Source organism: Bradyrhizobium sp. SEMIA (assembly GCF_014844175.1).
Taxonomy (GTDB): Bacteria; Pseudomonadota; Alphaproteobacteria; order Rhizobiales; family Xanthobacteraceae; genus Bradyrhizobium; species Bradyrhizobium arachidis.
Genome location: NZ_CP046601.1, coordinates 964,667 through 1,077,866, shown reverse-complemented (window position 1 = coordinate 1,077,866; position 113,200 = coordinate 964,667). Strand labels below are relative to the sequence as shown.

Annotated in this window: 104 protein-coding genes and 13 pseudogenes (2 of these 117 cut by a window edge); 63 read left to right on the top strand and 54 right to left on the bottom strand. The window is 64.5% G+C overall.

Annotated features, from left to right (window positions below):
* Positions 1-1,292, top strand: partial view of a sulfatase-like hydrolase/transferase gene (locus FOM02_RS05145; RefSeq protein WP_027560502.1) — the 3' portion only. 421 nt of this gene lie to the left of the window's left edge; 1,292 of the gene's 1,713 nt are visible here — the last part of the coding sequence; its start codon lies off the left edge, out of view; it ends in the stop codon at positions 1,290-1,292.
* Positions 1,293-1,428: 136 nt separating this feature from the next.
* The gene (locus FOM02_RS05140) at positions 1,429-1,806 is read left to right on the top strand and encodes a rhodanese-like domain-containing protein (protein ID WP_027560501.1); all 378 of its coding nucleotides are present in this window, start codon (positions 1,429-1,431) and stop codon (positions 1,804-1,806) included.
* 26 nt (positions 1,807-1,832) lie between these two features.
* Here the strand turns inward: FOM02_RS05140 and FOM02_RS05135 are convergent, their stop codons facing one another.
* Together FOM02_RS05135 and FOM02_RS05130 are read right to left on the bottom strand one after the other, a co-directional pair.
* A complete protein-coding gene (locus FOM02_RS05135) occupies positions 1,833-3,392 on the bottom strand; it encodes a glycine betaine ABC transporter substrate-binding protein (RefSeq protein WP_027560500.1) in 1,560 nt (519 codons plus the stop codon).
* Entirely contained in the window at positions 3,389-4,171 is a 783-nt protein-coding gene (locus FOM02_RS05130) for an ABC transporter ATP-binding protein (protein WP_027560499.1), read from the bottom strand. Before FOM02_RS05130 ends, FOM02_RS05135 begins: the two co-directional genes overlap by 4 nt.
* A 276-nt stretch (positions 4,172-4,447) precedes the next feature.
* Here FOM02_RS05130 and FOM02_RS05125 point away from each other — a divergent pair, with 276 nt between their 5' ends.
* The 6 genes from FOM02_RS05125 to FOM02_RS05100 all read left to right on the top strand — a co-directional run bounded on the left by FOM02_RS05125 (position 4,448) and on the right by FOM02_RS05100 (position 9,494).
* Positions 4,448-5,266, top strand: a complete 819-nt coding sequence (locus FOM02_RS05125; RefSeq protein WP_027560498.1) for an ABC transporter ATP-binding protein — start codon at positions 4,448-4,450, stop codon at positions 5,264-5,266.
* A complete protein-coding gene (locus FOM02_RS05120) occupies positions 5,266-6,051 on the top strand; it encodes an ABC transporter permease (RefSeq protein ID WP_027560497.1) in 786 nt (261 codons plus the stop codon). The genes FOM02_RS05125 and FOM02_RS05120 overlap by 1 nt, the downstream gene beginning before the upstream one ends.
* Positions 6,052-6,152: 101 nt before the next feature.
* Complete coding sequence (locus tag FOM02_RS05115) at positions 6,153-6,686, top strand: DUF305 domain-containing protein (RefSeq protein WP_035729316.1); 534 nt, start codon at positions 6,153-6,155, stop codon at positions 6,684-6,686.
* Between the two features lie 9 nt (positions 6,687-6,695).
* Positions 6,696-8,165 carry a YncE family protein gene (locus FOM02_RS05110; protein WP_027560495.1) on the top strand — a complete coding sequence of 490 codons (1,470 nt, stop codon included), beginning with the start codon at positions 6,696-6,698 and terminating at the stop codon, positions 8,163-8,165.
* A gap of 40 nt (positions 8,166-8,205) precedes the next feature.
* The gene (locus tag FOM02_RS05105; protein ID WP_027560494.1) at positions 8,206-8,724 is read left to right on the top strand and encodes a sigma-70 family RNA polymerase sigma factor; all 519 of its coding nucleotides are present in this window, start codon (positions 8,206-8,208) and stop codon (positions 8,722-8,724) included.
* On the top strand, positions 8,721-9,494 hold the full coding sequence (locus tag FOM02_RS05100; RefSeq protein ID WP_027560493.1) for an anti-sigma factor family protein: 774 nt from the start codon (positions 8,721-8,723) through the stop codon (positions 9,492-9,494). Before FOM02_RS05105 ends, FOM02_RS05100 begins: the two co-directional genes overlap by 4 nt.
* Before the next feature lie 73 nt (positions 9,495-9,567).
* Here FOM02_RS05100 and FOM02_RS05095 read toward each other — a convergent pair whose 3' ends face one another.
* Positions 9,568-10,017, bottom strand: a complete 450-nt coding sequence (locus tag FOM02_RS05095; protein ID WP_027560492.1) for a cupin domain-containing protein — start codon at positions 10,015-10,017, stop codon at positions 9,568-9,570.
* Positions 10,018-10,154: 137 nt separating this feature from the next.
* Between FOM02_RS05095 and FOM02_RS05090 the strand changes: the two genes are divergently transcribed.
* The 12 genes and pseudogenes from FOM02_RS05090 to FOM02_RS05035 form a co-directional block, all read left to right on the top strand.
* Complete coding sequence (locus tag FOM02_RS05090) at positions 10,155-11,180, top strand: ABC transporter substrate-binding protein (protein WP_027560491.1); 1,026 nt, start codon at positions 10,155-10,157, stop codon at positions 11,178-11,180.
* A 29-nt stretch (positions 11,181-11,209) separates the two neighbouring features.
* The gene (locus FOM02_RS05085) at positions 11,210-11,914 is read left to right on the top strand and encodes an NUDIX hydrolase (RefSeq protein WP_027560490.1); all 705 of its coding nucleotides are present in this window, start codon (positions 11,210-11,212) and stop codon (positions 11,912-11,914) included.
* Positions 11,915-12,009: 95 nt separating this feature from the next.
* Positions 12,010-13,320 carry an ABC transporter substrate-binding protein gene (locus FOM02_RS05080; protein WP_027560489.1) on the top strand — a complete coding sequence of 437 codons (1,311 nt, stop codon included), beginning with the start codon at positions 12,010-12,012 and terminating at the stop codon, positions 13,318-13,320.
* Positions 13,321-13,350: 30 nt separating this feature from the next.
* Complete coding sequence (locus FOM02_RS05075) at positions 13,351-14,121, top strand: ABC transporter ATP-binding protein (protein ID WP_027560488.1); 771 nt, start codon at positions 13,351-13,353, stop codon at positions 14,119-14,121.
* Positions 14,121-14,825, top strand: coding sequence for an ABC transporter ATP-binding protein (locus tag FOM02_RS05070; RefSeq protein ID WP_027560487.1), 705 nt, complete (start codon positions 14,121-14,123; stop codon positions 14,823-14,825). Before FOM02_RS05075 ends, FOM02_RS05070 begins: the two co-directional genes overlap by 1 nt.
* A 5-nt stretch (positions 14,826-14,830) precedes the next feature.
* Positions 14,831-15,712 carry a branched-chain amino acid ABC transporter permease gene (locus tag FOM02_RS05065; protein WP_027560486.1) on the top strand — a complete coding sequence of 294 codons (882 nt, stop codon included), beginning with the start codon at positions 14,831-14,833 and terminating at the stop codon, positions 15,710-15,712.
* Positions 15,709-16,728: a branched-chain amino acid ABC transporter permease gene (locus FOM02_RS05060; protein ID WP_027560485.1), complete on the top strand. Its 1,020-nt coding sequence runs from the start codon at positions 15,709-15,711 to the stop codon at positions 16,726-16,728. Before FOM02_RS05065 ends, FOM02_RS05060 begins: the two co-directional genes overlap by 4 nt.
* A complete protein-coding gene (locus FOM02_RS05055; protein WP_027560484.1) occupies positions 16,688-17,608 on the top strand; it encodes a polyphosphate kinase 2 family protein in 921 nt (306 codons plus the stop codon). The genes FOM02_RS05060 and FOM02_RS05055 overlap by 41 nt, the downstream gene beginning before the upstream one ends.
* Before the next feature lie 985 nt (positions 17,609-18,593).
* Positions 18,594-20,924, top strand: coding sequence for a mechanosensitive ion channel domain-containing protein (locus FOM02_RS05050; protein WP_027560483.1), 2,331 nt, complete (start codon positions 18,594-18,596; stop codon positions 20,922-20,924).
* Positions 20,925-21,015: 91 nt separating this feature from the next.
* The gene (locus FOM02_RS05045) at positions 21,016-22,014 is read left to right on the top strand and encodes a tripartite tricarboxylate transporter substrate-binding protein (protein WP_027560482.1); all 999 of its coding nucleotides are present in this window, start codon (positions 21,016-21,018) and stop codon (positions 22,012-22,014) included.
* A gap of 425 nt (positions 22,015-22,439) precedes the next feature.
* Positions 22,440-24,034: pseudogene (locus FOM02_RS05040) on the top strand (NAD-dependent malic enzyme).
* 187 nt (positions 24,035-24,221) lie between these two features.
* A pseudogene (locus tag FOM02_RS05035) lies at positions 24,222-24,773 on the top strand (TCP-1/cpn60 chaperonin family protein); the annotation flags it as partial.
* A 129-nt stretch (positions 24,774-24,902) separates the two neighbouring features.
* Here the strand turns inward: FOM02_RS05035 and FOM02_RS05030 are convergent.
* From FOM02_RS05030 to FOM02_RS05020, 3 genes are all read right to left on the bottom strand, one after another.
* A complete protein-coding gene (locus FOM02_RS05030; protein ID WP_027560141.1) occupies positions 24,903-25,184 on the bottom strand; it encodes a GIY-YIG nuclease family protein in 282 nt (93 codons plus the stop codon).
* Positions 25,185-25,261: 77 nt separating this feature from the next.
* On the bottom strand, positions 25,262-26,005 hold the full coding sequence (gene lepB / locus FOM02_RS05025) for a signal peptidase I (RefSeq protein ID WP_265441490.1): 744 nt from the start codon (positions 26,003-26,005) through the stop codon (positions 25,262-25,264).
* A 292-nt stretch (positions 26,006-26,297) separates the two neighbouring features.
* Positions 26,298-27,131, bottom strand: a complete 834-nt coding sequence (locus FOM02_RS05020; protein WP_265441489.1) for a LysR family transcriptional regulator — start codon at positions 27,129-27,131, stop codon at positions 26,298-26,300.
* Between the two features lie 129 nt (positions 27,132-27,260).
* On the opposite strand from FOM02_RS05020, the gene FOM02_RS05015 reads away from it, so the two are divergent.
* On the top strand, positions 27,261-27,854 hold the full coding sequence (locus FOM02_RS05015) for a cysteine hydrolase family protein (RefSeq protein ID WP_265441488.1): 594 nt from the start codon (positions 27,261-27,263) through the stop codon (positions 27,852-27,854).
* Positions 27,855-27,866: 12 nt separating this feature from the next.
* A complete protein-coding gene (locus tag FOM02_RS05010; RefSeq protein WP_265441487.1) occupies positions 27,867-28,496 on the top strand; it encodes a glutathione binding-like protein in 630 nt (209 codons plus the stop codon).
* A 6-nt stretch (positions 28,497-28,502) separates the two neighbouring features.
* Here the strand turns inward: FOM02_RS05010 and FOM02_RS05005 are convergent.
* Positions 28,503-29,566: pseudogene (locus FOM02_RS05005) on the bottom strand (DUF2778 domain-containing protein).
* Positions 29,567-30,236: 670 nt separating this feature from the next.
* Between FOM02_RS05005 and FOM02_RS05000 the strand changes: the two are divergent.
* Complete coding sequence (locus FOM02_RS05000) at positions 30,237-30,761, top strand: FecR domain-containing protein (RefSeq protein ID WP_027560147.1); 525 nt, start codon at positions 30,237-30,239, stop codon at positions 30,759-30,761.
* An 86-nt stretch (positions 30,762-30,847) separates the two neighbouring features.
* Positions 30,848-32,737 carry a CHASE2 domain-containing protein gene (locus FOM02_RS04995; protein WP_265441486.1) on the top strand — a complete coding sequence of 630 codons (1,890 nt, stop codon included), beginning with the start codon at positions 30,848-30,850 and terminating at the stop codon, positions 32,735-32,737.
* A 171-nt stretch (positions 32,738-32,908) separates the two neighbouring features.
* Here FOM02_RS04995 and FOM02_RS04990 read toward each other — a convergent pair whose 3' ends face one another.
* Positions 32,909-34,234: a glycosyltransferase gene (locus FOM02_RS04990; RefSeq protein ID WP_265441485.1), complete on the bottom strand. Its 1,326-nt coding sequence runs from the start codon at positions 34,232-34,234 to the stop codon at positions 32,909-32,911.
* A gap of 230 nt (positions 34,235-34,464) precedes the next feature.
* Here FOM02_RS04990 and FOM02_RS04985 point away from each other — a divergent pair, with 230 nt between their 5' ends.
* From FOM02_RS04985 to FOM02_RS04955, 7 genes are all read left to right on the top strand, one after another.
* The gene (locus FOM02_RS04985; RefSeq protein WP_051377719.1) at positions 34,465-35,208 is read left to right on the top strand and encodes a class I SAM-dependent methyltransferase; all 744 of its coding nucleotides are present in this window, start codon (positions 34,465-34,467) and stop codon (positions 35,206-35,208) included.
* Positions 35,205-36,047 (top strand): NAD-dependent epimerase/dehydratase family protein, encoded by an 843-nt coding sequence (locus FOM02_RS04980; protein ID WP_265441484.1) that lies wholly within the window; start codon positions 35,205-35,207, stop codon positions 36,045-36,047. The genes FOM02_RS04985 and FOM02_RS04980 overlap by 4 nt, the downstream gene beginning before the upstream one ends.
* Before the next feature lie 77 nt (positions 36,048-36,124).
* A complete protein-coding gene (locus FOM02_RS04975) occupies positions 36,125-37,021 on the top strand; it encodes an ATP-grasp domain-containing protein (protein ID WP_265441483.1) in 897 nt (298 codons plus the stop codon).
* Positions 36,999-37,679, top strand: coding sequence for a metallophosphoesterase family protein (locus tag FOM02_RS04970; protein ID WP_027560153.1), 681 nt, complete (start codon positions 36,999-37,001; stop codon positions 37,677-37,679). The genes FOM02_RS04975 and FOM02_RS04970 overlap by 23 nt, the downstream gene beginning before the upstream one ends.
* Positions 37,680-37,688: 9 nt before the next feature.
* Positions 37,689-38,663 carry a glycosylase gene (locus tag FOM02_RS04965; RefSeq protein ID WP_265441482.1) on the top strand — a complete coding sequence of 325 codons (975 nt, stop codon included), beginning with the start codon at positions 37,689-37,691 and terminating at the stop codon, positions 38,661-38,663.
* The gene (locus FOM02_RS04960; RefSeq protein WP_265441481.1) at positions 38,660-39,610 is read left to right on the top strand and encodes a hypothetical protein; all 951 of its coding nucleotides are present in this window, start codon (positions 38,660-38,662) and stop codon (positions 39,608-39,610) included. The genes FOM02_RS04965 and FOM02_RS04960 overlap by 4 nt, the downstream gene beginning before the upstream one ends.
* Positions 39,611-39,634: 24 nt before the next feature.
* On the top strand, positions 39,635-40,396 hold the full coding sequence (locus FOM02_RS04955; RefSeq protein ID WP_027560156.1) for a class I SAM-dependent methyltransferase: 762 nt from the start codon (positions 39,635-39,637) through the stop codon (positions 40,394-40,396).
* A 203-nt stretch (positions 40,397-40,599) separates the two neighbouring features.
* Here the strand turns inward: FOM02_RS04955 and FOM02_RS04950 are convergent, their stop codons facing one another.
* Both FOM02_RS04950 and FOM02_RS04945 read right to left on the bottom strand, forming a co-directional pair.
* Positions 40,600-41,340, bottom strand: a complete 741-nt coding sequence (locus FOM02_RS04950) for a WbqC family protein (protein ID WP_265441480.1) — start codon at positions 41,338-41,340, stop codon at positions 40,600-40,602.
* Positions 41,341-41,539: 199 nt separating this feature from the next.
* The gene (locus FOM02_RS04945; RefSeq protein ID WP_027560158.1) at positions 41,540-42,295 is read right to left on the bottom strand and encodes a glycosyltransferase family 25 protein; all 756 of its coding nucleotides are present in this window, start codon (positions 42,293-42,295) and stop codon (positions 41,540-41,542) included.
* 282 nt (positions 42,296-42,577) lie between these two features.
* Here FOM02_RS04945 and FOM02_RS04940 point away from each other — a divergent pair, with 282 nt between their 5' ends.
* Together FOM02_RS04940 and FOM02_RS04935 are read left to right on the top strand one after the other, a co-directional pair.
* Positions 42,578-43,612 (top strand): dTDP-glucose 4,6-dehydratase, encoded by a 1,035-nt coding sequence (locus tag FOM02_RS04940; protein ID WP_027560159.1) that lies wholly within the window; start codon positions 42,578-42,580, stop codon positions 43,610-43,612.
* 158 nt (positions 43,613-43,770) lie between these two features.
* A complete protein-coding gene (locus tag FOM02_RS04935) occupies positions 43,771-44,979 on the top strand; it encodes a DegT/DnrJ/EryC1/StrS family aminotransferase (RefSeq protein WP_265441479.1) in 1,209 nt (402 codons plus the stop codon).
* 38 nt (positions 44,980-45,017) lie between these two features.
* Here FOM02_RS04935 and FOM02_RS04930 read toward each other — a convergent pair.
* The 4 genes and pseudogenes from FOM02_RS04930 to FOM02_RS04915 all read right to left on the bottom strand — a co-directional run bounded on the left by FOM02_RS04930 (position 45,018) and on the right by FOM02_RS04915 (position 48,642).
* Positions 45,018-46,522 (bottom strand): annotated as a pseudogene (locus FOM02_RS04930) (glycosyltransferase family 39 protein).
* A gap of 6 nt (positions 46,523-46,528) precedes the next feature.
* Positions 46,529-47,680: a glycosyltransferase family 2 protein gene (locus tag FOM02_RS04925; protein WP_265441478.1), complete on the bottom strand. Its 1,152-nt coding sequence runs from the start codon at positions 47,678-47,680 to the stop codon at positions 46,529-46,531.
* 240 nt (positions 47,681-47,920) lie between these two features.
* Positions 47,921-48,121: a hypothetical protein gene (locus FOM02_RS04920; RefSeq protein ID WP_027560163.1), complete on the bottom strand. Its 201-nt coding sequence runs from the start codon at positions 48,119-48,121 to the stop codon at positions 47,921-47,923.
* Positions 48,122-48,261: 140 nt separating this feature from the next.
* Entirely contained in the window at positions 48,262-48,642 is a 381-nt protein-coding gene (locus FOM02_RS04915; protein WP_092213559.1) for a hypothetical protein, read from the bottom strand.
* Positions 48,643-48,757: 115 nt separating this feature from the next.
* Between FOM02_RS04915 and FOM02_RS04910 the strand changes: the two genes are divergently transcribed.
* Together FOM02_RS04910 and FOM02_RS04905 are read left to right on the top strand one after the other, a co-directional pair.
* Positions 48,758-49,579: a DUF72 domain-containing protein gene (locus FOM02_RS04910; protein ID WP_092213557.1), complete on the top strand. Its 822-nt coding sequence runs from the start codon at positions 48,758-48,760 to the stop codon at positions 49,577-49,579.
* A gap of 8 nt (positions 49,580-49,587) precedes the next feature.
* Positions 49,588-50,049 carry a DUF488 family protein gene (locus FOM02_RS04905; protein ID WP_092213555.1) on the top strand — a complete coding sequence of 154 codons (462 nt, stop codon included), beginning with the start codon at positions 49,588-49,590 and terminating at the stop codon, positions 50,047-50,049.
* Positions 50,050-50,176: 127 nt separating this feature from the next.
* On the opposite strand, the gene FOM02_RS04900 is transcribed toward FOM02_RS04905, so the two are convergent.
* The 10 genes and pseudogenes from FOM02_RS04900 to FOM02_RS04855 all read right to left on the bottom strand — a co-directional run bounded on the left by FOM02_RS04900 (position 50,177) and on the right by FOM02_RS04855 (position 59,562).
* Positions 50,177-51,091 carry a PhzF family phenazine biosynthesis protein gene (locus tag FOM02_RS04900; RefSeq protein WP_265441477.1) on the bottom strand — a complete coding sequence of 305 codons (915 nt, stop codon included), beginning with the start codon at positions 51,089-51,091 and terminating at the stop codon, positions 50,177-50,179.
* 122 nt (positions 51,092-51,213) lie between these two features.
* Positions 51,214-52,106, bottom strand: a pseudogene (locus FOM02_RS04895) (amidohydrolase family protein).
* Between the two features lie 22 nt (positions 52,107-52,128).
* Positions 52,129-53,370, bottom strand: coding sequence for an MFS transporter (locus FOM02_RS04890; RefSeq protein ID WP_265441476.1), 1,242 nt, complete (start codon positions 53,368-53,370; stop codon positions 52,129-52,131).
* A gap of 48 nt (positions 53,371-53,418) precedes the next feature.
* Positions 53,419-54,150 carry a GntR family transcriptional regulator gene (locus tag FOM02_RS04885; RefSeq protein ID WP_027560170.1) on the bottom strand — a complete coding sequence of 244 codons (732 nt, stop codon included), beginning with the start codon at positions 54,148-54,150 and terminating at the stop codon, positions 53,419-53,421.
* A gap of 122 nt (positions 54,151-54,272) precedes the next feature.
* Positions 54,273-54,470, bottom strand: a complete 198-nt coding sequence (locus FOM02_RS04880; protein WP_265441475.1) for a hypothetical protein — start codon at positions 54,468-54,470, stop codon at positions 54,273-54,275.
* Positions 54,471-54,581: 111 nt separating this feature from the next.
* Positions 54,582-55,888, bottom strand: a pseudogene (locus tag FOM02_RS04875) (adenylate/guanylate cyclase domain-containing protein).
* A 110-nt stretch (positions 55,889-55,998) separates the two neighbouring features.
* On the bottom strand, positions 55,999-57,162 hold the full coding sequence (locus FOM02_RS04870) for an ABC transporter permease (protein ID WP_027560172.1): 1,164 nt from the start codon (positions 57,160-57,162) through the stop codon (positions 55,999-56,001).
* On the bottom strand, positions 57,159-58,091 hold the full coding sequence (locus FOM02_RS04865; protein WP_265441474.1) for an ABC transporter ATP-binding protein: 933 nt from the start codon (positions 58,089-58,091) through the stop codon (positions 57,159-57,161). The genes FOM02_RS04870 and FOM02_RS04865 overlap by 4 nt, the downstream gene beginning before the upstream one ends.
* The gene (locus FOM02_RS04860; protein ID WP_027560174.1) at positions 58,088-58,876 is read right to left on the bottom strand and encodes an HlyD family secretion protein; all 789 of its coding nucleotides are present in this window, start codon (positions 58,874-58,876) and stop codon (positions 58,088-58,090) included. Before FOM02_RS04860 ends, FOM02_RS04865 begins: the two co-directional genes overlap by 4 nt.
* A complete protein-coding gene (locus FOM02_RS04855) occupies positions 58,873-59,562 on the bottom strand; it encodes a TetR/AcrR family transcriptional regulator (RefSeq protein ID WP_265441473.1) in 690 nt (229 codons plus the stop codon). Before FOM02_RS04855 ends, FOM02_RS04860 begins: the two co-directional genes overlap by 4 nt.
* A gap of 108 nt (positions 59,563-59,670) precedes the next feature.
* On the opposite strand from FOM02_RS04855, the gene FOM02_RS04850 reads away from it, so the two are divergent.
* Genes FOM02_RS04850 through FOM02_RS04840 form a run of 3 tightly spaced genes read left to right on the top strand, consistent with a single transcriptional unit; the run spans position 59,671 to position 60,893 of the window.
* Positions 59,671-60,006, top strand: coding sequence for an ArsR/SmtB family transcription factor (locus FOM02_RS04850; RefSeq protein WP_027560176.1), 336 nt, complete (start codon positions 59,671-59,673; stop codon positions 60,004-60,006).
* Entirely contained in the window at positions 60,003-60,464 is a 462-nt protein-coding gene (locus FOM02_RS04845; RefSeq protein WP_265441472.1) for an SRPBCC family protein, read from the top strand. Before FOM02_RS04850 ends, FOM02_RS04845 begins: the two co-directional genes overlap by 4 nt.
* Before the next feature lie 15 nt (positions 60,465-60,479).
* Entirely contained in the window at positions 60,480-60,893 is a 414-nt protein-coding gene (locus FOM02_RS04840; protein ID WP_265441471.1) for a GFA family protein, read from the top strand.
* 67 nt (positions 60,894-60,960) lie between these two features.
* On the opposite strand, the gene adhP is transcribed toward FOM02_RS04840, so the two are convergent.
* The 11 genes from adhP to FOM02_RS04785 form a co-directional block, all read right to left on the bottom strand.
* Entirely contained in the window at positions 60,961-61,986 is a 1,026-nt protein-coding gene (gene adhP, locus FOM02_RS04835; protein ID WP_265441470.1) for an alcohol dehydrogenase AdhP, read from the bottom strand.
* A 141-nt stretch (positions 61,987-62,127) separates the two neighbouring features.
* Positions 62,128-62,538 carry a DUF2000 family protein gene (locus tag FOM02_RS04830; RefSeq protein ID WP_167380662.1) on the bottom strand — a complete coding sequence of 137 codons (411 nt, stop codon included), beginning with the start codon at positions 62,536-62,538 and terminating at the stop codon, positions 62,128-62,130.
* Positions 62,539-62,657: 119 nt separating this feature from the next.
* Entirely contained in the window at positions 62,658-63,047 is a 390-nt protein-coding gene (locus FOM02_RS04825; protein ID WP_027560181.1) for a DUF4189 domain-containing protein, read from the bottom strand.
* A gap of 226 nt (positions 63,048-63,273) precedes the next feature.
* Positions 63,274-64,878 (bottom strand): molybdopterin-binding/glycosyltransferase family 2 protein, encoded by a 1,605-nt coding sequence (locus FOM02_RS04820; protein ID WP_265441469.1) that lies wholly within the window; start codon positions 64,876-64,878, stop codon positions 63,274-63,276.
* Positions 64,875-65,576, bottom strand: coding sequence for an XdhC family protein (locus FOM02_RS04815; protein WP_027560183.1), 702 nt, complete (start codon positions 65,574-65,576; stop codon positions 64,875-64,877). Before FOM02_RS04815 ends, FOM02_RS04820 begins: the two co-directional genes overlap by 4 nt.
* Positions 65,577-65,578: 2 nt before the next feature.
* Entirely contained in the window at positions 65,579-65,902 is a 324-nt protein-coding gene (locus tag FOM02_RS04810; RefSeq protein WP_008564652.1) for an XdhC family protein, read from the bottom strand.
* Positions 65,903-65,912: 10 nt separating this feature from the next.
* Positions 65,913-67,115, bottom strand: coding sequence for a vWA domain-containing protein (locus FOM02_RS04805; RefSeq protein WP_092213535.1), 1,203 nt, complete (start codon positions 67,113-67,115; stop codon positions 65,913-65,915).
* Positions 67,116-67,257: 142 nt separating this feature from the next.
* Complete coding sequence (locus FOM02_RS04800) at positions 67,258-68,181, bottom strand: AAA family ATPase (protein WP_027560185.1); 924 nt, start codon at positions 68,179-68,181, stop codon at positions 67,258-67,260.
* Between the two features lie 60 nt (positions 68,182-68,241).
* Positions 68,242-69,048 carry an FAD binding domain-containing protein gene (locus tag FOM02_RS04795; RefSeq protein ID WP_027560186.1) on the bottom strand — a complete coding sequence of 269 codons (807 nt, stop codon included), beginning with the start codon at positions 69,046-69,048 and terminating at the stop codon, positions 68,242-68,244.
* 29 nt (positions 69,049-69,077) lie between these two features.
* Positions 69,078-69,563 (bottom strand): (2Fe-2S)-binding protein, encoded by a 486-nt coding sequence (locus FOM02_RS04790; RefSeq protein ID WP_027560187.1) that lies wholly within the window; start codon positions 69,561-69,563, stop codon positions 69,078-69,080.
* A 134-nt stretch (positions 69,564-69,697) separates the two neighbouring features.
* Positions 69,698-70,144, bottom strand: coding sequence for an SRPBCC family protein (locus FOM02_RS04785; RefSeq protein WP_027560188.1), 447 nt, complete (start codon positions 70,142-70,144; stop codon positions 69,698-69,700).
* Between the two features lie 184 nt (positions 70,145-70,328).
* Here FOM02_RS04785 and FOM02_RS04780 point away from each other — a divergent pair.
* From FOM02_RS04780 to FOM02_RS04770, 3 genes and pseudogenes are all read left to right on the top strand, one after another.
* Positions 70,329-71,671, top strand: a pseudogene (locus FOM02_RS04780) (3-carboxy-cis,cis-muconate cycloisomerase).
* A 96-nt stretch (positions 71,672-71,767) separates the two neighbouring features.
* Complete coding sequence (gene pcaD, locus FOM02_RS04775; RefSeq protein ID WP_265441468.1) at positions 71,768-72,550, top strand: 3-oxoadipate enol-lactonase; 783 nt, start codon at positions 71,768-71,770, stop codon at positions 72,548-72,550.
* 67 nt (positions 72,551-72,617) lie between these two features.
* Complete coding sequence (locus FOM02_RS04770) at positions 72,618-73,010, top strand: carboxymuconolactone decarboxylase family protein (RefSeq protein ID WP_265441467.1); 393 nt, start codon at positions 72,618-72,620, stop codon at positions 73,008-73,010.
* Here the strand turns inward: FOM02_RS04770 and FOM02_RS04765 are convergent.
* Together FOM02_RS04765 and FOM02_RS04760 are read right to left on the bottom strand one after the other, a co-directional pair.
* The gene (locus tag FOM02_RS04765; RefSeq protein ID WP_027560192.1) at positions 72,972-73,508 is read right to left on the bottom strand and encodes a hypothetical protein; all 537 of its coding nucleotides are present in this window, start codon (positions 73,506-73,508) and stop codon (positions 72,972-72,974) included. The two genes, FOM02_RS04770 and FOM02_RS04765, sit on opposite strands and share 39 nt — an antisense overlap.
* A gap of 217 nt (positions 73,509-73,725) precedes the next feature.
* Entirely contained in the window at positions 73,726-73,893 is a 168-nt protein-coding gene (locus FOM02_RS04760; protein ID WP_167380661.1) for a hypothetical protein, read from the bottom strand.
* A 277-nt stretch (positions 73,894-74,170) separates the two neighbouring features.
* Between FOM02_RS04760 and FOM02_RS04755 the strand changes: the two genes are divergently transcribed.
* From FOM02_RS04755 to FOM02_RS04735, 5 genes are all read left to right on the top strand, one after another.
* Complete coding sequence (locus FOM02_RS04755; protein WP_027560193.1) at positions 74,171-75,088, top strand: ABC transporter permease subunit; 918 nt, start codon at positions 74,171-74,173, stop codon at positions 75,086-75,088.
* 10 nt (positions 75,089-75,098) lie between these two features.
* Positions 75,099-76,424: a high-affinity branched-chain amino acid ABC transporter permease LivM gene (gene livM / locus FOM02_RS04750; protein WP_027560194.1), complete on the top strand. Its 1,326-nt coding sequence runs from the start codon at positions 75,099-75,101 to the stop codon at positions 76,422-76,424.
* Positions 76,421-77,251, top strand: a complete 831-nt coding sequence (locus FOM02_RS04745) for an ABC transporter ATP-binding protein (RefSeq protein ID WP_027560195.1) — start codon at positions 76,421-76,423, stop codon at positions 77,249-77,251. The genes livM and FOM02_RS04745 overlap by 4 nt, the downstream gene beginning before the upstream one ends.
* A complete protein-coding gene (locus FOM02_RS04740) occupies positions 77,248-77,988 on the top strand; it encodes an ABC transporter ATP-binding protein (protein ID WP_027560196.1) in 741 nt (246 codons plus the stop codon). Before FOM02_RS04745 ends, FOM02_RS04740 begins: the two co-directional genes overlap by 4 nt.
* Before the next feature lie 161 nt (positions 77,989-78,149).
* Complete coding sequence (locus FOM02_RS04735; protein WP_027560197.1) at positions 78,150-79,268, top strand: branched-chain amino acid ABC transporter substrate-binding protein; 1,119 nt, start codon at positions 78,150-78,152, stop codon at positions 79,266-79,268.
* Between the two features lie 103 nt (positions 79,269-79,371).
* Here FOM02_RS04735 and FOM02_RS04730 read toward each other — a convergent pair whose 3' ends face one another.
* A complete protein-coding gene (locus tag FOM02_RS04730; protein WP_027560198.1) occupies positions 79,372-79,758 on the bottom strand; it encodes a response regulator in 387 nt (128 codons plus the stop codon).
* A gap of 227 nt (positions 79,759-79,985) precedes the next feature.
* Here FOM02_RS04730 and FOM02_RS04725 point away from each other — a divergent pair, with 227 nt between their 5' ends.
* Positions 79,986-82,811: a PAS domain S-box protein gene (locus FOM02_RS04725; RefSeq protein ID WP_092213525.1), complete on the top strand. Its 2,826-nt coding sequence runs from the start codon at positions 79,986-79,988 to the stop codon at positions 82,809-82,811.
* On the opposite strand, the gene FOM02_RS04720 is transcribed toward FOM02_RS04725, so the two are convergent.
* The gene (locus FOM02_RS04720) at positions 82,789-83,487 is read right to left on the bottom strand and encodes a hypothetical protein (protein ID WP_265441466.1); all 699 of its coding nucleotides are present in this window, start codon (positions 83,485-83,487) and stop codon (positions 82,789-82,791) included. The two genes, FOM02_RS04725 and FOM02_RS04720, sit on opposite strands and share 23 nt — an antisense overlap.
* Before the next feature lie 100 nt (positions 83,488-83,587).
* Between FOM02_RS04720 and FOM02_RS04715 the strand changes: the two are divergent.
* Positions 83,588-84,609: pseudogene (locus FOM02_RS04715) on the top strand (P1 family peptidase).
* A 177-nt stretch (positions 84,610-84,786) separates the two neighbouring features.
* On the opposite strand, the gene FOM02_RS04710 reads toward FOM02_RS04715, so the two are convergent.
* Positions 84,787-85,596 carry an EF-hand domain-containing protein gene (locus FOM02_RS04710; RefSeq protein WP_027560202.1) on the bottom strand — a complete coding sequence of 270 codons (810 nt, stop codon included), beginning with the start codon at positions 85,594-85,596 and terminating at the stop codon, positions 84,787-84,789.
* Positions 85,597-85,849: 253 nt separating this feature from the next.
* Between FOM02_RS04710 and rpe the strand changes: the two genes are divergently transcribed.
* The 4 genes from rpe (at position 85,850) to FOM02_RS04690 (ending at position 87,244) form a co-directional block, all read left to right on the top strand.
* Positions 85,850-86,551 carry a ribulose-phosphate 3-epimerase gene (rpe, locus tag FOM02_RS04705; protein ID WP_027560203.1) on the top strand — a complete coding sequence of 234 codons (702 nt, stop codon included), beginning with the start codon at positions 85,850-85,852 and terminating at the stop codon, positions 86,549-86,551.
* A gap of 163 nt (positions 86,552-86,714) precedes the next feature.
* Positions 86,715-86,858 carry a hypothetical protein gene (locus FOM02_RS04700; protein ID WP_167336488.1) on the top strand — a complete coding sequence of 48 codons (144 nt, stop codon included), beginning with the start codon at positions 86,715-86,717 and terminating at the stop codon, positions 86,856-86,858.
* A 5-nt stretch (positions 86,859-86,863) separates the two neighbouring features.
* Positions 86,864-87,028: a hypothetical protein gene (locus FOM02_RS04695; protein ID WP_167336487.1), complete on the top strand. Its 165-nt coding sequence runs from the start codon at positions 86,864-86,866 to the stop codon at positions 87,026-87,028.
* Between the two features lie 24 nt (positions 87,029-87,052).
* Complete coding sequence (locus tag FOM02_RS04690) at positions 87,053-87,244, top strand: hypothetical protein (protein ID WP_027560204.1); 192 nt, start codon at positions 87,053-87,055, stop codon at positions 87,242-87,244.
* Position 87,245: 1 nt separating this feature from the next.
* On the opposite strand, the pseudogene FOM02_RS04685 reads toward FOM02_RS04690, so the two are convergent.
* The 5 genes and pseudogenes from FOM02_RS04685 to FOM02_RS04665 all read right to left on the bottom strand — a co-directional run bounded on the left by FOM02_RS04685 (position 87,246) and on the right by FOM02_RS04665 (position 91,590).
* Positions 87,246-88,677: pseudogene (locus tag FOM02_RS04685) on the bottom strand (serine/threonine protein kinase).
* Between the two features lie 6 nt (positions 88,678-88,683).
* Complete coding sequence (locus FOM02_RS04680) at positions 88,684-89,424, bottom strand: metallophosphoesterase family protein (RefSeq protein WP_027560206.1); 741 nt, start codon at positions 89,422-89,424, stop codon at positions 88,684-88,686.
* A gap of 116 nt (positions 89,425-89,540) precedes the next feature.
* A complete protein-coding gene (locus FOM02_RS04675) occupies positions 89,541-90,146 on the bottom strand; it encodes a hypothetical protein (protein WP_027560207.1) in 606 nt (201 codons plus the stop codon).
* Complete coding sequence (locus FOM02_RS04670; RefSeq protein ID WP_265441465.1) at positions 90,139-90,810, bottom strand: hypothetical protein; 672 nt, start codon at positions 90,808-90,810, stop codon at positions 90,139-90,141. The genes FOM02_RS04675 and FOM02_RS04670 overlap by 8 nt, the downstream gene beginning before the upstream one ends.
* Positions 90,807-91,590: pseudogene (locus tag FOM02_RS04665) on the bottom strand (MotA/TolQ/ExbB proton channel family protein). The gene FOM02_RS04670 and the pseudogene FOM02_RS04665 overlap by 4 nt, the downstream one beginning before the upstream one ends.
* A gap of 199 nt (positions 91,591-91,789) precedes the next feature.
* Between FOM02_RS04665 and FOM02_RS04660 the strand changes: the two are divergent.
* The 3 genes and pseudogenes from FOM02_RS04660 to FOM02_RS04650 all read left to right on the top strand — a co-directional run bounded on the left by FOM02_RS04660 (position 91,790) and on the right by FOM02_RS04650 (position 94,233).
* A pseudogene (locus FOM02_RS04660) lies at positions 91,790-93,159 on the top strand (sensor histidine kinase).
* Positions 93,160-93,166: 7 nt separating this feature from the next.
* Positions 93,167-93,817, top strand: a complete 651-nt coding sequence (locus tag FOM02_RS04655) for a response regulator transcription factor (protein WP_092213519.1) — start codon at positions 93,167-93,169, stop codon at positions 93,815-93,817.
* A 110-nt stretch (positions 93,818-93,927) separates the two neighbouring features.
* Positions 93,928-94,233, top strand: coding sequence for a hypothetical protein (locus FOM02_RS04650; protein ID WP_027560212.1), 306 nt, complete (start codon positions 93,928-93,930; stop codon positions 94,231-94,233).
* A gap of 15 nt (positions 94,234-94,248) precedes the next feature.
* Here FOM02_RS04650 and FOM02_RS04645 read toward each other — a convergent pair whose 3' ends face one another.
* Positions 94,249-94,836 (bottom strand): TetR family transcriptional regulator, encoded by a 588-nt coding sequence (locus FOM02_RS04645; protein ID WP_092213517.1) that lies wholly within the window; start codon positions 94,834-94,836, stop codon positions 94,249-94,251.
* Between the two features lie 548 nt (positions 94,837-95,384).
* On the opposite strand from FOM02_RS04645, the pseudogene FOM02_RS04640 reads away from it, so the two are divergent.
* Positions 95,385-96,556: pseudogene (locus tag FOM02_RS04640) on the top strand (M20 aminoacylase family protein).
* A 114-nt stretch (positions 96,557-96,670) separates the two neighbouring features.
* Here the strand turns inward: FOM02_RS04640 and FOM02_RS04635 are convergent.
* Together FOM02_RS04635 and FOM02_RS04630 are read right to left on the bottom strand one after the other, a co-directional pair.
* Positions 96,671-98,470, bottom strand: a complete 1,800-nt coding sequence (locus FOM02_RS04635; RefSeq protein WP_092213513.1) for a caspase family protein — start codon at positions 98,468-98,470, stop codon at positions 96,671-96,673.
* Between the two features lie 293 nt (positions 98,471-98,763).
* Positions 98,764-100,617: an ATP-binding protein gene (locus tag FOM02_RS04630; protein ID WP_027560216.1), complete on the bottom strand. Its 1,854-nt coding sequence runs from the start codon at positions 100,615-100,617 to the stop codon at positions 98,764-98,766.
* Between the two features lie 217 nt (positions 100,618-100,834).
* Between FOM02_RS04630 and FOM02_RS04620 the strand changes: the two genes are divergently transcribed.
* Together FOM02_RS04620 and FOM02_RS04615 are read left to right on the top strand one after the other, a co-directional pair.
* Positions 100,835-101,329, top strand: coding sequence for a twin-arginine translocation signal domain-containing protein (locus FOM02_RS04620; RefSeq protein ID WP_265441464.1), 495 nt, complete (start codon positions 100,835-100,837; stop codon positions 101,327-101,329).
* A 43-nt stretch (positions 101,330-101,372) separates the two neighbouring features.
* A complete protein-coding gene (locus tag FOM02_RS04615; protein WP_265441463.1) occupies positions 101,373-102,200 on the top strand; it encodes an extracellular solute-binding protein in 828 nt (275 codons plus the stop codon).
* 69 nt (positions 102,201-102,269) lie between these two features.
* On the opposite strand, the gene FOM02_RS04610 is transcribed toward FOM02_RS04615, so the two are convergent.
* Together FOM02_RS04610 and FOM02_RS04605 are read right to left on the bottom strand one after the other, a co-directional pair.
* Complete coding sequence (locus FOM02_RS04610) at positions 102,270-103,595, bottom strand: LVIVD repeat-containing protein (RefSeq protein WP_027560218.1); 1,326 nt, start codon at positions 103,593-103,595, stop codon at positions 102,270-102,272.
* A 75-nt stretch (positions 103,596-103,670) separates the two neighbouring features.
* Positions 103,671-105,578, bottom strand: a complete 1,908-nt coding sequence (locus FOM02_RS04605; RefSeq protein ID WP_027560219.1) for an acyl-CoA synthetase — start codon at positions 105,576-105,578, stop codon at positions 103,671-103,673.
* A gap of 248 nt (positions 105,579-105,826) precedes the next feature.
* On the opposite strand from FOM02_RS04605, the gene FOM02_RS04600 reads away from it, so the two are divergent.
* Positions 105,827-106,927 (top strand): SecDF P1 head subdomain-containing protein, encoded by a 1,101-nt coding sequence (locus FOM02_RS04600; protein ID WP_265441462.1) that lies wholly within the window; start codon positions 105,827-105,829, stop codon positions 106,925-106,927.
* Between the two features lie 253 nt (positions 106,928-107,180).
* Positions 107,181-107,987, top strand: coding sequence for a Crp/Fnr family transcriptional regulator (locus FOM02_RS04595; RefSeq protein ID WP_092213511.1), 807 nt, complete (start codon positions 107,181-107,183; stop codon positions 107,985-107,987).
* A gap of 8 nt (positions 107,988-107,995) precedes the next feature.
* On the opposite strand, the gene FOM02_RS04590 is transcribed toward FOM02_RS04595, so the two are convergent.
* The gene (locus tag FOM02_RS04590; protein WP_092213509.1) at positions 107,996-108,637 is read right to left on the bottom strand and encodes a glutathione S-transferase family protein; all 642 of its coding nucleotides are present in this window, start codon (positions 108,635-108,637) and stop codon (positions 107,996-107,998) included.
* A 229-nt stretch (positions 108,638-108,866) separates the two neighbouring features.
* A pseudogene (locus FOM02_RS04585) lies at positions 108,867-109,756 on the bottom strand (LysR family transcriptional regulator).
* A 119-nt stretch (positions 109,757-109,875) separates the two neighbouring features.
* Between FOM02_RS04585 and FOM02_RS04580 the strand changes: the two are divergent.
* On the top strand, positions 109,876-110,706 hold the full coding sequence (locus FOM02_RS04580; protein ID WP_027562051.1) for an oxidoreductase: 831 nt from the start codon (positions 109,876-109,878) through the stop codon (positions 110,704-110,706).
* 64 nt (positions 110,707-110,770) lie between these two features.
* Here the strand turns inward: FOM02_RS04580 and FOM02_RS04575 are convergent, their stop codons facing one another.
* Together FOM02_RS04575 and FOM02_RS04570 are read right to left on the bottom strand one after the other, a co-directional pair.
* Positions 110,771-111,394 carry a GNAT family N-acetyltransferase gene (locus FOM02_RS04575; protein ID WP_027562050.1) on the bottom strand — a complete coding sequence of 208 codons (624 nt, stop codon included), beginning with the start codon at positions 111,392-111,394 and terminating at the stop codon, positions 110,771-110,773.
* Between the two features lie 78 nt (positions 111,395-111,472).
* Entirely contained in the window at positions 111,473-111,676 is a 204-nt protein-coding gene (locus tag FOM02_RS04570; RefSeq protein ID WP_027562049.1) for a DUF1127 domain-containing protein, read from the bottom strand.
* 110 nt (positions 111,677-111,786) lie between these two features.
* Between FOM02_RS04570 and FOM02_RS04565 the strand changes: the two genes are divergently transcribed.
* Positions 111,787-112,683 carry a transcriptional regulator GcvA gene (locus tag FOM02_RS04565; RefSeq protein WP_027562048.1) on the top strand — a complete coding sequence of 299 codons (897 nt, stop codon included), beginning with the start codon at positions 111,787-111,789 and terminating at the stop codon, positions 112,681-112,683.
* A 144-nt stretch (positions 112,684-112,827) separates the two neighbouring features.
* Positions 112,828-113,200 carry the 5' portion of an MFS transporter gene (locus FOM02_RS04560; protein WP_027562047.1) on the top strand. Its footprint extends 953 nt past the window's final position, so the window shows 373 of its 1,326 coding nt (coding positions 1-373); its start codon is at positions 112,828-112,830; the stop codon falls past the right edge of the window.

Sequence of the window (113,200 nt, the reverse complement as noted above, 5' to 3'; positions counted from 1 at the left end):
CGCTGTGGTGGCTCGATCCGTTCCGTATCCGGCGCTTGCCGGCGCTTGCTTCCATGCTCGCCTGCGTGGCTGGGCTGGTCGGCTATTCGCTCTATCATCCCGATGAGGCCTGGCGCGGCTATTACGACGATGGCTATCTCTCGAAATTCTTCCGCTCGGGCGTCACCGCGGTCTCCGATTTCGCGCAGTACGGCCTCATGGAGTCGGCGGCCTCGACCAATGAGCGGCTCAACATGCCGCTGGTCGATGCCTGCCATCCCGCGGGCCGCCGGCCGAACATCATCATGATCCATGATGAATCGAGCTTCGACATCCGCGCGGCTGATGGCATCAAGGTGCCGCCGCGTTATGGCGATCACTTCAAGTCCTGGGACGGCAGGCAGCGCACCTTCCTTGCGGAAAGCAATGGCGGGCCGAGCTGGTTCACCGAATACAACGTGCTCGCCGGACTTTCCGCGCGCTCGTTCGGCCGCTTCGCCTATTTCGTGACGCGTATCGCATCCAACCGGGTCGAGCGCGGCCTGCCGCTGGCGCTGCGCCGCTGCGGCTACGATACGATGTCGCTCTATCCCGCCCATGGCGGCTTCATGGGCGCGCGCAGCTTCCAGCTGACGACCGGCGTCGAGCGCTTCCTCGACGCGAAGGACCTCGGCGCCAGGGATGTCGAGCCCGACAGCTTCTTCTATGACAAGGCGCTGCAGCTGATGGGCCAGCAACCGCCGAACAAGCCGCTGTTCACCTTCATCTATCTCGGCGCCAATCATTTCCCCTGGGAGACGCGCTACCGTCCGGACCTGCTGCCGAACTGGCGCGCGCCGGGCAATGTGCCGTCGATCGACGAATATCTGCGCCGCCAGGCGATGAGCGCAGAGCAGTACAAGGCGTTCGTCGCGGGTCTGAAGAAGAACTTTCCGAGCGAGCCGTTCCTGATCGTGCGCTATGGCGATCACCAGCCGGAATTCGCGCCGAACCTGCTCGAGCCCGGGCTCGACGAGGGCGCGATCGGCAAGAAGCTCGATGCCTACGATCCGCGTCTCTACGCGACCTATTACGCGATCGACGCCGTCAATTTCGAGCCGGTCAAAACCGAGGCCGTGATGGACACGGTCGACGGCCCCTATCTGCCGCTGGTGATCCAGGAGGCTGCCGGCATCCCGCTCGATCCGTCCTTCGCCGAGCAGAAGCAGATCATGCTCCGCTGCAAGGGCATCTTCTACGGCTGCAAGGACGGCGCGGAGGCGCGGCGGTTGAATCGGTTGCTGATCAATGCCGGGATGATCCGGGGGCTGTAGTTTCCATCGCGGCCATTCATTCGCCACCGCATCCGTCGATATTTCACCTCGCGCTGTCCTCCAAACGGTGGACGCTACGACAGACGATGCCGGCTAAGGGGGCGCTCGACAAACAGCCAACCCTAAGGAGACGACATTGGCAATATCCGTGAAACAGATGCTCGAAGCCGCCAACGCCGCCGTGCGGAAGATCACGCCGGCAGAGGCGAAGGAGATGATCGGCAAGGGCGCGCTCGTGCTCGACGTGCGCGATGCGCCGGAAATCGAGAAGAGCGGCAAGATTCCCGGCGCACTGAATGTCTCCCGCGGCATGCTGGAGTTTCGGGCCGATCCGGACTCGCCCTATCACGACAAGGCTCTCGCCAGGGACAAGACGGTGATCCTCTATTGCGCCTCGGGCGGCCGTTCGGCGCTGGCCGGCAAGCTGCTTCAGGACATGGGCTATAGCCATGTCTACAACGTCGGCGGCTTCAAGGACTGGGTCGACGCCGGAGGGGCAACCGAGAAGGTCTAGCAAGGGCGGCGGCGCAGAGCCTCGCTCTAGCGCCGGCCCACCTTCTCCCACAGCCACTTCGCCACCGCATCGGGTGATGAATTCGCATCATTGCCGCTGGCGCGCAGGTTTGCCTCGCGCATGGTCGCGATGTCGATCTTGCCGAGCAGCGGCTCGAGCGCCGTCTGCAATTTTTCATCGCCGGCGCGCTTTGGCGCGAGCAGCAGGATCGCGTCATAGGGCGGGATCGCGTGCTTGGGATCGTCGAGCACGACGAGGTCGTATTTCGCAATCAGCCCGTCGCTGGTGTAGCCGGCGATGACGTCGACCTCGCCGCTGGCGACCGCGGCATACATGAAGTCGGGCTGCATCTGGCGCTGGGCGCGGAACGAGAGGCCATAGGCCTTTTGCAGCGCCGCCCATTCCGGCCGCGAGAAGAATTCGTAGTCGCCGGCAATCGACATCGTCGGCGCGTGTGCGGCGAGATCGGCGATGCTGCGGATATGAAGCGCCTCGGCGCGCTGCTTCGGCATCACCAGCGCATAGGCGTTCTCGAAGCCGAGCTCGCCGAGCAGGGTGATGTTATCCTTCGCGAGCGCTGTTTTGAGGTCGGCCAACAGTTCCGCCCGCGGCTTAATGTCGGTGCGGTGCAGCTGGTTGGCCCAGAGCGTGCCGGAATAATCGACATAGAGATCGATGTCGCCGGCCTTCAGCGCCTCGAAGATCACACTGGAGCCGAGGCCCGAACGCGCTGTGGCGGTGAGACCGGCGGCCTGGAGGCGGTCGCGGAGCAGGGACGACAGCACGTATTGCTCGGCAAAGGTCTTGGCCCCGACTACATAATTCTGCGGCGAGCGCCCCATCGTCGGCACCAGCGTTGCGGCGACCAGCGCCGCAATTCCAATACCGCCAAGCGCGGTGCGCAGGCGGCGGCGCTGGCGCAGGCCACCTTCGATCAGGCCGAGCAGCTGATCGACCGCGAGCGCCAGCAGCGCCGAGGCAAAGCAGCCGAACAGCACGAACACCCAGTTCTGGGTCTGCAATCCCGCAAAGATGTAGTTGCCGAGGCTGGTCTGCCCGATCGGGGTCGAGAGCGTCGCGGTGCCGATCACCCACACCGCGGCGGTGCGAATGCCCGCCATCATCACCGGCAGCGCCAGCGGCAGCTCGACCATGACGAGCGACTGCCGTGCGGTCATGCCGACGCCCTTGGCGGCCTCGATCAGCGCGGGATCGATGCCGTTGAGGCCGGTGATGCCGTTGCGCAGCACCGGCAGCATGGAATAGAGCGCCAGCGCCAGCATCGCCGGCAGGAAGCCGAAGGCGGAGAAAGAGACGCCGAACCAGGCGAGCGTGACCGAGGCAGCTAGCAGCAGCAGTGGATAAAACAGCGCCAGCAGCGCCAGCCCCGGCACCGTCTGCACGATGCTGGCGAGCGCGAGCAGAACCGCGCGCGGCGCGGGCCGGTTGCGCGTCAGTATCGCGAGCGGCAGGCTGACGGCAAGGCCAAGCGCGAGCGCGGCAAGACTCACCCGCACATGGTTGCCGAGATAGTCCGGCAAATGCGCCAGCGCCTCGCCCCAGCGCGGATCATTGAGGAGGCTCATGCCGCACCGCTCTGCGGCAGCAGCGTGTTCAGCCGCTCGACCTGGCGCCGCGGCGTCCTCAGCAGCTCCAGCACATAGGCATCGCTGCTGTTCGAGAGCTCCGCCGGCGTGCCCTGCGCCAGCAGCTTGCCGCCGCGCATCACCGCGATGCGGTCGGCAAGCAGGATCGCCTCGGTCATGTCATGCGTGATCATGACGGTGGTCAGGCCGAGCTTCTTGTGCAGCGCGCGATAATCGTCGCCGAGCGCATCGCGGGTGAGGGGATCGAGCGCGCCGAACGGCTCGTCCATCAGCACGATGCGCGGGCGTGCCGCGAGCGCCCGCGCCACGCCGACGCGCTGCTGCTGACCGCCCGAGAGCGCTTCGGGGAGGCGGTCGCGATGGGCGCTACGGTCGAGCTGTACGAGCTCCAGCAGCTCGTCGACCCGCACCGCGATATCCGCCGCCGGCGCGCCCAGCAATTTGGGCGTGATCCCGATATTGTCGGCGACACTCAAATGCGGGAACAGCCCGCCGCTCTGGAAGACGTAGCCGATCCGCCGCCGCAGCGCGACCGGATCGACGTTTCGCACGTCCTCGCCCTCGACCGTGATGGTGCCGCCGTCGGCCTCGATCAGCCGGTTGGCGAGCCGCAGCAACGTGGTCTTGCCCGAGCCCGAGCCGCCGACGATCGCTACGAACTCGCCCTCGGCGATATCAAGCGATACGTCGTCGACGGCCTTGAGCGTGCCGAAGCTCTTGGTGACGTGGGCGTAGCTGATGGCCAGCTTGGAAGGCATTCGACGCGGCTCGCTTCTCTTACCCTCCCCTGGAGGGGGAGGGTCGATCGCGCGAAGCGCGAGCGGGGTGGGGTGATCTCTCAACACGGGCACCGCCTCATTGGAGAGCCTGTCACCCCATCCCGTCTCACATTTCGCTGCGCTCATGTGAACCGACCCTCCCCCTCCAGGGGAGGGTAAGAGCACGGCAAGAGCCCATGCGTAGCACGCTTGGCGGCTTGATTGAACTTGGCGGCGCGAGCGGCTAAGGCATCGGGTCAAGTCTGGAGGGAATACATGACAACGCCCACGGCAGTGGCGCTGGAAGATGCCAAGGTTGCGTTCCGGCTCGGGGACGGGCGGGTCTATACGGCGGTGGAGAAGGCGCATCTTACGGTCGCGCAGGGCGAGTTCGTCGCCATCGTCGGGCCCACGGGGTGCGGGAAATCGACGCTGCTCAACGTCGCGGCCGGCCTGCTGAAGCCCGCTGCCGGCAACGTCAAGATATTCGACCGGCCGCTTGCGGGGCTGAACCGGGACGCCGGCTACCTGTTCCAGGCCGACGCGCTGTTCCCCTGGAAGACCGCGCTCGACAATGTCGCGATCGGGCTCGAGATCAAGGGCACGCCGCGCGCCGAGGCGCTGCCAAGGGCGCAGAAATGGCTGACGTCGGTCGGCCTCGGCGCCTTCGCCGGCCGCTATCCGCACATGCTCTCCGGCGGCCAACGCAAGCGCGTGGCGCTGGCGCAGGTGCTGATCCGCGATCCTAAGATCCTGCTGATGGACGAGCCGTTCGGGCCGCTCGATGCGCAGACCCGGCAGGTGATGGGTAATCTGCTGCTCGACCTCTGGAACGCCGACCGCAAGGCCGTGCTGTTCGTCACCCATGACCTGGAAGAGGCGATCGCGCTCGCCGATCGCGTGGTGATCATGTCGGCAGGGCCGTCCTCGCGAATCATCGGCGCCTGGCGCGTGAGCTTGCCGCGCCCGCGCGACATTTTCGAGGTGCGGCTCGACAAGGAGTTCCACGCGCTTCATCGCGAGATCTGGAGCGTGCTGAAGGACGAGGTGATGAAGGGTTACGCGCAGTCCACCCACGCGGCGGAGGCGGTCTGATGTCGCGCCCGACGCTGTTCGCGCTGCAAGTCCTGGTCGCGGTCGTCTGCATCGTGCTGTGGCAGGTGCTGTCGACCGTTCCCGTGTTCGGCAAAATCCTGCTGCCGCCGTTCTTCTTCTCCAACCCGTTCGACGTCTTCAGCCAGATCGTGAAATGGTTCGCCTCCGGCGTGATTTGGAAGCATCTCGGCATCACGCTCGCGGAATCGATCCTCGCCTTCGTGATCGGATCGCTCGGTGGCGTTCTTGTCGGCTTTTGGTTCGCGCGCCAGCCGATCGTTGCCGCGGTGTTCGATCCCTACGTGAAGATGGTCAACGCGTTGCCGCGCGTCGTGCTCGCGCCGATCTTCGCGCTGTGGCTCGGCCTCGGCATCTGGTCCAAGGTCGCGCTCGGGGTGACGCTGGTGTTCTTCATCGTCTTCTTCAACGTCTATCAGGGCGTCAAGGAAGTCAGCCGCACCGTGCTCGATAACGGCCGCATGCTCGGCATGAGCGAGCGGCAGCTGATGCAGCACGTCTATTGGCCCTCGGCGCTGTCCTGGATGTTCTCCTCGCTGCACACCTCGGTCGGTTTCGCCGTGGTCGGCGCGGTCGTCGGCGAATATCTGGGATCGGCGGCGGGGCTCGGCTATCTCATCCAGCAGGCCGAGGGCGTGTTCGACGTCGCCGGCGTGTTCGCCGGCATGTTCGTGCTGTCGGCGTTCGTCATCCTGATCGACTTCGGGGTGACGCTGGTGGAGCGACGGCTGCTGGTGTGGCGGCCGACGGTGGACGGGCGCGGCTAGGCCGGCTCGTTGCCCGCTGACATTTATGTGATTGAGCGGCCGGAATAGAACGGGCGCCCGCGCGTCAAACCCCCATGCAACCACCCGCATGGGAGTTTTCGATGTCCTCCTTACAATTTCGCCGCGCCGTAGCAGCGCTCGCAAGCAGATGTCGATGGCCCAGGCCCGGCCTCGGCACGGCGTTCCTTGCCGCGCGCATTTTGGTCGCATTCGCGGTGCCTCCGCTCGCGTTCGCGCATGAAGCCCATCCAGCCGCCCCGCCGGCCGCGCAAAATGCAGAAGAACGGGCGTTCCTGGAAGAAAACGAAGCCGCCATGACCAAGATGATGAACGACATGACGGTCAAGCCGACCGGCGACGTCGACCGCGACTTCGTCGCGATGATGAACCCGCATCATCAGGGCGCGATCGACATGGCGGTGATCGAACTGCGCTACGGCAAGAACGAGCAGCTGAGGCGCATCGCCCAGGAAATCATCGTCGACCAGATGCAGGAGATCGCGGCCATGAAGCTCGCCATTGGCGAGCCTGCCACGGACACCACGCCTGCTCCAACCCAGTCGGCACCCGTTCCCGTCGCTGCCGGTCATCATCCGGGCATGCAGATGGACATGTCCAATGGAATGAAGAAGTAGGAGCCGCAGATGACCACGTCACCAATCAATATGATGAAGAGCATCTTTCTGGCAGCCTCCATGCTCGCCACGGGCTCTGCCGCATGGGCAGGGCAGGCGCCGGGTGCGCTATCCGCCCCCGATATTCCGGTCAGCCACCACGACCGCGTCTACGCCGCGGAACAGTTCTCGAACACGGTCTCGGTCACCGACCCCGTCGACAACAAGCTGCTTGGCGTAATCCGGCTGGGCGACCCGCAGCCCGGCAATTTCAGCCCGCTGTACAAGGGGCAGGTGCTTGTGCACGGCATGGGCTATTCGCCCGATCACAAGACGCTTGCCGTGGTGTCGATCGGCTCGAATTCGGTGACGTTCATCGATACCGCGACCAACGCGGTCAAGCACACCACTTATGTCGGACGATCGCCGCATGAGGCGTTCTTCACCCCCGACGGCAAGGAGGTCTGGGTCACCGTTCGCGGCGAGAACTACATCTCCGTCATCGACCCCGTCAGCTTCAAGGAGAAGACCCGCATCACGACTCCGAACGGGCCGGGCATGCAGATTTTCTCACCAGACGGTAAGTACGGCTACATCTGCTCGTCGTTCAATCCCGAGACCGACGTCGTCGCGGTGGCCGAGCACAAGATCATTGCCAAGGTGAAGCAGGAAAGTCCGTTCTGTCCGAACATCGCGGCGACGCCCGATGGAAACCAGGTCTGGTTCACGCTGAAGGACGTCGGCCGTACCCAGGTGTTCAACGCCAAGCCCCCGTTCAACGCGATCAAGACGATCGATACCGGTCCAATCACTAATCACGTCAACTTCGCGCACACCACCAAGGGCACGTTCGCCTATGTCACCATCGGCGGACTGAACGAAGTGAAGGTGTTCCGCACCGACGACTTCTCGCTTGTCGCCACGATCCCGGTTGGGAATCTGCCGCACGGCGTGTGGCCGTCCGGCGACGGCACCCGGATCTATGTGGGACTGGAGAACGCCGACGCGCTGGTGGCCATCGACACGGCGACCAACACGGTGGTCGGGAACGTTCCGATCGGCCAGGCGCCGCAGGCGATCGCCTATGTTCCAAATGCTGCGCCCAACCCCGATGACCGCCAGAATCTTCAGGCACTCGGCGTTGCCGGACAGGTGGCTCATCTGTCGCTCGCGTCGAAAGATGGTGCAAAGGACGGCAAGCCGCCGACCAGCGTGTCGCTGTTCGACCAAGGCCTGATTCAGATCTTGCAGGCCTCGGTGACGGGACTGCAGCCCAAGCAGAAATATGTGCTTGCCCTGGCGGAGCATGGCGACGGTAGCGGCCCGCTGCAGCCGCTGGCCGCGTTCATGACCAATCCGGCCGGATCTGCTATCGTCAACGCGGCCGGCCCGATCCGACAGATCGTCGATCAGTCTGCCGCAGCCGCAAAGCGCTACCTGGTGATTGCCGCCGGCGATGCGGCCGCGCCCGGCGAGGCCGTCCAGGTCGAGGCGCAATGACCTCGGCCAAAGCAGCCACGAAGAGGTGACGGAGCGCGTCATGAAGGACATGCTGGTTCAGGTCGAACCGCTGATCCCTGCGCTCCGTCGCTATGCGCGCGCCCTCGTGCGCGACCGCTCGGCGGCTGACGACCTGGTCCAGGATTGCCTGGAGCGCGCCGTCAGCCGCTGGCATCAACGACGCGACGGAAGCGTGCGTGCCTGGCTGTTCACCATCCTCCACAATCTGGCGGTCAGCCAATTCCGCCAGGCCAGAGCGCGAGGCAGGCACATGCCGATCGACGATGCAGGCGAGCAGGAACTCGTCAGTGCGGCAGCACAGGAGCAGAGGCTGATCTATCAGGATGTCCTGAGCAAACTTGCAAAGCTCCCGGAGGAGCAGCGGGCCGTGCTGTTGCTCGTTGGGGTCGAGGATCTTTCCTATGCGGACGCTGCGGCAGTTCTCAACGTCCCGGTCGGTACGGTAATGTCACGCCTCTCGCGCGCGCGGGAGAGGCTGCAACAGGAGATGGATGGCGTTGCACCGGGGAATGTCGTGGCATTGCGGAGCTTGAAATGAACCAGCGGCCGATCACGGAAGACGATCTGCACGCCTATGTGGACCAGGTGCTCGAGCCCGAGCGTCGCGCGGAGGTCGTGTCCTATCTGGATGATCATCCGAATGTCGCCAGCCGCGTTGCCGCCTTCGCCACCCAGCGCGAGCAGCTGCGTGGCGCGCTGGCCTCGATTGCCGACGAGCCACTGCCGGCGGAGCTGAACCTGTCGCACATCATCGAGGGCCGGAAGCGGCGTCCGCTCCGGCTATGGGGTGCGATCGCTGCGATGCTGCTTCTCGGCATTGGCGGCCTCGGCGGATGGACCATGCGCAGCGTGTTGCAGGATGGCTCGAACGGGCTGTCCGCATTGGCGCAGGAGGCGGCCTACTCCTATAACGTCTTTGCACCCGATCGCGTGCGGCCGGTCGAGATAAGGGCGTCCAACAGCGCCGAGCTCACACAGTGGGTCTCCAACCGGCTGAAGCAGGCGGTCAAGGTGCCGGACCTCTCCGTGTCGGGCTATAGGCTGATGGGTGGCCGCCTGGTTCCGACGTCGCATGGTCCGGCCGCGATGTTCATGTACGACGACGATCGCGGCGACCGCCTCGTGGTGCTGACGCGCCCGATGAGCAACCGCAATCTGGATACGCCGATGATGCCGCAATCGACCGGCGATGTTGCGGGCTTCGTGTGGGCGGAGGGCGGCATGGGTTACACGCTCGTCGGCCAGCTTCCGGGGGACACCCTCAAGCCAATCGCAAACGAGATCCGCAAGCAGACGCGCCCGATCTAGCACCGGAATTGACGAAACGGGCCCGCACGGCCGTGCGAGCCCGGGCACTCAGCCACGCTCCGTTTTCGCGGCTTCAATCCAGCAGCTTGGTATCATCAGGCGCCTGCGGCGGCGTCTTGATCGCGATTGCCTTGACCTGGCCGCTGATCGGCTTGGTGCCGCCATGCGCGGTGCCCTTCGGGATGATGACGAGGTCGCCGGGCTTCACCGTGACCTCCTTGTCGCCGAGCCAGATCGTCCCGGTCCCGTCCAGGATGTATTGGATCTCGTTGGTGTTGGGATGCATGTGCTTGGGCACGTTGCCGACCTGGATCGAGATCGTGGCGCCGTCGGCGCTCGCGAACATCTTTGAGCGGAAGCCGACATTGTTGGCGGACCCGAGCGCATCGCCATCCATCTCGCCGGTATGGATGATCTGTGCGGTGATGTTCTCGGCGGCCAGCGCCGGCCGGAGCAGCTGGTTGGCGCCGCATCCTGCGGCAAAGGCGGCGGCGAGCGCGAGCCCGGCAGCAAGGCGATTCATGGATGATCCTCCCCATCAAGACTTGTTGTTGTGGGCCCATGCTATTGCGCCGAAAGGCCGATGGCTAGAGCCCTGAGTTGCGCTTCTCAAGCCGGGTGCGCTGCATTATGGTGCCGCCAGCCGAACGGAGGAAACCAATGAAGAACACGATTGCCAGGCTCGCCGGCGCGCTGCTCGCGCTGACGCTCACCACCGGATTTGCCGCGGCGCAAAGCAAGGTCACCATCGCGGTCGGCGGCGGCGCCTGCCTGTGCTATCTGCCGACGGTGCTGGCCAAGCAGCTCGGCGAATACGAGAAGGCCGGCCTCAATGTCGAGCTGGTCGACCTCAAGGGCGGCTCGGACGCGCTCAAGGCCGTGCTCGGCGGCAGCGCCGACGTCGTCTCCGGCTATTTCGACCATTGCGTCAACCTCGCCGCCAAGAAGCAGGAGCTTCAGTCTTTCGTGGTCTATGACCGCTATCCTGGCCTCGTGCTGGTGGTCGCGCCGTCGCGCACCAATGACATCAAGTCGGTCAAGGACCTCGCCGGCAAGAAGGTCGGCGTCAGCGCGCCCGGCTCGTCTACGGACTTCTTCCTGAAATACATGCTCAAGAAGAACGGGCTTGATCCCACCAGCGCCGCCGTGATCGGCGTCGGCCTCGGCGCCACCGCGGTCGCCGCGATGGAGCAGGGCCAGATCGACGCGGCCGTGATGCTCGATCCCTCCGTGACCGTGCTCCAGGGCAGCCACAAGGATCTGCGCATCCTCTCCGACACCCGCACCCAGAAGGACACGCTCGAGACGTTCGGCGGCGAATATCCCGGCGGCGCGCTGTACTCGACCGCGGCCTGGGTCAACGGCCACGAGAAGGAGACGCAGGCGCTCACCAATGCGATGCTGGCGACGCTCGCCTGGATCCATTCGCATTCGCCCGAGGAGATCATGGCGAAGATGCCGGACGAGATGGTCGGCAAGAACAAGGATCTCTATCTCGCCGCGCTGAAGAACACGATCCCGATGTTCTCCGAAACCGGCAAGATGGACCCGAAGGGCGCCGACGCCGTGCTCGCGGTGTTCAGCGTCGGCTCGCCGGACGTCGCCAATGCCAAGATCGACGTCAGCAAGACCTTCACCAACAAGTTCGTCGACCAGGCCAAGAAGACCACGGGGAGCGCCAAATAACTGACGCGAACGCGTTGTAATCAGGCGTCATGACGTCACCAGCCATTCATCGCGTCACGACGCTTGATCTTGCCGTGCGGCCGATCTCCTGGCCGTTCGCAGAGGAGCGCCGCGCCGAGATCGCGGCGCATTTCGCCGAAAAGCAGCGCGAGCGGCCGAAGATCTGGAACGGCCGCATCCTGCTCGGCCGCGATCCCGTGTTCTCGGATGGCGGTTTCGCCGCGACCTATTCCGAAGTGGATTTCGCAAGCTTCCTCGCCTGGCGCGACTGGGGATTTCCCGATCCTACCGTGTTCAACGGTTTCGGCATGGGGGCGCTGCGCGCCTCCGACGGTGCTTTCATCATGGGCGAAATGGCGCCCCACACCGCCAATGCAGGGCGGATCTATTTCCCCTCGGGCACACCCGATCCGGGCGACGTCAGGGACGGCAGGCTCGATATTCCCGGCAGCGTCGTCCGCGAGCTCGAGGAGGAGACCGGGCTCACGGCCGACGACTATCGGGCCGAAGCGGATTGGCACTGTGTCGTCTCCCACCGCGCGATTGCAATGATCAAGGTGCTCAACCTGGATATGCCGGGCGACGTCGCCCGTGCCCGGATCGAAGCCAATCTCGCGCGCGAGGCCGAGCCGGAGCTGTCGGCCATTCATCTCGTGCGCGGGATGGATGATCTCACGCCGACCATGCCGCGATTTGTCACGGCCTTTATCGCGCAGCAGTTCGCATCGCGTTGATGCGCGAGGCTTGACATCGCTGCGCGCAGCCCATGTGATGGGCCAAAAAGCAAAAGCAACAAGAATGCAATGCACAATCGTCCAGGGAGGTTTAGATGCGCCTGCGCATGGCTGCCCGCTTGGTACGTGGGCTGTTGGTCGCGATAGCAGCGACGGGCTTGGCGGCGTCCGCTGACGCTCAAGAGAAGAAGATCAAGATCGGCGTGATTTTCGACCTGACCGGGCCGCTCGCGGGCGGCGGGTCCGAGCTCGAATATATCGGCACCAAGATCATCCTCGACCAGTTCGGCAAGACCGGCGTCGAGGGCTACAAGATCGAGGCGGTCTATGCCGATGCGCAGAGCAAGCCCGACATCGCCATCAATGAATCCGTCCGCCTGCTCGAGCAAGAGAAGGTCGACCTGGTGCTCGGCTTCTTCTCCTCGGCGCAATGCGTGCCGGTGGCCGCCCGCGTCGAGCAGCTCAAGAAGTTCATGTGGATGACGACCTGCATCTCGTCCGCCGTGTTCAACGAGAAGAACTACAAATACGTGTTCCGTCCGCAGGCGAGCGGCGATCAGTTCGGCATGATGACGATGGACTTCATCGCGCAGAACGCCAAGGAGAAGTTCGGCAAGGAGCCGAAGGATCTGCGCGTCGCCATCATCCACGAGGACGGCTCCTATGGCGTCGATGTCTCCAAAGGCAACGAGGCCGGTGCGAAGAAAGCCGGTTTCAACGTCGTGCTGAAGGAAGGCTATTCGGCGACCGCACCCGATCTCTCCGCGCTGGTGACCAAGCTCAAGCGCGCCAAGCCGGACGTGATCTTCCACACCGGCTACAACCCCGACATCACGCTGCTGCTGCGCCAGGCCCGCGAGCAGGGCCTGAAATTCGGCGCCCTGGTCGGGCATGGCGCCGGCTACGGCGTCTATGAGAAGCTCAAGGAGGGCATGGGCGCGGACGCCAACTACATCTTCAACACCGACCCGATCTCGATCTGGCTCGCCAACCAGAAGACGATGGACCCGAAACTCGCGCCCGTCATCAAGATGGTTGGTGAGGAGTTCGACAAGATCAAGCCTGGCGTTGCCATCCGCTCCGCCCATGTCGGCATCGGCGCGTCCAACACCTACGTGTTCATGAACGACGTGCTGCCGCGCGCGATCAAGAAGTATGGCGGGGTCGATCCGGACGCGCTGCGCAAGGCCGCGCTCGACACCGACATTCCCGAAGGCGGCACCATGCTCGGTTTCGGCGTCAAGTTCTACGGCGAGGGCACGCCGATGGCCGGCCAGAACGAGCGTTCTTTCCCGGTGGTGATCCAGTACATCGACGACAAATCCTCCGTGGTGTGGCCCAAGAGCCAAGCGCAGCGCGACGCCGTGCTGCCGCTGCCGAAGGGCACCACCTACAGCAACCAGTAGCGCAATACTTTTGACAAGGAGAGCGGGGCGGTGCTCGAGGTCAGCGGGCTGGTGAAACGGTTCGGCGGCTTCACTGCCGTCAACAACGTGTCGTTCAAGGTCGAGCAGGGCGAGATCCTCGGCCTGATCGGCCCCAACGGCTCGGGCAAGAGCACGATCTTCAACATGCTCTCCGGCACGCTGGCGCCGACCTCAGGCTCGATCCTGTTCGGCGGCGCCGAGATCGCGGGCCTCGCGCCGCACCGGATCATCAACAGCGGCATCGGCCGCACCTTCCAGATTCCGCGCCCGTTCCGCCGCCTGACCATTTTCGAGAATGTCGCGCTCGCCGGCTTTTACGGCCAGGGCCGCCACAGCCGCGCCACGGCGGAGGAGGCGGCCGAGCGATCGCTCGCCATGGTCGGCCTGCCGACCGATCGACACGCCAGCGTCGATGGCCTCGGCGCCGCCGGCCTGAAGAAGCTCGAACTCGCAAAGGCGCTCGCCACCGCGCCAAAGCTTCTGCTCGCCGACGAAAGCCTCGGCGGCCTCGACGAGGCCGAGATGGATCAGGCTGCCGACATGCTGCGCAACATCCGCGACGAGCTCGGCATCACCATCATCTGGGTCGAGCACATCATGGGCGTCCTGATGCGCGTCGTCGACCGCGTCATGGTGCTCGACCACGGCGAGAAGATCTCGGAAGGGTTGCCGAGCGCGGTCGCCGGCGATCCGCGCGTCATCGAGGTCTATCTCGGCACCGATGCCGAGACCACGCAGGCCGCGGCCGCCGAAGCGCGCCGCCGCGCGGGAGGCCAGTGATGCTGGAGCTCCGCGGCGTCAATGCCGGCTATGGTACGTTCCAGGCGCTGTTCGACGTCAATCTCGACGTGAAGGCCGGCGAGGCGGTCGGCGTCATCGGTCCCAACGGCGCCGGCAAGACCACCCTGATGCGCGTCATCTCCGGCCTGATCCGACCCACGCGCGGATCGATCAGGATGGAGGGCGTCGATGTCGTGGCAACGCCGCCGCACAAGATCGTCAGCCTCGGGATTGCGCATGTGCCCGAGAACCGGCGGCTGTTTCCGCAGCTCACGGTTGACGACAATCTCAAGATGGGCGCCTTCATGAAGGAGGCGCGCGGCCATTATGCCGAGCGGCTTGAGGTCGTGTTCGATCTGTTTCCGCGCCTCAAGGAGCGCCGCCACCAGATGGCCGGCACCATGTCCGGCGGCGAGCAGCAGATGTGCGCGATCGGCCGCGCGATGATGTCCAATCCGAAGCTGCTGCTGCTCGACGAGCCGTCGGCGGGCCTTGCGCCAGTCGTGGTGCAGCAGGTGTTCGAGCTGGTGAAGCGGATCCGCGCCAGCGGGCTGACGGTGCTGATCGTGGAGCAGAACGTGCAGCAGGTGCTGAAGGTGGTCGATCGCGCCTATCTGATCGAGGCGGGCACGATCCGGGCCTCCGGCACCTCGGCCGAGATGCTGGCGAGCGACACGGTCAAGGAAGCGTATCTCGGGGTGTGATGGGCATGCAGGCGTTCCTCGATATTTTCGACATCTACCTGTTGGAGGCCGTGATCAACGGCATCCTGCTCGGCGGCGTGCTGGCGCTGCTCGCACTCGGGCTCAATTTGATCTTCGGCGTCATCGATGTGACCTGGATCTGCTATGCCGAGCTGGTGATGATCGGCATGTACGCCATGTACTTCATGGTGCAGTACTATGGCGTCAGCTATTTCGTCGCGGCACCGCTGACGATCCTGCTGGTCGCGCTGCTCGGTGCCGCGCTGCATTACCTCGTGATCGCGCCGCTGCTCACGGCGCCGCCGATCAACCAGCTGCTCGCGACCGGCGGCGTGCTGTTCGTGCTCCAGAGCTTTGCCACCGTCGCCTTCGGCATCGACTTCCGCAATCTCGGCATCCGCCTGCCGGTGCTCGCCTTCGGCGACATGAATTTCAGCTACGCACGACTGCTCTCGTTTCTCGCGGCGCTGGTCGGCATGGTCGCGGTCTATCTGTTCATGACGCGGACCTTCACCGGCACCGCGATCCGCGCCATCTCGCAGGACCGGCAGATCATGGCGCTGATGGGCGTCGACACCAGGCGCATCTATCTCATCACCTCCGCGATCGGCGGCGGGCTGGCCGGGCTCGCCGCCTGCCTCCTGGTGCTGCAATATGACGTGCATCCCTTCGTCGGCCTCTCGTTCGGACCGATCACCTTCCTGATCTGCGTGCTCGGGGGCCTCGGCAATTTCATCGGCGGCTTCATCGCCGCCTTCGTGTTCGCGGAGATCATCTCGCTCGGCGGCCTGTTCTCCGATCTCGAATGGGGCTATGTGCTCGCCTTCGCCTTCTTCATCGTCATGATGTTCATCCGGCCCGCGGGCCTGCTGGCGAGGCGCCGATGACGGGGCAGGGGCGTCTCGCCGCGTGGGGGATCGGACTGGCGGCGCTGGTCGCGCTGCCGTTCGTCTATCGCGATCCCTATCATCTGCACATCCTGGTGCTGATCCTGATCTGGTCGTTCGCCTACACCTCCTGGTCGATGATGGGACGGTTCGGCCTGGTCTCGCTCGGCCATGGCGGCTTCATGGGGATCGGCGCCTATGTCACCGCGCTGTTGTGGAATCATCTGGGACTGTCGCCCTGGATCGGCATTCCCATCAGCATGGTCGCGGCCGGCGCGCTGGCGCTGATCGTCGGCTATCCCTGTTTCCGCTTCCGCATCACCGGGCACTATTTCGTGCTGGTGACGCTGGCGCTGTCGGGCATCGTGCTCCAGGTCATCACCGCGACGCGCGACTATACCGGCGGCTCGCTCGGCTACACGCCGAACCGGGCCTCCGGCAACAAGCTCTTGGCGCTGCAATTCGACGACAAGACCACCTGGTACCTGATCGCGCTCGCGGTCTGGCTGTTCGGCATCGTGGCCTGGCACTGGGTCGACCGCAGCATGGCGCGCTATGCGCTGGAGGCGATTTCGGAGGACGAGGACGCCGCCGCCGCCGCCGGTGTCAACGTCACCGCGGAGAAGCTCAAGATCACGCTGCTCAGCGCGCTGATGACGGCGCTCGCCGGCGCGATCTACTGCCAGTACCAGATGTTCATCACGCCCGACACGGTCAGCGGCATCGCGGTGTCGCTCCAGATGGTGTTCGCCGCCATCGTCGGCGGCCTGTTCGTCTCGCTCGGTCCGACCTTCGGCGCCATCATCACGATCCTGCTGGCCGAGACCCTGCGCATCGGCTTCGGCACCAAGGCGGTTGGCTGGGACAACCTCGTCTATGGCGTGCTGCTCGTGCTCTTCATCATATTCCTTCCCAAGGGTATCCTTGGTAGCTTGCTCGACCGATTGAAGCCCCAACGCAAGGTGCCCCGCGCTCATGAGCAAGAAGCCGTCCAAATCGCTCGCCCAGGAACTTGACCGCTACATCACGCCCTTCCGTTACGACGGATCGGGCAAGTTTCACCTCAAGGACTACAAGACCAACGAGAAGGGCGATCTCGACAAGGAGAAGGCGCAGGAGATCCTCGACGCCAACAAGAAGCGGCTGGTCGAATTCCAGGAGAAGCTCTACGCCCAGGACCGCTGGTCGCTGCTGATCGTGTTCCAGGCCATGGACGCGGCCGGCAAGGACAGCGCCATCAAGGCGATCTTCGAGGGCATCAATCCGCAGGGCTGCGAGGTCACCGCCTTCAAGGCGCCGAGCAGCAAGGAGCTCGACCACGACTTCCTCTGGCGTCATGTCGTCGCGCTGCCCGAGCGCGGCCATATCGGCATCTTCAATCGCTCGCATTACGAGGAATGCCTGGTGACGCGCGTGCACCCGGAGATCCTCGCCAAGGAGAAGCTGCCGGAAAAGCTCGTGACCAAGAACATCTGGAAGGAGCGGTTCGAGGACATCTCCGCCTTCGAGCGTTACCTGGCGCGCAACGGCACCGTGGTGCTGAAGTTCTTCCTCAACCTCTCCAAGGACGAACAGCGCGACCGTTTTCTCGACCGGCTGGAGATTCCGTCCAAGCAGTGGAAGTTCTCCATGGACGACATCAAGGAGCGCGCTCTGTGGCCGCGCTACCAGGCGGTGTATCAGGACATCGTCCGCCACACGTCGACGCCGCACGCGCCCTGGTACGTCGTGCCGGCCGACCACAAATGGTTCGCGCGCGTCGTGATCGGCTCGGTGATCAATGCTGCGCTCGAAAAGCTCGACCTGCGCTTCCCGCGCGCCGACAAGGCTTCGCTCGAGGAATTCAAGGCCGTACGCAAGGCGCTGGAGAAGGAGGGCAAGGGCGGCAAGAAGTGACGGTGAGCGGCGGCGCCAGCACATGTCAGAACAAAAAATCGAAAACAACCCCATGCACAGTAGCCGGCGATAGCTGGGTCAACGGTTTGGCGATGTAGGTGAAGGTCATTGCGGATTTTTCGAAATTAAATTGACGCGTCGGGCAAAACAGGGGTATGGTGTCATCATCGCAGCAGGTCGCGTTCGGATCTCGTAGGGTGGGCAAAGCGCAAGCGTGCCCACGCATTTTTGCGACCTGAGAGAGTTGGTGGGCACGGCGCAAGTGCGCCTCTGCCCACCCTACGATTGCGGTGTGAGTCGATCGTTCGTAGCCTCGTTCGATCAGGAGCGCTCGACGCGAGATCGTTGCTACCGTTGCGGCCTAAGGAACTCGCGTTAAATGTGATCCCTGCGCCATTGATCCTGCTTGACAGTTTTGTGGCACGGGAGGAGCATCCTTACGGTCGCAAACAAGCGACGCCCAACGTCCACATCAGAGCAAGGGGAGGTCTATGACTCCACCTCCGCAAATCCAGCCGCGTTAATTGCGATGGAGCTCGTTCGGACTATCGCATAGCGGCGAAAACCGCGAACGGCACGCCGGGACAAGGTTTAGCGGGCTGCATCAGTGAGGCAAGGCCCCTACCGTCCCGGCGCTGTATTCGATAGCGCCTTGATAGTGCGCTGAGCGCAGCGGATGGCCGACGAGGCCGACCGGCGTGTTTGACATCCTGTTTTCTCTCTCCTCCTCCTCGCCGTCATTCCGGGCCGACTCCCGGAATGACGGGAGAGTTTTGGCGCGTGTCTCACGGCGAAGACGGCCCGCGGCCGCACGGAAGCTCGCAGTTCCCATTCCTGCACTGCGGCAAATGCCAAGAGAATGTCGCCACATTGGCCAACTTCCGACACAGCGCCGGGGCGAATGACAGCGGTCCGACATGACGCAGTGCTTCGGCGGTGACGATGCCGACTCCGCCGGCGCATTCATTTTTTCCAGGGAATCATCGTGTCGCATAAGCTTGCCCCGGCGGTCCTCGCCGCTCTCTTCCTCGCGATCTCGTCTTTCTGTGGCGCCCACGCCGAGCCGGCTGCTCCGGCCGCCAACCAGGCGGCCGCGCTGTCGCCTGACGAGGCGAAGCGCGCGCTGGAGACGCTCCAGGACGACAAGAAGCGCGCGCAGATGATCGACACGTTGCGCGCGATCGCGAACGCATCCGGCCCACAGCAGCCCGCGCCCGAGCAGAAGTCGCCGATACCGCTCTCGGCGGACGGTCTCGGCGCGCAACTCCTGCTCACGGTGTCGGAGCAGATCGGCGACATCTCGCGCGAGATCGCCAGCGTGGCGCGGACGCTGACGCATTTCCCCGCGTTCTATTACTGGATCGTGCGCACCGCCAACGATCCCGCCGCCTACAATCTCCTGATCGAGATCGCCTGGAAGCTTGCATTGGTGCTCGGCTGCGCGCTTGCGGCGGAATGGGTGATCTTCCGCCTGATCCGGCGTCCGGTGGCATTCCTCGAGGGGCGCGTGCCGCATACCGCGCGCCTGCCGGTGCAGGCGCTGCCGATCGCCGATCCGCCATCGTCGGTGGCCGACGTGACGCCGGCGCCTGAATTGCAGAAGCGACGCCATAGCCTGGCGCGGGTCTGGCAATTGCTGCTGCGGCTGCCCTTCGTGCTCGGCCGCCTCCTGCTCGAGCTGCTTCCGGTGTTCGTCTTCATCGGCGTCGCGACCGCCTTGCTCGGCACCGAGATCGGCGATCCCGTCACGGTCCGCTTCGTGATCCTTGCGGTCGTCAACGCCTATGCATTCTCGCGCGGGCTCATCTGCGTGGTCCGCGCGCTGGCCGGGCCATTCGGCCTGTTTCCGGTGCGCGCCGAGACCGCGGCCTATATCGAGATCTGGGCACGCCGCATCGTCGGCGTCGGCGTCTCTGGCATCGCCTTTGCCAATGTGGCGCTGCTGCTCGGGCTGCACCGCGCCGGCTACGCCGCGCTGCTGCGCATGGTGATGCTGGTCGTGCATCTCTTCGTCGTCGTCATCATCCTGCAATGCCGCCGCCAGGTCGCCGATTCCATCCGTGCGCCGGCCGACCGGCAGGGCATCGCTGCGCGCCTGCGCAACCGCATCGCTGCCGGCTGGCACTACCTCGCCATCGCGCTCGATCTCGCATTGTGGGCGGTGTGGGCGCTCAACATCCGCAACGGCTATTCGCTGCTGCTGCAATATTTCGTCGGCACCATCGTGGTGGCGCTGATCACCCGCGTCGCCATCATGGTGACCTTGAGCCTGATCGACCGCGGCTTCCGCATCAGGCCGGAGATCCTCCAGCGTTTTCCGGGCCTCGAGGTCCGCGCCAACCGCTATCTGCCGCTGCTGCGCAGGATCGTCTCCGGCGTGATCGCCTTCATCGGCTTCGTCGCCGTGCTCGAAGTCTGGGGCGTCGATGCCATCGTCTGGTTCTATGGCGGTCAGATCGGCAGCCGGCTGATCTCGGCCGTGGTGACGATCGGCCTGGCCGTGTTCATCGCGGCAGCCATCTGGGAAGCCAGCAACGCACTGCTGGACCGCCAGATCAACTCGCTGTCGCGCGACGGGCACTATGCCCGTGCCGCGCGCCTGCGCACCTTCCAGCCGATGCTGCGAACTGCCTTGCTCTGCCTGATCGCCACCGTCGTCGGCCTCACCGCGCTGAGCGAGATCGGCGTCAATGTCGCCCCGCTGCTGGCCGGCGCCGGCATCGTCGGCATCGCGATCGGCTTCGGCTCGCAGAAGCTGGTGCAGGATCTCATCACCGGCCTGTTCCTGCTGCTGGAGAACACGGTCCAGGTCGGCGACACCGTCAGCGTCTCGGGGCTCTCTGGCGTCGTCGAGAACGTCTCGATCCGCACCATCCGCCTGCGCGCCGGCGACGGCGCCGTGCACATCGTGCCGTTCAGCGCGGTCACCACCATCACCAATGCCAGCCGCGGCGCCGGCAACGCCTCGGTCAGCGTCAATGTCGCCTACAAGGAGGACACCGACCGCGCCGGCCAGATCCTCAAGGACATCGTCGACGAGATGCGGCGCGAGCCGGAGTTTCGCGCGGCGATCCGCGGCGATCTCGATCTGTGGGGCATCGACAAGGTCGACGGCGCCATGGTGTCGATTGTCGGCCAGATCCGCTGCACCGAGGCCGGCCGCTGGCCGGTCCAGCGCGAGTTCAACCGCCGCATGAAGCTGCGCTTCCAGGAGCACGGCATCGAGATCGCGTCCCCAGTCCAGACCATCTTGATGCAGATCGCGCCACCTGCGGATAGTGCCGCCAATCTGACGCCGCGGCGGGCGGCTGGATAATTTCTGGGCTTGCCTCGGCCAGCGCGGCAGCGTTCACTCCGGCTCCAACCCGCTGACAACATGCGGGCGGCAAAAAGGGTGGGAGAGAACGATGCGGGGGCTGTGGGCCGGATTACGCGGTCATGTGATCGTCATCTGCGCGCTGATTGGATGCGCGTCGTGGACCGCGCCAGCGAGTGCGCAGCCATTCCCGTCGCGTCCCATCACCCTCGTCGTGCCGTTCGCGGCTGGCGGCCCGACCGATACGCTGGCGCGGATCCTGTCGGAGCGGATCGCCGCCGAACTGCACGCCACGGTCGTGGTCGAGAACGTCGCCGGCGCCTCCGGCAGCATCGCCGGTGCCCGCGTCGCGCGCGCGACGCCTGATGGTACGACCATTACGATCGGCCATTGGGGCACGCATGTGCTCAACGGCGCGATCTTCAAGCTGCCCTATGATCTGCTCGCCGATTTCGAGCCGGTGGCGACCATCGCGATGGGCACGCAGCTCATCGTTGGCCGCAAGTCGCTCGAGGCCAACAATCTGAAAGAGATGATCGCCTGGCTGAAGGCCAATTCCGGCAAGGCCACCGCCGGCACGGCCGGTGCGGGCACCGGCGCGCATGTCGCCGGCGTGTTCTTCAAGGAGAAGACCGGCACCGATTTCCAGTTCGTGCCCTATCGCGGCGCAGGGCCCGCCATGATCGATCTCGTCGCCGGCCAGATCGACATCATGTTCGACCAGGCCTCGAACTCGCTGCCGCAATACAAGAACGGCGCGATCAAGGCCTTTGCGGTGACCTCGCCGACACGGCTTGTCTCCGCGCCTGACATCCCGACCGTCGACGAGGCGGGGCTGCCCGGTCTCTACATCTCCTACTGGCATGGCATCTGGGCACCGAAGAACACGCCGAAAGATATTGTCACAAAGCTCAACGCGGCGATCGTCACGGTTCTTGCGGATCCCGCCGTCAAGCAGCGCTTCACTGAGCTCGGGCAGGAGATTCCGCCGTCCGATCAGCAGACGCCCGCGGCACTCGCGGCGTTCCAGAAGGCCGAGATCGAGAAATGGTGGCCGATCGTCAAGGCCGCGGATATCAAGCCGGAATAGCGTTGTCGCCGTATAGTCCTTCGTCTTCCTGATGGTTTGTGAGGTTTTTCTCGTCATTCCGGGGCGCGCGTCAGCGCGAGCCCGGAATCCATTGCGGCGGCGGTATCTGCGGATCGATGGATTCCGGGTTCGCGACTTCGTCGCGCCCCGGGGAATGACGGGGGGAGAGGGCAGGCCGCCCCTCAATCCCTCATCATCAGGAGCAAAAACGTCGCCGTGTTAACTTGCGCGCGCAACTGCGGATCGTTCTCGAAAACCTCGCTGCGGTGCGAGATCACAATCGATGCCGGGATGCCTGCGTCCTTGATCTCGGGTGAGCACTGGCCGACAATGGCCGCCCTTCAATAAGAAACTCCCTGGGGGAATTCGTGAATAGACCTGCTCGGGTCAGCGCCCATTCGACATCATCCGACGCCGCGCACGGCATGACGCTGCTGCGCGATCCCCTGCTCAACAAGGGCACCGCCTTCACCGAAGCGGAGCGCGCGCGCTCGGCCTGCGCGGCTTGTTGCCGCCCTGCGTGCTGACGATGGAGACGCAAGCCGAGCGCGTGCTCACCAACCTCCGCACCCTGCCGACGGACCTCGAAAAATACGTCGCGCTGAACGCGCTGCATGACCGCAACGAGGCGCTGTTCTTCCGCGTCGTCGTCGACAACATCGACGAGATCCAGCCGATCATCTACACGCCGACGGTCGGGCTCGCCTGCCAGAAATACGGCCTGATCTTCCAGCGGCCGCGCGGCATGTTCATCTCCTCGCGCGATCGCGGCCAGATCGCGGAGATCCTGAAGAACTGGCCCTATCCGGCCCAGCTGATCGTCGTCACCGACGGCGAGCGCATCCTTGGCCTCGGCGATCTCGGCGCCAACGGCATGGGCATTCCGGTCGGAAAACTCTCGCTCTATTCCGCCTGCGCCGGCGTGCACCCCGAGCAATGCCTGCCGATCGTGCTCGACGTCGGCACCAACAATGAAGAGCTCTTGAACGATCCCTATTATCTCGGTCTGCGCGAGCGGCGGCTCACGGGCGAGGCCTATGACAGCTTCGTCGACGAGTTCATGCAGGCTGCGCGGAAGACGTTCCCGGGCGTGCTGATCCAGTTCGAGGATTTCGCCAATCACTCCGCGTTCAAGCTGCTGCACAAATACCGGGATGAGGCCTGCGTCTTCAACGACGACATCCAGGGCACCGCGGCGGTGGCGCTCGCGGGCCTGTTCTCGGCGCTGCGTGTCTCCGGCGGCAAGCTCAGGGATCAGCGCATCCTGTTCCTCGGCGCGGGCGAAGCGGCGACCGGCATCGCCGATCTCGTGGTCTCCGCCATGGTGGCGGAGGGCGCAACGGAAGCCGACGCGCTCCGCCGCAACTGGCTGGTGGATTCCCGCGGCCTGGTCGTTGGCGGCCGTGACGGCCTTCACGGCCACAAGCTGCGCTATGCCCATGCGGGCCAGGCGCCGATCGCCGACTTCCTCACCGCCATCAAGACGCTGAAGCCGACGGCGATCATCGGCGTTGCCGCGGTCGGCGGCGCCTTCACGCCCGACGTGCTCAAGGCGATGGCCGAGCTCAACGAGCAGCCGATCGTGTTCGCGCTCTCCAACCCGACCTCGAAGGCCGAATGCTCGGCGGAGGATGCCTACCGCTACACCGAGGGCCGCGCGCTGTTCGCCTGCGGCAGCCCGTATGATCCGGTGAAGCTGAGCGGCCGCACCTTCGTGCCGCGCCAGGGCAACAACTCCTACATCTTCCCGGGCGTCGGTCTCGGCGTCATCGCCAGCCGTTCGCGCCTGGTGACGGACGAGATGTTCATGGCGGCCGCCCATACGCTCGCCGACTGCGTCGGCAAGGAGGACCTCGCGCAAGGCAGCCTCTACCCGGCGCTGCCCCGCATCCGCGAGGTCTCGGCGCGGATTGCGGCGGCTGTGGCCGACGTTGCCTATCAGCGCGGGCTCGCGGAGGGACCGGCGCCGAACGACGTCAAGGCGCTGGTGCAGTCGCAGATGTACGAGCCGGCGTACTGAGGCTCACAATTCAAGCCGAACTTGTGGAGGCGGCCCCTCACCCCACCCTCTCCCCGTAAGAACGGGGCGAGGGAGGGCGAGAGCGGTGCGTCCCTGACGTGGGATGACCAGCCAGATCGTTTGCCGTGCCGCCTCTTAACCTCTCCCCGCTCTTTGCGGGGAGAGGTCGGATTGCGTAGCAATCCGGGAGCTCCAGGAGCGTCTCGCCAAGCTCGCGGGCGGCGTCGCGGTGATCCGCGTCGGCGGCGCGACCGAGGTCGAGGTGAAGGAGCGCAAGGATCGCGTTGATGACGCGATGCATGCGACCCGCGCTGCGGTCGAGGAAGGCATCGTCCCGGGCGGCGGCGTCGCCCTGCTCCGTGCCTCCGAGCAGCTCAAGGGCCTGCGCACCAAGAACGACGACCAGAAGACCGGCGTCGAGATCGTGCGCAAGGCGCTGTCGGCACCCGCTCGCCAGATCGCGATCAACGCCGGTGAAGACGGCTCGGTGATCGTTGGCAAGATCCTGGAGAACAAGGCCTACAATTACGGCTTCGACTCCCAGACCGGCGAATACGCCGACCTCGTCAAGAAGGGCATCATCGACCCGACCAAGGTGGTCCGTACCGCGATCCAGAACGCAGCCTCGGTTGCCGCGCTCCTGATCACCACGGAAGCCATGGTCGCCGAGCTGCCCAAGAAGGGCGGCGCCGGCCCGGCGATGCCCCCCGGCGGCGGCATGGGCGGCATGGACTTCTAAGGTCCGGTCATCTCAAGCAAAGTCGAGAAATGCGAAACCCCGGCAGCAATGCCGGGGTTTTTGTTTTGGGGCACGTCATTCCGGGGCGCGCCCTCCTGGGCGCGAGCCCGGAATCCATAACCACGAATGCTAGTTGGTTATCCCGGGATAGAGATCATCCCAATTTGGGTTCTGCTCCTCGATCAGGCGCGTCTTCCAGTCGCGACGCCACTTCTTGAGTTCTTTCTCGCGGGCGATGGCGGTAACTGCATCGTCGTAGATCTCGAACAAGACGAGCTTATCGACGCCGTACTTCGTGGTGAAGCCGGGGACGGCCTTCGTCTTATGCTCGTACACACGGCGCACGAGATCGCTGGTCACGCCGATGTAGAGTGTGCCGTGCTTCTTACTTGCGAGGACATAGTAGGCCATTCCATCCGCCTGTGGTTATGGATTCCGGGCTCGCGCCCAAGAGGGCGCGCCTCGGAATGACGGGTGGAGAGGCCTTCTCACCACACCTTGCCGAGCCGCTCCATGTGCGGCTCGCCGTTTTGGTCGAGCGACCAGAAGATCCGCGTCACCTTGCCGACGAGATTGTCCAAGGGGATGAAGCCCATCGCTGCCATGCGGCTGTCGGTGGAGTTGTCGCGGTTATCACCGAGCACGAAGAAATGGCCCGGCGGCACCGTGAAGACGTTGGTGTTGTCGAGATAGCCGTTGTCGATGCAGTCATAGGTGACGTAGGACGCGCCGTTCGGCAGCGTCTCGCGCCAGCGCCTGACTTTTGCGGCATCGTCGGTCCCGCAGGCGGAGCCTGCGACAGTCTCCTTCAGAGCAACGCGCGTCACCGCACGGTCATTGAGAAAGAGCTGCCCTCCCCGCATCTGGATGCGGTCGCCGGGCAGCCCGATCACGCGCTTGACGTAGTCGACCGCAGTGTCCTTCGGCGCACGGAACACAACGACATCGCCGTATTCGGGATCAGCGGCGCGGAAACGGCCTGAGATCCATGACGGCGCAAATGGGAAGGAATAGCGGCCATAGCCATAGGCATATTTGGCGGCGAAGACGTAGTCGCCGACCACCAGTGTCGGCATCATCGAGCCCGAGGGGATGTTGAACGGCTGATAGAGGAAGAAGCGAAACAGGAACGGCGGCGACCACAGCACCGGGATCAGCAGGATCAGCACGACGATCGCCTTCCATTCCCCGGATTTGGCCGAGGGGCGGATGGTTTGCTCGAGAGTGGTCATGCGCCCTTCCTGGTCGAGACTGCAGACGTTGCGAGCTTACGCAACCTTCGCGCGCACGCAATCCCCGCTCGGTATCTTGGTCGCAATGGCGCGCTCGCGCGTTCACCACTGGCGGATAACGACGAAGATGTGAAGGGCCGCCCGTAGGCGGCCCTTCTCGTTTGTCACGCGCTCTCGGGCGCCGTCAGGCGCACGAGCCGGGTCAGGAGGGCGAGAAGGTCGGCCGCATCGACCTCCATGCCGCCAGCGACGAGGGCCTCTATGCCGCCTTCGCGGACAGCGCGGCGCGACGTTACTTGCGTGACGTATCCTGGAAGCACGCCCTCACCCAATCGATGGTGACGCGTGTCGCGGCGTCGCGCTTGAGATGATTTTGCACGAGCAGCCAGACGTCGCGGCGCTTCGGCAGCAGCGTGGCGCGCAGGCGGCGATCGCCGAGCAGATCCGCGCAGACATATTCCGGTAGTACGCCGGCGGCCTGATGCGCGCGGATCAGGTTGCGGATGACACGGACGTTGTCGGTGACGCAGCGCGTGCGGGCTGTCCTGGTGCGCAGGAATTGCATCTCGGGAATGGTGCCGAGCTCGTCCGGATAGACGCACAGCATCGGCTCGCCCTCGATCGTGACAGGCTCGAAATAATAGAGCTTGATGTCGCCGAGCTTCGAGATCGCGAAGTCGCCCTTGTCGGGCTTGCGCAGGCGGATGGCGAGATCGGCCTCCCAGCGCGAGAACCTGACGTTCTCGCTCGACGTGAGGAATTGCAGCGTCAGGCCGGGATTGGCGCGCAGGAAATCGCTCGCGCGCGGCGACAGCACCTCCTCGGCGACCGTATTGGTGGAGGCGATGCGCAGGCGTCCCACCGGACCTTCAAGGCTCTCACTGAGACGACCGATCTCGGCGGCGTGTGCGGACATCGCCTCGACATGCGCCAGCACCGCCTCGCAACTGCGCGTCGGCCTGCGGACGCCGTCGGCGGCTTCGAACAGACGCAAACCGAGTGCACGCTCGATGCGCGACAGCCTGCGCCCGACCGTGGTCTCGTCGATGCGCAGCCGCGCGCTGGCGCCGGCATAAGTGCCCTCGTCCCTGACGGCGGCGATGATGCGAAGATCGTCCCAGTTCATGGCTTAAAGGCTATATCGCTCCGCGGCCGCCTGCAATATCGCAGCCACCCGCTGCAATATCCCTGCATATCGGCAGGCATTCCCGGAGCTATGGTCGGCCAGCATTTCGCTTCGGAGATTTCCAGGATCATGACGACCGCAAAGACCCTGCTGCAGCTCGCCGGCGCCGACCTCAATCCGCCGCGTCTTGGCGACGCCGCACTGGTGCTGATCGACATCCAGAACGAATATCTCGCGGGCCCCCTCGCTTTGCCCGACGCCAAGCCCGCGATCGCGCGGGCCGCCGCCCTGCTGGCACGCGCACGCGAGGCCGGCTCCGCCATCATCCACATCGCCCATCGCGGCAAGGCGGGCAGCCTGTTCGACCGCAGCGCCGACCGCGGCGCCATCGTCGCCGAGCTGAGCCCCCGTGCCGGCGAGCTGGTGATCGAGAAGGAGCTGCCGAACGCGTTTGCCGGCACCGATCTGCAGGCACGCCTTGCCGCGACCGACAGGAAGAACATCGTGCTGGGCGGCTTCATGACGCATATGTGCGTGTCCTCCACCGCCCGTGCCGCGCTCGACCTCGGCTTTCGCACCACGATCGATGCCGACGCCTGTGCCACGCGGGACCTGCCCGACGGACACGGCGGCACGCTCAACGCCCGGACCATCCATGAGGTCGCGCTCGCCGAGCTATCCGATCGCTTCGCGATCATCGCGCGCGGCGATGCGCTGAGATAACGGAGCAACGCGATGCTGCAACTCTATTTCGCGCCGATGGCCTGCTCGCTTGCGAGCCGCATCGCGCTGATGGAAGCGGGCCTCGAGGCGCGCTACCATCTGGTGCAGCTCCGCACCAAGAAGATCGTCGACGACGACGGCGATTTCCACGGGATTTCGCCGAAGGCCGCGGTGCCGGTGCTGGTGCTGGAGAACGGCGAGCGGCTGACCGAGAGCGCTGCGGTGCTGCAATACATCGCCGATCTGAAACCGGAGGCGGGTCTTGCGCCCCGCCCCGGTGAGCCCGACCGCTACCGCCTCCAGGAATGGCTGAGCTTCACCGGCGCCGAGATCCACAAGGCGTTCCTGTTTCCGACCTTCTGGTACCAGGACGACGGCTCGCTGGCGAAGCCGCGAGCAAGGATCGTGCAGACGTTGCAGGTGCCATCAGCGCATTTGGCGGACCGCGAATTCCTCGTCGGCAACCGCTTCACCATCGCCGACGCGCATCTCGCCTGGGCCTTGCTGCTGCTCCGCCCTGCCGGAATCGACATCGCGCAATGGCCGCCGCTCGCGGCCTATCTCGTGCGCATGCAGACGCGGCCTGCCGTGAAAGAGGCGATCGCCATCGAGATGGCGCTGCGCAAGACGATGACGGCTTAAACGTCCCTAGTCGACCCGCGCCAGCACCGCGAGCTTGCGGATGCCCTTGTTGCGGTAGGCGTCGAGGAACGCGTAATAGTCCTTGAACGACACGCAGCCGTTGGAATCGCCGTTCGGCCCGAGCATGAAGGTGTGCGCGAGCAGGCCGTCGCGGCCGTAGATCGCGTTCTCACCGCCGATCGGGGTCAGACGCAGCGCCGGCACGCCGTGGAACAGCGCCTCGCGCGGCTTCAGCGTGTAGATGTGCGGCGGCGTCACGCCGCGCATGCGGACTTTCGAGGAGCGCGGATCGTCGAGATTGGAGCCGAGGCCGGAATGCGCCTCGAGCTTGGTGCCGTCGGGCAGGTAAACCGTCCTGGCGGTGATGTCGTAGACGGCGGTGTCGCGCTCATAGGGCGGCGCGCCGCCGAACATCGGGTTCTGCTCCTTCGGCGCGATGGACGCGGTCACGCTGGCATCGGCCGAGGCATAGGCGAGCAGCCCGCCGGACGGCTCACGCTTGCCCCAGAGCTTTTCCACCATGACTGGCGCGGGCCGGTGATCGACATCACCGCGGCCTTGGCGCGGTCGGCGAAGGATTTCGGCTTGGCCTCGGGCGCCGGCACGATCTCGGCCGGATCAGCCGAAGCCAGTTGCACCTGCGCATCCGGTGCGCGCTTGGCCTTCGCGGCATCCGCGGTTTTGGCCGGGGCCGCCGGCTTCAGCGCCTCAGCGACCTTCGCGATCACGCTCTGCTTCGGGGCGTCGGCGACCTTGGTCGCAGGCGCGGCGCTGGCCGCATTCGACTCCACGCCCTGCGTGGCAGCCGCGGCGAAGCGCTCGTTGAACATCTCGCGCGAGATCGGGGCTGCGACCTGCAGGCGGTCGGGCAGCAGCGCAAAGGCTTCCTTGATGGCATCGCCCGCCTCGCGCAGCGCGACCTTGGGCGCACGCTTGATCACGGGCTCGTCGTAACCGGCGCTGCCGACGGACGGGTAGACACTGGCGGCGAAGATGTTGTTGTAGACGGTCCAGCCGGCAAGCACGACGCAGCCGATCACAGCCGCGCCAAGCACGTTTTGGGTGGTCATTTTCCGGGAAGGCTTCCGATGTGAATGCTTGCCAGGATTGTTGGACTTCCGTGCCGCGTTACTCTGCGCAGCGATACTCGTACTCATTCGCCTTGCGTCCAGGACGGTGTCACTCAGTCCCCCTTCGAAGTGCCGCTGGTCACGATCCGGGAACAGCATCTCGCAGGAGGTCGGAGCGTCATTAAGGCGACTTTTAGTTAAATGCGGATTAAGTTCGGGCAGATGTAGGGCAGCTCGCCAACGCTGTGCCATTTCGAGAAAAAAGACCGCAGAACTACGGACTTAGGCGCAACTGTTAACCATAATTCTCGGCCGGATTGGCGGGGTCAGCGGAGGCGTTCCGGCCGCCTCTCTAAACGCACCAACCAAGTCCTTTTCGTGGTCTTCAATGCCCGGAAGATAGCGGGGAAGCGTTGCGCGAGGCTGGTGCGTGCTGTGCCTCTCCGGGGCATCGGTGTCAGCAGCACGGCGGTAGCTCACGCACCTCACAAAGCGCGCACAGATGCTCACGCAACACGGCGCCCTGACTGAAAGTTGATCGTGCCGCACTGGAAAATACCGCGGCGAGAAAATAGCTGCGAGAGCGGCACTTTTCAGCAGCCTCTGCGTGTGATACGGTACCGTATCAACATCGCCTTGAACTGTGCCACGCACGCAAACGGAGGCTGGCATGAGAAGGTTTTCGCGCGCCGGGTTTTTCGCTCTGGCGTGGTCGTTTCTGTTGATTGGATCTGCGACTGCACAGCCTGCCGCCAATGCGGGCTGCACCGCATCGCCAGCGGCCGCCGGCACGCAACTCTGGCGCTGCGACAACGGCATCACCATCGTTGCGGAAAATGGCGCCAGGTTTGAACTTAAGGACGCCAACCGCGACGGACATATTGACTCCGTGGAGTTGAGCAGCAAGGCGCTGCTGGTCGAGGTGCCCAAGAAGCCCGGCGGCAATCCCTTCAAGGTGCTGACGCCGCAGGCCATCGCCGCCGTGCGCGGCACCAAATGGGCAGTCGATGTCGCCGAGGCCAAGACCTCCGTCTTCGTCGCCGACGGCCGTGTCGGCGTGAGCCGCAGGACACGCGGGCGCGGCGTCGTATTGGGCCCCGGCGAAGGCGTCGACGTCGAGGCAACCGGTCCGCTGACCGTCAAGACATGGGGCCAGCCGCGCGTCGACGCGCTGATGGCGAGGCTCGGACAATAAGGTTCGCACGATAAGCCGAGTCAGTCGGACCCGGCCAATGAGATTTGGACACCGGAAGATTGCAGAACGAGCGCAAAAACGACCGCATGAGTAGCCGACGCGTTCAGATCCTGATGGCACTCGTTCTCACCGCGCTGTGGGGCGCGGGCATCTTTGCCGCACGCGCCAACGGCCATCTGCAGTTTCTCGACCGGATCGAAGCAACGCTGACCGATCTGCGGACCCAGGTCCGCGGCGTGCAGCATCCGCCCGATCTCGTCACCATCGTCGCGATCGACGACACCGTGATCAAACGCGGCGGCAGCTATCCGCTGCCGCGCGCCGATCTCGCCCGCGTCGTCGACACCATCGTGCAGTTCAAGCCGAAGGTCGTTGCGATCGATTTGCTGCTGGTTGACCGCAGCGCCGCGATCGGCGATGCCACGTTGGCGAATACCCTCGCCACCGGGCCCATGGTGCTCGCCGCGGCCGCGATCTTCCCGTCCGCCAGCGAGACCGTGGCGCCCGCCAGCGAAGGCCCGCTCGCCGTTCTGCCGCAGGCCGAGCGCTTCCTGCTGCCGCTGCCGGCGTTCGCCGACCATGCCGAGGTCGGCGTCGTCAACGTCGCGACGGGACAATCTGGCTCGCCGCTCTCGGTGCCGATGCTGTTCCGGACGCGCGACAAGATCGAACTGTCGTTCCCGCTTCGCGTGGCGACACGCGCGCTCGACAAGCCGCTGACGATCGCGCCGGATCATCTCATGCTCGGTGACCGCGCGGTGCCGACCGACACCGACTTCGCGCTGCCGATCACCTATTACGGCCCGCGCCGCACCATCCGCACTGTCAGCGCGCAGAGCATCTTCGACGGCACGCTCGACCGCGCCGCGATCGAGAACCGCATCGTCGTGATCGGCGCCGCGGTCGCCGGCGGCGGCGACTTCTATCCGACACCGTTCGATTCCCTGATGCCTGGCGTCGAGGTGGTCTCGACCGCGATCACCCATCTCGTCGCCGGCGACGGCATTGTGCGCGACCGCAAGGTGCACATCATCGACGCGCTCACCGCGATCCTGCTGCCGATGCTGCTGGTCGGCCTGCTCGCCTGGCGGCGCAGCGCGCTCGGCATCATGGCGGCGGCGATCGTGATGATCGCCTGGGCCGGGCTCAATCTGTTCGCGTTCACGCACGGCATCTGGCTGAATGCCGCAACCACACTCGCGGCCGCGGTGCCGCCAGTTGCCGTCTTTGCCGGCGTGCAGCTATGGGCGGGCGGCCGCCGCACGCAATATCTCGCCGCCAAGAGCCGCTCGCTCGCGCGATTCCAGGCCCCCGCCCTGCAGGAGTGGCTGGCACGGGATCCGGACTTCCTGTCCAAGCCCGTCCGGCAGGACGGTGCCGCCGTCTTCATCGATCTCTCCGGCTTCACGACATTGACCGAACGGATTGATCCGGACGAGCTCCAGGACGTTCTCGAGGCATTTCATGTGTTGATCGACAAGACTGCGGTCGATTGCGGCGGCATGATCACCAGCTTTCTCGGCGACGGCGCAATGATCCTGTTCGGCCTGCCACGCGCGATGCCGGACGACGCCGCGCGCGCGCTGAAATGTTCGATCGAGCTCTATCGCAGCGTCGATCGCTGGATCGCTTCGTTGCCGCCCGCAATCCGCGGTCAGCTTGGTTTCAAGATCGGCGCGCATTACGGCCCGATCGTCGCCTCCCGTCTCGGCGAAAGCCATCAGCACATCACGGCCAACGGCGACACCGTCAACGTCGCGAGCCGCCTGATGGAGGTTGCCGCCCAGAACTGTGCGCGGCTCGCGCTCACCGACACGCTGCTGGATGCAGCCGACTTCCAGGGCTCTCCAGACGGCATCCTGTCGGGCCCCCTGCTCACCCAGGTGCGCGGCCGCTCCGGCGTCGTGACCGTCTGGTTCTGGCGCGACCGGAACGGGCCGAACCAGGCCAGCACCAAGGCCGAGATGATCGATTAAAGCACGATGAGATCGGGATGAACCGTCATCGCGCTTTAGCTTGTTGTTTGCGCAAGATCTTTTCGGAAAACCGCTGCGCATTTTGCGCTAACGCGGCCCTCCGGGTCCGGATCATGCTTTAGCGCCGCTGCGCCTTGCGCCTCAGCACCCAAGCGCCGCGATCTCTACCGACTAATTCGGCTCGAGAACGAGCCTCTTGAGATGGGCCGCCACGCTCTGGTCGGGAACAGCATCGAGGCGCAGCCCCTGCTCGGCCCACATTTTTCCCCAGAGATGGACGCCCGTAACACGGGGGTCGCTCAAGATCTCGAAGCCGTCCCGGCCTTCGGAGACCAGCAAGTCGACTTCGCAGTCGTCGATCGCATTGAAGGCCGTCGGCGGCAGGATCGACGACCGGAGCTTCTCGTCGTCTGACAGAAGCAGATATTCGCTGAGCAGCAACGGCCCCACCGCGCCGTATTCGACGCGCCGCTCGTTGAAAAGCCGCTGGAGCGACAGGGCATACAGATTGGCCATATGCAGCGAGCCCTTGGGCGCGCGCATCACGCCGCCGACGCAGACATGGCCGTTCTCGACTCCCGACCATTGCGTGGAAAATACGTGCTCCGATGCGAAATCCAACGGCTTGACGAGGACGATGTCCGCGTCGAGCCACCACCCGCCGAACTCTTGAAGGACAGCATAGCGGAAGATGTCGCTGAAGTAGCGGACCTCGCTATGAACGAGGGCATGATGGTAGGTCGACTTCGGCACGACGCTTTCGGCGTCGGCCACCATGACTCCAGGCGGCACGAGCGCCTGCATGGTGACTATGTCGTCGTAAGTGTACAGCTTGACCGGATGGCCCTGGCGGATCATCGACTGAAGCGAGAGATACGACATGTCGTTCAGCAGCGTGTCCGACCAGAAGCAATGGATGGGATCGCGGGCCGCATCCGACCGCGCGAGGTTGCGAAGGTGAGGATTGAATTGCTCCGTCAGGGCATTCCAGCCGCTGCGAGGAGCAGAATCGCATTCCGCCAGGAACGGCATTCTTTGATAGGCCCGTGCGATCACGAAGCAAAGGTTCGCCTGGTTGCCGTGCCCCGTTCTGCTCAAGGCGTGGCCATAGTTCTCCCAGATTGACGGATCGACGGGATCGAGCTCCACCGCGCGCTGAAACGCCTCCAGCGCCTGCTCCTGCATCCCCTTGCCCTGCAAGGCGGCCCCGAACGTTGCGAGATAGGTCGCCTTCATCTCGTTCGTGAGGGCACGGCCGGCCCACTGGATCGCGGCATCGTAGTCGCCGTTGAGCAGCGACACACCGGCCATCAGATGAAGCAAGCCGGCATGATTTTCGTCTGCGGCCAGCCCTTCCCGGCAACGCGCTTCGGCCTGTGCAAGCTCGCCTGTCTTCAGGTGCCGCAGGCAGATCTGATAATATTCATCCCGCGTCAGCGACGGCGGCTCTGCCGAGATCTGGGTTGCGCTTGCGAGAGTGCCGTCGTGATAATTCATCGGAGACCTTCCAGATCATGGGACAGCAGACAGCAACCCACCTCCCGATTCTTCGGGAAGCTCGCCGCCATTCAACTATCCCGCCTGTAGCTTGCACGAAGCTTGACACCGCTTTCGCCTCACCGCTCCGCCGCGTGGCGAATCAAAGGGGGCGCTGATATGGCAGCAAATAGCGACCGGCGCACCTTGTCCGGTCTTTCGATCTGCTCTTCGGTGGAGAGGACGGTCATTTGGCCACGAGCAATCAACTGGACGTCCATGTCGCGGCCTATCAAGGCAAGAACATCTACGATTTCGACAACGAAATTGTGCTGACCTGGTATCCGAAACGGATTGCTCACGTCGTCAAGGATCCGCGCTCCGTTCTGGATCTGGGACTGGGGCATGGTTTTGCCACCGAGATTTTTTCGGACCGATGCGCGCGCCATGTCGTTCTTGAAGGCTCTCCCGCCGTCATCCAGAACTTCAAGCTGAAATTTCCGGACAACAGAAGCGAAGTCATCGAAACCTACTTCGAGGAGTTCGATACCAAGGAACGATTCGACCTCATTGTCATGGGGTTCATCCTCGAGCATGTCGACGACCCCCTTGTGATCTTGAAGCGTTTCAGAAAGTTCCTGACACCTACAGGTAAGCTCTTTGTCGCGGTCCCGAACGCCGAGGTCATGAACCGGAGGCTGGGACATCTGGCGGGGATGCTGCCCGACATGGAGGCTCTCTCGGAGAACGATCTCCTCCTCGGGCATCAGCGCTACTTTACGGTCAGCTCACTCACCAAGCTGGTGAGCGATGCCGGTTACAAGATCGAAAAACTGGAAGGTATCTATCTAAAACCCCTCGCGACCAGTCAGATCCTGGCGCTGAATCTCGCGGACAACATCATTCAGGCCCTGTGCGAGATCGGAATTGACTACCCGGAACTGTCCTGCGGGATGCTGGCCCAGCTCACTCCAGTCGATCCGGCGCGATCATGAGAGTCCTGCTCGTTGGGGGGACCTCTTCGCTGGCTCAGACGCTCATCCCGCTTCTTCGTGAACGGTGCGAGCTGTTGACGGCTGGGCGCAAGGGCTGCGATGTCGAATTGGACTTGTGTTCGCGCGACATTCAAATTCCTGACGGAATCGACTGCGTCGTGAATCTGGCCGCGGCTTTCGGCGGCAAGGAACCGACCGACATCCTGCAAACGATGGATGTCAACGTGCTTGGTGTGATGAAGCTCTGCCATGCCAGCTCGAAGGCGGGCGCAAAGCACCTTGTGCACATCTCCAGCATTTTTTCGGATCTCGGGAGCGCGTCTCCCTTCTTCGGCGCTTACTCGCTCTCAAAGAGGCACTCGGAAGACGTCGCGCAGTTTTGCGGCCGGGAATTCCACCTGCCAGTCGCGGTCCTGAAGCCGTCCCAGATTTATGGTGTGGGATCAGGGTTTCGAAGGCATCAGCCATTCCTGTACACCATCATGGACAAGGCCCAGGGCCATGAAGACATCAATCTGTTTGGCTCGATTGACCCTTTGCGGAACTTCATTCACGCGCAGGACGTAGCCAAAATCATCTCGGCCGTCATTGCGAAGAAGATTGAAGGCACCTACCCTTGCGTGCACCCCGACAATGTCAACTACTCGCAAATTGCGGCGGCGGCCATTTCCGCTTTCGAGAGCAAAAGCAAGGTCGCCTTCCTGAAAGACAAGCCTGACATCCCGAGCAATGGCTTTGCTTGTGACGAGACGCTGTTCCGACTGCTCGACTATTTTCCCCGCATCTCCATGGCGCAGGGAATGCAGATGGAAGCGGCTCATCGAAGGCAGGCGTCATGAGAACGATATTGGTTTCCGGCGCCGCGGGAATCGTCGGCTACGGAATCTTGCGCTCCCTGAAAAGATCGAACAGCCCGATGAAGCTGATCGGCACCTCGATCTATACCGACTCGGTGGCATCAGGGTTCTGCGACATCTTTGAACGGGCGCCCAGGACGGATGCGCCGGACTACCTCGATTGGCTTCTCGCGCTGCTGCGCAAGCATCGCGTCGACGTGGCGATCCCCGGCATCGATGCAGACATGTACAAATGGGCGGACCGACTGGCCGAGATTGAATCGACCGGGACCAGGGTCGTCCTGAATTCACCCGATCTAATCTCCAGATGCTCCGACAAATGGGCATTTTACCAGCGCCAGCTCGAACTGAAGCTGCCCTATGCGATCCCGAGCCATCTGGAAATGGACTTCGATTTTCTCAAGGAGAAATGCGGCCTGCCGTTTCTGCTGAAACCTCGCCGGGGTTTTGGCTCCAAGGGAATCGTGGTGGTCGCAACTGCGGAGCAATTTGCCGGGATCGATCCCGCGACAAAGCCGACCTTGATGGCCCAGCCCATCGTCGGACGCGACGACGAGGAATTCACGGTGTCCGCGTTTTGCGATGGCCGTGGACGCTATTCGGCGATCATGGCGCTTCGACGGAAGCTCTCCAAGGACGGGTTCACGGAAAAGGCCGAGGTTGTCGACGAGGCGGAGTTTTCCGAAGCGGTTCGGGATCTATGTCAGGCGTTCTCTCCGGTCGGACCGACCAATTTTCAATTTCGCAGGACCAACCACGGCCTGAAGCTGCTCGAGATCAATCCGAGGATATCTTCGTCCACGTCGATACGCGCCGCCTTTGGATACAACGAAGCACTGATGGCGGTCGACATGGCCATCGACAACCAGATGCCGGTCCAGCCGGACATCAGGCGCGGTCGAGCCGTCCGCTATACGGAGGATCATATCTTCTATGAAAATAGCGTTCATCTCTGACATCCATGGGAATTTCGAGGCGCTGACGGCGGTTCTCGCCGAGCTCGACCGCATGCGCGTCACCGAGATCTTCTGCGTCGGCGACGTGGTCGGATACTATTCCCAGGTGAACGAATGCTGCGACGAGCTGAAAAGGCGCGACATCAAAAGCCTTCTTGGCAACCATGACTGGTACCTGGGCTTTGGGGGCTTTTGCATTCGATCCAAGAGCGTCAACGAATGTCTGGTCTATCAGCGGAAGGTGATCACGCCCGAGAATCTGAACTGGCTAAGGACGTTTCGGGTGCACATGCAGGTGGGGGACGCTCAAGCCGTACATGGCGGATGGTCGGACCCGATCGATGAATACCTAAGGGAGCCCGACGAAGCCTATTTTGCGCGCCTGTCCGGCAGCATCTTTGTCAGCGGCCATACCCACGTGCAAAGTGTGCATCACTTCGGCGGCAAGAGCTATTGCAACCCCGGATCGGTCGGACAACCGCGCGACGGTGATCCACGGGCGGCGTTCGCGACTTTCGACGGCAAGAGCTTCGAACTGCATCGGGTCGAGTACAACATGCCAAAGGTATTCGAGCTGATGGAAGCTGCAGGCTTCAATGACTACTACTACGGCGGACTGAAGACCGGCGCGAACCGGCTTCGACGGCTCGAGGATTGAGATCAGACCATGCTGCAATGGGAAAAGCTTGGAAAGCTCTTTGACCCCCGCGACCACAAGGATCATCCTTGGATGCGCGAATTCGCGCAATCTCCGAGCGTCCTGATTCTCGACGATGTCATCAGAGTCTATTTTTGCTCGAGGCCTGCGCCGGACGAGCTCGGCCAATACAAGAGCTACATTGCGTTCATCGAGTTGGACCGAAGAACGCCGACGCGGGTGGTTCGGATTTGCAACGAACCGGTGATGAGGCTCGGCGGGTGCGGAACCTTCGACGAATTCGGAACGAATCCGGTTTCGGTGATCCGGCACGACAACCAGATCCGTGCGTATTATGCGGGGTGGACGCGATGCGAGTCGGTCCCCTTTAACGCCGCGATCGGCATCGCCATCAGCAACGACAATGGCGAATCCTTTGAGAGGGTTGGCCAAGGACCGGTCCTTTCATACACCCCGGATGAACCGTTTCTCCTGGGAAGCCCGCGGATTCGAAGATTCAACGGCCAATGGTACCTCTGGTACGTCGCGGGCAAGCGGTGGCTGAAGACTTCGGGCAGGCCCGAGCCGGTCTACAAAATTCGCATGGCCACCTCCTCCGACGGATTGAGCTGGCGAAAGGCGGGCGTCGACCTGATCGAAGACAAGCTGGGTGAAAACGAATGCCAGGCGGGCGCCGACGTCATCGAACGGGCCGGCCGTTTTCACATGTTCTATTCCTATCGGCAAAGCCAGAACTACAAGGGCCGGGAAGGCGGATATCGCATTGGCTACGCTGTTTCCGAGGATCTCGTGAACTGGAAGAGAAATGACGCGGTCGCGGGAATGGAAGTTTCCGCCGAGGGCTGGGATTCTGAAATGGTGAACTATGGCCACGTGTTCGGTTTGGACGGCGAGACGTACATGATCTATCAGGGAAATGAGATGGGCCGCGCAGGCATCGGTTTGGCTCGCCTGCAAAACTCCCCGGATTGGTTCAAGCCATGAAGTGGAGGAAGCTCGGGAAGATCTTCGACCCCACCGAACATAAGCTGCCAAACGATTGTTTGGAGTTTGCCCAGTCGCCGCAAGCGCTGGTTCTGAAGGATCGTGTGCGGGTTTATTTCTCAACTCGCAGACGAGACGAGGTCGGGAAATATCTGAGCCACGTCGCCTACGTGGATTTCGCCAGGAACATGGGCGAGATCCTCGATGTCTGCGAGCACACGGTCATAGAGCTGGGAGAGCTCGGGGCCTTCGACGAGCATGGCATTTTCCCCATGCATGTTTTTGATGACGGCGACAGAGTGCTTGGATTCACCACGGGATGGAATCGAAAGGCCTCGGTCAGCGCGGATTCATCGATTGGCCTTGCCATAAGCACGGACGGCGGACGGACCTTTCAAAAGCACGGAACGGGTCCGGTCATGACCGCCTCTCTGCACGAACCCTTTTTGATCGCCGATTCATTCGTGATGTCGATCGGTGACATTTACTACATGTGGTACATTTTCGGAACGAGATGGAAATCGTTCTCCGAAACCGACCCACCCGACAGAGTCTACAAGATCGCCTGCGCCACATCCACGGATGCGATCAACTGGCAAAGGAATGCCACGCAAATCATCGCTGATTGCATCGGCGACGATGAATGCCAGGCTTTGCCGACGGTATTCAGCCGGGATGACGTCTATCACATGTACTTCTGCTTCCGTCCCTGCCACGGCTTCCGGGAAAAAGGCAGAAATAGCTATCGTCTCGGATACGCCTATTCGCAGGACCTGATCAGCTGGACGCGAGACGACTCGAAGGGCGGCATCGACCTTTCGCAGGATGGCTGGGATTCGCAGATGCAATGCTATCCGCATGTTTTCGCCTGCGATGACAGAATCTACATGCTCTACAATGGGAACGAGTTTGGCAAATTCGGCTTTGGATTGGCCGAATTGGTATAACCGCAGAATCTTTGAGAGACCCTTATGTCGCAAATGAGAGACTACAATCGCGAGCTGAACGACACTGGTAACGTGGACAATCAGAAATACGCGTACCAGTTCGATTTCGATGTGATGCAGCCATTCATGATCCGGTCCTTTGCGCCCTTCTTCAGAGGCGAAAGTCTTCTCGAGCTGGGAAGCTACACCGGCGAATTCACCAAGAGGTTTCTGCCTTTCTTCAAGGATATAACCTGCGTCGAAGCATCGGATGTCGCGATTGCGGAAGCCAAGAGCCGTTTCGGCTCCAGGATCGAGTTCATCAACTCGACATTCGAAACCGTGCAATTGCCGAGGCGATACGACAATATCGTGATGACCCACGTTCTCGAGCATCTTGACGATCCCCAGCTCGTCTTGCGCTTGATCAACGAAAAGTGGCTTTCAGAAAATGGGAGATTGTTCTTGGCATGCCCGAATGCGCATGCCCCATCGAGACAGATTGCGGTCAAGATGGGACTGATCTCGCACAACTCCGCCATTACTCCTGCGGAAGCTGAGCACGGGCACCGCATCACCTATTCGTTGGATACGTTGGAGCGTGATGCGGTTGCGGCGGGGCTCAATGTGATCCATCGCTCCGGGGTGTTTTTCAAGGCCCTGGCCAACTTCCAGTGGGATCGCCTGCTGCAGACGGACATCATTTCCGAAGCCTATCTCGAGGGCGCCTACAAATTGGGCCAGCAGTATCCGGATCTATGCTCGAGCATTTTCTTGGTTTGCGAACCTGGACGATCAAAAGCCTGACCCGGCGATTTTCTTTCGGAGCTTTGGCGGGTTTGGGCTAATCCGCCTATGTTTCCGGTGCGAGGATCTCTGCGCCGCGCACTGTTTTCGTGCGAGGACCAGCTCCCGCCATTTAGCCAATGGCGGGCTCTTTCATGCGAGAGCGATCTCCGCGCGACGACCGCCGATCTGTGCTGCACGCACGGGCTCAGCCAACCGACCTTCTACACCTGGGGGAGCAAATCCGGCGGTTCGGAGCAAGCGCCTCCAACCAGGTCATAGTTGCCGGCTATGACTTCCCTGAGCTTGGCCACCGAATTGAACATCAGCAGATCGACAATCGAAAGATACGGCACCTGAGCCTGGCCGAATTGTTCGTAGGGAAACGGCCTTGTTCGGAGAGCTCTAAATTCGACTCCACGGGCTCCAAAAGCGTTGGGATCATAGAGCTCCAGGCCGCCAATCGCGTTGATATACTTTCGCGCCCCCATCGCTTCGCACAATGCAAGGACCTTGTCCTGAAACTTGAGCGAATGGTCGATGGGAATCTCGGACGAGATCTTGAGGGCGGTCTTTAAGCCCAGATGCTCGCAGGTCATGCGCAGCGAATTGAAGATATAGCGAAATAGATTGGGGTCCTGAAAACCGACAATCTCTTCCAGGAGCGGAAAGGTCTCCTTGAAGAAAGGCGCGGTGCGATAGGCTCCCCGCCATTGATTGAGCAGCTTTGCACGATCGAAATCGGCCGCCAATTCCCTGTCACGAATATCCAGGGCATCGGAATCCTTCTTCAACGAAAGTGAAAACAGGACATCCTTTCCGTTGACCAGCATCCGGTTGCGGTTGATCCATCCCTTCTTGGTATATTTGATGTTGTCGTAGACGACAAAAACATCGACCGCAGCAATGAGCTGATAGTAGCCGATGTAGGGAAGAAAATACGGCTGCATGATCGCGAGTTTCATTTCGTGCAACGCCCTGCTACCGTGAAGAAGCTCATTCGCAAACTTCGCCCGCCCCCGCCGAATCCATATTGGGGTAAACCGGCAGACAAGCCGCCCGTCCAACCCGCGGAAAACGCACTCAGGCGATGACGACCGACTCTCGACCTGCGTTCATCAGCTCCGCACCTCCGTAAAGCTGATGTGCATCCGGCCCCAGATCCTAACCCCAAACCCGCGCCGCACTCGGGATATGACTTTGAGTCGTTGAGGTCGCATTATCGTTGCGGGGCACCACAAGCGGTGCGAGACAAGTATACGCCTTGACGAAGCGATAGATGCTGTTCCCCATCATATCGGCCCCGTACGTCGTCATTGCGCGGTTGCCAAGCGCCTCGATGGTCACCAGCCGGTTGTCCATCGGGAGCCAATACGGATACATTCTCCGCGCTCCTGCAGGGGATAGTACGTACCCGCCCGGGCCAAAACAGCAGTTCAGCCTGAAGGCCGCAACCTGGGACGTCGCTCGCTGGAAAGCGGCGTCGCTCACGTCATCCGGGCGCTGAGGCCGAAAGACCATCATCGACTTCATGCCTGGCGCCAGCTCAATATCGAGTACCGAATCTATATTGCAGCCGAGTACCAGGATATCCCAGTCGCCAAGCGACGGCAGAAGCGTCTTCAGGCGCGCGAGAATGTCGTGACGGATCGTGCAATCGTCCTCAAACACGAGGGCCGGCTGATCCTGCTCGGCAACCATCTTCCATATCCGCGACATCGAGGCGGTACCGCCGACCGCGCCCGGGGCGAACCGCGAACCGGGAGCGACAATCCCCATCGCCATGACTTCCTCATCGGTCAATTTCAATCCGTCAACAGCTGGGAAACGTTCGAAGGCGATTCCGCAGCCTTCATTCCGCTTCAGGAATCTTTCGAATTTCTCCGGCTGGCGATCGAGATTAACGACGAAGTTCTTCATGTTTTTCCAACAATGGCGTTAAGGCGACGGATGCCGATGCGATCCATTAGCCAGCAATCGATCCTGATTCGCCATACCCGCACCATTCCAAATGTGCGTGATTTCGGAAAATCCCCGCGACGCGGCATGCTTCGCGCAAGCTAGGGACGATATCGATAACCAATAGACATCGTGGACTCGAGATGACTGACGCGGCCGCCACGCATGAAATTCGGCGACGCGGAGTTCAGCCTAGAACTCGGGCCTCCATGGCCTTGCAACGCGTTGCGAACAGGATTTCGAATGCGCACTATTCTGGTTACCGGGGGTGCAGGGTTTATCGGTGCAAACCTGGTTCACTACCTCATGGAGAAGTATCCTCTCGATAGGGTCGTGGTCCTCGACGCGCTGACCTATGCGGGCGCCGTCGAAAATCTTCCGCACGATATGGTTCGCTTGCACGATTCTCGCGGGTCACTCTGGTACGGCGATGTTTGCAACGCCGCACTGGTCGACACGCTTGTGGCAGAAGCCGACGTGGTGATCCATCTGGCGGCAGAGACCCACGTCACGCGCTCGATTCACGATAGCCTCCAGTTCTTCCAAACTGACGTGCTGGGGACTCAGACGCTGGCGAATGCTGTTGCCAGGTTCGGGCGCAACATCAAACGCTTTATCCACGTCTCGACATCCGAGGTGTATGGAAATGCGGTTTCGGACATGATGGATGAAAACCATCCGCTGAATCCGATGAGCCCTTACGCAAGCGCCAAATGCGGTGCCGACCGGCTGATCTATTCTTATTGGGCGACCTACAATATTCCCGTCGTGATCGTTCGGCCTTTCAACAATTTCGGCCCGATGCAGCATCTCGAAAAGCTCGTCCCGCGCTTCATAACCAGCGCGATGCTCGACGAGCCGCTGACGGTTCACGGCGGTGGCGTGGCCGCCCGCGATTTCGTCTACGTTGAGGATACCTGCCGCGCGATCGATCTTGTCCTTCAGGCCCCCGGCGAGCTCGTCCATGGCGAAGTCTTCAATGTCGCGACCGGCCAACACCGCACGATCAACGAGATCGCCCACGACATCATATCCAAGATGAATTATTCGCCCGCCAAGATCGAATTTGTCGGCGACCGGCCCGGACAGGTCGTGAGACATACCGGTGATTGGTCGAAGATCAATCGCGTGCTCGGCTGGAAACCAAGCTTCTCCTGGCAGGATGGCCTCAGCCGGACGATCGATTGGTATCGCGAAAATACCGAGCGCTGGTCGCGACAGCTTTGGCTGCGGAGAATCCCGATCACGTCGGCGTCCGGAAAGAAAGAGTATCACTAGTCGACCTGCTTCCCTATTCGACGTCGTTTGTCAGGTGACGCGCGCAAGCTGCTTGTGCATCAAGTCCGCAGCAGCTCAAGATGTGCATGGTTGCCGCGAGCTGATGTCAGTCGCGAGTACCCGTGGCGTGGGCATGCCACATCACCATGGAGCCAAAGTTGCAGGACGATATCGGTATTCGTCGTAGACTCGAGAGGACTGACGCGGTGGCGCCTGAACTTCCGATGCCGCGGGCACAAAATCCTCTCAATATCGTGCGTCCAAGCTTTCCAAAAACAGAGCAGTTCCTGGCCGCCTTTGAGACGGCACTGGAAACCGGCCAGGTCGCGAACAATTCCCGTTGGGTTGTCGAATTTGAGCGACGTTTGAGCGAATATCTCGGTGTCCCGTCCCTCGTCTTCTGCAATGGCCAGATCGGGTTGATGGCCATGCTACGGGCCGCTGGAGTCACCTCTGGCGAAGTGATCGTGCCGTCGTTCACGTTCTGCGCCACACCTCATGCTGTGGAATGGGTGGGCGCCGAACCGGTCTTCGCGGATATCCTTGACGACCTGACCATGCGCCTCGATCCGGAGGACGTGGAGCGCAGGATCACGGATCGCACCATCGCCATCCTTGCCGTCGACGCTTACGGAGTAGCCAGCGACTACGCCTCGCTCGCCGACATCGCCAGGCGCCACAGGCTCAAATTTCTCGTCGATAGCGCGCCCTCGTTCGGTACCCGCGTTAATGGCCAGCCGGTCGGGAGCTTCGCGGACGCGCAGATGTTCAGCTTCCACGCCACCAAGACCTTCTCGACGATGGAGGGCGGATGCGTCTGCAGCCACGATCCGGAATTGCTCGCCCGCGTCAAAGCGATACGCAACTTCGGGCAAGTCGACAGTTCCGATTGTGGTGAGCCGGGCCTGAACGGCAAGATGCTGGAAATATCGGCCCTCATCGGCATCGAGCAGCTCAAGACGTTCGAGCTCGCCGTTGCGACGCGCCGTCGGGCCGTCGAGCGCATGCGCAGCGGGCTTTCCGAAATTCCCGGTCTGCAGGTGGGGCGAGAACCCGCAGGTGTCGAGGCGAACTGGCTATTCCTGCCGGTCGTTGTCGACGCCGAGCAGTTTGGACTCGACCGTGAAGCGCTGGCATCAGCGCTCGAGAAATGTAACGTCTTTGTCCGGAAGTATTACAGCCCGCCATGCCACCACATGACGGCTTACAAGACTCAGAACGACGTGAAATTGGACGTGACGGAGCGAACTGCCTACAACGTGATTGCACTACCCGTTTATAACGACATGACCGATGACGAGTGCGATCTCATCGTCGCCGCCCTGCAGTACGTGCACCAATCGTCGCGTGGCGCGAGCAAGCCTTAAGCACGAAGAGAAATCGACACCACCCCGGACATGACCGCTCAAGGCACGAGTTCAGGCGGCGGCGAGCGGTCCAGCACATCGCCCCTCGCGCCTTCGAGCAGATCGATGCCGTAGGTTTCGACGACGAGCGGCCCGCGCTTGCGCTGCAACTGCGCGACCTGCGTCACCTGCGTGAAGAAGTCCTCGAGGACGGGATGGCCGCCCTCGCGCAGCTCGTCGACATAGATCAACTTGCCCGCCAGCAGTTTGGGATCCGGCTCAGGCATGTTGACCCAGCGGATGCGCTGGTTCTGTTGCGCTACGCAGGTGCGCGCGGCAGGTAGAAGGCGAGCCAGCCGGTCGTGCCGTAGTCGGGCGCAAGCACGCAGCTCGCGCCGGTGCGGATGCGCACCGCCTCGATCTCGGCCGCAAGCTCGCGCCAGCCGACGCCGACGCTGCGCACGGTCGCATCGCGGCGATACCCCGACAGCCAGCCGGTGTTGGCCTGTACGATCAGCGCGGCGAACATCACGATGCCGACCGGCGCGGCCCAGCGCAGGCAGAAATCGGCGAGGCGCCGCTGGCGCGGCTGCCACGGCACGAGATTGGCAGCGGCCGCCGCAGCGACGACGAAGGGCGGATAGACCGGCGCGAACCAGTTGGCCTCGACGCGGGCGTGCAGCGAGTGCCAGATGAAATAGACGACGATGGTCCAGAACATCGTCTCGATCAGCACGCGCGAGGCCAGCGCACCGGCCCGGTGCCAAGTCAGCGCGTGCAGCCCCATCGCGCCGAGGATGAAGACCAGCGGGGTCGCGAATGCGATCTGGGTCGGAATGAGCTCGGCGATGAAGACCGGGCGGAAGTCCTCGATTTTGGCGCGGCCGAGCTGCTTTGCGAACGAGACCCATTGATGGTCGGCGTTCCACAGGATCACCGGCGAGAACAGCGCCAGCGCAACGAGCCCGCCGAGATAGGGCCAGGGCGAGAGAAACCAGCGTCGCAGTTTCGGCACCGCGGCGAGCCAGATCAGGATCGCCGCACCAAAGAACATCGCAGTGTACTTCGACAGCAGCGCCGCGCCGACCGCGGCGCCGACGGCTAACCACCAGACGCCGCGCCCGGTCTCCAGCACTTTTGCGAGGAAGAACAGCACGAAGCTGGAGGCCACCAGCAACGGCGCATCCGGCGTCACGATCAGCGTGCCCACGGAGGCCATCATGGTCACGTTGAGCAGGATGGCGCTGGTCGCCGCCACCCGCGCCCCGCCGAACAGGATCGCGGCGGAACGATAGATCGCGTAGCTCATCGGCAGCGCGAGCAGGATCGACACCAAGCGGACGCCGAGCTCGGTGTCGCCGGCGATCATGGTACCGGCACGGATGACAAAGGCGACCATCGGCGGGTGGTCGTAATAGCCGCCTGCCAGGCTCTTCGACCACATCCAGTAATAGGCTTCGTCGAAGGTGATCGGCGTGAACGCGGCCGCGACGAGGCGCAAGGCCACCAGCGCGACGATCACCAGCGCGGTGTTGCGGACGATCCGCGCGTCAGCCCCGCCCATCCTCAGCTATTTCTTGCGCCAGACGAACAGCCCGGACATCGCGTAATTCCACACCACGCCCATCAGCGCACCGGCCATGCCGGCCAGCCACCAGATCGGCTCCTGATCGTAGACCGAGAAGGCGACGCCGACATTGGCGAGCAGCCCGACGCTGCACACGATGTAGAACGCGATCAGGCCGCGCAGCAGCGCAAAGCCCTTCAGCCGCTGGTCGCGATAGGTGAGGAAGTTGTTGAGGACGAAGTTGCTGGTCATGGCGACGATGGCGCCCGCGGCCTGCGCCTCCGCAAACGGCACCTTGACCAGTTCAAGGGCGATGAACAGCGTGGTGAGATGCACCACGAGGCCTATGCCGCCGACCATCGCGAACAGGATGAAGCGCAGCGAGACGATGTCGTTGGTGAGCTTGGCCAGCAGCAGGCCGAGGAAGTCGAGTGCGACCATGGAATCCAGCTTGCTCTCGCCATGCTGGCGGGCGCCAAAGGTGTAGGGAACCTCGACCGTGCGCAAGCCGCCATGCGCGCTCGCGACGACGTCGAGCAGGATCTTGAAGCCGTGCACCGACAGTTTCGGCGCGAGCTGCTCGAAACGGTCGCGGCGCATCATGAAGAAGCCGCTCATGGGATCGGCGATCTCGACCCGCAGCATCTTCCTGGCGAGCTCGGTCGCCAACGCGCTGGCGCCGGCGCGCTGCTTGTTGAAACCTTCGCTCTTGTAGCCCTCGATGTAGCGGCTGCCGACGACGAGCTCGGCCTGCTCGCTTGCGAGCAGCAGCAGCATCTTGGGCAGCTGTGTCTCGTCGTGCTGGAGGTCGGCGTCGATCACGGCCACATAGGGCGCGCTGGAGGCCAGGATGCCCTCGATGCAGGCGCCGGACAGGCCGCGGCGGCCGATGCGCCGGACGCAGCCGATGCGCCGGACGCAGCGCACGCGGCTGTCGCGCTGGGCCAGCGCGCGCACGACGTCCCAGGTGCCGTCGGGCGAATTGTCGTCGACGAACACGACCTCCCAGACGACGTTGGCGAGGGTCGCCTCCAGCCGTCGGTACAGCACCGTGACGTTGTCGCGCTCGTTGAAGGTCGGGACGATGACCGACAGTTCCGGGCCTTCGTGGGCCTGCGGCGGGCTGTCGGCGCCCGGTCTGATCGCTTCATTCATGACGGCAGCGTATATCCGCCACGTCCTGCGCTGCCAAGCCGGGGTTTTTTCTGGGGAATGGACCAAAGGGGCCCTAAAATGCCAACGACCCCGGAACGGCGGACCGCGCGTACATCCGGCGCAGGCCCAAGCTATTCCAAGGTCGTCCCAGCGCCGGAGTTTTCGCTCAACGTCGCCGTTAAAAGCTAGATAGGAACGACAAACCCGCTTCGCAAGGGGCGAAAGGGTCGATTTTCGGCCCTATTGGTTGGGGACTTCCTTGATCACCGGGCCACGCGGCGCGGGCGCGGCGGGGGCTGCGGGTGCCGCAGCCGGGGCAGGCTCGACCTTCGGCTTGGGCGGCTTGCCGTACTGGCCGATCGGCCCGAGGACCACGGCGACCGCAAGCACGATCGCCGCGACGATCGCGCCCAGAATGCCCCCCACCGACTCAGACGACATGGAAACCCTTCCGTGTTCCAGATGCGGCGAGTGATACCACGGATGCGCGCTGCACCGGAAGGCCCCGGGCAAATGGCGCGGAGCGAATGAGGAAGGCCTGCCCTTTTTGCCCTATTCGCCATTGGCCATTCGCCACTCGCCTACTTCGCCGGCGCGCGGCGCTTGACGAAGGCCGTGACGATGTCCTTCTGCGCCGACTCGACCGCCCTGTTCGCGGTGGCGAGATGCGCGCCGGAATCGATGTTCGGGTATTGCGTGGTGAGATAGTCAAGCAGCGCCACCCGGTAATACTGCCGTTCCGACGGACAGGCGCCGGCGACCGAGCGGCCGAAATCCTGTTCCGACAGACCCTGATTGCTGTCGCGCGAATATTCCCGCGCCAGGCAATGCCAGTAATCGTCGCGGCCCTGCTGGGCGAGCTTCTGTGCGCTCTTTGCGTCATCGTCATCCGCCATGGCCGAAGATATCATGGCAGCAGATGTCATCATGACGAGCGCCGCTCCTACCACCAGCATCCGCATCTTGTTCTCCTTTTTCGCGGGTCACCTCGCAAGCTTAGACCGGGGGCGGCAACTGGCCAATCACATCTGGTTTGATTAGGATGAGGTCCCTCCCCGTCGATGCGAGATTCCTCCCGTGGCCAAAGCAAAAACCGCGTCCAAAAAATCCGGCAACATCTTCATCGGCATCGGCGGCTGGACCTTCGAGCCCTGGCGCGGCGTGTTCTATCCGGAGAAGCTGACGCAAGCGAAGGAGCTGTCCTATGCCGCTTCGAAGCTGACCTCGATCGAGATCAACGGTACTTATTACGGCTCGCAGAAGCCGGAGAGCTTTCGCAAATGGGCGAGCGAAGTCCCTGACGGATTCGTATTCTCCGTGAAGGGGCCGCGCTTCGCCACCAATCGCCGCGTGCTCGCCGAGGCCGGCGATTCCATCAAGCGGTTCTACGATTCCGGTGTGCTGGAGCTCGGCGACCGGCTCGGGCCAGTGCTCTGGCAGTTCGCGCCGACCAAGAAGTTCGACGGCGCCGATTTCGGCAAGTTCCTGGAGCTGCTGCCGCGCAAGCTCGACGGTCGCGCGCTGCGCCACGTCGTCGAGGTCCGCCACGACAGTTTCTGCACGCCGGATTTCATCGCGCTGATCCGCGAGTTCGAGACGCCGGTGGTGTTCGCCGAGCACGGCAAATATCCGGCGATCGCCGATGTCGCCAGCGATTTTGTTTACGCGCGATTGCAGAAGGGTAACGACGAGCTGAAGACCTGCTATCCGCCGAAGCAGCTCGACGCCTGGGCCGAGCGCTTTCAGGCGTGGGCCTCCGGCAGTGAACCGGATGACCTGCCAAAGGTTGACAAGGCCAAGCCGAAGAAGGAGCCACGCGACGTGTTCGCTTATGTCATCCACGAGGGCAAGGTGCGCGCGCCGCACGGCGCCATGGAACTGATCGCGCGGGTGAGCTGAGGTGATCGATGGCAAAGGCGAAGAAGCTCTTCACCATCGGCTATGAGCAGACGCCGCCCAAGGCTGTGCTGGACGAGCTGGAACACGCCGGCGTCAAGCTCGTGGTCGACGTGCGCGCGGTGACGTCGTCGCGCCGGCCGGGCTTTTCCAAGAAGCAGCTCGCCGCGGGCTTGGACGAGCGCGGCATCGCCTATGTCCATCTCGCAGCCCTCGGTACGCCGAAGGAAGGCCGGCTTGCCGCGCGTAGCGGGCAATACGACGTGCTGGAGAAGATCTTCTCGAAGCACCTGAAGGCGCCCGAGGCCAAAGAGGCGATGGACGAGCTCTCGGCGCTGGTGAAAAAGGCGGGGCCCGTGTGCCTGCTCTGCTACGAGCGCGATCACACCCACTGCCACCGCCAGATGATCGCGGAGATCATCGAGGAGCGCGATGGGGTGGCGGTGAAGAATCTGGCGGGGCGGCAGGTGTAGCCACCTCCGCCGTCATTCCGGGGCGCGCGCAGCGCGAGCCCGGAATCCATTCATCCACCAACTCTGCCGCCCGATGGATTCCGGGCTCAGCGCTTCGCGCTGCCCCGGAATGACGAGCGGAAAGAGCTCACCCCTCCCCCGCCAGCTTGAACGTCCCTTCCATCATCTGCACGCAGCTGCCGCCGACATGCGCGGACACGATCTTGCCGCCCTGCTTGCGCACGCGCGTCTGGAGGATGCTGGGCCGGCCCATGTCGAAGCCCTGGCCGATGGTGAGCTTCAATTCACCGTCACGCGTGGGATCGAGATCGGCAAACAGCGCCGCGGCGGCGACCGTGGCGCTGCCGGTGGCGGGGTCCTCGACGAGACCGCTGGCGCCGCGCATGAACATCCGCGCCTGCCGCTCGCAAGGCGCCTCCGCCGGCGGCACGTCGCGCGTATAGAACCACACCGAGCGGGCACCGTCGCGCGGCAAGACCTTGCCGTAGGCTAGAGCGTCGGGCCGCGCCCGCTTCAGCGCCTCGCGCGAATGCAGCTCCATCACCAGGAACGCGTTTCCGACGGTAACGACATGTGGTGCGTGGTTGTCGGTCTTGACGTCATCCGCACTCAGCGAGATGCAGCTTGCGGCTTCAGCAGGCGACAGCGGCACATGCCGCACCAACGGCTGCGGTGCGGTGAGCTCGGTCCTGATCACCCGGCCCTGCTCTCGCACGATCTCGACCGACACGAGGCCAGCCTTCTCCTCGAACAGCAGGCGCGGTTTCGGCTCTTTCGCCATCGAGGCCAGCACGAAGGCAGTGCCGACATTGGGATGGCCGGCAAAGGCGATCTCCAGCACCGGCGTGAAGATGCGAACCTCGGCGTCATTGGCCTTGTCGCGCGGCGGCAGTACGAAGGTCGTCTCGGAATAGTTGAACTCGGTCGCGATCGCCTGCATCTGCGTGGTCGACAAGCCGCCGGCATCGAGCACCACGGCGAGCTGATTGCCGCCGAAGGCGCGGTCGGTGAACACGTCGACGGTGATGTAGCGGCGCTGCATCGTCACTTCCCCATGCAAGTCGCGGCCACGACCGGCCGCATCGCGCGGCAGTCTACAGGCCGGCGACATCGTCCGTCATGCCCCAAAATTGAGTGCAATCGGAGCAATGGCGCAAGGGGGAGTCAGAAGCGGAAGAGCGACCGTGGTGACGCCAACACTTGCGCCCGCTCGCTCGCTTCAGAAATCAGCGTGTCGAGAAATTGCCGGTTCTTCTGGTAGCTCTGCGAAGCCTCGAACTGCGTGTGCGGCCAATCGCTGCCCCACAACAGGCGATCCACGCCGTAGGCGTCGCGCAGCAGCGGATAGGCCGCCTTCGCAAAATCTTCGCCGATCGCGCCGTTGCGATACGGCGCGGAGATCTTGACCCAGACGTTCTTCGTCGCGCCGAGTTTCAGCACAGACCGGAAGCCGGGATCGGCGATACCGAGCTTCGGATCCGGCAGCGCGTAGTGATCGAGCACGACGGTAACACCGTGATCGAGCAGCTGCGGCGCGAGCACCGCGAGATCGGACGCATTGCGCTGGACCTCGACCTGCCAGCCCATGGCTTTCACGTTTGCGAGCAGCGCCGTCCATTCGCGGGCGGCGAGATCAGGCAAGGGCTGGCCGACGAGATTGAGACGAATGCCGACCGCGCCGGCGCGGTCGAGCGCGCGCAGCTCGTCCGCGGTGATGGTGGGATCGACCACGGCAATGCCGCGCAGGCGCCCGGCCGCCTGCTTCAGGCATTCGACCAGATAGGAATTGTCGGTGCCGAGAAAGCTCGGCTGCACCAGCACGCCATTCGTCATGCCGTTGCGATCGAGCTGCTCCAGATACAGCGGCAGCGGCGCGTCGTAGTCCGGCGCATAGCGCGGCCCGGAGCGAGCTTGAGGCCGCGGTGGAAGACATGGGCGTGGGTGTCGATATCAGGCAAGGCCGCCTCACTCCTGGCTGTGGTCGCAACCACCGTGGCGAGCGACGCAAGGCCCGCGCCGAACTGGCGGCGCGTGAGGCCGCGCTGGGCGAATGTCATGGTGGCTACTCCCCATCCGTCGTCAGGCGCGCGTCGCGGCGGTCTGCTCAAAAACCTTGCCGCGGGTCTCGGGGAGCATCAGCACCGCGATCAGCACCAGCGAATAAGCAAACGCCGCATCGATGCCGATCGCCGGTCCAAGCCCGATGTGATCGCTGAGGAAGCCGACCAGGAAGGGGAATGCCGCAGAGACGACGCGGCCGAAATTGTAGCAGAAGCCGACGCCGGTGCCGCGCACGCCGGCGGGATAGAGCTCGCTGAACAGCGCCGCCATGCTGGCCGGGATGCCGGCCGAGAAGAAGCCGAGCGGAAAGCCGAGCACCAGCATCTCGCCGTTGGTCAGCGGCGCGAAGATGTAGATCAGCACCGTGATGATGCAGGCGCTGGCGAAGAGGGCGACATTGGCCCGGCGGCCGATGCGGTCGCTGATGATGCCGCTCGCGACGCAGCCGCAGAAGAAGGCGACGATGATGACGGCGAGATAGCCGCTGGAGCCCAGCACCGACAGGTGCCGCACCTCGCGCAAGTATGTCGGCAGGAAGGTGGTGAGCGCGGCATACCCGCCATGGGCGCCGATGCCGAACAGGCCGCCGATCAGCGTCGAGCGCAGCACGTCGCGATGGAAGATGCCGGAGAGCGTGGCGAAGAACGGCGTCTTATCGGCGGCCACAGATCGCGGTGGCTCCTTCAGGCCGCGCCGGATGAAGATGATGAGGAGCGCCGGCAACAGCCCGAGCGCGAACAGGAGTCGCCAGGCGATGTCTGCCGGCGCATAGGTGAACACGAGCGCCGAGAGCAGCACGGCGGCGCCCCAGCCCACCGCCCAGGCGCTCTGCACAGAGCCGAGTGCCTTGCCGCGATGCTCGGGCCGGATGATCTCGGCCATCAGCACCGCGCCGCAGGCCCATTCGGCGCCGAAGCCGAGGCCCTGGATCGCCTTGAGGATCAGGAGCTGGGTGTAGGTCATCGCGAAGGCGCAGGCGAAGGTCGCGAGCGCGAAGGTCGCGACCGTGATCTGAAGCGCCTTGACGCGGCCGAAGCGGTCGCCGAGCGCGCCGCCGATCCAGCCGCCGAACGCGCCGAAGAACAGCGTGATCGAACCGAGCAGGCCGGCATCGGCCTTGCTGATGCCGAAGGCCGCGATCAGCGCGGGGATGGCGAGGCCGAACATCTGCACGTCGAGCGCATCCAGCGCCCAGCCGCCAAAGCTTGCCCAGAACGTGCGCCGCTCCAGCGGCGAGCTTTCACTGTACCAGTTCGACATGTTTCCACCCCTGTACTCGTTGTTGCTTGATGTCGTTGAAAGGCCGCGTCAGCGGATCTCCGCGTGGTAGCGGAAGCGATCCGCCGGGCCACGCGAGCGGCGCCATTCGATCGGCCGCCGCTCGAGGTCGAGCGCAAGGCGTTCGATCACGATCAGCGGCGCGCCGGTCTCGAGCCTGAGCAGGCGCGCCTGCATCTCATTGGCGGTCTCGACCGTCAGGATTTCCTCGGCGGAGACCACCACCTCGCCGCAGCGCTCCTCGTAGAGCGGGTACAGCAAGTCGCCGAATTCGGCGGTGTCGATGTCGAGGATCTTTGCGAAGCGCGACTGCTGGAGCCAGATCTCTTCGGCGAGCAACGGCACGTCGTCGATCAGGCGCAGGCGCGACAGGCTGATCACGGGCTCACCGACGGGAATGCGCAGCGCGGAGGCGACGGCCGAATTCGCCGGCACGCTTTTGCGGCGGATGATGCGGCTCTTCGGCACGCGCCGCTCGCCGCTCTCGGACTGGAAGCGGAAGAAGCGGAACAGCGAGGAGTTGAAGCGCGCGCGGCGCACGAAGGTGCCGCGGCCCTGCTGGCGCTCCAGCACGGCATCGCTGACGAGCTGGTCGATCGCCTTGCGCACGGTGCCGATGGCGACGCCGTAGTGCGCACCGAGCTCGGCCTCCGACGGGATCGGCTCGCCCGGCCGCCACTCATTGCGGTTGATCCGCGCGGCGAGGTCGTCGCGCAGGCGCTGGTAGCGCGGCAGGCGGTCGTCGTGCGGGGCTGCATTCATCTAGTCATATAGATGACTAGATGAGATGGGAGTCAAGCACTACGAAAATACCGCGCACGGGGGGGGGGGGAAGGCGGAAAGCGATGTCGGGCCGGCAGACCTGCCGGCCGACGCCGCTCGCGTCAGTTTGTTGCCTTGGGCATGCAGGGCGGCTGCTTGTAAGGCGCCGAGGCAAACGCCCCTGCCGCCGGCGCTCTCACGCAATCCGCAGTTGCCAGCGGCTGGGCGTGGCGCGGGACCGCGTCGCGGGCGGCAGCGGCCTGCATCTGGCAGACGGCCGCAGCGATGAGGATGGCTGAGACAAGGGTCAATCGGGACATGGATCTTCTCCGCATGGCAAACGGAAGCCGAGAGCTTTCGACTTCCTGAGTGCGAGAGCGGAAAACGAGGCGGGATATTTCATCACGCGCATTCAACGAAATGCGAGCAGTCTATCCCAGTTGAAACACCGGCACCGGCCGCTCGTAGCCGCGCACCTCGACTTCGCCGAGCGCGACGGCATCCTTGCCGTCATCGCCGAGGGCCTCGCGCACCGACGCGGAGATCAACAGCTGCGAGCCGAACTCCTTGTTCAAAGCTTCCAGCCGCGAGGCGAAGTTCACGGTGTCGCCGATGACAGTGTATTCCTTGCGCCGGGGCGAGCCGATATTGCCGGCGACGACCTCGCCAAAATGGATGCCGATGCCGATCCGCAGCGGCCAGCTCGTCTCTGCATTGATGCGGTCCATCGCGGTCAGCATCTCGCGGCCGGCGCGACCGCGCGATGCGCGGCATCCGAGGCCTCCAGCGGCGCGCCGAACAGGGCGAGAAAGCCGTCACCGAGAAACTTGTTCACGATGCCGCCCTCGCGATCGAGGATGTCGACCAGCACAGCGAAGGCGCCGTCGAGCCGGTCGACCACCTCCTGCGGCGTGCGCGACTGCGCCCCGGCGGTGAAGCCGCGGAAATCGACGAACATCACGGCGACGCGTCGGATATCGCCGCTGGCGCTGGTGCCCTCCGCCATCAGCCGTTCGACGACCTGCGGCGAGACGTGCTGGCCGAACAGGTTGGTGACGCGGTCGCGCGCGGTGGCCGCCGCGATGCTCGCGGCAAATTGCCGCCGCAACCGCGCGCCGACGGCTCCCGCCAGCACGCCGCAGATCAGGAGGATGACGCTGCGCACCGCGTGGAAATAGGTCTGTGGCTCGCCGACGCCGCTGTCAGGATCATAAATCAGCGCGACGGCGAACAGCTGCGACGCCGCGACAAAGCCGGTGAAGGTGGACAGCCAGAAATCGAGCCGCAGGGTCGAGAGAATGACGAAGATGAAGTAGACCAGCGGCACCGCGAAGCCGAGCGCCTGGCTCGCGCCCATGGTCCGGATTTGCAGAAGGAGGATGAGCGTGGGCAGCGACGTCTCGATGAGCGCACCGATGTAGCGCCGGGCCACCGGCAGATCGCGATTGAGCCTGAGGTTCCGCCTGATCTGGGCGTAAATCCACACCTCGAGCAGGATGAAGCCGATCAGAAGGCCGTATTCCTTGACGAGCCCGCCCGTACCACGCCAGACCCGGTTCACGACGGCAGGGTCGATCAAATACATCGTGGTGAGGAGGATGATGATGACGCATCCGGTCATGATCAGCGCCCGCACCCGCAACAGCTCGGTGCGCAGCACCTCCCGCGTCAGCTCGCGCTCGTAATCCTCCGAGAGCACGGCATGCTGCCGCGCCTTCCTGCTCGCAAACCTGGCCATTCCACCCCCTACTCATTCCGGGGCACGCGCAAGCGTGAACCCGGAATCTCGAGATTCCGGGTTCAATGCTTTCGCTTCGCCCCGGAATGACTCTCAAGGGGCAGTTTGCCTCAATCCAGCGTGCGGCGGAAGCGCGTCACGGCGATGACCATGGCGAGCAGCATCAGGGCCGCCAGGGCCAGGGCGTCGAACCGCAGATTCTGCATGGTCGCGCCCTTCAGCATGATAGCGCGGACGATGCGCAAATAATGCGTCAGCGGCAGGCCTTCGCCGAGATATTGAGCCCAGGCCGGCATGCCTGCGAAGGGGAACATGAAGCCGGAGAGCAGGATGCTCGGCAGGAAGAACATCATCGACATCTGCATGGCCTGAAGCTGGTTCTGCACCACGGTCGAGATGGTGTAGCCGATCGCGAGATTGGTGGTGATAAACAGTGTCGAGAGCAGCGCCAGCAGAAACAGATTGCCGAGCACGGGCACGCCGAACAGGAACACGCCGATGCCGATGATGAGGAAAGCCTGGACGAAGCCGACCAGCACGTAAGGGATGATCTTGCCGAACATCACCTCGACCGGCTTGATCGGCATCGACAGCAGGCTTTCCATGGTGCCGCGCTCGACCTCGCGCGTGACCGACAGCGCGGTGAAGATCAGCATGGTCATGGTGAGGATGGTGCCGACCAGGCCCGGCACGATGTTGAGGCTGGAGGCCGCCGCCGGATTGTAGCGGGCATGCGCCCGGATCTCGAACGGCATCTCCGGGGGATCGCCGATGTAGAGATCGTGCGCGAGCGCGGTCTGCACCACCATGCCGAGCGAGCCAAGCGCGGAGCTCGCCGCCACGGGATCAGTGGCGTCGGCCGCAACCAGCAGCGCCGGCTTGTCGCCGCGCCGCACCGCCCGCTCGAAGCCGCGCGGGATCTCGACGCCGAACAGCACCTTGCCGGATTTCAGCAGATTGTCGAAATCGTCGACGTCGTGCACCTCGTAGATGAAGCGGAAATAGGCGGTGTTCTCCAGCGCCTTCAGGATCGAGCGGGCGAGATCGGAATCCTCCTGGAGCAGCACGGCACTGGGCAGGTGGTGCGGTGTGGTGTTGATGGCATAGCCGAACAACAGAAGCTGCATCACCGGCAGCATCACGATCATCGCGAACGAGACGCGGTCGCGCCTCAGCTGGATGAACTCCTTGATCAGCATCGCATAGGAGCGCTTCCAGAAGCCGAAGCGTTCGCGGATTTCGTGCCGTGGTGCGGCTTGATCGACAGCGCTCATTGGAAATTATCCTTGGAGCGGCTCATCAGCTCGATGAAGACGTCTTCGAGCGAGGGCGAGGATTTGTGCCAGTGCAGGCCGCTCTTTTCGCGCCAGGGCGCGATGCTGGCCTCTAACGCGGTCACGTCGCGCCCCGAGACGTGCAGCGAGGTTCCGAACGGAGCCACCATGTCGATGCCGGGCTTGCCCGTGAGCTCGGCCGTGAGGCCGTTCAGGTCTTCGCCCGTGACGGTGTAGGTCGAGAGCGCGGATCCCGCGATCACCTCCTCGACCGTGCCATGGGTCAGCAAATGGCCATAGGCGATATAAGCGATCTCGTGGCAGCGCTCGGCTTCATCCATGTAGTGGGTCGAGACCAGCACGGTCAGCCCTTCAGCCGCGAGCGCGTGGATCTCGTTCCAGAAATCGCGCCGCGCCTTGGGATCGACGCCGGCGGTCGGCTCGTCCAGCAGCAGCAGCTTTGGATTGGGCAGCGTGCAGGCGCCCAGCGCCAGCCGCTGTTTCCATCCGCCAGAGAGCTCGCCTGCGAGCTGCTCCTCGCGGCCCGAGAGCCCGAGCCGCTTGATCATGTCGCGCGCGGCGCCGCGCGCATCGGTGAGGCCATAGAGCCGCGCGACGAATTCGAGGTTCTCGCGCACCGAAAGGTCCTGATACAGGCTGAAGCGCTGGGTCATGTAGCCGACCTGGCGCTTGATCTTCTCGGCGTCCTTCAGGATGTCGTAGCCGAGGCAGGTGCCCTCGCCGCTGTCGGGCGTCAACAGGCCGCAGAGGATGCGGATGGTCGTGGTCTTGCCCGACCCGTTCGGCCCGAGGAAGCCGTAGATCGAGCCGCGCTTCACCCGCATCGACAGATCGTGCACGACCTCGCGCCCGCCGAACGATTTGGTCAGGCCCTTGACGTCGATCGCGATGTCGTTGCGACCGTTCATCGCTTGTCCGCCACCGGCGTCTTGGGGTTGAGATAGACGTTGATCGGCTGGCCGACGCGCAGGGCGTCGGGGCGCGAGGGCCGCGCCTGGATCAGGTAGACCAGCTTGTTGCGCTCCTCGAGGCTGTAGATGACGGGCGGGGTGTACTCCGCCGAGGTCGCGATGAAATAGATCTTGGCGGTGAGGTCGGCGGCGCAATTGTCGCAGGCGATCCGCACCGTGTCGCCGATCGTAAGCTTCGGCAGCTCGGTCTCCGGCACGAAGAAGCGCAGCTTCATGTTGCCGGGCGGCATGATCGACAGCACCGGCCGCTGTGCCGCCACCATCTCGCCCTCACGGAAATAGATCTGCTGGATGGTGCCGGCGACCGGCGCAAAGCCCTTGCGCCGCGCCATCCGCGTCTCCGACGTCGCCACCCGCGCTTCGGCAACGCGCAAGGCCGACACCGCCGAGTCGAGATTGGCCTGTGTGCCCGAGCCGGTCTTGCTCAGCGAGGCCGCGCGATCATAGGTCTGCTGGGCGTTCGCCAGCGTCGCCTTGTTCTGGTTGAGGTCGGCGAGCTGGAGGTCGTCGTCGACCGAATAGAGGTGATCGCCGACCTTGACCTCGTCGCCCTCGCGCACGTTCAGCTTCGTCACCCGGCCCGCTTCGTCCGGGCTGACGAAGATCATGTCGGCCTCGACCCAGCCCTGGAAGCCGGGATCGCGCTTCTCGTTGCAGCCGGCGAGGCCGGTTGCGAGCACGAGCGCCAATGCAAATGTCAAAAATACCCGCGACGACCTCATGTCGTCCTCCGTTCGCCAAAAATCAAATCGAGATGGACGCGCAGCATGTCCTGCGCATCGAGCGGCGCGTGCCGCGCAAACAGGCTCTGCCAGATCACCGCGATCATCGCGGGCGCGACCAGGATCTGCGGATAGCGCGCGAGGTCCTTCTCCTGGATCTCGCCACGGGCGATGCCGAGCTCGATCAGGGTGCGCATCGTGGCGATGCCGCGCGAGACGACCTCGCGGTAGTAGAAGTCGGCGACGGAAGGAAAGCGCGGCCCCTCCGCCACGATCAGGCGCACCAGATCGCCGCGCCTCGTGCCGATCACTTCCTTCAGGAAATTGCGGGCGAAGGCCTCGACGAGATCGCGCACCGAGCCCGCTGGCGGCGGCAACTCCGTCAACCGCGCCACCACGGGCACGATGACGATCCGCACCAGCTCCTCGAACATCGATTCCTTGTCCTTGAAGTGCAGGTAGATCGTGCCCTTGGCGACACCGGCGCGCTTGGCGATGTCGTCGAGCCGCGTCGCCGCGAAGCCACGCGCGATGAATTCCTCCATCGCGGCCTCCACGATCGCGGCACGCCGCTCCGCTGCGCGTGCGGCACGGTTCGAGGCAGGTCCCTCCTCGCTCGCTGCGGGGACGTTCGCGCTGGTGCGAGCTGCGGGGGACATGGCGGCTTTGGTCGACTTCTTTGGCATCCCCAATATATGACTGACTAGTCAGTCATAGTCAAGGAAAGGACGCAACGCAATTTGGCCAACGAATTAGTGTTGACTAATTCATTAGCATTCGCTAATTGAACTCGCATGATTGAGCCCGCCCCAAATCCCGTCACCACCGTGATGCGCGCCCTCGCCGATCCGACCCGCCGCGCGGTGTTCGAGCGTGTGTTCGAGAGCAAGGAGATCAGCGTCGCTGAGCTGACCCGTGGCAGCGGCGTCACGCAGGGGGCGATCTCGCAGCACCTGAAATCGTTGAAACAGGCCGGCCTCGTCGCCGAGCGCGCCGAAGGCCGCAACGTCTATTACCGCGCCGCGCCGCAAGGCCTCGCGCCGCTGGTCACCTGGATGGACCATTACGGCGTGTTCTGGCGCGAGCGCTTCCAGAACCTGCGTGACCTCTTGAAGGAGATCGACCCGTGAGTGCAGCCGCGTTGCAAGCCGAGACAAAAGACATCGTCATCGACGAGGTGCTCCCTCATACGCCGGAGACGGTCTGGAAGGTGCTGACCAGCGCGCAGCTGATCGCGCGCTGGCTGATGCAGCCGACCGGCTTCGAAGCGGTCGAAGGCAAGGCCTTTACGTTCCAGACCACACCGGGCGGCAATTGGGACGGCGTCATTCATTGCCGCGTTCTCGAAGTCGTGGCTTTCAGGCGCCTCGTCTACGCCTGGAAGGGCGGCGATGCGCGCAACACCGGCTACGGCGCGCCGCTCGACACCGTCGTGACCTGGTCCCTCACCCCGGTCGAGGCCGGCACGCGGATCCGGCTCGTTCATGCCGGCTTCGTCCTGCCGAGGAACGAGTCGGCCTACACGGTCATGAGCGGCGGCTGGAAGAAGGTCGTCAAACAGCTCGATGAGATCAGCGGCGAAGAGTGAGCGGGAGATTTTTCGATGACAAAGCCCTTTACCGGCGGCTGCGCCTGCGGCGCCATCCGCTATTCGATTCTTGGCGAGCCGCTGTTCAGCAATCACTGCCAGTGCCGGGACTGCCAGCGGGAAAGCGGCAGCGGACACGGCTCGTACGCGACCTTCGCGCGCGCCGGCGTCACACTGACCGGCGAGGCGAAGCACTGGGACATGGTCGGCGACAGCGGCAATGTGAAGACGCGCGGCTTCTGTCCGCAGTGCGGCCTGCCGGTCTATATGACCTTCGCCGCCATGCCCGAGATCTTCACCATCCGTGCCGCCAGCCTCGACGAGCCCGCCCGCTACAAGCCGCAAGCCGTGACTTACGCCGCGCGCGCCCACGATTGGGATCGCCTCGACCCCAACTTGCCGACATTCGCAGGCATGCCGCCGGGCTGAGGCGCCAGATTCCCGTTTCGACGCGTTTTCTTTATGCGAACCGGTATCCACCTCGCTCGAAAACGCTTCAAGCAAAATCCAGCACCATGCGGCCGTCGATCTTGCCGGCCTTCATCCGGTCGAAGACGTCGTTGATTTGCGCAAGCGGCACCTTCGCCACCTCGGCCTTGACCTTGCCGTCGGCGGCGAAGGCGATGGCTTCGTCGAGATCGCGCCTCGTGCCGACGATGGAGCCGCGCACGGTGATGCGCTTGAGCACGACGTCGAAGATCGGCGTCGGGAATTCACCCGGCGGCAGGCCGACCAGGCTCACGGTGCCCTTGCGGCGCACCATCTTCAGCGCCTGCGCGAACGCTGCGGTCGAGACCGCGGTCACCAGCACGCCGTGGGCCCCTCCGCCGGTTGCCATCAGCACCTTGTCCACGGCATCGGCTGCAAGCGCGTTGACCGCGAGATCGGCGCCGGTCTCGCGTGCGAGCGCAAGCTTGTCCTCGGCAATATCGATGGCGGCGATCTTGAACCCCATCGCCTTGGCGTACTGGACCGCGACATGACCAAGCCCGCCGACGCCTGAGATCGCGACCCACTCGCCGGGCCGCGCGTCGGTCTCCTTCAGTCCCTTGTAGGTGGTGACGCCGGCGCAGAGGATCGGCGCGATGGCGGCGAAGTCGATCGTCGCCGGCAGCTTGGCGGCGAAGGCGGCCGAGGCGATGACGTATTCGGCAAAGCCGCCATTCACGCTGTAGCCGGTGTTGTGCTGGTGCTCGCACAGCGTCTCCCAGCCGGTCTGGCAATATTCGCAAGCCATGCACGCATCGTGCAGCCAGGCGACGCCGACGGCATCGCCGACCTTGAGATTTTTCACGCCGGGCCCGAGCGCGGCCACGATGCCGGCGGCCTCATGGCCGGGAATGAAGGGCGGCGCCGGCTTGACCGGCCAGTCGCCGGCGGCGGCGTGCAAGTCGGTGTGGCAGACGCCGCACGCTTTCACCTTGACCAGGACCTCGCCGGGGCCGGGCTGCGGCACCGGCACGTCCTCGATCACCAGCGGCTTGCCGAATTGTTTGACGATGGCGGCTTTCATGGTCGGCATGGGTCTGCTCCGTTGCAAGGATTGGAGCAGACTAGCGATGCCGCGCGGCGTGCCCTTGATTGGAGTCAAACGGCGCAAATTTATGCGCCGCAGGCAGCATGATGACAGGGACGTGATGGCGCAGGCTAAGTGGACACCGCGTCAGCTATGGAACTTCAATCCATCGACGATCTTGTCGATCACCTTGCGCTCGGCGCGCATCGCGATCCCGACGAGGTTGAGATCGGTGCGCGCCACGGCCCTCACCGCCTCCCGATTGGCGGCATCGTGCGTGGTCTTGAACATATCCTCGGTATAGACCGCCGGCTTCACGTTGCGCGTCAGCGCGCGGTCGAGCGCCCGCGACAGCGCGGGGCCGTCGGCGGCGTAGATCAGAATCGGCTGGCCGATCAGCGACTGATATTTTGTACCAGAGGCGTCCTCGTAGGGCTCACCGATGCATTCGGGAAATGCAGCGGCGATGCCGCTGGTGAGAAAGGACGCGACGTTGAGCTTCTGCCAGGCCTGAAGATCGGTGCGGATCACGACGGCGATCTTGGTGTCGAATTGCATGCATGTCTCCACAAAATGTCATTCCGGGATGCGCCGTCAGGCGCAGACCCGGAATCTGGAGATTGTTGCACGAGATTCCGGGTTCGCGCTACGCGCGCCCCGGAATGACAGCGAGAGGATTACCCCTTGGCGTCGCAGGCCCAGGCGCGGATCACGCATTCCTTGCCGCCATATTTGTAGCATTCGCGCGTGGCGGCATTGAGCGAGGCGGAGATCTTCGGCTTGACGGCGTAGCCATAAGCGCCGCAGGGGTTGGCGAGATCGACCGACATCGCGGCGCAGGCGCGCTTCATCGTGACCGTCGTGCATTCACCCTTGCACTGCTTCTGCGCCGCGGCGCGCGCCTCGTGCTCGGCGCCGTAATCATAGGCCTGGCCATAGGCGCCACACTTGCCGACCGCAATGGCGCCGGCCGCGTGCGCATCCGTAATGTGGCGAGCGCCCGCGACACACACCGACAGCGCAAAGAAAAACATCGCGCAACGGCGCGCGACGGCATTCGAAGTCATGGAAAGCCCCTCCCCCCAAGGCAGGTGGAGGGGACTCTAAGCGGCGGTCGTTTCCACTTGGTGAACGAGTGGTTGAAATCCGCCACTTTGGAGGTGCCGTAGGGTAGGCAAAGGCGCGAAGCGCCGTGCCGACCATCCACATCGTCATTCAAGATCGGTGGGCACGCTTCCGCCGTCGCTCCTCGAGCTATGGCGGACAAGTCGATTTGCCCGCCCTACGGCAGCGTCATCCGCGGCGTGCCGCTTCCAGGGCCTGCGGCGTGTCGATGTCGAGGAAGGCGCTCTCGCCATCGACAGGCACTTCGGCGACCGCCTCGGTGTGCTTGGCGATCAGATGCCGCGCGCCGACATCGCCGTCGAGCGTCATCAATTCCTTGAAGAAACGGCGCGACCACAGCACGGGATTGCCGCGGCGGCCTTCGCTGACGGGCACGACGATGAGGTTGCCGCGGTCGGGCGCAAAGCCGTCGATCAGGCGGTCGATCAGGCCGGCGTCGATCAGCGGCATGTCGCCGAGACAGACGATCGCGCCGTCGCAGGTGTCGGGCACGGCCGCGATGCCGGCCTTGACCGAGCTTGCGATGCCGCCGGCGAAATCCGGGTTCTTGACGAAGCGCACCTTCAGGCCCGCGAGCGCCTGCTCGACCAGCTCGGTCTGATGGCCGGTGACGACGATCACCTCGGATGCCTTGGACGCCAGCGCCTGCTCGGTGGCGGTCCGCACCAGCTTCTTGCCGTCGAGTTCGGCGAGCAGCTTGTTCGGCCCGCCCATACGGGTCGAGCGGCCCGCCGCGAGCACGATGGCCGCGACCTGGCTGTTGCCCTCGGTCTCCGGCTTTGCGCGCGGCTGCGGCCGCGTCACGATCTCCATCAGGAGGCCGCCGACGCCCATGCCCATCAGCTCGGAGCGCGTCACCTTGATGCCGGCAAGCAGTCGCATCAGCACCCAGTCAAAACCGTTCTCGACCGGCGAGCGGGCGCAGCCCGGCGCGCCCAGCACCGGCACGCCGCCTGCCCGCGCGATCAGCAGCAAATTGCCGGGATCGACCGGCATGCCGAAATGCTCGATTTCGCCGCCGATGCCGGTCACGGCCGCCGGAATGACGTCGCGACGATCGGCGATCGCGGACGCGCCGAACACGATGACGAGCTCGGCCCCTAATCCAAGCAATTCCTTGATCGCCGCCGACAGCGCGTGTTCGTCGTGCTGGACCCGCCGCTCGGCGATGATGCTGGCGCCGGCCGGCGCGAGGCGCTCGGCGGTGACGCGCAGGGTCTTGTCGACGACCTTCGACGACAGGCCCGGCAGCAGCGTCGAGACCACGCCGACGCGCTTGATGACGTACGGCGCGACCTTCAGCACGTCCTTGCCGGCCGCCTTCACCGCGGCATCGCGCAAGGTCCCCTCGACACCGAACGGGATGATCTTGACGGTGCCGACCATCTCGCCCTCGACCACGGGCTTGTAGGCGGTGAGCGTCGCGAAGGTGATGGCCTCGTCGATATTGTTGATGCGGTCGACCGCGGCGCGGTCGATCACCAGCACGCCGGGCTGGGCGGCGAACAGATTAGCGCGGCCGGTGAAGGCGCGCTCGACATGGATGCCCTCGCCGCCGACCGCAAGCGCGATGCTGGCGGCCGCGACGTCCTCGGAGACGTCGCCCGCCTCCATCCGCACCACGACGATGTCCTTGATGCCGGCGCGCGTGAGCGACTCGACCTCGGCAGGCCCGATCGTCGTGCCCTTCTTCAGCACCAGCGGTCCCTGGCGCAGGGTGTGGACGGTCACCCCGCCGATCGCATCCTTGGGGCTCGCCGGTCCGAACTTCATGCCGCTTCTTCTTTTTCTTTGGGTGGCAGGCGGAGCACCGCCGTGATCTCGGCCATGATCGCTACCGCGATCTCGGACGGCGAGACCGCGCCGATCGCAAGACCAATGGGCGCGTGGATGCGCGCGATGTCGCTGTCCTTGGCGCCCTGCGCCCGCAGCCGGTCGCCGCGCTTGGCGTGCGTCTTCCGTGAGCCGAGCGCGCCGATATAGAAGCAGTTGCGCTCGAAGGCGTGCAGCAACGCGGGATCGTCGATCTTGGGATCGTGCGTCACCGCGACGAAGGCGGTGTAGGCATCGACATTGAGCGGCGGCAGCGCCGTGTCCGGCCATTCGGCGACGAGCGGAATGTCCGGGAAACGCTCGGGGCTGGCGAAGGCGGTACGGGGATCAACGACCGTGACGTCGTAACCGAGCGAGCGCGCCAGCGGCGCCAGCGCCTGGCTGATATGGACCGCACCGATGATCACGAGCTTTGCGGTCGGCGCGTAGACATTCAGGAACAGCTTCTTGCCGCCGGCCTCGACATTGGCGCTCTTGCCCATGCGAAGCTGCTTGTCCAGCTCAGCGCGCAGCGGGTCTTTTGCGAAGTCCGCAGCCTTCACCAGGCGCTGCTCGCCGCTCTCTGTGTCCGTCACCAGAATGACGGGCCGGCGCGCGGCGCGCTCGGCATTGAGTTCGTGCAGGATCGCGAGCTTCACGGCTAGCCGACCTTCTCGACAAAGACGCGGATGGTGCCGCCGCAGGACAGACCGACATTCCAGGCGGTCTCGTCGGCAACGCCGAATTCCAGCATCTTGGGCTTGCCGCTCTCGATCACGTCCATGGCCTCGGTCACCACGGCGCCCTCGACGCAGCCGCCGGAGACTGAGCCCAGGAACGTGCCCTCGTCGTTGATGACGAGGCTCGAGCCCGCCGGGCGCGGGGCCGAGCCCCAGGTCTCCACCACGGTCGCCAGCGCGACGCCACGGCCGGCCTTCTGCCAGTCCTCCGCCGCCTTCAGGATATCCTCGTCGCGATCGAGCATGGGTGGCCTCTCAAGCTGCGGAGCGGATCAGGCTGCGGTGATGCGGCGGCAGCGGCTGGGAGAGCGTGGTGATCAGCTCCTGGATCGAACTCAAATTATGTACCGGGCGGAATTCGTCAACGTGCGGGAGCATCATTTTGATGCCCTGGGCCTTGGCTTCGAAGCCCCCGAAGCGCAACAGGGGGTTCAGCCAGATCAGCCGCCGGCAGGAGCGGTGCAGCCGGTCCATCTCGAAGGCGAGCCTGGAATCGGCCTCGCGCTCCAGCCCGTCGGAGATCAGCAGCACGATGGCGCCCTGGCTCAGCACCCGCCGCGCCCACAATTTGTTGAAGTTGTGCAGCGAGGCCGAGATCCTCGTGCCGCCGGCCCAGTCCTCGACCGAGGCCGAGCAGCTCGCCAGCGCCTCGTCCGGATCGCGCTGGCGCAGCGCCCGTGTGACATTGGTGAGACGGGTGCCGAACAGAAACACCGACACGCGCTTGCGCGCGTCAGTGATGGCGTGGAGGAAGTGCAGGAACAGGCGAGTGTACTCGCTCATCGAGCCCGAGATATCGAGCAGCGCGACGATCGGCGCCGGCTTCTCGATCCGCCCGAGGCGATGGATGTCGATGATGTCGCCGCCGGTGCGTAAGGACGCGCGCAGCGTGCGGCGCAGGTCGAGGCGCAGCCCACGCGGATCGCGCTGGTGCCGGCGCGTCAGGAGCTCGGCCTGCGGCAGGTGCATCCGCTCGACCGCGCGCAGCGCCTCGCTGATCTCCGCCGCGCTCATCTGCGCAAAATCCTTCTTCTGAAGGATCTCCTTGTCGGAGACCGACAGGCGCAAATCCTGCTCCTGGTGCTGCGGCGTCTCGGTCATGCGCGGCTGCGACATCGCCTCCTGCACGCGGCGGGCGCCGGCCTGCGGCTTCTTCTTGGCCTGCTCGGGCAGCGGTACCGAATCCAGCATGTGCTTCCATTCCTCGGAGGCACGGAAGAACAGGTTGAAGGCCTGCCTGAAGATCTGCGCATGCTCGTGGCGCTTGACGAAGATCGCCTCCAGCGTGGTGAAGACGTCGGACCGGTTGCCGATGTCGATCACCTGCAGCGCGCTCATGGCATCGATGACGGCGCCCGGCCCGACCGGCATTCCGGCCGCACGCAGCGCGCGGGCGAAGCCGACGATGTTGTCGGCGAACTGCTCGGTTTGCTCCGGGGCAAGGTGGTTGATGGCCATGGTTTCGTATCCATCCCCTCGTCATTCCGGGGCGCGCTTTCTTAGGCGCGAGCCCGGAATCCATACTCCCGATCGTGGTTATGGATTCCGGGCTCGCGACTTCGTCGCGCCCCGGAATGACGGGAGCAGTTATGGCGCGAGATCAATTCTCGCTCGTCGCGTCCTTCAGCACCTTCTGCAAGGCATCGCCCTGCATCCGTGTGATGTCGTCCTGGTACTTGAGCAGCGCGCCCAGCGTGTCGCCGACCACTTGCGGGGTCAGCGAGCGAGCATCGAGCTCCGACAAGGCGGTGGCCCAGTCGATGGTCTCGGCGACACCAGGCGACTTATAGAAGTCCTGGTTGCGCAGGGCCTGCACGAAGCGCACGACCTGCTGCGAGAGTTTTGCCGAGATGCCGGGCACGCGCGTCTTGACGATGGCAAGCTCGCGCTCGGCGGCGGGATAATCGACCCAGTGGTAGAGGCAGCGCCGCTTCAGCGCGTCGTGGATCTCGCGGGTGCGATTGGAGGTGATGATGACGATTGGCGGATGCGGCGCCTTTACGGTGCCGAATTCAGGGATGGTCACCTGGAAGTCACTGAGGATCTCGAGCAGGTACGCCTCGAACGCCTCGTCGGCGCGGTCGAGCTCGTCGATCAAGAGCACCGGCGGACCGGCCACATCAGGCTCCAGCGCCTGGAGCAGCGGCCGCTTGATCATGTAGCGGTCGGCGAAGATGTCGCTCGAGAGCTGATCGCGATCGGTATCGCCGGCGGCTTCCGCCATCCGGATCGCGATCATCTGCGCGGCGCTGTTCCACTCATAGACCGCGGAGGAAACGTCGAGGCCCTCGTAGCACTGCAGACGGATCAGCTTCCGCCCCAGCGCCGCCGAGAGCACCTTTGCGATCTCGGTCTTGCCGACGCCGGCCTCGCCTTCGAGGAACAGCGGCCGGCCCATGCGCAGCGACAGGTAGGTCACTGTCGCCAGCGACCGCTCGGCGAGATAGCCGCGCGAGGTCAAGAGTTCGAGCATCGCATCGACCGATGCCGGCAAAGCACCGGAAGAATTGGCCGCTGAATTCATGAAAAAGCCAGTCTCGCTACGCCCCACCAGGGACAAGTTTGGCCGAGGCGTGAGGTTCACTCACGCCTTGGCGTTGGCGGCGTCGAGGGCACGCCTCGTCAGCACTCCGATGAGATGCGCCCGATATTCGGCGCTGCCGTGGATGTCGCTGTTGAGGCCGTCCGCCGGCACCTCGATGCCTTCGATCGCCTTCGACGCGAAGCGCTTCTTCAGGGCTTCCTCGAACGCGGTGACGCGGAACACGCCCTCGGAGCCGGCGCCGGTGACGGCGACCCGCACGTCCGACGGACGCCGGGCCACGAACACGCCGACGAGCGCATAGCGCGAGGCCTGGTTGCGGAATTTGACGTAGGCCGCCTTCTTCGGCAGCGGGAACATCACCTTGGTGATGATCTCGTCCGCTTCCAGCGCGGTCGAGAACAGGCCCTGGAAATACTCTTCCGCCTTGAGGCGGCGCTTGTTGGTGACGATGGTCGCGCCCAGCGCGAGCACCGCGGCGGGATAGTCGGCGGTCGGATCGTTATTGGCGAGCGAGCCGCCGATCGTGCCCCGGTGGCGCACGGCGGGATCGCCGATCTGGCCGGCGAGATCCGCCAGCGCCGGAATGGCCTCGCCGACGATGGCGGAGGTCGCGACCTCGGCATGCTTGGCGGTGGCGCCGATCACGAGCGAGCGGCCCTTCATCTCGATCGTGTTGAGCCCCTCGATGTGGGAGAGGTCGACCAGATGCGGGGGGCTGGCGAGACGCTGCTTCATGACGGGAATCAGCGTATGGCCGCCGGCGATCACCTTGGCGTCTTCGTTCTTCACCAGGAGGTTGGCGGCCTGCCGCACGGTCCCGGGGCGATGATATTTGAATTCGTACATCTGAATGTCCTGATCGCGGGATGCGCGGGTTAGGCGAGATCGGATTTCGCCATCGCCTTGGCGCCGGCGGAGATCGAGGCGACGATGTTCTGGTAGCCGGTGCAGCGGCAAAGATTGCCTTCCAGTTCTTCCCGGATCGTATGGTCGTCGACCTCGTGGCCCTTGCGATGGACGATGTCGATCGCGGTCATGATCATGCCGGGCGTGCAGAAGCCGCACTGCAGGCCATGGTGCTCGCGGAAGGCCTCCTGCATCGGATGCAGCGGCGCGCCGTCGGCAGCGAGCCCCTCGATCGTCTTGACCTCATGGCCGTCGGCCATCACCGCAAGCGTGGTGCAGGACTTCACGGCCTTGCCGTCGAGATGCACGACGCAGGCGCCGCACTGCGAAGTGTCGCAGCCGACATGGGTGCCGGTCAGTCGCAGATTCTCGCGCAAAAACTGCACCAGGAGCGTGCGGGGATCGACATTGGCCGTTACAGGATTGCCGTTCACGATGAGGGAGATTTTTGCCATAAGCACTCTCTATCAGCACCCCGACGGGTCCCGTCGAAGCGTTCTTATAATTATTCCAACCCATCATATGGGCCATTGTCCCCTGGGGCAACATCGCCCCGGACGCAAGCCGCCATGCCGAAAGGCGATAGGTTTCAGCCCTGTACCGCCTTGGCGAAATTCGCGAAAAACTCGTCGGCCAGTTTCTTGGCGGTGCCGTTGATCAGGCGCTGGCCGAGCTGCGCCAACTTGCCGCCGATCTGCGCCTCGACATCGTAGGAGAGCAGCGTGCCGCCGTCCTTCTCCGCGAGCTTGACCGCCGCACCGCCCTTGGCGAATCCGGCCACGCCGCCCTCGCCTTCACCTGATATCTTGTAGCCGTTCGGCGGGTCGAGATCGCTCAGCATGACCTTGCCCTTGAAGCGCGCCGACACCGGCCCGACCTTCATTTTGGCCGTTGCACGGAAGCCGCCGTCCTCGGTCTTCTCCAGCTCCTCGCAGCCGGGGATGCAGGCCTTGAGCACCTCGGGATCGTTGAGCTTCTCCCAGACGGCCTCGCGCGGCGCCGCAAGCTGGACTTCGCCGTTCATCGTCATGGCCATGGGGCGCCTCCCGGGATATCAGACTTGGATCGCATCAGAATAATATTGCTCAAGTAACGCACGGAGGCCGCAAAGGAAAGGGTGGTCCCCGGTCACGTGCAATGCATATTCGCAACTGCAAAAGGCTTGCGCTGATGGTTGGGGATTGGCACAGGCGGGTCATGGTGGTTAGGTCCCGCATAATATGAGCACCTCCCTCTCCCCCCTGCTCGCGCCGATGCTGTCGAGCCCGGCCATGCGCGCGATCTGCGACGACCGGTCGACCCTCCAGAACATGCTCGATTTCGAGGCAGCCCTGGCACGCGCCGAGGCCGCGACAGGCGTGATCCCCGCATCCGCGGTGGGCCCGATCGAGGCGGCGTGCAAGGCTGATACCTTCGATATGGCCGCGCTGGCCGAGGCCGCGACCCGATCAGGCAATCTCGCGATTCCCCTGGTCAAGGCGCTGACCGCCAATGTCGGCAAGGCCGACGCAGAGGCCGCCCGCTACGTCCATTGGGGCGCGACCAGCCAGGACGTCATCGACACCGCGACCATGCTGAGCTTGCGCGCCGGCATTGACGCGCTGGATGCCGACCTCAGCCGCGCCATCAAGGGCTTTGCCGCGCTGGCGCGCAAGCACCGCAACACCGCGATGGTGGCGCGGACCTGGCTGCAGCACGCGCTGCCAATGCCGTTCGGACTGAAGGCCGCCGAATACGCATCAAGCCTTGCGCGCGCGCGCTGCCGGCTGCGGCGCTCGCCCGCGAGGGCCTCGCGCTGCCGCCGGCACGCTCGCAGCGCTCGGCGACAAGGGGCTCGTCGTTGCGGAGCGATTGGCGCAGGAGCTGAACCTGCCGCTGCCGGAAGCGCCCTGGCACACCCATCGCGACCGGATCGCCGAGGCGGCTTCCAGCTTTGCGATTCTCGCCGGCAGCTGCGGCAAGATCGCGCGCGACGTCTCGCTGCTGATGCAGACCGATGTCGGCGAAGCGTTCGAGCCCGCCGGCGAAGGCCGCGGCGGCTCCTCGACCATGCCGCACAAGCGCCAACCCGGTCGCCGCCGCAAGCGCGCTGGGCGCCGCCACCCTGGCGCCGCAACTCGCCGCGACGATTTTTGCAGCCCAGGTGCAGGACCATGAGCGCAGCGCCGGTCCCTGGCACGCGGAATGGCCGACGCTGCCGCAACTGATGCTGGTCGCCTCTGGCGCGCTTGCCGCCGTCGTCGACATCGCCGAAGGCCTCGACGTCGATGCCGCGCGCATGCGCAGCAATCTCGATGCGACGCATGGACTGATCATGGCCGAGGCCGTCACCTTCGCGCTCGCCGACAAGATCGGCAAGAGCGACGCACATCATCTGATCGAGGCCGCCAGCAAGCGCGCGGTTGCGGAGAAGAAGCATCTGCGCGAGGTGCTGTCGGCCGATTCGCAGGTCACTGCGCATCTGGCGCCGGAAAAAATTGCGGCATTGTTCGAGCCGATGGCCTATCAAGGCGCCTCGCAGGCCCTGATCGACCGGCTGCTAGCTTCGTTGGATCTCTCCTGATGTCATTGCCGGGCTTGACCCGGCAATCCATCATCGGAGAAACATGCATTCGAGATGGATGCGCGGGTCAAGCCCGCGCATGACGAGGAACATATCATGCCCATGATCGATGCCGACGGTTGCCTGATCAACGTCTCCGTCGAGGGCCGCGACGGCGGGCCGACCCTGATGCTCTCCAATTCGCTCGGCTGCACGCTGCAGATGTGGGAGCCGCAGATGAAGGCGCTGACGCAGGTGTTCCGCGTCATCCGCTACGATCGCCGCGGCCACGGCAAGTCCAACGTTCCGCCCGGCCCCTACACGATGGAGCGCTTCGGCCGCGACGTGCTCGCAATCCTCGACGACCTCAACATCGAGAAGGTGCATTGGTGCGGCCTGTCGATGGGCGGCATGGTCGGGCAATGGCTGGGCGCCAATGCGCCGGAGCGCTTCGGCAAGCTGATCCTCGCCAACACCTCCTGCTACTATGCCGAGCCGACCAAATGGCTGGAGCGCATCGACGCCGTGAAGAAGGGCGGCATCGCGGCGGTAGCCGATGCCGTGGTCGCGGGCTGGCTCACGACGGATTTTCGCGAGCGCGAGCCTGAGATCACCGCGAAGATGAAGGCGATGCTACTCGCCACCCCTGTCGAGGGGTATCTGGCCTGCTGCGAGGCGCTGTCGACGCTCGACCAGCGCGCGCTGCTGCCGAAGATCAAGAGCCCGACACTGGTGATCGCCGGCCGCCACGACATGGCGACGCCGATCTCCGCAGGCGAATTGATCCGCTCCAGCATTCCCGGCGCCAGCATGACCATCATCGACGCCGCGCACATTTCCAATGTCGAGCAGCCGCACGCGTTCACCGATGCGGTGGTGGGCTTTTTGACCCAGCGCTAGCTGCCCCCCGTCATTCCGGGGCGCCTCGAAGAGGCGAACCCGGAATGACTGATCCGGAGGAAACACCATGGACGACCAGAAGCGCCGCGATGCCGGCATGAACGTGCGCCGCAAGGTGCTGGGCGATCCCTGGGTCGACAAGTCGATCGCCAACCGCAACGCGTTCAACACCGACTTCCAGGACATGATCACGCGCTATGCCTGGGGCGAGATCTGGACGCGACCGCATTTCGATGAGCGGACGCGGCGCGTGCTCGTCATCGGCACCATGGTCGCGCTCGGGCAATGGGACGAATTCCGCTTGCATGTGCGCGCGGCGCTCGCGGAGGGCGGCTTCACGCCCGACGACATCAAGGAAATCCTGTTGCAGCAGGCGATCTATTGCGGCGTGCCGGCGGCGAACCACGCCGTCAAGGAAGCCTCAGCGATTGTGCAGGAGCTCGGCCTGCTCAAGAGCTAGCGGCGCGGGGGCCTCGGCGGCCTTCTGAACCATCTTGGGCGCTTCCGCCGGCTTCTCGATCACCACCACGATGGCGGCGCCGAGCAGGAGCAGGAGCTCGGTGGCGTGCAGCCGCAGCGCGGCCATCTCGCCGACCTTGGAGGCCATCACCATGCTGGCGAACGAGATCAGGCTGCCGATCGCAAGCGCGATCCCGAGCGCCTCGTCGCTGCTGCCGCTCTTGCGGGTGCGTGGAATGCTCAGCAGCACGAGATAGATCGCGAAGAACGCCACCACGGTCGCCCGGCCGAGCGCCAGCAGCCAGGCGGCGCGCACCGTCTCCATCCCCGCCATCTGGAGATGGTCGCTGAGGAACAGGGCGACCGCGACACTCGGCCGCTCGTAGAGGCCGTGCACCGGCGCCAGCATGATGTTGAAGGCGACGAGGGCCCAGGCCGGAATGAAATAGGCCGCCAGCAGCGCGCCGTTGACCGAGCCGATCCGCCAGTTCCTGAACATGCCGCTTCCCGCTTCGCCTGCCACGCGCCTTCATTGGGAAGGCGCTGCCGGGAGCTAACTCGCATCAGACTGTGGCGGCAATTTAAACCCTTTGTTTACCTTAACCGGCCCGGCGCACCGCCTGCCAAAAGAAAAAAGGCCCCGCCTTTCGGCGGGACCTCTCTTACTGCTCTTCGCTCCTGGACTCCCTAAGTGGACTCCCTTGGGCTCCCAAAATCTATTCCTGATCGCGCTGGCCGCTCTGCTGGCCGGGGCGCTCGCCCTGCCGCATCGGATCCTGCTGCTGCTGTCCGGGTTTCTGGCCGCCGCCCTGCTGCTGTTGCGGGTTGCGCTGGCCGGGGTTCTGACTCTGCTGGCCCGGATTCTGGTTCTGCTGCTTCGTCATTCGGGGAAACTCCCTTGTTGGACGTCAGAGCGGAGATAACGGGCCGCCCGCATTTTGGTTGCCCTGCGGAACCCGGTTCCTCGCACCTGCGGAACCGCCGAAATGACGTCCGTAGCCGAAATGACCTCTGTACAAGCCTTTATGCCGAGGCCTGGGCTGTTGCGGCGGCCAGTTCCCTCCTGTTAGAAAACGAGACGAACGCTCAAGGGCTGCCGGGGCCCAAGAACTCTCTCTCAAAGAGCTCCCTTTGAGCCGCCTCAGGTTGGTACGGCAGTCCATGGATTATTTCGCCCAGCAGCTCATCAACGGCCTCGTGCTCGGTTCGATCTACGGCCTGATCGCGATCGGCTACACGATGGTCTACGGCATCGTCGGCATGATCAATTTCGCCCATGGCGATATCTTCATGATCGGCGGCTTCATCGCCCTCATCACCTTCCTGATCCTGGTCTCGCTCGGCCTGACCGCGATCCCGGTCATCCTGCTCGTGGTGCTGCTGGTCTCGATGGCGATCACGGCGCTCTATGGCTGGACCATCGAGCGCATCGCCTACCGGCCGCTGCGCCATTCCTTCCGCCTCGCCCCGATGCTGTCGGCGATCGGCATGTCGTTCGTGCTGACCAACTATTCGCAAGTTGCGCAGGGCGCGCGCGTCAAGCCGATCCCGCCCTTCATCACCGGCGGCTACACCCTGCACGAGAGCGCGGACGGCTTCGTCATCCAGCTCTCCAACATCCAGATCATGGTGGTCGTCACCACCATCGTGCTGCTGGCGATCTTCACCTGGCTGGTCTCGCGCACGAGGCTCGGGCGCGACATGCGCGCCTGCGAGCAGGACCAGACCATGGCGGCGCTGCTCGGCGTCGACGTCGACCGCACCATCTCCATGACCTTCGTGATCGGTGCCGCGCTCGCCGCGGTCGCCGGCCTGATGTACCTGCTCTATTACGGGACGGTCGATTTCTTCATGGGCTTCGTCGCCGGCATCAAGGCGTTCACCGCAGCCGTGCTCGGCGGCATCGGATCGCTGCCCGGCGCCATGCTCGGCGGCCTCGCGATCGGCCTGATCGAGACGTTCTGGTCGGCCTATTTCTCGGTCGGATACAAGGACGTCGCGGCGTTCTCGATCCTGATCGTCGTGCTGATCTTCATGCCGACCGGCCTGCTCGGCCGTCCCGAAGTCGAAAAAGTCTGACGGTCCGCGCGTGACAGCCCTCTCGCCAGCAACCGCATCCGCAAGTCGCTCCGCCGGCATCCTCCCCCTTCTGAAGACAGCCTTCGTCAACGCGCTGGTCGCGCTGGTTCTGTTCTCGCTGATGGTCGGCATCCGCACCGAGGCGGGCTCCGACGGCCAGCTCACCTACTGGACACGCTTCGGCGAGCTTGCATCCCTCGTTGCCGCGGTGTTCGGCGGCTCGATCGTGATCGAGCTGCTGCGGCAATGGATCGGTCCGACCGGCGCCGAGAAGCTGGTGCCGCCAGCCGTGCAGAGCGGAATGTCGTTCATCGGCCGCTATCTGGCGCCCGCGCTCTTGATCTTCACGCTGCTGGTGCCTGTCATCTTCTATAACCAGCGCTACATCCTCGACCTTGCCATCCTCGTGCTCACCTATGTCATGCTGGGCTGGGGATTGAACGTCGTGGTCGGCCTCGCCGGCCTGCTCGACCTCGGCTACGTCGCCTTCTATGCGGTCGGCGCCTATTCCTACGGGCTGCTCGCCACCAATTTCGGCTGGTCGTTCTGGATCTGCCTGCCGCTCGCCGGCATCCTCGCCGCGTTCTGGGGCGTGCTGCTGGGCTTCCCCGTACTGCGGCTGCGTGGCGACTATCTCGCCATCGTGACGCTCGCCTTCGGCGAGATCATCCGTCTCGTCATCATCAACTGGCAGGAGCTGACCGGCGGCCCCAACGGCGTCTCCGGCATTCCGCGTCCCTCCTTTTTCGGCATCCCGCTCGACAACAGCGACGACGGCTTAGCGGCCAAGCTCGGCATCGAATACTCGCCGACCCACCGCATCGTCTTCCTGTTCTATCTGATCCTGGCGCTGGCCCTGCTCACCAACTGGGTGACGATCCGCCTGCGCCGCCTGCCGATCGGCCGGGCCTGGGAAGCCTTGCGCGAGGACGAGGTCGCCTGCCGCGCGCTCGGCATCAACACCACGACCACCAAGCTCACCGCGTTCGCGACCGGCGCAATGTTCGGCGGCTTCGCGGGGGCATTCTTCGCCACGCGCCAGGGCTTCATCAGCCCAGAGTCCTTCACCTTCCAGGAATCGGCGCTGGTGCTCGCCATCGTCGTGCTCGGCGGCATGGGCTCGCAGCTCGGCGTTGCGCTTGCGGCGCTTGCCATGATCGGCGGCTTCGAGCTGTTCCGGAGCCTCGAGGGCTACCGCATGCTGGTGTTCGGCATGGCCATGGTGCTGATCATGATCTGGCGGCCGCGCGGGCTGATCGGCCATCGCGCCCCGACCGTGTACCTGACCAAGGCGCAGGCGATCTCCTCCGACCTCGTCAAGGAAGGGCACGGATGAGCGGCGACAAGATCCTCAGTGTCGACCGGCTCACCATGCGCTTCGGCGGCATCGTCGCCGTGCAGGACCTCTCTTTCGCCGCCGAGCGCAAGAGGATCACCGCTTTGATCGGGCCGAACGGCGCCGGCAAGACCACCGTGTTCAACTGCATCACCGGCTTCTACAAGCCGAGCGGCGGCGCCATCCGTCTCACCCATGACGACGGCAGGGTGATCGCGCTGGAGCGGCTGAACGATTTTCGCATCGCCAAGCAGGCCAAGGTGGCCCGCACCTTCCAGAACATCCGCCTGTTTCCCGGCATGACCGCGCTGGAGAACCTGATGGTGGCGCAGCACAACGCCTTGATGCGCGCCTCCGGCTTCACCTTGCTCGGCCTCGTCGGCGCTCCGGTCTACCGGGAGGCCGAAAAGCAGGCGATCGACCTCGCCACCGACTGGCTGAGGCGCGTCAACCTGCTCGACCGCGCCGATGACGCTGCCGGAAATCTCGCCTATGGCGACCAGCGCCGGCTCGAGATCGCGCGCGCGATGTGCACCGAGCCCGCGCTATTGTGCCTGGACGAGCCCGCCGCCGGCCTCAACGCGCGCGAGAGCGCCGCTCTCAGCGAGCTGCTGCTCTCGATCCGCAACGATGGCACCTCGATCCTGCTGATCGAGCACGACATGTCGGTGGTGATGGAGATCTCCGACCACATCGTGGTGATGGATCACGGCGTCAAGATCGCCGAAGGCTCGCCCCGCGAGGTCCGCGACGATCCCAAGGTGATCGCCGCCTATCTCGGCACCGACGAGGACGAGGCCGCGGCGGTGATGGAGAGCGGGTCGTGACGTCGTCCACTCCCCTGCTCGCGATCCGGTCCTTGCGCGCCGCCTACGGCAAGATCGAGGCGCTGAAGGGCGTCGATGTCGAGATCAATGCCGGCGAGATCGTGGCGCTGATCGGCGCCAACGGAGCCGGCAAGTCGACGCTGATGATGACGATCTTCGGCAAGCCGCGCGCCCGCTCAGGCCAGATCCTGTACGAAGGCCGCGACATCACCGGCGTTCCCACCCACGAGATCGCGCATTTGCGCATCGCACAGTCGCCGGAAGGACGCCGCATTTTCCCGCGCATGAGCGTCGCCGAGAACCTCCAGATGGGCGCGGACGCCACCGGATGCACGGACGCCGAACGCGAGACGACACTGCAACGCGTCTTCACGCTGTTCCCGCGGCTGAAGGAACGCTACGCCCAGCGCGGCGGAACCCTGTCCGGCGGCGAGCAGCAGATGCTGGCGATCGGCCGCGCCTTGATGAGCCGGCCGCGCCTGCTCCTGCTCGACGAGCCCTCGCTGGGGCTGGCGCCGCTGATCGCCCGCCAGATTTTCGATGCGATCCGCACCCTGAACCGGCAGGACGGGCTGACCGTGCTGATCGTCGAGCAGAACGCCAACCATGCGCTCAAGCTCGCCCATCGCGGCTATGTCATGGTCAATGGCCTGATCACGCTGGCGGGCAGCGGCGCCGAATTGTTGCAGCGCCCCGAGATCCGCGCCGCCTACCTCGAAGGCGGCCGGCACGGCTGACGGGTCCGGAATGCGACCGCGTGCGGCGGAATGTGGCGAGATATCTCCACACATGCCCGTATTTTGCCGGTGACTTCTCCTCGAATTCATTCAAGAATGGCGCCGGTTTGGACCGGGCATGCCCCGGCAACTTCCACAGGCGACCACCCGCGAGGTATCTCATGAAATCACTGAAGCTCATCGGTCTGGCATTCGGCGCATCGCTCGCGCTGTCGAGCGCGGCATTCGCGCAGGATGTCACCGTCGCAGTCGCAGGCCCGATGACCGGCGGCGAGTCCGCCTTCGGCCGCCAGATGAAGAACGGCGCCGAGATGGCCGTGGCCGATATCAACGCCGCCGGCGGCGTCAACGGCAAGAAGCTCGCGCTCGACGTCGAGGACGACGCCTGCGATCCGAAGCAGGCGCGCTCCGTCGCCGAGAAGATCGCCAGCGCCAAGATGCCGTTCGTCGCCGGGCATTACTGCTCCTCGTCGTCGATCCCGGCCTCGGAAGCCTATGCCGACGGCAACGTGCTCCAGATCACCCCTGCCTCGACCAACCCGACCTTCACCGAGCGCAAGCTCTGGAACGTGGCGCGCGTCTGCGGCCGCGACGATCAGCAGGGCCTGATCGCGGCGCAGTACATCGCCAAGAATTTCAAGGGCAAGAACATCGCCATCCTCAACGACAAGACCACCTACGGCAAGGGTCTTGCCGACGAGACCAAGAAGGCGCTCAACAAGGCCGGCATCACCGAGAAGATGTACGAGTCCTACAACAAGGGCGACAAGGACTTCAACGCGATCGTCTCGCGCCTGAAGCGCGACAACATCGATCTCGTCTATGTCGGCGGCTATCATCAGGAGAGCGGCCTGATCTTGCGTCAGATGCGCGACCAGGGCCTCAAGACGATCCTGATGGCCGGCGACGCGCTCGCCGACAAGGAGTACGCCTCCATCACCGGCCCGGCCGGCGAAGGCACGCTGTTCACCTTCGGCCCCGACCCGCGCAACAAGCCGACCGCCAAGAAGATCGTCGAAGCCTTCAAGGCCAAGGGCATCGATCCCGAAGGCTACACGCTCTACACCTATGCGGCGATGCAGGTCTGGTCGCAAGCGGCCAAGAAGGCCGGCACCACCGACGCCAAGAAGGTCATGGAAGCGATGAAGGCCGGCAAGTGGGACACCGTGATCGGCCCGATCGAGTATGACGCCAAGGGCGACATCAAGCAGATCGATTATGTCGTCTACAAATGGGACGCCAAGGGCGGCTACGCCGAGGTCAGCGGCCAGGGCACGTAAGCGCGCTTGCCGGGCCTCAAGGCCGCCATCACGATCATCAAAGCGCCCCGGCTCGCCCGGGGCGTTTCTTCTTGCGGCAAGCTCAGACGGCCCTGCGGCAAGCTCAGACGGCCGCGGGCAGCTCGCCGCCGGCCGCGGCCTGGGCCTTCCGCAGCGCTTGCAGCAGATCGTTCGGCCGAAACGGCTTTTGCAGGCAGACCACGTTGGCGAGGTGGGACGATTGTTCCATGAAGTCGAGTGCCGTCATCCCGGACACTGCGATGACGGGGAGCCCCGGCGCACGCTCGCGCAGGGTCGCGATCACCTCGACGCCGCTGGTGTCACCAAGGAAGATGTCCACGATCGCCGCGTCGAACGGCTCGTCCGCAAAGGCTTTCAGCCCCGCAGCGCCGCTCTCCGCCTCCACGACCTCGAAACGATTGACCCGCAGCACGATCGCGATCATCGCGCGGACATCCTTCTGGTCGTCGATGATGAGAACGCGGGGCATGGGGACCGACTCCCGACAGCAAGATCGAAATCGTCTGATTTAAACCTGGAACCCGCCGCAGCGGAGGGGCATTATGACACCGTTCAGTAAAGCGCATCTTACCCGCTGCCCATTCCGTGTTCCCATCCCCATTAAGTAAGCTCTAACCTTCGGTTGAGTCGCGGTCGCAAAGGCTCGGGATTCGAGCCCAGAACCCGCTACCATGGAGCAAGGCTGCGGGACTCCGGATGAAGTCGGCGAAGATGGCGAAGACCGGTCGGCGAGAGGTGGACGTGCCCGCAACGATAGACCGAAGCACATTCCTTTCGACCCTGCCGGCCACCTCGACTGACCGCAGCGCAGCATTGTGGATCGTCGGCGTGTCCTCGGTCCTGTTCGCGCTGGCTGTTCCTTTCGCGGGTATCCCGCTGCTGCCGGTCCCGGCTTTCGTGGCGAGTTACCAATCCGCCCTCGCCGTCAGCGATATCGTCACGGCCGTGCTGCTGCTGTCGCAGTTTGCGGTCTTGCGGACCCGCGCGCTGCAATGGCTCGCGACCGGCTACCTGTTCACCGCCGCAGCCGCGCTGGTCCATGCCCTCACCTTCCCGGGCCTGTTCGCCCCGGCCGGGCTTTTCGGCGCAGGCAGCCAGACCACGGTCTGGCTCTACATGATCTGGCACGGCGGCTTCCCGCTGTTCGTGCTGGGCTATGCCTGGCTGAAGGAAAAGGACGGCGGCCCCAGGATCCAGGGCACGATGAGTGCAGCGATCTACGCCTCCGTCTTCGGCGTCATCGCCGCGATGGGCGTGTTCGCCTGGATCGTCACCACTCAGCACGATCTGTTGCCGGTCCTGCTGCGCGATGGCCGCTACACGCCGACCATGATCGGCGTCGTGTCCTTCGTGTGGTCCTTGAGCTTCGCTGCGCTCGTCTCGCTCTGGTTCCGCAGGCCGCATTCGGTGATCGACGTCTGGCTCATGGTGGTCATGTGCGCCTGGCTGTTCGACATCGCGCTCTCGGCGATCGTCAACGTCGCCCGCTTCGATCTCGGCTTCTACGCCGGCCGCCTCTACGGCCTCTGCTCGGCGACCTTCGTTCTGGCCGTGCTGCTGGTTGAGAATGTCCGTCTCCAGGCGCAGACCGCGGGCATGGTCGACGCATTGAAGCGCCAATCGGATGAGGAGCGCAATTATCATGTCGAGCGCGAGCGGTTGTTCACCGCCGTCGTCGCATCCTCCAACGACGCCATCATCACCAAGTCGCTCGACGGCACTATCACGACCTGGAACAACGCGGCCGAGCGCGTCTTCGGCTACTCCGCCAACGAGGCGATCGGCCGTCCCATCGACATCATTATGCCGGAGGATCAGCGCGACGACGTCGCCGAGAACCTGGCCCGCACGCGCAACGGCGAGGTCATCGACCAGCAGGAGACGGTGCGGCTGCACAAGAGCGGCCAGCCGATCGACGTGGTGCTGAGCCAGGTCCCGCTGCGATCGACCGACGGCAAGATCATCGGCGCCTCCAAGGTGGCCCGCGACATCACCGAGCGGAAGCGGACCGAGACAGCGCTCAACCGCGAGATCGAGGAGCGCCAGCGCATCTTCGAGACCTCCCAGGACCTCATCCTGGTCACCGACGGTTTTGGCAATTTCATCCAGGTCAGCCCCAGCGTGAAGGCCATCCTGGGCTTCAGCCCGGAGGACATGGTCGGGCACAGCGCCGTCGAGTTCATCCACCCCGATGACCTCGAGAACACCCGGAACGAGATGCGGGCGGCCCGGCGCGGCGCAGTCAAGCGCAGCTTCGAGGCGCGCTACTATCACTATGACGGCCACGAGGTGACGCTGAACTGGATGGGCACCTGGTCCGAGCCGGTGAAACGCCATTTCTTCATCGGCCGCGACCTCACCGAAAAGCAGGCCGCCGAGGCCCAGCTCAGGCAGGTCCAGAAGATGGACTCCATCGGCCAATTGACCGGCGGCGTCGCCCACGACTTCAACAACGTGCTGACGGTCATCACCGGCACGATCGGAATCCTGGCCGACGCCGTCGCCGACCGACCCGAGCTTGCCGCCATCACCAAGCTGATCGACGATGCCGCCGAGCGCGGCGCGCAACTGACCAAGCATCTGCTCGCCTTCGCCCGCAAACAGCCGCTCCAGCCGCGCGAGATCGACGTCAACGCGCTGGCGCTCGAGGCGGCCAAGCTGCTGCATCCGACACTGGGCGAGCAGATCACGATCATGCCGCAGCTGACCGAGGATGCCTGGCCGACGCTGGTCGATCCGGGCCAGCTCTCCACCGCGATCCTCAATCTCGCGTTGAACGCGCGCGACGCCATGCCCGACGGCGGCACCCTGGTGCTGGAGACCCGCAACGTCTTCCTCGACGACGGCTATGCCAGCATGAATCCCGACGTCGCCGCCGGCAATTACGTGATGATCGCGGTCAGCGACACCGGCAGCGGAATTCCGGCTGAACTGATCGACCGCGTGTTCGATCCGTTCTTCACCACCAAGGAGGTCGGCAAGGGCACGGGCCTCGGGCTCAGCATGGTGTTCGGCTTCGTCAAGCAGTCCGGCGGCCACATCAAGATCTACAGCGAGGAAGGCCACGGCACCAGCGTGAAGATCTACCTGCCGCGATCGAGCGGCGTGCAGGAGACCGAGTACGAGGCGCTGCAGAACGTGCCCATCGCCGGCGGCGACGAGAAGATCCTGATCGTCGAGGACGACGCCTTGGTGCGGCAGTATGTCGTGACCCAGATCAAGAGCCTCGGCTATACCGCGCTCGAAGCCGGCAATGCGGCCGAAGCCCTCACCATCATCGACGCCGACGACAACATCGACCTGCTGTTCACCGACGTCATCATGCCCGGCAACATGAACGGGCGGCAGCTCGCCGACGAGGCGGCGCGGCGGCGACCCGACCTGAAGACGCTGTTCACCTCGGGCTATACCGAGAACGCCATCGTCCACCACGGCCGGCTCGATTCCGGCGTGCTGCTGCTGGCCAAGCCCTACCGCAAGTCCGAGCTCGCCAAGATGCTCAGGACGGCGCTGGTGAGTTGACCGGCGCGAACGTCTTGTGCGGCGTCAACAGGCTCAGCACGAAGAAGACCATCACACCGGCGACTGAAGCGGTGATGCTCACCATCTTGATCTGCGTCAGTACGCTCGCGATACGCACCTCGCCGGTGGTGATCCTATTTGCCGTGAAGAGCCGGGCGAGCATGACATCCTCCGTGACATCGGCGATGCCGTAAAGCACGCTGCTGGCGGCGAAGATGATGACGAGCAGGCGCGCAATGCCGGTGGGCTCGAACTGAAGCAGGACCCACAGCCACAGCGAGGCAGAGAACACAGCTATCGCCACCGCGAATACGATGTCGTTCCAGTACAGGACCGGGCTGACATAGACATCGAGCAGCGTCCGCCGATCGTCGACGAGCTCGCCGTGGAGGCGCTGTTTCACCTGCCGGACCTGATCCGCATTGTAGCCCCTCGGCAGCATTCGCTCCGGAGCTTTCAGATCGGGTTTGAGAGCATGGTCGATCTCGTCGCGATAAGGCTGGTTCGTGACGTAGGCGATACCCCCGACGATGAGGGCGATGAAACTGACCGCGGGCAAGACGTAGCGGAGCGCATCGGCCAGACAGCTCAGCATCTCCAATCTCCCATTCGATGGACGGTTGGCGCAGTCATCTCGCGACATCCCTAGATTGTTCGAGCGCGGCTGCACCGTCAAGCCGCGCGCGTTCGCCGCGCCACCGCGATTGACGGGTTCGTCCGCCGGCGGATAATGCCGCCCTTCGCATCGCAAAATCGAACGTGAGGGAATCGCCATCGTGAACAACCTTCTGACCGACATCGCCGGCGTCCGCGTCGGCCATGCCGAAGATGCGAAAATCGCCTCGGGCGTGACGGCGGTCGTGTTCGACCAGCCGGCCGTTGCGGCGATCGACGTGCGCGGCGGCGGCCCCGGCACCCGCGAGGATGCCCTGCTCGACCTCGCCAACACGGTCGAGCGCGTCGATGCAATCGCGCTGTCGGGCGGCTCGGCCTTCGGACTGGAGACCGGCGGGGGCGTCCAGGCCTGGCTCGCCGAGCAGGGCCGCGGTTTCCGCGTCCGCGAGGCGCTGATCCCGATTGTGCCGGGCGCAATCCTGTTCGATCTGCTCAATGGCGGCGACAAGGCCTGGGGGCGCTTTGCGCCCTATCGCGACCTTGGCTACGCCGCGGCAGCTTCGGCCGCCGCATCCGATTTTGCGCTCGGCAGCGTTGGCGCCGGTTTGGCGCACGACGGCGACCCTCAAGGGCGGGCTCGGCTCGGCGTCCGCCGTCACGAGCAGCGGCGCCAGGGTGGCGGCCATCATCGCCGTCAATGCGGTCGGCAGCGTCACCGTCGGCGACGGCCCATGGTTCTGGGCGGCGCCGTTCGAGGTGACGGGCGAGTTCGGCGGACGCGGCCTACCAAACAAGTTCACGGAGGACATGCTCCGGATGCGCATCAAGGGCGGCCCCGCCGCAGCCGAGCGCGAGAACACCACGATCGGGGTCGTCGTCACCGACGCCACGCTGACCAAACCCCAGGCCAAGCGCCTTGCCATGATCGCGCACACCGGTTTTGCCCGCGCGATCTATCCGGTGCATGCGCCGAACGACGGCGACGTGCTGTTCGCAGCCGCGACCTGCGAGAAGCCGGTCGAGCCGCTCGTCGGCTCACCGAGCTCGGACATGGTCGCCGACCAACGTGGTCGCGCGCGCGAATCGCCCGTGGCGCGCGCGCGCGATCGCCCGTGGCGTCTACAGCGCGACCGCACTGCCGTTCCCGGGCGCGCAGCCGGCGTGGAAGGATCGGTTCGGCTAACCGCCGTGGCCGCGACGTCGGTGCGCTCCCTCGCCCCGCTTGCGGGGAGAGGGTTGGGGTGAGGGGGACTCTCCGCGAGGAAGGTGAGAGTTGAACCCGTGGAGAATCCCCCTCACCCGGAATTCAAGCTCCGCTTGAATTCCGACCTCTCCCCGCAAGCGGGACGTGGTAAGAAGCTCACACGCTCATCGACATTGACGAAGCTGCGGACCCCGCCGCCGACTGCGCCTGGCGCTGCATCATCTGTCCGAACCAGTCATAGGGCGAGTTGCCGCCGCCGTTCGCATTGGACGAGCTGGAGGCGCCCGGCACCGTGGTCGACATCTTGAAGCCGTCGGCATAGGTGACGGTGGTAGTGGTCGAGCCGTCGGCATTGGTCGTCGTGGTCGAGGTCGATCCGCCGCTCGACGAGGACGAGGAATCCGAGCCGCTGCCGGAGGCATCGCCTGAGCCACTCGCCCCATGCGCATGGTGGCCGTGATGGCTGCTCTTGAGCGCCTTCGACATCTCGTCCAGGCTGACGCTGCCGTCGGAATTCGTATCCATCTTCGAGAAGACGTCGTCGGCCTGCGCCAGATTGGTGCCGCCGGCTCCGAGCGCGTTCTCGAATTCCGACTGGGTGATGTTGCCATCGCCGTCCGCATCGATCTGCGAGAACAGGTCCTTCAGCGCCGCGTCCCGGCTCGTCGACGTCGAGGAGGTCGAGCTCGACGAGGTCGAGCTGGTCGCGCTGCCGGTCGTGTCCGACGACTGGCTCTGCGCCGCGATCAGCGCGCTCATCGTCTCCGGCGAGATCTGCGCGCAATTGCCCGCATTGACCGACGAGGTCGCGCCGCTGCTCGTGCTGTTGCCGCTGTCGATTGCGAACGGATTGGTCGCTGCGCCTTGCGAAGATCCGGTCTTCTGCGTCGAGGAGGACGATTTCGAGTTCGTCAGCGATTGGATCGCGTCGAGCGCGCTCGATACGGCACCAAGGGCGAACAACATTGCACAACTCCAACCGATGCGGCATGCCGCGGCCAATGTTCTGGACGTGAAGTCAGCAAGCGTCGTGCCAGCGCGAAAAGCTCAATGAAATCCGCCCTCGCCGCGCCTGGCGGGGGGCGGGAACACCGGCAATTCATGCCGGTCGAGGCAGAAATTTCCGCCCACAGGAAGCACGCCTCCCCTGCATTGCCCGGCCGAGATGCCCATGTTAGGCGGGGCCTGATCTTCCTACGGCCGCCACGGAAACCGCGCCATGACCCAAGCTTTCGCCCCCCGCCCCCTGGCCATCGCGCCCTCGATCCTGGCTTCGGATTTCTCCAGGCTCGGCGAAGAGGTGCGCGCGGTGGACGCTGCCGGCGCCGACTGGATCCATCTCGACGTGATGGACGGGCACTTCGTTCCCAACATCTCCTACGGCCCCGACGTCATCAAGGCGATGCGCCCGCACACCAAGAAGGTGTTCGACGCTCATCTGATGATCTCGCCCTGCGATCCCTATCTCGAGGCCTTTGCGAAGGCCGGCTGCGACCACATCACCGTGCATGCGGAGGCCGGTCCCCATCTGCACCGTTCGCTCCAGGCGATCCGCGCGCTCGGCAAGAAGGCCGGCGTCTCGCTGAATCCGGGCACGCCGATCGGGGTGCTCGAATACGTCCTCGACCTCGTCGACCTCGTGCTGGTGATGTCGGTCAATCCCGGCTTCGGCGGTCAGGCCTTCATCCCCTCCGCGATCGGCAAGATCCGCGACATCCGCGCGATGACGGCGGGCCGTCCGATCGACATCGAGGTCGATGGCGGCGTCGGCCCGGACGTTGCGGGCGCGCTGGCAGCAGCCGGTGCCAACGCCTTTGTCGCCGGCACCTCCGTGTTCAAGGGCGGCACGCAGGACGCCTACAAGACCAACATCGCCGCGATCCGCAACGCCGCGCTCGGGGCCCGCGGCGAAGCGATCTGAGCTGCACTCAAAAGCTTGACGCGACAGTGCAAACGTTGCGGCTCTTGCCGCAGTGCAGCGGGCAATTCGTCAAATTACAACCAAATTCCGTACTCCTCCGGACTTCCCTGATTCGCGCAAATCACCGCAAGTGACTTCTGTCTGCTTTTGACGGGAGCACATCATGACGACGACCCTGGTTTGGACTGGCGTGGCGTTGTGGCTCGGGTTCAATGCTGCGATTGCGGCTCGCTGCATCTACGTGACGCGACCGGTGAAGGTCGCGGCTTCCGCCCGCATCATCCACCTTCATCGTCGCCGGGGCTGAGCGCCATGCAGATCGCACTCGTGAAACGCCAGCCGAAGCGCAGGTGCCGGATCCCACGTCGCCCGCATCCGGGCCTCGACTATTTCTTCGGCCGCCTCGAACGCACCGATGCCACGCTGGATGACGATGCCGGGCTCGACAATCCGGATCTGGACCAACGCCGCCACTGAGACTTCCTCTTCCGGAACGCCACCATGAAGCCGCACTGCCCGAACTGCCTGAAGGAAATGACCAAGGCGTCCGCGTCGCGTAACCTGTTCAATTGCGAGCCCTGCCGCGAGATCATCCAGTATTTTGGCGGCAGCGCAGATCACGGCGAACCGGGCCCGCATTTCTCGTGGCCGATCCGCCGCAAGCGCGCCGCCCACACCGCTCACGCGGCGTGATCTAGCCCCACACCACGCCGGCCTCTGGTTTCGCCGCGGCCATCCGCGGCGGCCGCACCACGGTCACCGTGCAGGTCGCCTCCGCAGCCACCTTGGCCGAGACGCTGCCGAGCCAGGTACGCCTGAACGAATTCTGCCGCGCCCCGATGATGAGATGGTCGACCGAGTTCACCTCGGCGAATTCCAGCAGCGCGGTAGCAGGATCGACCGCCTCCAGCACGTGAACCGACAGTCGGCTCTCGTCGAGCTTCAGCGGCGTGGCCCAATGCCGGAGCGCAACCAGGCGGTCGATGTGCTTGTTGGAGCCCTGCTCGTCCAGCGTCTTGTCGATGGCGATGCGGTTGAGCTTGAGGACATTGACGCAGGCAAGTCGCGCCGAAGGTAACGTGGCCAGAATGCGCTCTGTGGTAATGCGCAGCGCCTCGTTCAGCTCGGGGGCGCCTTCGGCGGTATCGAGCGCGACCGCAAGGATCGGGCTCGATGCGATCTGTTCCGCGACGTCGGATTTGGCGCGCGGCCGCATCACGCCCTGATTGAAGCGGCGCCGCCAGGCGACGCTGAGCGGATCGCGCTTCAACCGCTCCGAGCGCGCGGTGAGCTTGACCTGGTCCGGATGAGCGAGATCGAAGGCGAGCTGGGACGCGGTCGGATAGCGCCACACCGGCTCGATCTCCAGACACCGCAGCACCACCTCCTGGAGCCAGGGCGGATAGTCGGCGCGCAGTGCCGCGCGGATGCGGATCGCGCCACAGCCTGCGCCGCATCGCGCGCAGCGTCTCGCCCTCGCCGAACGGACGCTCGCCCGTGGTGAAGAAATAGAGCAGCACGCCGAGCGAGAACAGATCACTGCGCGGATCGTCGCGCACACCCAACAGCCGCTCCGGCGCCATATAGGGCGCAGTGCCGTAAGGCAGGCGGAACTCCTCCTGCAACAGGTCAGGCAGATGGTCATGGTGCGACAGGCCGTAGTCGATCAGCACCGCCTCGCCGCTCTCGCGGAACATGATGCTGCTCGGCTTGATGTCGTGATGGATCACGTTCTGCCGGTGCAGGTCGGCGAGTGCGGTCGCGACCTTGGCGACGAGCTGCCGCGCCTCATCGTAGGGCAGCGGCAAATCGGGCAACCGCTTGTAGAGCGTGGTGCCGGCGATGCGCTCGATCACGACATAGGCCTGATGCGCGAAATCGCCGGTGCCGAAGCACGAGGGCACGTGCGGGCCCGCGAGCCGCGGCAGGATCATCATCTCCATCTCGAAGGAGACGATCGCGGCGGGGTCCTCGCCCTCCGACACCCGCGGGATCTTCATCAGCAGCGGCACGTCGATATCGGGATGGGTGACCGTCCACAGCGTCGCCATCCCGCCGGCATGGACGCATTCGCCGATGGTGTAGCCGTCGATGACGGCGCCTGACTTGACCAGGGGTTGGGGCATCGGCCGCTAGCGCCCCTGCGACAGCCGGTCGGCCAGCCAGTGCGGCAGGCCGTTGTCGCGGATCCGGCTCGCGGCCGCCTCGATGTCGTAAGGCGCGCGGCAATAGGTGATCACGCAGGAGACCGTGTCGAACAGCACGAAGGCCGCGGAGGGATCGCCGTCGCGGGGCTGGCCAACCGAGCCGATCACGGCGAGCCATTGCCGTCCGCGCAGCAGCGGCACGGGGACATCGGTCTTGGGCACGAGGCTCGTCATCTTCGCCGTTACCGACATCGAATAGAGCGCCGGACGGTGGATGTGGCCGCAGAACGTGACATGGGCGGGCGTCGCGATCAGGCTCTTGGCCGCATCCGCCGTCGAGCGGACATAGTGCCAGCGCTGCGGGCTGGAGGCTTCCGAGTGGACGTAAAGGCGCTCCTTCTCGTCGACCGCCATCGGCAGCCCGGCCAGGAACCGCCGCTGCACCACGTCGAGGCGGCCGCGTGTCCATTCGATCGCGATCTGCGCCTCGGCATTCATGGTCTCGGTCTTGGTGTTGACGGCCTCGTCATGATTGCCGCGGACGGCGATGGCGCCCTCCGCGACCAGCGCCATCGCGGTTTCCACGACCCATTCCGGATCGGCGCCATAGCCGACGAAATCGCCGAGCAGCACGAACCGCTCCGCGCCCCGCGCACGGGCCGCCTTCAGGCAGGCCTCGAACGCCTGCCTGTTGCCGTGGATATCCGAGAAGACAGCGAGAAGCACGCACCCTCCAGCCTCAAACCTTATTGGTAGCCGATAAGGCCAAATTGAGGGAGGTCAACAGGATGCGCCAGCTGGGTGCGGTTTTCCAGGGCGGCCGTGACGCGATGGTGAAGGACCTATTGCTCGTCTTTCGGCGGCATCCGGGGCGGCGGAATCGGGGTGAACACGGCGCCTTGCGCGCCGGCCGGCGGGGCATTGAACTCGCCGGTCGAGGAATCGCCGCCGCTGGTCTCCATGATGGTCTTGGGCGTCACATATTCCCGAACCATGTCGATCAGGCTGCCATCGCCGCCGCCGAAATCGGCGGCGCGGCCGCCCTGCGGATGCCCGGCCGCGATCTCGTTCTCCGCCGCGTGGGTCTTGTCGGCGAGCCGGTCATTGTAGGGCACGCGAAAGGCGCGCGGGATGCCGCTCGGGCGATTGTCCTCATCGAGCTGCTCGACCCAGAGATAGATCGAGCCGGGATCGCCCTCCAGCGAATGCGGCTCGACAATGCGCGCCTTCAGCAGCTTGAAAGTGGCGGGCAGCCGGTCTGTGCTGGCCCAGCCGAGCAGCCCGCGCATCTCGGTGAAGCTGACGACATAGAACGCGCTGGTCACGACCACCGCGACCGCCTTGAACGACCAGTGCAGCCGCGCATAGACCAGCACGACCAGCAGCAGCGCGCCGATGACGGCGTAGGCGATCGACAGGGTCAGGATCACCGTCTGCAAATCACTCACGGCGTACCCTCACCCGGGTCTTCGGATCGACATCGGCGCCGTTGCGCCAGCTGCTGCGGAACGTTTCCAGCAGCGATTTCGGCCGCTGGTCCACATTGACGACCTTGCCCTCGGCGTCGAGCCGGAACCGCACCGCGGTCTTCTCGTCGCCGGTGTGGTCGAGCGTGAACTTGTTGTCGAAGATCACCTGCGCGGTCGGGTTAAGTTTTTGCACCTTCACATTCGCGGTGACCGGCTCGCCGGTCGTGGCGACGAAATGCGAGACATTCACCGTATATTCGCCGGCGAGGATGCCGCGCACGGTGACGATCTCCTCGCGGATGGGCGAAGCGATCTTCTTGCCGGCGACCATGATGAAGTCGTTGGCGCCGCCGCGGTCGTCGCGGTCGAGCGTGAGGAAGCCGGCCTCGCGGTGGCGATACCAGGCGATGTTGCCGGCGGGATCCTGCACGAACAGGTCGAGATCGTCGGGGTGGTTGTCCGGCCAGTCCAGCGTGATCATGAACTCAGCCTTGGAGTCGATCTTGCCGTCCTTGGCATCGGGCGAGATCGCGAGCAGCGCCAGAAAGAACAGGAACGCGATCACCTGGAGCGCCTTGAACAGCATCACGCCGAGCGGATCGAACGGCTCCTCGCGCGGATAGAGACCAAAGTCATCCATCATGACGAGGTTCCAGCGCCTCTGATTCCAGCGCCTTGGCGCTCGAGCACCGGCGTCACATAGGTCTCGGTCAGCACAACCGCGTCCGAGAACACCCGCTGGGTCGCGGCATCCAGCATGTAGTACTGGATGCGGACCAGGATCGAGCCGACCAGGCCGGCAAGCGTCGTGTACATCGCGACCGCCATGCCGTCGCTCATCAGCCCCATGGAGGAGCGCATCGCGACCTTGTCGGCGGCATCCAATCCCGCGATCGGCGCCAGCATGATGATGAAGCCGATGATGGTGCCGAGCAGGCCGAGCTTCATCAGCGTGTCCGAGACGAAGGCGCCGAACCCGTTGGAGCCGCGCAGCCGGTCGGCGAGCGTCCGCAGCAAGAGCGTCTGGTCGACCGGACGGTAGTCCTGTGCCGCGGCCTTTGTGACGAGGCTTTCGATGTGATCGCGCACCAGCCCGCGCGGCAGCGCGCCGCGCGCGCATCGAGCACCTTGCTGCCGTCAGGCGCTGCGAGCGCGCCCGGCAGCGCCGGGCCGCCGCGCCCTCCCGCGCGATCGCCCGTGTGCGCAGGAAGCAATGGCCGCAGGTCAGGACATAGAGCACCGCGATGACGCTGGAAATGTAGGTGCGGTCCGAGGTCAGCATCAGGTGGATCAGGCCGAACCGCCACAGCAGCACGACCGCGAAGACCGAAAGCCCGGTGAAGATCATCCAGAACAGCAGCGCGCTGCGCTCGGACGGGTCGGCAGCAGACCCTGCAATCGGTCCAATCGTCATCGAACTCATGCTGCACCGCTCCTCGCCCGCAACGACGGGCTGCAAAGATTCCATCCCGATTAGATCAAAGCCGCCGCGCCCGGTCCAAAGAGCCATGCCCAATCAGGATTGGGAAATTTGCCCGAGCTACGATCCGGTCCAAACCCTGCAATTGGCAAGGCGCGGCGGCATTGTTAGGCTGAGCTTACCAAACGTCGGGGATGATCGCATGCGCCTCGTGCTTCAGCTTGTCGCCCGTCTGCTTCTCATCGTGGTGCTGTGCCTGGGAGCGGCGACCGTGTGGGCCACGTTCGATGCCTATCGCAGCGTCGACCGGGCGACTGCGGCATCCGCCCAGCGGGTCGCGCAGGCGCTGCAGGCACTGTACTGGCACGAGTTCTTGTTGCGTAGCAGCAGAACGCGCGAGCAGCTTCTGCCGGTTCCGGAGTGGCGCACGCTGGAGACGATGAAGTTGATCTCGCCCGGCGTCTGCGTCGAGTTCCAGCCGGCCATCGCATTCGAAAAGCCGCTCTGCGGCCAGAGTCAGGGCATCGGTAAGACGCCGCCGCGCTGGTTCGCCTCGATCGTGCCGACCTTCCTCGGCAGCCATGCCGAGGTGGTGCGGCCGGTCAGCCCCCGCGCCGCATCGGCCGGCACGGTCGTCGCGACGCCCGACGCTGCGGCGGCGATCTCGCTGGCCTGGGAGTACATCCTCAACGTGATCGACGTCGCGCTGCTGATGGCGGCGGCGATCGCGATCCTGGCCTCGCTTGCGATCGCGCATGCGCTGGCGCCGGCGCGTGCAATCGTCACCGCGCTCCAGCGCATGGCACGCGGCCAATATCGCACCAGGCTGCCGCGCTTCCGCTCGATGGAGCTGGCGATGATCGGCAGCGCCGTCGGCGAGCTCGGCGGCCGGCTGGAGGAGGCCACCGAACAGCGCGCGGCGCTGACGCGGCGCCTGATCGAGATCCGCGACGACGAGCGCCGGGCGCTTGCCCGCGAGCTGCATGACGAGTTCGGGCAGAACCTGTCCGCGATCCTCGCCTTCGCCAACACCATCGAAACGGCCAGCGCAAAGGACAGCAAGGACAACAACATCGCGCAGGACGCGCGCATGATCTCGCAGGCCACCCATCATCTGATGGCATCATTGCGCGATGCCTTGAAGCGGCTGCGCAATCCCCTGCCCGAGGAGCTTGGGCTGGAAGCAAGCCTCGTCAATCTCGTCGACAGCTGGCGCTCGCAGAGCGCGGCGCGGCCGACGATCCAGCTCGATGTCAAAGGCGATCTCACCGACATCAGCGGCCCGGCCGCCACCACCGCCTATCGCGTCGCCCAGGAATGCCTGACCAACGCGCTGCGTCATAGCTCGGCGCGCGAGATCTCCTTGCGTGTCGAGCGCCGCGCCGGCGAGGACGACGCACTGCTGATCCGGGTCGAGGACGATGGCGGCGGCGATGCGGAGCGCGTCGCGCAGTCGGCCGGCTTCGGCCTCACCGGCATCCGTGAGCGCGTCACGGCGGCCGGCGGATCGCTGTCGATCCTGCCTGCGCGCGGCGGCCTCAGCGTCGCGCGACGATCCCGCTCGCCGCATGAGGCCGGCATGAGCGAAGTCGCGGCAACAGGAATCTCCGTGCTGCTGGTCGACGATCATCCGATCGTGCGGCAAGGCTACCGGCGGGTGCTGGAGAGCCAGGGGGACCTGCATGTCGTGGCGGAGGCCGACAACGCCGCAGATGCCTACGGCGCCTTCAAGGCGCACGACCCCGACGTCATCGTGCTCGACATCTCGATGCCCGGCGCGAGCGGCCTCGAAGCCATCCGCAACATCCGCGCCCGCAATCCGCGCGCGCGCATCCTCGTCTTCACCATGCATAACGAGGCCGTGCTGGTCAAAGCCGCCTTTGCCGCCGGCGCGAGCGGCTTCGTCACCAAGAGCAGCGAGCCGTCGGCGGTCGTCACCGCAATTCGCAGCGTCGCCCGCGGCGAGCGCGCCATGAGCGACGACATCGCGCACATCCTCGCCGAAGACAGCCTGTCGTCAGGCTCGGTGCTCGATCAGTTAGGGGAGCGCGAGATCGAGATCCTGCGTCAATTCGCCGGCGGCGCCACCACCGAGCAGATCGCGGCGCATCTCAATCTCAGTGTGAAGACGGTCCAGAACTATCACTATTTGATCAAGACCAAGACCGGCGCGCGCACGGATGCGCAGCTCGTGCGGCTGGCGGCAAGTTGCGGGCTGACGAAAATCTAGCAGCGGGGCTGCCGCTTTCCCCGCTCGCTTGAAGATCTGGAATCTGCCGAGCGGGATGGAACGCAGGGCATCCAGCTCCTGTTAGTAGTGGAGTGGAGGAGTAAATCGCCATGCGGAAGGCTCATCACAAGGCAATCGACCATCCCCCGATCATCACTGTAGGCGAGCTCATCGACGAACTTTGCCGCCTGCCCGATACGGCCGTCGTCCACTTTCGCTGCCCCATGCTCGAGCAGGAGCTGACATTCTACCGCCTTCGGAAGCGATCAAAGGATGCCGTCGAGATCGCGGTCAATGTATATCCGGAGAGCCCGCCGGTCGTACCGGCGGCCAACGGCGGGATGCACCCGCGCAGGCACGCGACTGCCTCGCCCACCATTCCGGAGAGCGCGCTTCTTCACAAGGCAAGAGGGTAAGTCAGGAGTCGCAATCTAGCAGGCCTTCAACCCGCGGAGCAGCAGCGCGAGCGTCGCATCGACGCGCGCAGGCAGTTCGGCGTCCTTCCACTCGTCGGCATGGGCCGGATGGTGGAAGCGGCAGGTCGCATCGAACAGCGCGCGTGCCGTCGTCTTGACGTCGTCCACGGCAAACTCGCCCCGCTTGACGCCGTCGGACAGGATCGCCGCGATCTGGTCGATCATGGTGTCCTTGTGGCACTTGACGGCCGCGCAGGCCTCGCGCGCCAGCGTCAGGTAGGTCTCGAACATCTCGGGGTCGTCGAGCACGCGCGAACGCTTGGCGGCGAACAGCGTGCGCAGCCAGCGGTCGAGCCTATCGGGCGCAGGGCCCTGCTCCCTGGCGATCGCCAGCAGCGGCGCGTCGATGCGATCGAGCCAGCGTTTGGCAACGGCCTCGCGCAGCGAGGCCTTGCTCGGGAAATGGCGATAGACGCTGCCGTGGCTCACATCGAGCGCACGAGCAACGTCGACCACGGTGGCCTTGGCAAGTCCGTAGCGCCGCAAGACATCCTCGGTGACTTCGAGGATCCGCTCCGGCGTCAAGACAACGGCTTCATTCATGCCAGCACCTTGTTCCCGTTCAGGGTTCGTCCGGCGATAGGGCTGCTTCCGAAGCGCCCGTGCCGGTCGTTTCGGAAAGCTCTCGCCTTAATGAGGCAGTTTTGCAGCCTGCGCCGCGATCTGGCGCGCCACCAGCAAATTGAGCCAATGCCCAATCGTGCCAGTGAAATTGAGGATTTCGGTCGTCATTTTCTTAAGTCTCCATTCGTCCGCGGTCCCCACCCCCAAATTACGCCCCTCGATCCGGTATTTTGGACCTCGGGCCCCCGGGACGGGATAACCACGGGACGCCCAATCGGAGCGTCCGAGAACGGATATACACGTCTCGCTGACAGATTTCAATATCTGTCAGTCAATGATCCGTGATTGACAGTTAATTTTTGCCGGCGCCGTGGCCATGGCCGGGACTGGCAGGTCGGCCCGCCGGCCCACGCATCCCCGGCAAACCTCGTCCCGCCATCCGTTTCGCCCTCCCCCTCCGCCAAATCCGGGCGTAGAAAGCCGCTTCGCTCATCCGGGCGCCAAGACCACAGAAACGGACCCCTCCCATGCCCATCGTCAACCGCGTTGCCGCCCTCACCGACGACATGGCCGCCTGGCGCCATGACTTCCACGAGAACCCCGAGCTGCTCTACGAAGTCCACCGCACCGCCGGCATCGTCGCGGACAAGCTGCGCGAGTTCGGCTGCGACGAGGTGGTGACGGGCGTCGGCCGCACTGGCGTCGTCGGCGTGATCCGCGGCCGCAAATCCGCCTCCGGCAAGACCATTGGCCTTCGCGCCGACATGGACGCGCTGCCGATCATGGAGACGTCGGGCGTGCCTTACGCATCGAAAGTCCCCGGCAAGATGCACGCCTGCGGCCATGACGGCCACACCGCGATGCTGCTCGGCGCCGCCAAATATCTCACCGAGACGCGCAATTTCGACGGCACCGCGGTTCTGATCTTCCAGCCGGCCGAGGAAGGCGGCGGCGGCGGCAAGGCCATGGTCGAGGACGGGCTGATGACGCGCTGGAACATCGAGGAGGTCTACGGCATGCACAACATGCCCGGCCTGCCCGAAGGCCATTTCGCCACGACGGCGGGCGCGATGCTCGCCTCCTCCGACAACATCCAGATCACGGTTCACGGCAAGGGCGGCCACGCCGGTGCGGGTCCGCACAAGGCGGTCGACAGCGTGCTGATCGGCGCGCAGATCGTCGGCGCGCTGCAATCGATCGTCGCGCGCAACATCGATCCGCTCAAATCGGCGGTGATCTCGATCACCATGTTCAATGCCGGCACCGCGACCAACATCATCCCTGAGACCGCCGAGCTGAAGGGCACCGTGCGCACGCTCGACCCCGAGGTGCGCGATCTCGTCGAGCGCCGCATCAGCGAGGTCGCCGACAGCGTCGCGCGCGCCTATGGCGGCTCGGCGGAGACGAAATACATGCGGATGTATCCGGTGACGATGAACCATCCGCGCGAGGCCGGCTCGCCGCCGACGTCGCCCGCGACATCGTCGGCGCCGAGCGCGTCAACGACAGGTTCGTCCCCATGATGGGCGCAGAGGACTTCTCGTTCATGCTGGAAGCGCGCCCCGGCGCGATGGTGCTGGTCGGCATGGGCGACGGCAACGAGTGCCACCACCCGGCCTATGTCTTCAACGACAACATTCTGGGCCACGGCGCATCGTTCTGGGCCCGCCTGGTCGAGACGCGGATGCCGGCGGGTTAGCGTCAGCCTCGATCTCGTAGGGTGGGCAAAGCGAAGCGTGCCCACCACAACGATCTCGACTGGAAAAGGTGGGCACGGCGCTTTGCGCCTTTGCCCACCCTGCAAGCTTCGTCTTCAGTTGCATATTTCGGCTGGTATTTTAGCCGCGGGATTGGAGGGATGATTGGCTGTTCCGAGCCGGCACCCCTTGGCGATCGGCCTGCAACCGGCGCTGTTGCAGATCACCTGCCCCGACGCCTGCGGCGCTGATGGCGCGGCCTCCGTTTGTTTTCGATCGGTGTCACGCCTCCGCGAATCCTCGCGCGTGGCAGCGGGCTTTCTCTCGGGAGCCTTCTCGCACTCGTTGTCGTCACCGACGTGATAGCCGGCGCGGCAGGTGATCTTCACGCATTGATCGCCGTCGGCCTTGAAGCCGAAATTGCACACCAGCGGGCAGACCCGCCCCGGCTTCGCCTTCAGCGCATCGAGTGCGTCGACGCTGGCAAGCTTCACGTCGAACTGGGTGCCGGCATATTTGTTGAACAGCGTCAGCGAACGTTGCGCGGCCGAGGTCCACTCGCCTTCCGCAGCCGAGGTGAGGCAGCCGACACGGCGCAACTCGCTCTGCACGGATTTCGCAAGGTCGGCCGCGGGCAATGGCGATGTCGATCCGGGCGCCAGCGCCGCGACTTTTTGCTCGACCTCGGGCATCTGCCGGTCGGCTGCCGGCTTTGCAGCCTGCTCCGCTTTCTCGGCCGCCTGCTTTGCGGCAAGCTCGGCCCTGGCCTTCTCCGCCGCCTGCTTCTCGGCCAGCGCTTTCGCAGCCGCCGCCTCCGCCGCCTTGCGCTCACGTTCGGCCGCTTCAGCCTTCGCCTGTTCGATCTCCTTCTTCCTTTCAGCCGCGATCCGGGCGTCCTCGGCCGCCTTGGCCGCGGCGGCCGCCTTCTCCTGCTCCGCCTTCTGGGCGCGCTCGGCAATGAGCCTTGTCTTTTCCTGCTCGGCCGCCCTGGCCTTTTGCTCCGCCGTCACGCGCGTTTCTTCGGCGCCGATCTTGTTCAACTGGCCCTTGGCGAGGTTGGCGTAGAACCCATCCGGGTAGGCCGCCAGAAACGCTTCCCAGCCGTCGCGCGTGGCAAGTTGGAGCGCGAGCTCATAGTCCCGGCGAATGGCCTCCTGCGGGTTGGCCTGTGGACCGGTTGCCGCTGGTTTCACGACGAGGGGCACGTCGTCGCCGCCGAGCGAGCCGTAGACATAGGGCTCCTGCTTGTAGCTGGTCGCCTTGAGCACGTCGTCGCGCACGAAGCCGAAGGCCTTGCGCAGATCGAGTCCGGGTTTCGGCAGGTGCTCGACCAGCGCAGCTGCGAACGGGCTGTTTCTGGCATCGCCGTCCGACGCGGTCGATCCCGCCTTGGCGGCGAAGGCAATCATGGTGTTCGGGCTGGTCGGCTCGACCTTGGCGAGGCCGCGTCCGATCGCGCGCGAAGCCAGCGTGCGCTTCATCGTCTTCGCGAATGGGTTGTCGCGGCAGGCGTCCAGGATGATCAAGCGCAGCTGCTTGGCCGGCTCGACTGCGAACAGCGCACGCTCGACCGGAATGGTCTCGTCGAGAACGTCGCCGTCGGTCTCCAGCGTGGCGTCGATCGGAATGAGATAGTTGTTGCCGTCGAGCTCGATGCCGTGACCGGCGTAATAGATCACCGCCATGTCCGCATCGCGCGTCCTGCCGGCAAACTCGCGCAACATGCGCCGCATCTCGCTGGCGCTGAGATCCAGCCTGACGTCGACGGAATCGAAGCCGGCCTTCTTGAACATGCCGCCGACCAGCGTGGCATCGTTCACGGGATTGCCGAGCTTGGGCGCGCTCTTGTAGGCGGAATTGCCGATGATGAGCGCGACCCGCCGGTCGGCATGCGCCGGTCCGCAGGCAAGGCTCATCGCAAAAATCACAAAAGCAAATAGCCGAACCGGAATCACTTGCGTCCCCCCGGATGCAATTCCATGAGACTATTCGGAGTATGGCCGAATGCCAATTCTTCCCTATGTGACAGTCATCACACAAGGTGTTCGGACGGCTTGCCGATCGTGCGGCGAAGCGTCGCTCTCTCCAGTCCGGCCGGCCGAGCTCTGATGCCGCCTCATCTCCTGCGGTTGCACCAGGGCCGGATCACCAAAGGGCGCGTGCAGCGTGGCCGGGTAACCGCAAAAGAAAATACGTTACGCGGCCCCCGTCAGCGGGCCACAGAGCGCAGGCCCGTTGGCTCGTCCGCCTCCAACAGGCGCGATGTGGTTTCGTCTGACGCGAGAGGCAGGGTGAACTGAAAGATGGCGCCCCGAGGCTCGTTTGCGCCGGCCCACATCCGCCCGCCATGCGCCTCGATGATCGAGCGGCAGATGGCGAGGCCCATCCCCATGCCCGTTGGCTTGGTGGTGTAGAAGGCATCGAACAGGGACTCGACATTCTTCGGATCCAGTCCCGGACCAGAATCCCGCAACGCGACGTGAACGCCGTTCGATGCATCCCTTTCGGTGCTGATCAGCAACTCGCGTCCTCCCTCGCCGACTGCAGCCATCGCCTCGATCGCGTTGACAATCAGGTTGAGCAACACTTGCTGAAGTTGAACCCGATCTGCCTGAATAGGCGGCAAGCCTTCGGCAAGCTGCGTTCGCACCGAGACTTCGTGCTTGAACGCCTCGCTGCGTGTCAGCGCGATGACCTCAAGTACCGCCTGGTTGATCTCCATATTCTCCTTTTGCGGGGGCGCGTTCCTGATCATCGCCCGGATCCGGCCGATGATGTCGCCGGCGCGCATGCCGTCGCCGGCGATGCGGTCGAACGTCTGTCGAACCCGCTCCAGATTTGGCGGTTGAGCCTGCAGCCAATTCAACCCGGCCTCGGCGTTCGCCACGATCGCGCCAATCGGCTGGTTGACTTCATGGGCTATCGAAGCGGTGAGTTGCCCCATCGTGGTGACGCGACTGGTGTGCGCTAGCTCCATCAGGACTTCACGGTAGCGCCGCTCGTGCTCGCGGCCTTCGGCCTCCGCCCGCTTGAGAGCCGTCAGATCGAGGACAAAGCCGACCCCTTGATCCCCGCCTTCTGCAAACATCGTCCCGCCGATCAGCACAGGCACACGGCTTCCGTCCTTCCGCACATACTCCTTCTCGAATGGGTGGGCCGTCCCGACCCGCTTCAATTCCGCCACGGTTTGTACGTCGCGGTTGCGCCATTCCGGCGGCGTGAGGTCGAACCGATGCAGGCGCCCAGAGGTGAGATCATCCCGGTCGTATCCCACGATGCGCAGGAATGCATCATTGGCCTCGAGAATGCGCCCTTCGACTTCCCAGATGATGATGCCGATGATGTTGGCGTCGAACAGGCGTCGGATCTTGATATCCCGCGCTGCAAGATCGCTTTGGAGTTGAATGTTCTCCTCGGTCGCCTGTCTGCGCCGCTTCGCTTCGAGCCGCGCGAGCGCCAACGCCGCTCCGGCCAGCGCGACGACGAGGACGACGGCGCCCGCGATCAGCCAGGTCCAGCGCTGCTCGAATGCTTCGGCGTGCGTCTCCCGGTCGGCGAGCCGAAAGCGCTCGTGATCCACCATCTGGTCGATCTGCGAGCGGATCTCATCCATGCTGCGGATCATCGCCAGCGCCGCCTGCCCGGACGTGCCGGCGGTCCTCACCATCTCGTCGATCTCGCGCAGCTTGGCCGAAACGGTCAGCGCCAGATGTTGAGCGCGCAGACTCTGCAACGGATCGTCCGCAACCAGCACCTGCAGCGCCTGCGCCTCGCGCCGCACACCTTCGTCGGAGATGCCGTAGGCCTTGAGGTAGGTGGGGTCGAGGGTCATTAGATACCCGCGCCGTTCGGTCTCCAGCTCGGCGGTGAGCGCGCGCAACCGATCGAGCGTTTCGAGCACCTGGCGGCTATGCCCGAGCAGGTCATGGGCCGCCTGCCGCTCCTGCCGATATTGCAGGCCGAGAAACGCGGTCGCGGCAAACAGCGTCAACAGCGCCACGACCGCCACGATCAGCGGACGAGCAAGCCATCGCAAAGACGGGACCCGAGCACGGACTGACATTGGCCTTGGGTCTTCGGTGTCCGTGTGACCGCGCGTCTTCTGGTGTCGACGCCAGAGCATGATAGAATAATAGCATGGTTAGGTGGGTCGCGAACCCGACATTCTCGACCCCAAGGTTACACCGGTTTGGGAGCCCATCAGTCGTCGCGCGAGGGCCGCAACATCACCGGTAAGGCTAGCTCGCGTGTTGCGAATGATTGCCCTTCGCGAGGAGAGCATGACGTACGCACAGAGCGGTCGAACGCCGACCAGCCGTCGCAACTTCGTCAAGGGACTGGGGGCCGCGGGCGCAGTCTTGCCGGCCCTGGCCGCGCTGCCGCGGTGGAGCTTTGCCGAGGATCGCGCTGCGACGTACGCCGACGCGAACATCGATTGGAAGCAGTTTGCGGGACAGACGATCACCCTGGCGGGCGCGATCCATCCCTGGTCGAATGCGATCACGCCGCTGCTGCCGGAGTTCACCAGACTCACCGGCATCAGCGTCACCATCGATTTCCAACTCGAAACCACATATCTCGGCGCCTTACCGATCAGGCTCGCCCGCGGCAGCACAACGCCCGACGTCTTCATGTTCACGACCTATGGCCAGGGCATCTCAGGAGGATGGCTCGAGCCGCTGAACGGCTATTATTCCAACAGATCGCTGACCGATCTCGGATGGTACGACGAGAACGACCTGCTCAAGACGGCCCGGCTTCCCGCTGTGGTCTGACGGCGAACGGTACGCCTTCCCGATCACCTCCGAAGCGATGACCATGTTCATCAACGGGGACGCGCTGGCAGCCAAGAATCTGCCGGTTCCACAGACGTTCGAAGAGCTGCTTGTGACTGCCAAGGCGGTCAAGTCCAGCGAGATGTCGGGGATCGCTATGCGAGCCCAAGCCGGCGGCAATTCTTCCCCGCCGGCGATGGGCTTCGTATTCTCTTACGGCGGCGCCATGGTCAAGGACAACAAGGCCGTTTTCGCAAGCTCCGAGGCGATCGCGGCCGTCGAGATGTACGGACAGCTGCTCAGCCAGGCCGGACCTGTCGGCGTCGGCAGCTACGAATGGTACCACGTGCTGGACGACTTCCTGCAGGGGCGGGCTGCACTCGCGATCGACAGCAGCAATTTCGCGACCGACATCTCCAATCCAGCCAGGAGTCGCGTCACGAAGCAGGCCCAGTTTGCGGTCTTTCCGCGTGTCCCTGGTCGCACACCCGTGCCCTTCATGTCGCACTGGCAGGCCTGCATCAATTCCAAATCACGAAACAAACGGGCGGCTTTCCTGTTCCTGATCTGGGCGACGAGCAAGGCAACCTCGCTGCAGACTGCTGCAGCGGGGCTGGCGACGACACGCGTGTCGGCATGGTCGAGCGACGGCTTCAAGAAGGCGTTCGGCTCGCAAGCCGCCGAGGCCGCGCTGACCAACTTGCAGAATGCCGACGTCGATCGTGCCAAGGCTATTCTTTTCCATCCGCAATCGAGACCGATCCTCGACGCCTTCATGATCGGCGTCAATGAAGTGGTCAACGGTGAGAAATCGGCGAAGGATGCGATGACGGGCGCAGCCGAAAGGGCCAATGCGGCGATCCGAGGGTAGCGGCGAGGCGTTGTCCAATCGGAAGAGCTGGCCACGGCAGAAAAGCCGCCAACCCACCTTGTGCGGTGTTCATCCCTGATATTGCAGCACGTGCATGCCGGCGTTCCAGTCGGAGACGAACATCAGCCCGTCGGGCCGGACATAGGCATCACAGGTCTTGGCTGCGAGCGCGACGTTCGGGCGCGGATCGACCAGCTTCTTCGGCGTCGGCGGCACCCAGTAGGCGATCTCCTTCGGCGCGAAAGCGTCCTTGATGTCGAACACCCTGACGCCGGCATTGTTGTAGGTCGCGAAGATCGTCTCCTCGCTCTGGAACGAGCCCGGGCGGTTCTCGTGCAGATTATGCGGGCCGAAGGTGCCGTTGCTGCAGAAGTCGCGGTCGCGCGGCGTCGGCAGGGTCGCGATCGGCACCGGATTTTGGGGCGCGCGCACGTCGAGCACGAAGGTGTGGAACAAGCCCTTGGCACACTGGTCCGCATTGGCTTCGTCCGCGACGACCGCGAGCTGACGCTTCGGCAGCGGCAGTGGCGTATGCGTGCCGCCGGCAAAGGGCGGCGACCAGTTGATGTGCGACAGCAATTTGGGACCCGCGGGATCGCTGATGTCATGGATGGTGAAGCCGCCATCGCGCCAGGCAGCATAGCCGCGATCGCCTGCCGTGATCATGTGATGCAGCGCAAAGCGCTTGCCCTTCGGCGTCGCCGGCTCGCCGGCCGCGCGGTTCATGCCCGGCAGCCACCATTTTGCGATGATCTCCGGCTTCGTGATGGTCTTGAGATCGACGATGCACAGGATGTGGTCGGTGAAGCCGTCGAAATGCGCCGACACATAGGCATAGCGGCCGCCCGGCCACCACAGCCGGTTGATGCCGAAGCCCGGCATTTCCAGGAACGCGATCTCGCGCATCTCGCCCGGCTTCGAGATGTCGTGGATCGAGAGGCCGGAGCGGAATTTCTTGGCCTTGGTGATGCTGTCGGCCAGCGTGTTCTCGAAATAGCCGCGCATGTTGTCATAGGACTGCATCGCGACGATGTTGGCGCCGTTCGCAAGCAGCAACATGTCTTCCGCCACCTGGAGATGGTGGGTGCGGGTGTATTGTCCGGCGGTGAAGAAATTGACCGGCTTGAGCGCACGCGGATCGGACGCATCCAGGATGGTCACACCGTCGCTGAACATGTGCCCGACATAGACGTGCTGGCGGTTGAACATCACCTGCACGCTATCGGGCCGCCCGCCAATGTCGCTGTAGGAGATGTGCTTGATGCCCTTGCCGATGCCCTCGGGCGGGATGTCCGGCTCTGAAGCCCATGCCGGCCTCGACCATGTGGGCAGCACGGCGGATCCGACCACGGCCGACAATTGCTGAAGGTGCCGGCGGCGCGAGAGTTGAGGCATCGTTTTCCCCCCAATTTTTTGGGGATGATGCGCGCTTGCGGCGAGGCGCGCAAGCCTCGCCGCGCGCGCCCTCACCTAGGTATGCACCACCTCGTGCCGCATCACGAATGGGGCGAGCAGCGTGTGCACCTCGCCGGCGACGATTTCGCGCTGGCCGGCCGGCAGCCCGGCGAGCGTCACGGTCGCGATCGAGCCGTGGCTGCCGTGCGCGCCGACCTTCACCTTGCAGTCGATGCCGCGCTCGGTGAGCGGCGTCAGCACCTTGGTGAACACGCGTTGCGCCGCGTCCCAGCGCAGCTGCGGCTTGAACACCTTGCCGACGCCGGTGACCGGCATCGGATCGATCGGGATGACCTGCACCGGAACGGCAGCACGCTCAGGCGTGCGCTCGCGCACCCAAGTCTCGAGCTCACCCGGCTCGACGCTCGCGCCCGGCTTCAGCTGCACATAACCCACCGGAAGCTCGCCGGCATAGGCGTCGGGCTGTCCGACCACCGCGGCGAAGCCGACGGCGGGATGGCGGAACATGATCTCCTCGATCGGCGCCGGATCGATGTTATGCCCGCCGCGGATCACGAGATCCTTGGCGCGGCCGGTGATCCAGAGATAGCCGTCGGCATCGAGCCGCCCGAGATCGCCCGAATTGACCCAGACCTCGTCGACGAAGGCGCCCTTGTTGTGCTCGTCGTTGAGATAGCCGCCGAACACGCCGGGCCCGGCCATGATGACGACGCCGATCTCGTCGGGCTTGCAGTCGCGGATCAGGTGGCCGTCAGCATCCAGCTGCACGATGCGCACGCGCGCGTAAGGCATGGGAAGGCCGACCGAGCCGAGCCGGATCGGCCGTGACGGATAAGCGAGCGTGTGCACGCTCGAGGTCTCGGTCATGCCGTAGACCTCGACAACCGGCAGCTTGAGCTTGTCCTGGATCGCAGAGCCCACCGCGACGGGGATCGCGGAGCCGCCGCCGGCGGCATATTTCAGGCTGGAGATGTCGGCATTGCCAGGTGGCACCCCGAGCGCTGCCGCGAGCACCGTCGGCACGCTCGACAGCGCCTCCGGCCTATAGCGCTCGACCAGCCCCCAGATGTTCTTGACCGAATTCGGATTGCGCCAGCCGCTCGGCGACAGCACGACCAGCGAGCCGCCGCTCGACAGCATCAGCAGCACCTGCGTCAACGATCCTCCGACGTGAAACAGCGGCATGCCGAACAGCAGATTGGCGCCGGGCTTCCCCTTCAGCAGAAGATTAAGCGCCCAGGCCTGATAGACCTGGTTGGCGTGAGTGTGCCGCACCAGCTTCGGCGTGCCGGTGGTGCCGCCGGTGTGGAAATAGGCGGCGATGTCGGTGCCCGAAATCTTGCGCCCGCTGACAAGCCGGTCGGAGGGCTGCTGCTTGATCAGATCGTTGAACGCAAAGATGCCCTTGTCGGGATCGCCGCCGCCGAACACCTGCACGATCGCCTTGAGGTGCTTGAGCTGCGGGCGGATCTGCTCGACCTTCTGCCAGATGTCGGTGCCCGGCATCGGCCCGAGCGCCACGAGGACTTTGGTGTTCGCAGCTTCCAGGATTTCCGCGATCTGATGCGGCTCGAGCAGCGGATTGACGGGATTGGCGATGCCGGCCGCCTCGGCACCGAGCAGCGTCACGAAGGCATCGGGCACCAGCGGCAGCATGAAGCTGACGACGTCGTCTTTTTCGACGCCGAGCGCGTGAAACATGTTGGCCGCCTGGGTCACGCGTGCGATCAGATCGCGATACGTGACCACCACCGGCGTATCGGCCGGATCGGCATTTTGCAGGAACTGGATCGCCGCACCGTCGGGATTGAGCGCCGCGCCGAGCCTGACGGCATCATAGGTGCTCGCGGCGGCGACGCGATCGGCATAAGGGACCTGCTCGAAAGCCCGAACCTCTGCGTCCGTGAAAAAGTCGGGGTAGTCGTCGCCGATGAATCGATCGAGCGCGTGGATGCCCGCCATGGAATTCCGTCCTCCCTCAGATGCATGTCCCCGCCCGCTGTCTTTTGACGTTTGGTTCAGGCGGAGCCTCGACCGATGGCCGGTCGAGCGCGGACAGAATGATGGATGATTTGGCGTTCGTCCATGGCTTAGCGGCTACGGTCGTAGCACTCGGGTTCACGGCGTTTGAACCTTCGCTGCCGATCGGGGCACCAAGAACAAGCATTGGATTCGTCTGTCAGCGTCCTGCCGCAAGACTCGAGGTGATCATGACCACGCCCCTGCGGGACCGCATCGCCCGGCTGTTCGCTGCGCTCGCCATGACATCGATGATCACGGCGTCGGCGATCGCCCTGCCCCGCGCGGCGCTCGCCGAGGACAGCCAGTTCGACAAGATGCGCACCAGGATCGCCGCGTTCGTCGGCGACAAGATGCAGAAGCTCGGCGGCTCGCGCATCGTCTACAAGGTCGACACCGACGGCCTGCGCGAGAGCGTGGTCACGGACTTGCGCGACGACGTCTACAAGATCCTGCGCGAGGGCAAGATCGCGTTCTCCGGCCTCGCGATCCGCGATGGCGGGGTCGAGGCGAAGATTGCCGATGCCAAGGGCCGCGACGAGCTGAAGCGCAAGCTCGCCGCAGCCGCGGAAGGATTGCCGTCGCATGCACTCGCCGTGACCGACGCCGGCGACGGGCTGATCAGGCTCGCGCCGACCGATGCCGCCTCCGCCGCACGGCTGCGCGAGCTGGTCGAGGATTCCGTCGCCATGATCGAGCAGCGCCTCAAGGACGCCGACATCACGCTCGCGAGCGTCCAGCCCGACGGGACCGACCGCAGCATCCGCATCTTCATCCCGGGAATGATGGAACCGGAGCACGTGACCGCGATCTTCGCGACGAAGGTCAAGGTCAGCTTCCGCATGGTCGACATCTCGATGTCGGCAGAGCAGGCGCAATCGGGCACGCCGCCGGCGGGCACGGAAGTCCTGCTCGGTTTCAAGGACAAGCGCCCCTATCTGGTTGCCAAGGACAGCGCGATTGACGGCGACGACATCAGCTATGCCGGCCCGGGATTTGCCAGCGGCACGAAGGACCCGATCGCCTCGTTCCGCTTCAACGGCCGCGGCACGCGCCGCTTCGCACACGTCACCGAGGAGAACATCGGAAAGCCCTTCGCCATCGTGCTCGACGGCAAGGTGATCTCCGCCCCCGTGATCCGCGAGCCCATCACCGGCGGCTCGGGCCAGATCTCCGGCAATTTCACGCTGGAGGAAGCGAGCAGCGTCGCCATGCTGCTGCGCGCCGGCGCGCTGCCGGGGCACCTTGCCCTGGTCGGGCAGCAGGTCGTGCAGCCCGCCGCCAAGCCGTAACGCCAAGATCGCCTCGCGCCCGCCTCGCCGAGGCGCCCAGGATCGACCACGCCGGCGCCCGTTCCGGCTCCCGAATCACGGGCACTTCAAATACGCCCAACCAAGGGCAATTGCCGAAACGCCCGATCAGGCTAAAATTTGCCTCTTGCGGCAGGGCGACCGAAGGCTTCATTTCAAGCGGTCGTCATTCGATTTCGGCTATAGCTGTCGCGAATACCGACCAGGACTGAAGGCCTTACGCGGGGTTAGTACCATGCCGTCCGGCAGCGCAGACATTTCGTCGATCCTCGACCGCATCCTCGACGCGGCGACGGATAACCTCAGGATCGCGAAGATCCTGGTCCAGATGGGCCTCGATCCCAACAACGTCACCTACGACGCGATCTTCAACCGGCTGCTGGAGATCTTCGTCCACAACATCACGCTCGCCAATCTGTTTGCCGCGGTCGGCGCCGGCTTCTTCGTCGCCACCCTCTTGATGCGGACGATGGTGCCCCTGCGAGTCGCCAACATGATCGGCTGCGCGTTCTTTGCCATTTTCGGTGCGCTCTCCGCCAACGTCTCGACGTTCCTGCTGTATCTGCTGCTGCTTCCGATCAACGCCCTGCGCCTGCGGCAGATGCTCAAGCTGGTCAAGAAAGCGCGTCATGCCGCCGAAGGCGACATGTCGATCGAGTGGCTGAAGCCGTTCATGACCGAGCGCAAATATCGCCGCGGCGACACGCTGTTCAAGCTGGGCGATCCGGCCAAGGAGATGCTCCTCACCGTCACCGGCAAGTTCCTGGTCAAGGAGATTAGCGTCGAGATCGGGCCAGGCGCGCTGATGGGCGAGCTCGGCTTCCTCACGCCGGACAACCGCCGCACCGGAACGATCGAATGCATCGAGGACGGCCAGGTGCTGACGATCACCTATGACCGCCTGCTCGAGATCTATTTCCAGGACCCGCAGTTCGGCTACTATTTCCTGGTGCTGACCAGCCAGCGCCTGCTGCAGAACATCGATCGCTTGCAGAAGCAGCTGGCCAGCGCGCGGGCGACCACCACCAACAGGATCGCCTGACCCGCCGCTCAGCTCAGGAGCAGCGCCATGCCCGGATCGCCCTTCTCCATCGCGCGCCGGTAGGCCGGCCTCGCACTGACCCGGCCGAGATATTTGACCACGTTCGGGCAGCGCTGGAGATCATAAGGCTGGAAGTAGCGCATCGTGGTGAGCGAGAAGCCGATCATGATGTCGGCGGCGGTGAAGGCCTTGCCCGCCAGATATTCGGCATCGCGCACGCGCGCATCGACCAGATCGAACGCGCGATCGACCCGCGCCCTGGTCGCGGCCAGCATCGGATTGTCGTCGGCAAGCTTGAGCCGGTTCAGCATCATCAGCCGGCCCATGCCGGCCTGCAGCGTGCCGTTGGCGAAGTGAAACCAGTACAGGAACTGCGCGAAGTCGGGATCGTCAGGGCGGAGCGCGAGACGGCCGTTGCCATGCTTGGCCATGATGTAATCGACGATGGCGCCGGATTCGGCGAGCACGAGATCGCCATCATGAATGACCGGCGCCGCTCCGATCGGGTGCAGCGCCTTGTAATCAGGTGGCGCGAGCATGGTGACGGAATCGCGGGTGTAGCGCTTCAGCTCGTAGGCAAGTTCGAGCTCCTCGCAGAGCCACACGATGCGCTCGGACTGCGACTTGCCGAGATGATGGACGGTGAGCATGGGGTCTTCCTGAGACTGTTGGATCAGTCGTGACGCGACATCATAGCATCACCGTCACCCTGAGGTGGCCGCTTCTTCAGCGGCCCTCGAAGGGCGACGGCCCGGCTGTGGCTGCGAGTGACGTGTCACGAGCAGCCGGGCCGTTCATCCTTCGAGGCTCTCCGCGCGCCGCGCTGCGTCGCGCGTCTCGCACCTCAGGATGACGGGATTGCAAGTCGTGACATCCGGGCTACTTCGCGGGCACCCGCGCAAAATCCACGAAAGCCCGTAGCGCGGCCGGCAATTGGCGACGGCTGGGGTAGTACAGGAAGAAGCCGGGATAGGCCGGGCACCAGTCGGCGAGCACGCGCACCAGCTTGCGCTTGGCCAGCAGCCCTTCGACCTGCTGCTCGAAGACGTAGGCGAGGCCGATGCCATCGAGCGCGGCATCGACCATCAGGTCCTGGTCGTTCATCGTGAGCGGGCCGGTCACGTCGATGGCGAGCTCGATGCCGCCGCGCTCGAACTCCCAGTGATAGAGGGCACCTGACGTGAAGCGGTAGCGGATACAGGGCAGGCCCTTCAGGTCGTGCGGCGTGCTTGGCGCCTTGCGCGATTTGAAGAAGGCGGGCGCGCCGACAACCGCAAAACGGTGCCGCGGGCCGATCGGCACCGGGATCATGTCGGCGGCAATGGTCTCACCAAAACGCACGCCGCATCGAAGCCGGCCGCGACCATGTCGATCAGGGCATCGTTGATGACGATCTCGACGCTGACGTCGGGGAATTCATTCAGGAAGCGCGTCACGATCGGCAGCAGCACGAGCTGCGCCGACTGGCGCGCGGCGGTAAAGCGCAGCGTCCCGGCGGGCTTGCCGCGGAAATTGTTGAGGTCTTCCAGCGCGTCGTCGATATCGCGGAAGGCCGGCGTGATGCGGGCGAACAGGCGCTCGCCGGCCTCAGTGAGCGCGACGCTGCGGGTGGTGCGGTTGACCAGCCGCAGGCCGAGGCGCTCCTCGATATTGCGCAAGCCGTGCGACAGCGCCGATGGCGTGACGCCGAGCTCGGTCGCCGCCGCGCGAAAACTGCGGTGGCGGGCGATGGCGAGGAAGGTCGCGAGGTCGGACGGGTCGATCCGCATTAATGAATTTTTCTCAACAGATTACCAAATATATAGCGGATTATCTCAGCTATGGCGAGCCGCTACACCTTGCCCATCGGCTTCGGCAATCGCCGGGCCCAAATGGAAAGGGCAACACCATGCGCGTCTGGTTCATCACAGGAGCATCCCGCGGATTTGGCGCGTTGATCGCAGAAGCAGCCTTGAAGGCCGGCGATGCCGTGGTCGCGACCGCCCGCGATCCGTCGACCGTCACCGCCCGGCTCGGCAGCCACGAGCGGCTGCTCGCGACCCGGCTCGACGTCACCAGCGAGGCCGAGGCGCATGAGGCCGCCGGCCAGGCCGTGAAGAAGTTCGGCCGCATCGACATCCTCGTCAACAATGCCGGCTACGGCCTGCTCGGCGCGATCGAGGAAGCCAGCGACGCGGAAACGCAAAAGCTGTTCGGCACGAACGTGTTCGGCCTGCTCGGCGTCACCCGCGCGGTGCTGCCGCATATGCGCCGCCAGCGCTCGGGCCACGTCATCAACATCTCGTCGGTCGGCGGCTACGCCGGCTATCCCGGCTGGGGCGTCTATGGCGCGACCAAGTTCGCGGTCGAAGGCATCAGCGAAGCGCTGGCGGGCGAAGTCGCACCGCTCGGCATCAAGGTCACCGTGGTCGAGCCGGGCTTCTTCCGCACCGACTTCCTCCACGACAGCTCGCTGTCGCGCACCGCGCAGGTGATCGACGATTATCACGAGAGCGTCGGCAGGACCCGCGCGCATGCGGCCGACGTCAATGGCGGCCAGCGCGGCGACCCGCGCAAGCTGGCGCAGGCCTTCCTGAAGCTGGTCGATGCGAAGAACCCGCCGCTGCGGCTGCCGCTCGGCAGCGACACCGTGGAGCGGATCGAGGCCAAGAACACTTTCGTGGCGCGGGAGCTGGCGGGATGGCGCTCGGTCGCGACCTCGACCGATTTCACCGAATGACGGCGCTGCGTAAGGACAAAAAAATGCCCGGCGCTGGCTTGGCCAGGCCGGGCTCGGAGTGGTGTCAGGCCGAGGCTGAGGGGCTATCGGCCTGACGGGAAAGGGCGGCGAGGCGCCAGCTCGCGCAGGGAATGTCCTTCGGCGCGACGTTGATCTCCTTGTCGAAGCGCACCAGCTTCCAGTCGTCGGGATGGTTGACGAAGGCGAAGCCGGATTTGCGCGCGAGCGCGATCATGCTCTCGTTGGAGCGCAGCGTGTCGCCGAACATGCGCTCGGCCCCGAGTGCGGCAGCACGGCATTCGAGATTCTTCATCAATGCGGTGGCGATGCCGTGGCCCTGCCACCGATCGTCCACCGACAGGCCGAACTCGAGCGTCGAGGTCTCGGTATGGAAGGCGTAGCGGGCCTCGGCGACAATGGTCTCGAAACCGTCGACCATCTTGGTCGCGACCACGGTGAATCGTTCGCGCGCTCCAACGTCGAGGAATTCGCTCAGCAAGCCCTTCGGCAATTCGCTGATCGCGCCGAAGAAGCGGTTGTAGCGGGAGCGGGTCGTGAGCGAACGGAAATAGTGCTGAAGCTCCTCGGTGTCGCGCGGCTCAACGAAGCGAACGTTGACCACCTCGCCGTTGCGCGTGCGCAGCGTGTCCGAATATTGCTTCAGGTCTTCCAGGCGAAGGGTGCTCATGACACATGCCCCCAAAGGGACCAAAGGCGAAAGGGACCGCCGGCGCCCCTGATCAGGCGGCGCCGGCCCGGCGGCCAATCAGGCCCGCCAGAAGGGTTTCTCAGCCTCGTAGGCAATATCGGACCACGACAGCCCGACATCGTGAAGGTCGCGGGCGGTCCAGTTGGTAAGCTCGCGCCGGGTCCGGTAGCGCTCGTGCCAGACGTGCAGCGTCTCGCCGATCTGCTGGATCAGGCCGGGTGCATGATGATTTGTCATCGAATTGTGGGTCAACGTGGACATGTTCAGCTCCTTGAGCTAACTTGACCGCTAATATCTGCCTCCCGGTGCGCTGCGACAAACGACAATTTGTACCTTTTCGCATGAAATAACGTCATGCATCCTGCTGCCAGATGACTGCCAGATTGCCCTCGCTGAACGGATTGCGGGCCTTCGAGGCCGCCGCGCGCCATCTCAGCTTCACGCTGGCGGCGTCGGAGCTGAACGTGACCCAGACCGCGATCAGCCATCAGATCCGCAGGCTCGAGGAGGAGCTCGGCATCCGCCTGTTCATCCGGCAGAACCGCGCGCTGGCGCTGACGCCGGAGGCCCGCGACTACCTGCCGGGCGTCCGCGCCGCCTTCAACGACCTGCGCCTCGCCACCGACCGCCTGCTGCGCAAGGACGACGACAAGGTGCTGACGGTCTCGACGCTGGCCTCGCTCGCCGCCAAATGGTTGCTGCCGCGGCTGACCGATTTCCAGGAGCAGCACCCTGGCATCGACGTCCGGATCACGACATCGACGAGCCTCGTCGACTTCCAGCGCGACAATGTCGATGCCGCGATCCGCTATGGCCGCGGCCAATGGCCGGGCCTGCGCGCGGACTGGCTGATGGCGGACGAGCTGTTTCCGGTGTGCAGCCCATCACTGCTGCGCGGCGACCGGGCGCTGCACGTGGTTGAGGATCTCAAGGACCATGTGCTGCTCCACACCACCAACAACACCGACGACTGGCGGCTATGGCTGACGGCGGCAGGCCTGCCGACCAACATTTCGCAGCAGCCCGGCCTCACCTTCGACATGACCTTCATGACCGTGCAGGCGGCGATCGACGGCATGGGCGTGGCGATGGGGCGAACCAGCTACGTCCAGGATGACATTGCCAAGGGTCGGCTCGTGGTGCCGTTCAGGATTGCGCTGCCGGCCGATGCCGGCTTCTACCTGGTCTCGCCGCTGGGCCGGCGCGAGGCACCGAAGCTCGCCGCCTTTCGCCAATGGCTGGTCGCTGCAACGCAAAATAAGGCCTGAAAAATCATCGGCTTCCGCGGCAAATTCAATTGACTCGCAGCGCCCCGCGCGGGAAGGGGTAAGACAGATTGTCGCAGCATCAATCTGTCGCCTTGCCGTGAAATGAGTTCCGGTCCGGCCACCGTCTTGAAGGGGAGCAACGCCATGGCTGGACCAGCAACCAACCCGCCCGCAATCAAGTCGCGCATCGGCGCGATCCTGCGCGCCACTAGCGGCAATTTCCTCGAGCAGTTCGACTTCTTCCTGTTCGGCTTCTATGCCGCTGCGATCGGCAAGGCGTTCTTCCCCTCGACCAACGAGACCGCCTCGCTGCTCAACACATTTGGCGTGTTCTGGCTCGGCGCCTTGATGCGGCCCGTCGGCGCCATCGTGCTGGGGGCCTACATCGACCGCATCGGCCGCCGTCAGGGCCTGATCGTCACGCTCGGCATCATGGCCATCGGCACCGTCGTGATCGCGTTCTGCCCGAGCTATGCGACCATCGGCATCGCGGCACCTGTCATCGTGCTGATCGGTC

Bases quoted from the DNA above. Each gene is read 5' to 3' on its own strand.
- FOM02_RS04590 (WP_092213509.1), bottom strand. From the start codon at position 108,637: ATGCTCACCGTCCATCATCTCGGCAAGTCGCAGTCCGAGCGCATCGTG.
- FOM02_RS05045 (WP_027560482.1), top strand. From the start codon at position 21,016: ATGCGGGGGCTGTGGGCCGGATTACGCGGTCATGTGATCGTCATCTGC.
- FOM02_RS05000 (WP_027560147.1), top strand. From the start codon at position 30,237: ATGAGAAGGTTTTCGCGCGCCGGGTTTTTCGCTCTGGCGTGGTCGTTT.
- FOM02_RS05080 (WP_027560489.1), top strand. From the start codon at position 12,010: ATGCGCCTGCGCATGGCTGCCCGCTTGGTACGTGGGCTGTTGGTCGCG.
- FOM02_RS04605 (WP_027560219.1), bottom strand. From the start codon at position 105,578: ATGGCGGGCATCCACGCGCTCGATCGATTCATCGGCGACGACTACCCC.
- FOM02_RS04915 (WP_092213559.1), bottom strand. From the start codon at position 48,642: ATGCGGATGCTGGTGGTAGGAGCGGCGCTCGTCATGATGACATCTGCT.
- FOM02_RS04800 (WP_027560185.1), bottom strand. From the start codon at position 68,181: ATGAATTCAGCGGCCAATTCTTCCGGTGCTTTGCCGGCATCGGTCGAT.
- FOM02_RS04805 (WP_092213535.1), bottom strand. From the start codon at position 67,115: ATGGCCATCAACCACCTTGCCCCGGAGCAAACCGAGCAGTTCGCCGAC.
- FOM02_RS05120 (WP_027560497.1), top strand. From the start codon at position 5,266: ATGTCGCGCCCGACGCTGTTCGCGCTGCAAGTCCTGGTCGCGGTCGTC.
- FOM02_RS04860 (WP_027560174.1), bottom strand. From the start codon at position 58,876: ATGAGGTCGTCGCGGGTATTTTTGACATTTGCATTGGCGCTCGTGCTC.
- FOM02_RS05135 (WP_027560500.1), bottom strand. From the start codon at position 3,392: ATGAGCCTCCTCAATGATCCGCGCTGGGGCGAGGCGCTGGCGCATTTG.
- FOM02_RS04995 (WP_265441486.1), top strand. From the start codon at position 30,848: ATGAGTAGCCGACGCGTTCAGATCCTGATGGCACTCGTTCTCACCGCG.
- FOM02_RS04755 (WP_027560193.1), top strand. From the start codon at position 74,171: ATGGATTATTTCGCCCAGCAGCTCATCAACGGCCTCGTGCTCGGTTCG.
- FOM02_RS04655 (WP_092213519.1), top strand. From the start codon at position 93,167: ATGAGCGAAGTCGCGGCAACAGGAATCTCCGTGCTGCTGGTCGACGAT.
- lepB (WP_265441490.1), bottom strand. From the start codon at position 26,005: ATGACCACTCTCGAGCAAACCATCCGCCCCTCGGCCAAATCCGGGGAA.
- FOM02_RS04570 (WP_027562049.1), bottom strand. From the start codon at position 111,676: ATGTCCACGTTGACCCACAATTCGATGACAAATCATCATGCACCCGGC.
- FOM02_RS04880 (WP_265441475.1), bottom strand. From the start codon at position 54,470: ATGTCCCGATTGACCCTTGTCTCAGCCATCCTCATCGCTGCGGCCGTC.
- FOM02_RS04630 (WP_027560216.1), bottom strand. From the start codon at position 100,617: ATGTCAGTCCGTGCTCGGGTCCCGTCTTTGCGATGGCTTGCTCGTCCG.
- adhP (WP_265441470.1), bottom strand. From the start codon at position 61,986: ATGCCGACCATGAAAGCCGCCATCGTCAAACAATTCGGCAAGCCGCTG.
- FOM02_RS04970 (WP_027560153.1), top strand. From the start codon at position 36,999: ATGAAAATAGCGTTCATCTCTGACATCCATGGGAATTTCGAGGCGCTG.
- FOM02_RS04920 (WP_027560163.1), bottom strand. From the start codon at position 48,121: ATGTCGTCTGAGTCGGTGGGGGGCATTCTGGGCGCGATCGTCGCGGCG.
- FOM02_RS05030 (WP_027560141.1), bottom strand. From the start codon at position 25,184: ATGGCCTACTATGTCCTCGCAAGTAAGAAGCACGGCACACTCTACATC.
- FOM02_RS05100 (WP_027560493.1), top strand. From the start codon at position 8,721: ATGAACCAGCGGCCGATCACGGAAGACGATCTGCACGCCTATGTGGAC.
- FOM02_RS04635 (WP_092213513.1), bottom strand. From the start codon at position 98,470: ATGAGCCTTGCCTGCGGACCGGCGCATGCCGACCGGCGGGTCGCGCTC.
- FOM02_RS05110 (WP_027560495.1), top strand. From the start codon at position 6,696: ATGACCACGTCACCAATCAATATGATGAAGAGCATCTTTCTGGCAGCC.
- rpe (WP_027560203.1), top strand. From the start codon at position 85,850: ATGACCCAAGCTTTCGCCCCCCGCCCCCTGGCCATCGCGCCCTCGATC.
- FOM02_RS04810 (WP_008564652.1), bottom strand. From the start codon at position 65,902: ATGCTCGATCGCGACGAGGATATCCTGAAGGCGGCGGAGGACTGGCAG.
- FOM02_RS05070 (WP_027560487.1), top strand. From the start codon at position 14,121: ATGCTGGAGCTCCGCGGCGTCAATGCCGGCTATGGTACGTTCCAGGCG.
- FOM02_RS04885 (WP_027560170.1), bottom strand. From the start codon at position 54,150: ATGAATGCAGCCCCGCACGACGACCGCCTGCCGCGCTACCAGCGCCTG.
- FOM02_RS04580 (WP_027562051.1), top strand. From the start codon at position 109,876: ATGCGCGTCTGGTTCATCACAGGAGCATCCCGCGGATTTGGCGCGTTG.
- FOM02_RS04850 (WP_027560176.1), top strand. From the start codon at position 59,671: ATGATTGAGCCCGCCCCAAATCCCGTCACCACCGTGATGCGCGCCCTC.
- FOM02_RS04700 (WP_167336488.1), top strand. From the start codon at position 86,715: ATGACGACGACCCTGGTTTGGACTGGCGTGGCGTTGTGGCTCGGGTTC.
- FOM02_RS04730 (WP_027560198.1), bottom strand. From the start codon at position 79,758: ATGCCCCGCGTTCTCATCATCGACGACCAGAAGGATGTCCGCGCGATG.
- FOM02_RS04620 (WP_265441464.1), top strand. From the start codon at position 100,835: ATGACGTACGCACAGAGCGGTCGAACGCCGACCAGCCGTCGCAACTTC.
- FOM02_RS05010 (WP_265441487.1), top strand. From the start codon at position 27,867: ATGCTGCAACTCTATTTCGCGCCGATGGCCTGCTCGCTTGCGAGCCGC.
- FOM02_RS04795 (WP_027560186.1), bottom strand. From the start codon at position 69,048: ATGTACGAATTCAAATATCATCGCCCCGGGACCGTGCGGCAGGCCGCC.
- FOM02_RS04890 (WP_265441476.1), bottom strand. From the start codon at position 53,370: ATGTCGAACTGGTACAGTGAAAGCTCGCCGCTGGAGCGGCGCACGTTC.
- FOM02_RS04650 (WP_027560212.1), top strand. From the start codon at position 93,928: ATGCGGAAGGCTCATCACAAGGCAATCGACCATCCCCCGATCATCACT.
- pcaD (WP_265441468.1), top strand. From the start codon at position 71,768: ATGCCCATGATCGATGCCGACGGTTGCCTGATCAACGTCTCCGTCGAG.
- FOM02_RS04865 (WP_265441474.1), bottom strand. From the start codon at position 58,091: ATGAACGGTCGCAACGACATCGCGATCGACGTCAAGGGCCTGACCAAA.
- FOM02_RS05015 (WP_265441488.1), top strand. From the start codon at position 27,261: ATGACGACCGCAAAGACCCTGCTGCAGCTCGCCGGCGCCGACCTCAAT.
- FOM02_RS04870 (WP_027560172.1), bottom strand. From the start codon at position 57,162: ATGAGCGCTGTCGATCAAGCCGCACCACGGCACGAAATCCGCGAACGC.
- FOM02_RS04735 (WP_027560197.1), top strand. From the start codon at position 78,150: ATGAAATCACTGAAGCTCATCGGTCTGGCATTCGGCGCATCGCTCGCG.
- FOM02_RS04990 (WP_265441485.1), bottom strand. From the start codon at position 34,234: ATGAATTATCACGACGGCACTCTCGCAAGCGCAACCCAGATCTCGGCA.
- FOM02_RS04960 (WP_265441481.1), top strand. From the start codon at position 38,660: ATGAAGTGGAGGAAGCTCGGGAAGATCTTCGACCCCACCGAACATAAG.
- FOM02_RS04950 (WP_265441480.1), bottom strand. From the start codon at position 41,340: ATGAAACTCGCGATCATGCAGCCGTATTTTCTTCCCTACATCGGCTAC.
- FOM02_RS04695 (WP_167336487.1), top strand. From the start codon at position 86,864: ATGCAGATCGCACTCGTGAAACGCCAGCCGAAGCGCAGGTGCCGGATC.
- FOM02_RS05125 (WP_027560498.1), top strand. From the start codon at position 4,448: ATGACAACGCCCACGGCAGTGGCGCTGGAAGATGCCAAGGTTGCGTTC.
- FOM02_RS04825 (WP_027560181.1), bottom strand. From the start codon at position 63,047: ATGACTTCGAATGCCGTCGCGCGCCGTTGCGCGATGTTTTTCTTTGCG.
- FOM02_RS05105 (WP_027560494.1), top strand. From the start codon at position 8,206: ATGAAGGACATGCTGGTTCAGGTCGAACCGCTGATCCCTGCGCTCCGT.
- FOM02_RS04770 (WP_265441467.1), top strand. From the start codon at position 72,618: ATGGACGACCAGAAGCGCCGCGATGCCGGCATGAACGTGCGCCGCAAG.
- FOM02_RS04615 (WP_265441463.1), top strand. From the start codon at position 101,373: ATGTTCATCAACGGGGACGCGCTGGCAGCCAAGAATCTGCCGGTTCCA.
- FOM02_RS05055 (WP_027560484.1), top strand. From the start codon at position 16,688: ATGAGCAAGAAGCCGTCCAAATCGCTCGCCCAGGAACTTGACCGCTAC.
- FOM02_RS04565 (WP_027562048.1), top strand. From the start codon at position 111,787: ATGACTGCCAGATTGCCCTCGCTGAACGGATTGCGGGCCTTCGAGGCC.
- FOM02_RS04610 (WP_027560218.1), bottom strand. From the start codon at position 103,595: ATGCCTCAACTCTCGCGCCGCCGGCACCTTCAGCAATTGTCGGCCGTG.
- FOM02_RS04965 (WP_265441482.1), top strand. From the start codon at position 37,689: ATGCTGCAATGGGAAAAGCTTGGAAAGCTCTTTGACCCCCGCGACCAC.
- FOM02_RS04925 (WP_265441478.1), bottom strand. From the start codon at position 47,680: ATGAATGAAGCGATCAGACCGGGCGCCGACAGCCCGCCGCAGGCCCAC.
- FOM02_RS04575 (WP_027562050.1), bottom strand. From the start codon at position 111,394: ATGAGCACCCTTCGCCTGGAAGACCTGAAGCAATATTCGGACACGCTG.
- FOM02_RS04975 (WP_265441483.1), top strand. From the start codon at position 36,125: ATGAAGCTGATCGGCACCTCGATCTATACCGACTCGGTGGCATCAGGG.
- FOM02_RS04600 (WP_265441462.1), top strand. From the start codon at position 105,827: ATGACCACGCCCCTGCGGGACCGCATCGCCCGGCTGTTCGCTGCGCTC.
- FOM02_RS05115 (WP_035729316.1), top strand. From the start codon at position 6,153: ATGTCCTCCTTACAATTTCGCCGCGCCGTAGCAGCGCTCGCAAGCAGA.
- FOM02_RS05130 (WP_027560499.1), bottom strand. From the start codon at position 4,171: ATGCCTTCCAAGCTGGCCATCAGCTACGCCCACGTCACCAAGAGCTTC.
- FOM02_RS04980 (WP_265441484.1), top strand. From the start codon at position 35,205: ATGAGAGTCCTGCTCGTTGGGGGGACCTCTTCGCTGGCTCAGACGCTC.
- FOM02_RS05065 (WP_027560486.1), top strand. From the start codon at position 14,831: ATGCAGGCGTTCCTCGATATTTTCGACATCTACCTGTTGGAGGCCGTG.
- FOM02_RS04765 (WP_027560192.1), bottom strand. From the start codon at position 73,508: ATGTTCAGGAACTGGCGGATCGGCTCGGTCAACGGCGCGCTGCTGGCG.
- FOM02_RS04790 (WP_027560187.1), bottom strand. From the start codon at position 69,563: ATGGCAAAAATCTCCCTCATCGTGAACGGCAATCCTGTAACGGCCAAT.
- FOM02_RS04710 (WP_027560202.1), bottom strand. From the start codon at position 85,596: ATGTTGTTCGCCCTTGGTGCCGTATCGAGCGCGCTCGACGCGATCCAA.
- FOM02_RS05085 (WP_027560490.1), top strand. From the start codon at position 11,210: ATGACGTCACCAGCCATTCATCGCGTCACGACGCTTGATCTTGCCGTG.
- FOM02_RS04905 (WP_092213555.1), top strand. From the start codon at position 49,588: ATGGCAAAGGCGAAGAAGCTCTTCACCATCGGCTATGAGCAGACGCCG.
- FOM02_RS04855 (WP_265441473.1), bottom strand. From the start codon at position 59,562: ATGCCAAAGAAGTCGACCAAAGCCGCCATGTCCCCCGCAGCTCGCACC.
- FOM02_RS04940 (WP_027560159.1), top strand. From the start codon at position 42,578: ATGCGCACTATTCTGGTTACCGGGGGTGCAGGGTTTATCGGTGCAAAC.
- FOM02_RS04945 (WP_027560158.1), bottom strand. From the start codon at position 42,295: ATGAAGAACTTCGTCGTTAATCTCGATCGCCAGCCGGAGAAATTCGAA.
- FOM02_RS05060 (WP_027560485.1), top strand. From the start codon at position 15,709: ATGACGGGGCAGGGGCGTCTCGCCGCGTGGGGGATCGGACTGGCGGCG.
- FOM02_RS04645 (WP_092213517.1), bottom strand. From the start codon at position 94,836: ATGAATGAAGCCGTTGTCTTGACGCCGGAGCGGATCCTCGAAGTCACC.
- FOM02_RS04785 (WP_027560188.1), bottom strand. From the start codon at position 70,144: ATGGCCATGACGATGAACGGCGAAGTCCAGCTTGCGGCGCCGCGCGAG.
- FOM02_RS04670 (WP_265441465.1), bottom strand. From the start codon at position 90,810: ATGATGGATGACTTTGGTCTCTATCCGCGCGAGGAGCCGTTCGATCCG.
- FOM02_RS04760 (WP_167380661.1), bottom strand. From the start codon at position 73,893: ATGACGAAGCAGCAGAACCAGAATCCGGGCCAGCAGAGTCAGAACCCC.
- FOM02_RS05020 (WP_265441489.1), bottom strand. From the start codon at position 27,131: ATGAACTGGGACGATCTTCGCATCATCGCCGCCGTCAGGGACGAGGGC.
- FOM02_RS04955 (WP_027560156.1), top strand. From the start codon at position 39,635: ATGTCGCAAATGAGAGACTACAATCGCGAGCTGAACGACACTGGTAAC.
- FOM02_RS04595 (WP_092213511.1), top strand. From the start codon at position 107,181: ATGCCGTCCGGCAGCGCAGACATTTCGTCGATCCTCGACCGCATCCTC.
- FOM02_RS05095 (WP_027560492.1), bottom strand. From the start codon at position 10,017: ATGAATCGCCTTGCTGCCGGGCTCGCGCTCGCCGCCGCCTTTGCCGCA.
- FOM02_RS04690 (WP_027560204.1), top strand. From the start codon at position 87,053: ATGAAGCCGCACTGCCCGAACTGCCTGAAGGAAATGACCAAGGCGTCC.
- FOM02_RS04745 (WP_027560195.1), top strand. From the start codon at position 76,421: ATGAGCGGCGACAAGATCCTCAGTGTCGACCGGCTCACCATGCGCTTC.
- FOM02_RS05090 (WP_027560491.1), top strand. From the start codon at position 10,155: ATGAAGAACACGATTGCCAGGCTCGCCGGCGCGCTGCTCGCGCTGACG.
- FOM02_RS04900 (WP_265441477.1), bottom strand. From the start codon at position 51,091: ATGCAGCGCCGCTACATCACCGTCGACGTGTTCACCGACCGCGCCTTC.
- FOM02_RS04725 (WP_092213525.1), top strand. From the start codon at position 79,986: ATGAAGTCGGCGAAGATGGCGAAGACCGGTCGGCGAGAGGTGGACGTG.
- FOM02_RS04820 (WP_265441469.1), bottom strand. From the start codon at position 64,878: ATGAAGTTCGGACCGGCGAGCCCCAAGGATGCGATCGGCGGGGTGACC.
- FOM02_RS04830 (WP_167380662.1), bottom strand. From the start codon at position 62,538: ATGCAATTCGACACCAAGATCGCCGTCGTGATCCGCACCGATCTTCAG.
- FOM02_RS04840 (WP_265441471.1), top strand. From the start codon at position 60,480: ATGACAAAGCCCTTTACCGGCGGCTGCGCCTGCGGCGCCATCCGCTAT.